Source organism: Nonomuraea sp. NPDC003804, assembly GCF_040610675.1.
In the GTDB taxonomy this organism is placed as follows: Bacteria; Actinomycetota; Actinomycetes; order Streptosporangiales; family Streptosporangiaceae; genus Nonomuraea.
This window is the reverse complement of record NZ_JBEXMT010000005.1, coordinates 1-112,248: the sequence shown is the minus strand read 5'-3', so window position 1 is coordinate 112,248 and position 112,248 is coordinate 1. Positions and strand designations below refer to the sequence as shown.

The 112,248-nt window shown below is 72.0% G+C and carries 110 protein-coding genes, 2 pseudogenes and 2 riboswitches (1 of these 114 only partly in view); of the genes and pseudogenes, 60 read left to right on the top strand and 52 right to left on the bottom strand.

Translation table 11 applies throughout. The annotated features are described in order from the left end of the window. A protein-coding gene (locus tag ABZX22_RS08490) for a hypothetical protein (RefSeq protein ID WP_354906955.1) crosses the window boundary here: on the top strand, positions 1–19 show its 3' portion. It extends 110 nt beyond the left edge of the window; only the last 19 of its 129 coding nucleotides appear in the window; its start codon lies off the left edge, out of view; it ends in the stop codon at positions 17–19. 278 nt (positions 20–297) lie between these two features. Then, positions 298–2,130 (top strand): DNA helicase RecQ, encoded by a 1,833-nt coding sequence (gene recQ / locus ABZX22_RS08485; RefSeq protein ID WP_354906954.1) that lies wholly within the window; start codon positions 298–300, stop codon positions 2,128–2,130. A 198-nt stretch (positions 2,131–2,328) separates the two neighbouring features. Here the strand turns inward: recQ and ABZX22_RS08480 are convergent, their stop codons facing one another. Next, positions 2,329–3,348: a polyprenyl synthetase family protein gene (locus ABZX22_RS08480; protein ID WP_354906953.1), complete on the bottom strand. Its 1,020-nt coding sequence runs from the start codon at positions 3,346–3,348 to the stop codon at positions 2,329–2,331. A gap of 1,118 nt (positions 3,349–4,466) precedes the next feature. Here ABZX22_RS08480 and ABZX22_RS08475 point away from each other — a divergent pair. Genes ABZX22_RS08475 through ABZX22_RS08455 form a run of 5 tightly spaced genes read left to right on the top strand, consistent with a single transcriptional unit; the run spans position 4,467 to position 6,574 of the window. Next, complete coding sequence (locus tag ABZX22_RS08475) at positions 4,467–4,772, top strand: hypothetical protein (protein ID WP_354906952.1); 306 nt, start codon at positions 4,467–4,469, stop codon at positions 4,770–4,772. Beyond that, a complete protein-coding gene (locus ABZX22_RS08470) occupies positions 4,769–5,173 on the top strand; it encodes a roadblock/LC7 domain-containing protein (protein WP_354906951.1) in 405 nt (134 codons plus the stop codon). The genes ABZX22_RS08475 and ABZX22_RS08470 overlap by 4 nt, the downstream gene beginning before the upstream one ends. Beyond that, a complete protein-coding gene (locus ABZX22_RS08465; protein ID WP_354906950.1) occupies positions 5,170–5,529 on the top strand; it encodes a DUF742 domain-containing protein in 360 nt (119 codons plus the stop codon). Before ABZX22_RS08470 ends, ABZX22_RS08465 begins: the two co-directional genes overlap by 4 nt. After that, on the top strand, positions 5,510–6,100 hold the full coding sequence (locus ABZX22_RS08460) for an ATP/GTP-binding protein (protein WP_354906949.1): 591 nt from the start codon (positions 5,510–5,512) through the stop codon (positions 6,098–6,100). The genes ABZX22_RS08465 and ABZX22_RS08460 overlap by 20 nt, the downstream gene beginning before the upstream one ends. 24 nt (positions 6,101–6,124) lie before the next feature. Further along, complete coding sequence (locus tag ABZX22_RS08455) at positions 6,125–6,574, top strand: Lrp/AsnC family transcriptional regulator (RefSeq protein ID WP_354906948.1); 450 nt, start codon at positions 6,125–6,127, stop codon at positions 6,572–6,574. Positions 6,575–6,611: 37 nt separating this feature from the next. Here the strand turns inward: ABZX22_RS08455 and ABZX22_RS08450 are convergent, their stop codons facing one another. Genes ABZX22_RS08450 through ABZX22_RS08420 form a run of 7 tightly spaced genes read right to left on the bottom strand, consistent with a single transcriptional unit; the run spans position 6,612 to position 14,094 of the window. Continuing rightward, positions 6,612–7,433, bottom strand: a complete 822-nt coding sequence (locus ABZX22_RS08450) for a PIG-L family deacetylase (protein ID WP_354906947.1) — start codon at positions 7,431–7,433, stop codon at positions 6,612–6,614. Between the two features lie 44 nt (positions 7,434–7,477). Further along, positions 7,478–8,449 carry a BadF/BadG/BcrA/BcrD ATPase family protein gene (locus ABZX22_RS08445; RefSeq protein WP_354906946.1) on the bottom strand — a complete coding sequence of 324 codons (972 nt, stop codon included), beginning with the start codon at positions 8,447–8,449 and terminating at the stop codon, positions 7,478–7,480. Further along, positions 8,446–9,705, bottom strand: a complete 1,260-nt coding sequence (locus ABZX22_RS08440) for a 6-phospho-beta-glucosidase (RefSeq protein ID WP_354906945.1) — start codon at positions 9,703–9,705, stop codon at positions 8,446–8,448. The genes ABZX22_RS08445 and ABZX22_RS08440 overlap by 4 nt, the downstream gene beginning before the upstream one ends. Further along, positions 9,702–10,589, bottom strand: a complete 888-nt coding sequence (locus tag ABZX22_RS08435) for a carbohydrate ABC transporter permease (protein WP_354906944.1) — start codon at positions 10,587–10,589, stop codon at positions 9,702–9,704. Before ABZX22_RS08435 ends, ABZX22_RS08440 begins: the two co-directional genes overlap by 4 nt. Further along, complete coding sequence (locus tag ABZX22_RS08430; RefSeq protein WP_354906943.1) at positions 10,586–11,506, bottom strand: sugar ABC transporter permease; 921 nt, start codon at positions 11,504–11,506, stop codon at positions 10,586–10,588. Before ABZX22_RS08430 ends, ABZX22_RS08435 begins: the two co-directional genes overlap by 4 nt. Next, complete coding sequence (locus ABZX22_RS08425; RefSeq protein ID WP_354906942.1) at positions 11,503–12,846, bottom strand: extracellular solute-binding protein; 1,344 nt, start codon at positions 12,844–12,846, stop codon at positions 11,503–11,505. Before ABZX22_RS08425 ends, ABZX22_RS08430 begins: the two co-directional genes overlap by 4 nt. Positions 12,847–12,894: 48 nt before the next feature. Continuing rightward, positions 12,895–14,094, bottom strand: coding sequence for an ROK family transcriptional regulator (locus ABZX22_RS08420; protein WP_354906941.1), 1,200 nt, complete (start codon positions 14,092–14,094; stop codon positions 12,895–12,897). Between the two features lie 189 nt (positions 14,095–14,283). On the opposite strand from ABZX22_RS08420, the gene ABZX22_RS08415 reads away from it, so the two are divergent. The 4 genes from ABZX22_RS08415 (at position 14,284) to ABZX22_RS08400 (ending at position 19,961) form a co-directional block, all read left to right on the top strand. Next, positions 14,284–16,512, top strand: coding sequence for a helicase (locus ABZX22_RS08415; protein ID WP_354906940.1), 2,229 nt, complete (start codon positions 14,284–14,286; stop codon positions 16,510–16,512). Between the two features lie 498 nt (positions 16,513–17,010). Further along, positions 17,011–18,570, top strand: a complete 1,560-nt coding sequence (gene lnt, locus ABZX22_RS08410; RefSeq protein ID WP_354906939.1) for an apolipoprotein N-acyltransferase — start codon at positions 17,011–17,013, stop codon at positions 18,568–18,570. Then, complete coding sequence (locus ABZX22_RS08405; protein ID WP_354906938.1) at positions 18,567–19,313, top strand: polyprenol monophosphomannose synthase; 747 nt, start codon at positions 18,567–18,569, stop codon at positions 19,311–19,313. Before lnt ends, ABZX22_RS08405 begins: the two co-directional genes overlap by 4 nt. Positions 19,314–19,466: 153 nt before the next feature. Beyond that, the gene (locus ABZX22_RS08400; RefSeq protein WP_354906937.1) at positions 19,467–19,961 is read left to right on the top strand and encodes an FxsA family protein; all 495 of its coding nucleotides are present in this window, start codon (positions 19,467–19,469) and stop codon (positions 19,959–19,961) included. A 159-nt stretch (positions 19,962–20,120) separates the two neighbouring features. On the opposite strand, the gene ABZX22_RS08395 is transcribed toward ABZX22_RS08400, so the two are convergent. Then, on the bottom strand, positions 20,121–20,465 hold the full coding sequence (locus ABZX22_RS08395; protein WP_183661557.1) for an RNA polymerase-binding protein RbpA: 345 nt from the start codon (positions 20,463–20,465) through the stop codon (positions 20,121–20,123). Positions 20,466–20,768: 303 nt separating this feature from the next. Then, positions 20,769–21,392: a hypothetical protein gene (locus ABZX22_RS08390; protein ID WP_354906936.1), complete on the bottom strand. Its 624-nt coding sequence runs from the start codon at positions 21,390–21,392 to the stop codon at positions 20,769–20,771. Positions 21,393–21,710: 318 nt separating this feature from the next. Between ABZX22_RS08390 and ABZX22_RS08385 the strand changes: the two are divergent. Beyond that, positions 21,711–22,964: pseudogene (locus ABZX22_RS08385) on the top strand (histidine kinase dimerization/phosphoacceptor domain-containing protein); the annotation flags it as partial. A gap of 525 nt (positions 22,965–23,489) precedes the next feature. Here ABZX22_RS08385 and ABZX22_RS08380 read toward each other — a convergent pair. Next, positions 23,490–24,098, bottom strand: coding sequence for a response regulator transcription factor (locus tag ABZX22_RS08380; protein WP_354906935.1), 609 nt, complete (start codon positions 24,096–24,098; stop codon positions 23,490–23,492). Between the two features lie 4 nt (positions 24,099–24,102). Then, positions 24,103–24,603: a nuclear transport factor 2 family protein gene (locus ABZX22_RS08375; RefSeq protein WP_354906934.1), complete on the bottom strand. Its 501-nt coding sequence runs from the start codon at positions 24,601–24,603 to the stop codon at positions 24,103–24,105. A gap of 74 nt (positions 24,604–24,677) precedes the next feature. On the opposite strand from ABZX22_RS08375, the gene ABZX22_RS08370 reads away from it, so the two are divergent. After that, the gene (locus ABZX22_RS08370) at positions 24,678–25,220 is read left to right on the top strand and encodes a helix-turn-helix domain-containing protein (protein ID WP_354906933.1); all 543 of its coding nucleotides are present in this window, start codon (positions 24,678–24,680) and stop codon (positions 25,218–25,220) included. A 38-nt stretch (positions 25,221–25,258) separates the two neighbouring features. On the opposite strand, the gene ABZX22_RS08365 is transcribed toward ABZX22_RS08370, so the two are convergent. From ABZX22_RS08365 to ABZX22_RS08335, 7 genes are read right to left on the bottom strand one after another with little or no spacing between them, the layout of a single operon-like run. After that, a complete protein-coding gene (locus ABZX22_RS08365) occupies positions 25,259–26,623 on the bottom strand; it encodes an MFS transporter (protein ID WP_354906932.1) in 1,365 nt (454 codons plus the stop codon). A gap of 10 nt (positions 26,624–26,633) precedes the next feature. Continuing rightward, a complete protein-coding gene (locus ABZX22_RS08360) occupies positions 26,634–27,434 on the bottom strand; it encodes a glycerophosphodiester phosphodiesterase (protein WP_354906931.1) in 801 nt (266 codons plus the stop codon). Between the two features lie 46 nt (positions 27,435–27,480). After that, entirely contained in the window at positions 27,481–28,020 is a 540-nt protein-coding gene (locus ABZX22_RS08355; protein ID WP_354906930.1) for a TrmH family RNA methyltransferase, read from the bottom strand. Next, positions 28,017–28,607, bottom strand: a complete 591-nt coding sequence (locus ABZX22_RS08350) for a methyltransferase (RefSeq protein ID WP_354906929.1) — start codon at positions 28,605–28,607, stop codon at positions 28,017–28,019. The genes ABZX22_RS08355 and ABZX22_RS08350 overlap by 4 nt, the downstream gene beginning before the upstream one ends. A 20-nt stretch (positions 28,608–28,627) precedes the next feature. Next, entirely contained in the window at positions 28,628–29,575 is a 948-nt protein-coding gene (locus ABZX22_RS08345; protein ID WP_354906928.1) for a VWA domain-containing protein, read from the bottom strand. A 40-nt stretch (positions 29,576–29,615) separates the two neighbouring features. After that, positions 29,616–30,554, bottom strand: coding sequence for a DUF58 domain-containing protein (locus ABZX22_RS08340; RefSeq protein ID WP_354906927.1), 939 nt, complete (start codon positions 30,552–30,554; stop codon positions 29,616–29,618). Between the two features lie 7 nt (positions 30,555–30,561). Continuing rightward, positions 30,562–31,563, bottom strand: a complete 1,002-nt coding sequence (locus tag ABZX22_RS08335) for an AAA family ATPase (RefSeq protein WP_354906926.1) — start codon at positions 31,561–31,563, stop codon at positions 30,562–30,564. Between the two features lie 74 nt (positions 31,564–31,637). On the opposite strand from ABZX22_RS08335, the gene ABZX22_RS08330 reads away from it, so the two are divergent. After that, complete coding sequence (locus ABZX22_RS08330; RefSeq protein WP_354906925.1) at positions 31,638–32,378, top strand: hypothetical protein; 741 nt, start codon at positions 31,638–31,640, stop codon at positions 32,376–32,378. Positions 32,379–32,380: 2 nt separating this feature from the next. Here ABZX22_RS08330 and ABZX22_RS08325 read toward each other — a convergent pair whose 3' ends face one another. The 3 genes from ABZX22_RS08325 to ABZX22_RS08315 form a co-directional block, all read right to left on the bottom strand. Beyond that, complete coding sequence (locus ABZX22_RS08325; protein WP_354906924.1) at positions 32,381–33,142, bottom strand: TSUP family transporter; 762 nt, start codon at positions 33,140–33,142, stop codon at positions 32,381–32,383. 324 nt (positions 33,143–33,466) lie between these two features. Beyond that, positions 33,467–34,084: an ATP-dependent Clp protease proteolytic subunit gene (locus tag ABZX22_RS08320; RefSeq protein WP_354906923.1), complete on the bottom strand. Its 618-nt coding sequence runs from the start codon at positions 34,082–34,084 to the stop codon at positions 33,467–33,469. After that, positions 34,081–34,659 carry an ATP-dependent Clp protease proteolytic subunit gene (locus tag ABZX22_RS08315; protein ID WP_354906922.1) on the bottom strand — a complete coding sequence of 193 codons (579 nt, stop codon included), beginning with the start codon at positions 34,657–34,659 and terminating at the stop codon, positions 34,081–34,083. The genes ABZX22_RS08320 and ABZX22_RS08315 overlap by 4 nt, the downstream gene beginning before the upstream one ends. Positions 34,660–34,787: 128 nt before the next feature. Between ABZX22_RS08315 and ABZX22_RS08310 the strand changes: the two genes are divergently transcribed. Both ABZX22_RS08310 and ABZX22_RS08305 read left to right on the top strand, forming a co-directional pair. Next, positions 34,788–35,990 carry a histidine kinase gene (locus tag ABZX22_RS08310; RefSeq protein WP_354906921.1) on the top strand — a complete coding sequence of 401 codons (1,203 nt, stop codon included), beginning with the start codon at positions 34,788–34,790 and terminating at the stop codon, positions 35,988–35,990. Next, entirely contained in the window at positions 35,987–36,628 is a 642-nt protein-coding gene (locus ABZX22_RS08305; RefSeq protein WP_354906920.1) for a response regulator transcription factor, read from the top strand. Before ABZX22_RS08310 ends, ABZX22_RS08305 begins: the two co-directional genes overlap by 4 nt. On the opposite strand, the gene ABZX22_RS08300 is transcribed toward ABZX22_RS08305, so the two are convergent. Then, positions 36,605–37,459 (bottom strand): DUF2268 domain-containing putative Zn-dependent protease, encoded by an 855-nt coding sequence (locus ABZX22_RS08300; protein WP_354906919.1) that lies wholly within the window; start codon positions 37,457–37,459, stop codon positions 36,605–36,607. The two genes, ABZX22_RS08305 and ABZX22_RS08300, sit on opposite strands and share 24 nt — an antisense overlap. A gap of 80 nt (positions 37,460–37,539) precedes the next feature. On the opposite strand from ABZX22_RS08300, the gene ABZX22_RS08295 reads away from it, so the two are divergent. From ABZX22_RS08295 to ABZX22_RS08285, 3 genes are read left to right on the top strand one after another with little or no spacing between them, the layout of a single operon-like run. Next, positions 37,540–38,496, top strand: coding sequence for a YafY family protein (locus ABZX22_RS08295; protein ID WP_354906918.1), 957 nt, complete (start codon positions 37,540–37,542; stop codon positions 38,494–38,496). Further along, positions 38,493–39,446, top strand: a complete 954-nt coding sequence (locus ABZX22_RS08290; protein ID WP_354906917.1) for an inositol-3-phosphate synthase — start codon at positions 38,493–38,495, stop codon at positions 39,444–39,446. Before ABZX22_RS08295 ends, ABZX22_RS08290 begins: the two co-directional genes overlap by 4 nt. Before the next feature lie 53 nt (positions 39,447–39,499). After that, on the top strand, positions 39,500–40,399 hold the full coding sequence (locus ABZX22_RS08285) for a hypothetical protein (protein WP_354906916.1): 900 nt from the start codon (positions 39,500–39,502) through the stop codon (positions 40,397–40,399). Here the strand turns inward: ABZX22_RS08285 and murG are convergent. Beyond that, a complete protein-coding gene (gene murG / locus ABZX22_RS08280) occupies positions 40,384–41,517 on the bottom strand; it encodes an undecaprenyldiphospho-muramoylpentapeptide beta-N-acetylglucosaminyltransferase (protein ID WP_354906915.1) in 1,134 nt (377 codons plus the stop codon). The genes ABZX22_RS08285 and murG overlap by 16 nt on opposite strands. 100 nt (positions 41,518–41,617) lie before the next feature. Between murG and ABZX22_RS08275 the strand changes: the two genes are divergently transcribed. The 3 genes from ABZX22_RS08275 (at position 41,618) to ABZX22_RS08265 (ending at position 44,410) form a co-directional block, all read left to right on the top strand. After that, the gene (locus ABZX22_RS08275) at positions 41,618–43,174 is read left to right on the top strand and encodes a hypothetical protein (protein ID WP_354906914.1); all 1,557 of its coding nucleotides are present in this window, start codon (positions 41,618–41,620) and stop codon (positions 43,172–43,174) included. A gap of 9 nt (positions 43,175–43,183) precedes the next feature. Continuing rightward, positions 43,184–44,122, top strand: coding sequence for a Ppx/GppA phosphatase family protein (locus ABZX22_RS08270; RefSeq protein ID WP_354906913.1), 939 nt, complete (start codon positions 43,184–43,186; stop codon positions 44,120–44,122). 87 nt (positions 44,123–44,209) lie between these two features. After that, on the top strand, positions 44,210–44,410 hold the full coding sequence (locus ABZX22_RS08265) for a hypothetical protein (protein ID WP_354906912.1): 201 nt from the start codon (positions 44,210–44,212) through the stop codon (positions 44,408–44,410). Here the strand turns inward: ABZX22_RS08265 and ABZX22_RS08260 are convergent. The 3 genes from ABZX22_RS08260 to ABZX22_RS08250 are packed head-to-tail and all read right to left on the bottom strand — an operon-like array spanning position 44,349 to position 45,622. Further along, the gene (locus ABZX22_RS08260; RefSeq protein WP_354906911.1) at positions 44,349–44,777 is read right to left on the bottom strand and encodes an ATP-binding protein; all 429 of its coding nucleotides are present in this window, start codon (positions 44,775–44,777) and stop codon (positions 44,349–44,351) included. The two genes, ABZX22_RS08265 and ABZX22_RS08260, sit on opposite strands and share 62 nt — an antisense overlap. 9 nt (positions 44,778–44,786) lie before the next feature. Continuing rightward, on the bottom strand, positions 44,787–45,035 hold the full coding sequence (locus tag ABZX22_RS08255) for a hypothetical protein (protein ID WP_354906910.1): 249 nt from the start codon (positions 45,033–45,035) through the stop codon (positions 44,787–44,789). A 29-nt stretch (positions 45,036–45,064) separates the two neighbouring features. Next, a complete protein-coding gene (locus tag ABZX22_RS08250) occupies positions 45,065–45,622 on the bottom strand; it encodes a helix-turn-helix domain-containing protein (protein WP_354906909.1) in 558 nt (185 codons plus the stop codon). Between the two features lie 99 nt (positions 45,623–45,721). Here ABZX22_RS08250 and ABZX22_RS08245 point away from each other — a divergent pair, with 99 nt between their 5' ends. Beyond that, the gene (locus ABZX22_RS08245) at positions 45,722–47,278 is read left to right on the top strand and encodes an MDR family MFS transporter (RefSeq protein ID WP_354906908.1); all 1,557 of its coding nucleotides are present in this window, start codon (positions 45,722–45,724) and stop codon (positions 47,276–47,278) included. 223 nt (positions 47,279–47,501) lie between these two features. Here ABZX22_RS08245 and ABZX22_RS08240 read toward each other — a convergent pair whose 3' ends face one another. Together ABZX22_RS08240 and ABZX22_RS08235 are read right to left on the bottom strand one after the other, a co-directional pair. After that, positions 47,502–48,026 (bottom strand): N-acetyltransferase family protein, encoded by a 525-nt coding sequence (locus ABZX22_RS08240; RefSeq protein WP_354906907.1) that lies wholly within the window; start codon positions 48,024–48,026, stop codon positions 47,502–47,504. Positions 48,027–48,294: 268 nt separating this feature from the next. Further along, entirely contained in the window at positions 48,295–48,993 is a 699-nt protein-coding gene (locus tag ABZX22_RS08235; RefSeq protein ID WP_354906906.1) for a TetR/AcrR family transcriptional regulator, read from the bottom strand. Between the two features lie 84 nt (positions 48,994–49,077). Between ABZX22_RS08235 and ABZX22_RS08230 the strand changes: the two genes are divergently transcribed. Continuing rightward, a complete protein-coding gene (locus tag ABZX22_RS08230; protein WP_354906905.1) occupies positions 49,078–50,283 on the top strand; it encodes an FAD-dependent monooxygenase in 1,206 nt (401 codons plus the stop codon). 214 nt (positions 50,284–50,497) lie between these two features. Further along, positions 50,498–51,430, top strand: coding sequence for a GNAT family N-acetyltransferase (locus tag ABZX22_RS08225; protein ID WP_354906904.1), 933 nt, complete (start codon positions 50,498–50,500; stop codon positions 51,428–51,430). A 167-nt stretch (positions 51,431–51,597) separates the two neighbouring features. Here the strand turns inward: ABZX22_RS08225 and ABZX22_RS08220 are convergent, their stop codons facing one another. The 6 genes from ABZX22_RS08220 to ABZX22_RS08195 form a co-directional block, all read right to left on the bottom strand. Then, entirely contained in the window at positions 51,598–52,884 is a 1,287-nt protein-coding gene (locus tag ABZX22_RS08220; protein WP_354906903.1) for an AAA family ATPase, read from the bottom strand. Further along, the gene (locus ABZX22_RS08215; RefSeq protein WP_354906902.1) at positions 52,881–54,329 is read right to left on the bottom strand and encodes a hypothetical protein; all 1,449 of its coding nucleotides are present in this window, start codon (positions 54,327–54,329) and stop codon (positions 52,881–52,883) included. Before ABZX22_RS08215 ends, ABZX22_RS08220 begins: the two co-directional genes overlap by 4 nt. Next, on the bottom strand, positions 54,326–55,420 hold the full coding sequence (locus ABZX22_RS08210) for a hypothetical protein (protein WP_354906901.1): 1,095 nt from the start codon (positions 55,418–55,420) through the stop codon (positions 54,326–54,328). Before ABZX22_RS08210 ends, ABZX22_RS08215 begins: the two co-directional genes overlap by 4 nt. A gap of 75 nt (positions 55,421–55,495) precedes the next feature. Beyond that, positions 55,496–56,284: a hypothetical protein gene (locus tag ABZX22_RS08205; protein WP_354906900.1), complete on the bottom strand. Its 789-nt coding sequence runs from the start codon at positions 56,282–56,284 to the stop codon at positions 55,496–55,498. 3 nt (positions 56,285–56,287) lie between these two features. After that, positions 56,288–57,622, bottom strand: coding sequence for a serine/threonine-protein kinase (locus tag ABZX22_RS08200; RefSeq protein ID WP_354906899.1), 1,335 nt, complete (start codon positions 57,620–57,622; stop codon positions 56,288–56,290). Positions 57,623–57,833: 211 nt separating this feature from the next. After that, positions 57,834–58,505: a class I SAM-dependent methyltransferase gene (locus tag ABZX22_RS08195; protein ID WP_354906898.1), complete on the bottom strand. Its 672-nt coding sequence runs from the start codon at positions 58,503–58,505 to the stop codon at positions 57,834–57,836. A 100-nt stretch (positions 58,506–58,605) separates the two neighbouring features. On the opposite strand from ABZX22_RS08195, the gene ABZX22_RS08190 reads away from it, so the two are divergent. Continuing rightward, complete coding sequence (locus tag ABZX22_RS08190) at positions 58,606–59,214, top strand: TetR/AcrR family transcriptional regulator (RefSeq protein WP_354906897.1); 609 nt, start codon at positions 58,606–58,608, stop codon at positions 59,212–59,214. Positions 59,215–59,328: 114 nt separating this feature from the next. On the opposite strand, the gene mctP is transcribed toward ABZX22_RS08190, so the two are convergent. The 4 genes from mctP to ABZX22_RS08170 form a co-directional block, all read right to left on the bottom strand. Then, positions 59,329–60,945 carry a monocarboxylate uptake permease MctP gene (gene mctP, locus ABZX22_RS08185; RefSeq protein ID WP_354906896.1) on the bottom strand — a complete coding sequence of 539 codons (1,617 nt, stop codon included), beginning with the start codon at positions 60,943–60,945 and terminating at the stop codon, positions 59,329–59,331. Continuing rightward, positions 60,942–61,151 (bottom strand): DUF3311 domain-containing protein, encoded by a 210-nt coding sequence (locus ABZX22_RS08180; RefSeq protein WP_354906895.1) that lies wholly within the window; start codon positions 61,149–61,151, stop codon positions 60,942–60,944. The genes mctP and ABZX22_RS08180 overlap by 4 nt, the downstream gene beginning before the upstream one ends. Positions 61,152–61,396: 245 nt before the next feature. Beyond that, complete coding sequence (locus ABZX22_RS08175; protein WP_354906894.1) at positions 61,397–62,047, bottom strand: carboxymuconolactone decarboxylase family protein; 651 nt, start codon at positions 62,045–62,047, stop codon at positions 61,397–61,399. Then, the gene (locus tag ABZX22_RS08170; protein WP_354906893.1) at positions 62,047–62,595 is read right to left on the bottom strand and encodes a VOC family protein; all 549 of its coding nucleotides are present in this window, start codon (positions 62,593–62,595) and stop codon (positions 62,047–62,049) included. Before ABZX22_RS08170 ends, ABZX22_RS08175 begins: the two co-directional genes overlap by 1 nt. Positions 62,596–62,672: 77 nt before the next feature. Here ABZX22_RS08170 and ABZX22_RS08165 point away from each other — a divergent pair, with 77 nt between their 5' ends. Then, on the top strand, positions 62,673–63,575 hold the full coding sequence (locus ABZX22_RS08165) for an SDR family oxidoreductase (protein WP_354906892.1): 903 nt from the start codon (positions 62,673–62,675) through the stop codon (positions 63,573–63,575). A gap of 25 nt (positions 63,576–63,600) precedes the next feature. Here the strand turns inward: ABZX22_RS08165 and ABZX22_RS08160 are convergent, their stop codons facing one another. Next, positions 63,601–64,581 carry a WYL domain-containing protein gene (locus ABZX22_RS08160; RefSeq protein WP_354906891.1) on the bottom strand — a complete coding sequence of 327 codons (981 nt, stop codon included), beginning with the start codon at positions 64,579–64,581 and terminating at the stop codon, positions 63,601–63,603. 64 nt (positions 64,582–64,645) lie between these two features. Further along, positions 64,646–66,217 (bottom strand): CocE/NonD family hydrolase, encoded by a 1,572-nt coding sequence (locus ABZX22_RS08155; protein WP_354906890.1) that lies wholly within the window; start codon positions 66,215–66,217, stop codon positions 64,646–64,648. 112 nt (positions 66,218–66,329) lie between these two features. Between ABZX22_RS08155 and ABZX22_RS08150 the strand changes: the two genes are divergently transcribed. The 6 genes from ABZX22_RS08150 (at position 66,330) to ABZX22_RS08125 (ending at position 73,545) form a co-directional block, all read left to right on the top strand. Then, on the top strand, positions 66,330–67,097 hold the full coding sequence (locus ABZX22_RS08150; RefSeq protein WP_354906889.1) for an SGNH/GDSL hydrolase family protein: 768 nt from the start codon (positions 66,330–66,332) through the stop codon (positions 67,095–67,097). Positions 67,098–67,343: 246 nt separating this feature from the next. Next, entirely contained in the window at positions 67,344–69,485 is a 2,142-nt protein-coding gene (locus tag ABZX22_RS08145) for an anthranilate synthase component I (protein WP_354906888.1), read from the top strand. A gap of 158 nt (positions 69,486–69,643) precedes the next feature. After that, on the top strand, positions 69,644–70,789 hold the full coding sequence (locus ABZX22_RS08140) for an amidohydrolase family protein (protein ID WP_354906887.1): 1,146 nt from the start codon (positions 69,644–69,646) through the stop codon (positions 70,787–70,789). A gap of 87 nt (positions 70,790–70,876) precedes the next feature. After that, positions 70,877–71,524: an urea carboxylase-associated family protein gene (locus ABZX22_RS08135; RefSeq protein ID WP_354906886.1), complete on the top strand. Its 648-nt coding sequence runs from the start codon at positions 70,877–70,879 to the stop codon at positions 71,522–71,524. A gap of 7 nt (positions 71,525–71,531) precedes the next feature. Further along, positions 71,532–72,650, top strand: a complete 1,119-nt coding sequence (locus tag ABZX22_RS08130; RefSeq protein ID WP_354906885.1) for an NADH:flavin oxidoreductase — start codon at positions 71,532–71,534, stop codon at positions 72,648–72,650. A gap of 22 nt (positions 72,651–72,672) precedes the next feature. Next, positions 72,673–73,545 carry a polysaccharide deacetylase gene (locus ABZX22_RS08125; protein WP_354906884.1) on the top strand — a complete coding sequence of 291 codons (873 nt, stop codon included), beginning with the start codon at positions 72,673–72,675 and terminating at the stop codon, positions 73,543–73,545. A 5-nt stretch (positions 73,546–73,550) separates the two neighbouring features. On the opposite strand, the gene ABZX22_RS08120 is transcribed toward ABZX22_RS08125, so the two are convergent. Continuing rightward, positions 73,551–75,110: a helix-turn-helix domain-containing protein gene (locus tag ABZX22_RS08120; RefSeq protein WP_354906883.1), complete on the bottom strand. Its 1,560-nt coding sequence runs from the start codon at positions 75,108–75,110 to the stop codon at positions 73,551–73,553. 103 nt (positions 75,111–75,213) lie between these two features. Between ABZX22_RS08120 and ABZX22_RS08115 the strand changes: the two genes are divergently transcribed. From ABZX22_RS08115 to galE, 4 genes are all read left to right on the top strand, one after another. Beyond that, on the top strand, positions 75,214–76,650 hold the full coding sequence (locus ABZX22_RS08115) for a cytosine permease (RefSeq protein ID WP_354906882.1): 1,437 nt from the start codon (positions 75,214–75,216) through the stop codon (positions 76,648–76,650). Continuing rightward, positions 76,647–77,627, top strand: a complete 981-nt coding sequence (locus tag ABZX22_RS08110) for an asparaginase (protein WP_354906881.1) — start codon at positions 76,647–76,649, stop codon at positions 77,625–77,627. The genes ABZX22_RS08115 and ABZX22_RS08110 overlap by 4 nt, the downstream gene beginning before the upstream one ends. 196 nt (positions 77,628–77,823) lie before the next feature. Beyond that, a complete protein-coding gene (gene thyX / locus ABZX22_RS08105; protein ID WP_354906880.1) occupies positions 77,824–78,546 on the top strand; it encodes an FAD-dependent thymidylate synthase in 723 nt (240 codons plus the stop codon). Continuing rightward, positions 78,543–79,520: a UDP-glucose 4-epimerase GalE gene (gene galE / locus ABZX22_RS08100; protein WP_354906879.1), complete on the top strand. Its 978-nt coding sequence runs from the start codon at positions 78,543–78,545 to the stop codon at positions 79,518–79,520. Before thyX ends, galE begins: the two co-directional genes overlap by 4 nt. Before the next feature lie 112 nt (positions 79,521–79,632). Here galE and ABZX22_RS08095 read toward each other — a convergent pair whose 3' ends face one another. Next, positions 79,633–80,727, bottom strand: a complete 1,095-nt coding sequence (locus ABZX22_RS08095; protein WP_354906878.1) for an exo-alpha-sialidase — start codon at positions 80,725–80,727, stop codon at positions 79,633–79,635. A gap of 175 nt (positions 80,728–80,902) precedes the next feature. On the opposite strand from ABZX22_RS08095, the gene ABZX22_RS08090 reads away from it, so the two are divergent. The 3 genes and pseudogenes from ABZX22_RS08090 (at position 80,903) to ABZX22_RS08080 (ending at position 83,884) form a co-directional block, all read left to right on the top strand. Continuing rightward, positions 80,903–81,823 carry a hypothetical protein gene (locus tag ABZX22_RS08090; protein ID WP_354906877.1) on the top strand — a complete coding sequence of 307 codons (921 nt, stop codon included), beginning with the start codon at positions 80,903–80,905 and terminating at the stop codon, positions 81,821–81,823. A 194-nt stretch (positions 81,824–82,017) separates the two neighbouring features. Then, a pseudogene (locus ABZX22_RS08085) lies at positions 82,018–82,830 on the top strand (C45 family peptidase); the annotation flags it as partial. A 262-nt stretch (positions 82,831–83,092) separates the two neighbouring features. Then, positions 83,093–83,884, top strand: a complete 792-nt coding sequence (locus ABZX22_RS08080; RefSeq protein WP_354906876.1) for a helix-turn-helix transcriptional regulator — start codon at positions 83,093–83,095, stop codon at positions 83,882–83,884. Between the two features lie 26 nt (positions 83,885–83,910). Here ABZX22_RS08080 and ABZX22_RS08075 read toward each other — a convergent pair whose 3' ends face one another. Continuing rightward, positions 83,911–85,029: a globin domain-containing protein gene (locus tag ABZX22_RS08075; RefSeq protein WP_354906875.1), complete on the bottom strand. Its 1,119-nt coding sequence runs from the start codon at positions 85,027–85,029 to the stop codon at positions 83,911–83,913. A 457-nt stretch (positions 85,030–85,486) separates the two neighbouring features. On the opposite strand from ABZX22_RS08075, the gene ABZX22_RS08070 reads away from it, so the two are divergent. From ABZX22_RS08070 to ABZX22_RS08060, 3 genes are read left to right on the top strand one after another with little or no spacing between them, the layout of a single operon-like run. Beyond that, positions 85,487–86,176, top strand: a complete 690-nt coding sequence (locus tag ABZX22_RS08070) for a gamma-glutamyl-gamma-aminobutyrate hydrolase family protein (protein ID WP_354906874.1) — start codon at positions 85,487–85,489, stop codon at positions 86,174–86,176. Positions 86,177–86,211: 35 nt separating this feature from the next. Continuing rightward, on the top strand, positions 86,212–87,132 hold the full coding sequence (locus ABZX22_RS08065) for an alpha/beta hydrolase (RefSeq protein WP_354906873.1): 921 nt from the start codon (positions 86,212–86,214) through the stop codon (positions 87,130–87,132). Further along, entirely contained in the window at positions 87,129–87,920 is a 792-nt protein-coding gene (locus ABZX22_RS08060; RefSeq protein ID WP_354906872.1) for an enoyl-CoA hydratase/isomerase family protein, read from the top strand. Before ABZX22_RS08065 ends, ABZX22_RS08060 begins: the two co-directional genes overlap by 4 nt. Before the next feature lie 34 nt (positions 87,921–87,954). Here the strand turns inward: ABZX22_RS08060 and ABZX22_RS08055 are convergent, their stop codons facing one another. Together ABZX22_RS08055 and ABZX22_RS08050 are read right to left on the bottom strand one after the other, a co-directional pair. Then, positions 87,955–89,136 carry an acyl-CoA dehydrogenase family protein gene (locus tag ABZX22_RS08055; RefSeq protein ID WP_354906871.1) on the bottom strand — a complete coding sequence of 394 codons (1,182 nt, stop codon included), beginning with the start codon at positions 89,134–89,136 and terminating at the stop codon, positions 87,955–87,957. 114 nt (positions 89,137–89,250) lie between these two features. After that, positions 89,251–89,838 (bottom strand): methyltransferase domain-containing protein, encoded by a 588-nt coding sequence (locus tag ABZX22_RS08050; RefSeq protein ID WP_354906870.1) that lies wholly within the window; start codon positions 89,836–89,838, stop codon positions 89,251–89,253. A gap of 129 nt (positions 89,839–89,967) precedes the next feature. Between ABZX22_RS08050 and ABZX22_RS08045 the strand changes: the two genes are divergently transcribed. The 5 genes from ABZX22_RS08045 (at position 89,968) to ABZX22_RS08025 (ending at position 94,694) form a co-directional block, all read left to right on the top strand. Further along, a complete protein-coding gene (locus tag ABZX22_RS08045; protein ID WP_354906869.1) occupies positions 89,968–91,584 on the top strand; it encodes a histidine kinase in 1,617 nt (538 codons plus the stop codon). Then, positions 91,581–92,255 (top strand): response regulator transcription factor, encoded by a 675-nt coding sequence (locus ABZX22_RS08040; RefSeq protein WP_354906868.1) that lies wholly within the window; start codon positions 91,581–91,583, stop codon positions 92,253–92,255. The genes ABZX22_RS08045 and ABZX22_RS08040 overlap by 4 nt, the downstream gene beginning before the upstream one ends. 96 nt (positions 92,256–92,351) lie before the next feature. Continuing rightward, positions 92,352–92,774 (top strand): hypothetical protein, encoded by a 423-nt coding sequence (locus tag ABZX22_RS08035; RefSeq protein WP_354906867.1) that lies wholly within the window; start codon positions 92,352–92,354, stop codon positions 92,772–92,774. A 9-nt stretch (positions 92,775–92,783) separates the two neighbouring features. Beyond that, complete coding sequence (locus ABZX22_RS08030) at positions 92,784–93,371, top strand: phosphoribosylanthranilate isomerase (RefSeq protein WP_354906866.1); 588 nt, start codon at positions 92,784–92,786, stop codon at positions 93,369–93,371. A gap of 123 nt (positions 93,372–93,494) precedes the next feature. Continuing rightward, positions 93,495–94,694 (top strand): serine hydrolase domain-containing protein, encoded by a 1,200-nt coding sequence (locus ABZX22_RS08025; RefSeq protein ID WP_354906865.1) that lies wholly within the window; start codon positions 93,495–93,497, stop codon positions 94,692–94,694. A 191-nt stretch (positions 94,695–94,885) separates the two neighbouring features. Here the strand turns inward: ABZX22_RS08025 and thiC are convergent, their stop codons facing one another. Continuing rightward, complete coding sequence (thiC, locus tag ABZX22_RS08020; RefSeq protein WP_354906864.1) at positions 94,886–96,568, bottom strand: phosphomethylpyrimidine synthase ThiC; 1,683 nt, start codon at positions 96,566–96,568, stop codon at positions 94,886–94,888. Next, a riboswitch (TPP riboswitch) is annotated at positions 96,561–96,673 on the bottom strand. It overlaps the preceding gene by 8 nt. Before the next feature lie 152 nt (positions 96,674–96,825). Between thiC and ABZX22_RS08015 the strand changes: the two genes are divergently transcribed. The 9 genes from ABZX22_RS08015 (at position 96,826) to ABZX22_RS07975 (ending at position 107,732) form a co-directional block, all read left to right on the top strand. Continuing rightward, positions 96,826–97,455 (top strand): CDP-alcohol phosphatidyltransferase family protein, encoded by a 630-nt coding sequence (locus ABZX22_RS08015; RefSeq protein ID WP_354906863.1) that lies wholly within the window; start codon positions 96,826–96,828, stop codon positions 97,453–97,455. A 4-nt stretch (positions 97,456–97,459) separates the two neighbouring features. Further along, on the top strand, positions 97,460–99,955 hold the full coding sequence (locus ABZX22_RS08010; RefSeq protein WP_354906862.1) for a mannose-1-phosphate guanyltransferase: 2,496 nt from the start codon (positions 97,460–97,462) through the stop codon (positions 99,953–99,955). 206 nt (positions 99,956–100,161) lie between these two features. Further along, positions 100,162–100,665 carry an FHA domain-containing protein gene (locus ABZX22_RS08005; protein WP_354906861.1) on the top strand — a complete coding sequence of 168 codons (504 nt, stop codon included), beginning with the start codon at positions 100,162–100,164 and terminating at the stop codon, positions 100,663–100,665. A 23-nt stretch (positions 100,666–100,688) separates the two neighbouring features. Continuing rightward, a complete protein-coding gene (locus ABZX22_RS08000) occupies positions 100,689–101,315 on the top strand; it encodes a MerR family transcriptional regulator (protein ID WP_354906860.1) in 627 nt (208 codons plus the stop codon). 196 nt (positions 101,316–101,511) lie between these two features. Beyond that, positions 101,512–101,982, top strand: coding sequence for a bifunctional nuclease family protein (locus ABZX22_RS07995; RefSeq protein WP_183661379.1), 471 nt, complete (start codon positions 101,512–101,514; stop codon positions 101,980–101,982). A gap of 193 nt (positions 101,983–102,175) precedes the next feature. Beyond that, positions 102,176–102,796, top strand: a complete 621-nt coding sequence (locus ABZX22_RS07990) for a MerR family transcriptional regulator (protein WP_354906859.1) — start codon at positions 102,176–102,178, stop codon at positions 102,794–102,796. Positions 102,797–102,830: 34 nt separating this feature from the next. After that, positions 102,831–102,922, top strand: a riboswitch (glycine riboswitch). A gap of 147 nt (positions 102,923–103,069) precedes the next feature. Then, positions 103,070–105,910 (top strand): aminomethyl-transferring glycine dehydrogenase, encoded by a 2,841-nt coding sequence (gene gcvP, locus ABZX22_RS07985; protein ID WP_354906858.1) that lies wholly within the window; start codon positions 103,070–103,072, stop codon positions 105,908–105,910. A 177-nt stretch (positions 105,911–106,087) separates the two neighbouring features. After that, entirely contained in the window at positions 106,088–106,927 is an 840-nt protein-coding gene (locus ABZX22_RS07980; RefSeq protein ID WP_354906857.1) for a hypothetical protein, read from the top strand. Between the two features lie 214 nt (positions 106,928–107,141). Next, positions 107,142–107,732 carry an alpha/beta family hydrolase gene (locus ABZX22_RS07975; protein WP_354906856.1) on the top strand — a complete coding sequence of 197 codons (591 nt, stop codon included), beginning with the start codon at positions 107,142–107,144 and terminating at the stop codon, positions 107,730–107,732. Positions 107,733–107,735: 3 nt separating this feature from the next. Here the strand turns inward: ABZX22_RS07975 and ABZX22_RS07970 are convergent, their stop codons facing one another. Both ABZX22_RS07970 and ABZX22_RS07965 read right to left on the bottom strand, forming a co-directional pair. Continuing rightward, entirely contained in the window at positions 107,736–107,933 is a 198-nt protein-coding gene (locus tag ABZX22_RS07970; protein ID WP_354906855.1) for a DUF5999 family protein, read from the bottom strand. Between the two features lie 238 nt (positions 107,934–108,171). Next, positions 108,172–108,741 carry a TetR/AcrR family transcriptional regulator C-terminal domain-containing protein gene (locus ABZX22_RS07965; RefSeq protein ID WP_354906854.1) on the bottom strand — a complete coding sequence of 190 codons (570 nt, stop codon included), beginning with the start codon at positions 108,739–108,741 and terminating at the stop codon, positions 108,172–108,174. A gap of 175 nt (positions 108,742–108,916) precedes the next feature. Between ABZX22_RS07965 and ABZX22_RS07960 the strand changes: the two genes are divergently transcribed. After that, positions 108,917–109,294 (top strand): hypothetical protein, encoded by a 378-nt coding sequence (locus ABZX22_RS07960; protein ID WP_354906853.1) that lies wholly within the window; start codon positions 108,917–108,919, stop codon positions 109,292–109,294. A 75-nt stretch (positions 109,295–109,369) separates the two neighbouring features. Here the strand turns inward: ABZX22_RS07960 and ABZX22_RS07955 are convergent, their stop codons facing one another. Genes ABZX22_RS07955 through ABZX22_RS07945 form a run of 3 tightly spaced genes read right to left on the bottom strand, consistent with a single transcriptional unit; the run spans position 109,370 to position 110,043 of the window. Continuing rightward, positions 109,370–109,531 (bottom strand): P1 family peptidase, encoded by a 162-nt coding sequence (locus ABZX22_RS07955; RefSeq protein WP_354906852.1) that lies wholly within the window; start codon positions 109,529–109,531, stop codon positions 109,370–109,372. Continuing rightward, entirely contained in the window at positions 109,465–109,824 is a 360-nt protein-coding gene (locus tag ABZX22_RS07950; RefSeq protein WP_354907169.1) for a P1 family peptidase, read from the bottom strand. Before ABZX22_RS07950 ends, ABZX22_RS07955 begins: the two co-directional genes overlap by 67 nt. A gap of 18 nt (positions 109,825–109,842) precedes the next feature. Next, a complete protein-coding gene (locus ABZX22_RS07945) occupies positions 109,843–110,043 on the bottom strand; it encodes a hypothetical protein (protein ID WP_354906851.1) in 201 nt (66 codons plus the stop codon). Between the two features lie 318 nt (positions 110,044–110,361). Between ABZX22_RS07945 and ABZX22_RS07940 the strand changes: the two genes are divergently transcribed. Together ABZX22_RS07940 and ABZX22_RS07935 are read left to right on the top strand one after the other, a co-directional pair. Then, positions 110,362–110,775 (top strand): SgcJ/EcaC family oxidoreductase, encoded by a 414-nt coding sequence (locus ABZX22_RS07940; RefSeq protein WP_354906850.1) that lies wholly within the window; start codon positions 110,362–110,364, stop codon positions 110,773–110,775. 395 nt (positions 110,776–111,170) lie between these two features. Then, positions 111,171–112,157, top strand: coding sequence for a sigma-70 family RNA polymerase sigma factor (locus tag ABZX22_RS07935; RefSeq protein ID WP_354906849.1), 987 nt, complete (start codon positions 111,171–111,173; stop codon positions 112,155–112,157). Positions 112,158–112,248 lie beyond the last annotated feature (91 nt).

Sequence of the window (112,248 nt, the reverse complement as noted above, 5' to 3'; positions counted from 1 at the left end):
GACGGCAGGAGGAGGGTGAAGGCGGTCACCTCCCCGGGCAACGCCGCGTCCATCGCCTTCCACCGGCGCATGGGCTTCACCGCCGCCGGGCCCGTCACCGGGCTATGACGGCCCCGGCATCGACCTGGTGGTGTTCGAGCGCGCGCTCTGACACGAACCATGCATGGTGACCGCGCGCAGGCGGGGCCCGGTGGGGTGAGCGGGTGCGGCCGTGCTCCGGGTCCGCTTGGAGCGCCAGGTGTGGCGCCCCTTCCTCCGGCGGACGTTTTCGTCGGCGACCTCTCCTAGAGTGGCTCGGTGACTTCCCCCGAGCACGGTCCCCAGGCAACCGACGTGCTGCGGCGCGTCTTCGGCTACGACTCCTTCCGGGAGGGGCAGCAGGAGATCATCGACCACGTCGTCGCGGGCGGCGACGCGCTGGTCCTGATGCCGACAGGCGGCGGCAAATCGCTGTGCTACCAGATCCCCGCGCTGGTACGGCAGGGCACCGGCGTGGTCGTCTCCCCGCTGATCGCGCTCATGCAGGACCAGGTCGACGCGCTCACCACGGCGGGCGTCAGGGCGGGCTTCCTCAACTCCACCCAGGAGCCGGACGAGCGGGCCGCGGTCGAGGCGGCGTTCGTGGCGGGCGAGCTCGACCTGCTCTACCTCGCGCCCGAGCGGTTGCGCTCCGAGCAGACGCTGCGGCTGCTGGCCAGGGGGTCGGTCTCGCTGTTCGCCATCGACGAGGCCCACTGCGTGGCGCAGTGGGGTCACGACTTCAGACCCGACTACCTCACCCTGTCCACGCTGCACGAGCGCTGGCCTGACGTGCCGCGCATCGCGCTGACCGCGACCGCCACCCCTGAGACGCACAAGGAGATCACCGCCCGGCTGGGCCTGGAGCGGGCGCGCCACTTCGTGGCCAGCTTCGACCGCCCCAACATCCAGTACCGGATCGAGCCGAAGAACGAGCCGAAACGGCAGTTGCTGAAGCTGATCCGGGCCGAGCACGAGGGCGAGTCCGGCATCGTCTACTGCCTCTCGCGCGCCTCGGTCGAGAAGATCGCCGCGTTCCTGCAGGAGAACGGCGTGAGCGCGCTGCCGTACCACGCGGGGCTGGACGCCCGCACGCGCGCCGCGCACCAGGCGCGCTTCCTCAGGGAAGACGGCATGATCATGGTGGCGACCATCGCCTTCGGCATGGGCATCGACAAGCCCGACGTGCGCTTCGTCGCCCATCTCGACCTGCCCAAGTCCGTGGAGGGCTACTACCAGGAGACCGGCAGGGCCGGCCGTGACGGGCAGCCCGCCACGGCCTGGCTGGCCTACGGCCTGCAGGACGTCGTGCAGCAACGCCGCATGATCGACACCTCGGAGGGCGACGACGCCCACCGGCGGCGGCAGTCGGCGCACCTCGACGCCATGCTGGCCCTGTGCGAGACGGCCGAGTGCCGCAGGGCGCGCCTGCTGGCCTACTTCGGGCAGGACGGCGCGCCGTGCGGCAACTGCGACACCTGCCTGAACCCGCCCGAGACCTGGGACGGCACGGTCGCGGCCCAGAAACTGCTGTCGACCGTGGTACGGCTGCGCCGCGAACGAAACCAGCGTTTCGGGGCCGGCCAGCTGATCGACATCCTGCTCGGCAGGAAGACCGACAAGGTGCTGCAGTTCGACCACGCCTCCCTGTCCGTCTTCGGCATCGGCACCGAGCTGAGCGAGACGCAGTGGCGCGGGGTGGTGCGGCAGTTGCTGGCCCTCGGAATGCTGGCCGTCGAGGGTGACTACGGCACGCTGGTCCTCGCCGACGCCGCCGCGCCGGTCCTGCGCGGCGAGCGGCAGGTGATGCTGCGGAACGACCCGGTGGCCAGGAAGGCTGACCGCGCGGCCAAGCAGGCCCGCCAGAGCGCCGCGGCCGAACTGCCCGCCGAGGCGCAGCCGCTGTACGAGTTGCTGCGGGCCTGGCGCGGGGCGACGGCCAAGGAGCAGGGCGTGCCCGCCTACGTCATCTTCCACGACGCCACGCTCCGCGAGATCGCCGCCGGCCGCCCGGGGACGATGGCGGAACTGGCGGGGGTCTCGGGGGTGGGGGAGAGCAAGCTGGCCAAGTACGGCGAGCAGGTACTTGCTGTCCTGACCGGAGACGAGTGACCCCGCGCCGGCCGTGCTCGCGCTGGAGATGGGCTCGCGCTGGAGACGGGCTCGCGCTGGAGATGGGCTCGCGCTGGAGACGAGCTCGCGCTGGAGACGAGCCTGCCGGGGAGCGGGTGGGCCTCGCTCGGGAAGGGGCCCTGGGCCTACCTGACCGGCGGGCCGCCTGACGTGCGCGTCACGCGGCCCGGTGCGGGATCAGTGGGTGCGGTCGAGCAGGGAGGTGCACACGGCGCGCAGTTCCGTGGCCGAGGGGAAGGCGCGGTCGAGGATGTCGAGCGCCCGCGAGGCGTGGTCGGCGGCCATGGTGAGGGTCGTCGTCCGGCCGCCCGCCGCGTCGATGAGGTCGGCGGCCAGCCGTATCGTGTCCTCGTCGTCGGCGCCGCAGGCCAGCAGCGCCGACAGTTCGCGGCCCGCGGTGGAGTCCGAGGCGAGCGCGGCCAGCACGGGCAGTGTCTTCTTCCTGCGCCGCAGGTCGCCGAAGACGGGTTTGCCGGTGTGCGCGGGGTCGCCCCAGATGCCGAGCACGTCGTCCACCATCTGGAAGGCCAGGCCCAGCTCGAGGCCCATGTCGTGCATCCGCCGGGCCATCGGCTCGGGCGCGCCCGCGAGGGTGACGCCGAGAGCGGCGGCGCAGGCCAGCAGCGAGCCCGTCTTGTCGGCGGCCATGCCCGTGTACTCGGCCACGCTCACCGCGTCCTGGCCGGTCCACGGTCGTTCCTCGAAGGCCATGTCGTGCGTCTGCCCGTGCACCAGCCGTACCAGGGCCGCCGACAGCCATTCCGTGGTGGCGGCGGCGTGCGGGCCGGTCGCCACCGCCCTGATCGCCAGGGCCAGTAGCGCGTCACCGGCCAGGATGGCGGGGCCCACGCCGTAGGCCTTCCACACGGCCGGCTTGTGCCTGCGGCGCTCGTCGCTGTCGATGATGTCGTCATGGACGAGCGAGAAGGCGTGCACGAGCTCCACGGCGACGGCGCCCGGCACGGCGGTCTCCAACGTGCCGCCCGCGGCCTGCGCGCACAGCATCGCCAAGGCGGGTCGCAGCCCCTTGCCCGCGTCGCCGCGGATGGGTGTGCCGTCGATGTCGGACCAGCCCAGGGAGAAGGCGGCCATCCGCTCGCCCCACGGGTGCAGGTCGGCCACCGCCGCGCGCATGGCGGGTTCCAGCAGCTCCCGGCAGCGGGCGAGAATCTCGGCAGGAAGGGCGTACTCAGCCATGGATCCTCCGATGCACCGGCAGGAGGCCATCAATCGCCATGAAACTCCAACCTCCATAAGTAACGGCAGTCATGCGATACTCCGCGCGAACAATCATGAAGTATGCGAAGTGGGCGGAAAACGTCGACTGGCCGCCCGGACCTCGAGGGCTCGTCGCCCCTTGCCGGACGTGGAGGTCGAAACCATCACTGGGCGGATCTTCGCGGTGGATATCTCTGGGTTTGTGCCAGCTTATGGCACCCCGTTCACCTTTGGCCTCGCCGCCCCCGAGGAGGGGATCTCTCGGGGCGGTTCGCGCGATGTGCGAGCTCTTCCGATTGGTCGGGCGTGCGGCCGGCCGGGGGTGACGAACTCGTAGGGCAGGGCCGACCGTGCCCGCCATGCCTCGCTCGCGTTGCATGGCCGACGCTGCTGGGCCGACCGGGGCGACCTTGCCGGCCGGGCGGGGCCGATGCTGCCGGGCCCGATGACGTAGGCGCCGCTGTCGGGGGTCGAGAGCGTCTCGGGGTCGGGTGGGACTGGTCGAGGGTGGTCGGCGTCTCGGGCCGGGCGGGCTGAGGGTGGGACGGGGTCTCGGGTCCGGTGGACTGGTCGAGGGTGGGCCGCTCGGCTCGGGTGGGGCACGTGCGGGTGGGCTGGCCGACGGGTTGGGCGGGCTGACGGTGGGTGGTGTCGCGGTTCGAGTGGGGCGGGCTGAGGGTGGGGCGGTGTCCCGGGTCGAGTGGGACCGGCTGAAGGTAGGGGTGCCCCGGCTCTGCTGGGCAGGCCCGAACGCTTCGGGGCGGGATGGCCGAGCATCATGGCCGCTGCCGGCGCCGGGACCACCGGGGAGAGCGCCGGCGGCGATGCGTCCCGGATGGTCCCGCAACGGTAAGTGGCACGATCGTCGCCGGGCACAGCCGCCGAACCAGGGACGTGCGAGAGAGACCGCTTCCGGTGCTCCTGGGGAGGGGGCGACCCGAGGGGTGGCGTGCTGATACGATCTTGATTTGGTGCGCTACTAAATACCATTAAATGCGGTAATTGAGACTTTTACAGATTGTTGCAGCTTGAGTGAAAAATGTGGCGTTGCTAGGGTATCTGGAGTGGTGAGGCGCCGGGTGCGTGATCGTCCTGTGGTGAAAAACGTCTCGCTTGCGCACGTGCGTGGCGCGCGGTCGCGAGCAGAGGTCGCCGCCCTGTCCACTCCGCGCGCCGCCTTCCCCGCCGCCCGCGCCACGCCGCGCGACGGTGCGCACCTGCCCCGGGCCGCCGTTCCGCCCCCGACTCGCATCCGGGCCCGAGGCGCCGCGCCCGTCACCGAGGAGGCCATGTCACCGCAGGAGCAGCACGACCACGGAATGCGCGCGATCATGGGCGCGTTCCGGTCGGGTACCTGTCCGGGCCGGACGCAGGCGGCCAAGCTGACCGAGGGAGAGGCGTGAGAGCAGGCCATACAACCGATCTGAACTGGCTTCTCGACGATCTGGCGGACCGCGTCGGGGAGGTGGAGCACGCCATCGTGCTCTCCTCGGACGGCCTGCTCATGGCCTCGTCGAGGGACCTGGACAGAACCGAGGGCGAGCACCTGTCGGCCGTCGCCTCAGGGCTGCAGAGCCTGGCCAAGGGCGTCAGCGAGCACGTCGGCGGTGGAGCCGTGCGCCAGACGGTCGTGGAGTGGCGCTCCCGCTATCTCATCGTGACCGTCGCAGGCGAGGGCGCGTGCCTGGCCGTGCTATGTCTACAGGACTCCGACATCGGGCTGGTCGCCTACGAGATGGCCATGCTCGTGGCCAGGGTCGGCCAGTACCTGACCTCTCCCGCGCGAGGAGAGGCGGCGCGATGACGGAGGAGGAGTGGGTCGACCCCGAGATCGTCAGACCGTATGTGGTGACGCGCGGCCGTACCGAACCCGTGAGGGGCTCCTTCGACCTGATCTCGCTGGCCGTCGCGGCAGGCGAACCGCCGGGGCCGGGCGCGGGCCTCGACCCCGAGCACCTGTCGATCGCCAGGCTGTGCCGCGAGCCGGTCTCCGTGGCGGAGATCGCCGCCGCCCTCGACCTGCCGGCGGGCACGATCCGTGTCCTGCTGGGTGACCTGTTCGACCAGGGGTTCGTCACCGTGCAAGATCCTCAACCCGAGGTGGACATGCAAGACGAGAGAATGTACAGGGCGGTGCTCGATGGTCTTCGGTCGCTCTGATCGGCGGCGGCTGCCGACCGCTGTCAAGATCCTCATCGCCGGCGGCTTCGGCGCGGGCAAGACGACCATGGTCGGCTCGGTCTCCGAGACCAGGCCGCTGCGCACCGAGGAGACGCTCACCGACCGCTCCACGGGCGTCGACGACACCTTCGGCGTGGAGGCCAAGCGCACCACGACCGTCGCCATGGACTTCGGCCGCATCACCATGGGCGACGACTACATGCTCTACCTGTTCGGCACGCCGGGGCAGGAGCGGTTCTGGTTCGTGTGGGACGAGCTGGCGCTGGGCGCGCTCGGCGCGGTCATCCTGGCCGACACCCGCCGCCTGGCCGACTGCTTCCCCTCCGTCGACTACTTCGAACGGCGCGGCACGCCGTTCGTGGTCGCCGTCAACTGCTTCGAGAGCGCGCCCGTCTACGAGTTGGCCGAGGTACGGCTGGCGCTCGGCCTCGACCCGTCGATCCCGATCGTGCTCTGCGACGCCCGCAAGCGCGACTCCAGCCGCGAGGTGCTCATCACACTGGTCGAGCATGCGATGAAGCTGCGCGCCCCCGTCGGGACCACGCCGTGACCATCTCCCGCTATTTTTGATCGGATGGAGGAGATCGACCGCCGGATCGTCACGCTGCTGGCCAGAGACGGCCGGATGAGCTTCACCGACCTGGCCAGGGAGACCGGACTGTCCGTCTCGGCGGTGCACCAGCGGGTCCGCCGCCTGGAGAAGCGCGGCGTCGTGCGCGGCTACACCGCGCTGGTCGACCACGACGCCATCGGGCTGCCGTTGACCGCGTTCGTGTCGATCAAACCGATCGACCCGGCCGCGCCGGACGACGCCCCCGAGCGGCTGGCCCATCTGAGCGCCATCGAGGCCTGCCACAGCGTGGCGGGGGAGGAGAGCTACATCCTCAAGGTGCGCGTCGCCTCCCCGATCGCGCTGGAGGAGCTGCTGCAGCACATCCGCGCCTCCGCGAACGTCTCCACGCGCACGACGGTGGTGCTCAGCACGCCGTACGAGCACCGCCCGCCGGAGCTGGAGGAGACCTGACGGCCGCCGGGGGCGGCGCGGGAGCGGGTGTCGCGGGTCAGGCGCCGAAGACGGGCAGCAGCCTGCGCAGCTCCTCCTCGCCGACCTGCCGCCCGTAGGCTGCCTGCTCGAAGGTCTCGGCGTGCCGTACGGCCGCGGCGTGGCCGGCGCCGTAGCGCTCCTGCAGCGCGGGGCGCGCCGCCTCCGGGGCGGCCACGAACCGCGCCCAGTGCTCGGCCACGAACGCGCGTCCCGCCGCGGTGTCGCCCGCCGCGGGCGCCTGGTCGGCGAAACCGCGCTGCCATGGCGCGTACTCCAGGAACTGCGAGGCGTGCGCCAGGCAGCCGTCCAGCTTGGCCTCCAGCACCTCGTCGACGTCCACGGCGATCTCGTGCCGGTGGAAGGCTTCCGCGGCGTAGTCGGTCATGACCAGGCAGAGCGGCGGGCGCGGCAGCGGCGGCCCGCCCGCGGCCACGTTCCTGTTGGTGACGAAGGCGACCGCGTCCTCCACCAGGCGCCCGGCCGCGCGGTTGTCGGGGTGGCCGGGACCGTGGCCGTGGAGGGCGATCACGACGTCGGCGCGCCAGCCGCGGATGGCCGCGATCACCCTGGCGCGGGTCGCGACGGTGGCCTCCAGCTCGCCGTCGTGGGTGTCCCACACGTCGTAGGCGATCACGCCGAGCGCGTCGGCGGCGCGCCACGCCTCCTGCGCCCTGCGCGCCGCCAGCGGCGCCCGGTCCATCTCGTGGTGACCGGCGTCGCCGTTGGTCAGCGTCAGGAACTTCACCGCGTGCCCCGCCCTGGCCAGCAGCGCGACCGTGCCTCCCGCGTAGATCTCGGGCTCGTCGGGGTGTGCGCCGACGACCAGGGTGCGCAACATGCTGCCTCCGGGTAAACCGTCTGGATACTTTCCAGACGGTTAGCCTAGAGGGTGCCGGCGTAGTGCCCGCGCAGGCGGGCCTTGGCCGCCTCGCCCGCACCGAGCAGGTCCAGCCCGTTCAGCGCGGCGCCGACGATCGGCGGCAGGTCGGAGACCACGAGCTTGGCCTGCGGCGCCCGCGCCGCGAACCGCTCGTCGAGCAGCTCGCTCAGCATCGGGTCACGCGCGCGCAGCACGCCGCCGCCGAGCACCACCTCCGTCGGCGTCTCCAGCAGCTCCAGGCGGCGCAGGCAGACCTCGGCCATCACCACGATCTCCTCGGCCTGCCGCTCGACCAGCGACCTGGCGATCGCGTCGCCGGCCGCGGCCACCCGGAACAGTCCCGGCGTCAGCCCGTGCAGGCTGAGCTGCTCCAGGTCGCCGACGTGCAGCCCGAGCACCACCTCCTCGACCGTGGACGTGCCGTAGTGCTCCTTGACCAGGGCGGCCAGCTCCGTGGGCGCGCCCCTGCCGTCCTCGGCCCGCGCGGCGTACCACAGCGCCTCCTCGGCCAGGCCGAGCCCGCCGCCCCAGTCGCCGCTGATCTTGCCGAGGGCGGGGAAGCGGGCGACCTGGCCCGTGGGCGAGATGCCCACCGCGTTGATCCCGGCGCCGCACACCACCGCCACGCCCCAGGGGCCCGACGCCCCGGCGCGCAGCAGGGCGAAGGTGTCGTTGCCGACCACGACCTCACCGGCGAAGGAGCGCGCGGCGAACTCGTCGCTCAGCGCTTCCTCCTCCGCCGGCAGGTCGGCCCCCGCCAGGTAGGCGGCCAGCAGATCGGCGTACGGCGGCTCCTGCGACGGGCCGAGGGCCTGCCGTACGGTCTCCTCCACGACGTCGGCGGCCGCGCTCACACCCGCGCTCTGCGGCAGGAACGCCCCACCGCGGCCGGTGGCCAGGACGGTGCCGTCCTCGGCCACGAGCGCCACGTCCGTCTTGCTGTTGCCGCCGTCGACCGCGAGCACGGTCCTCACGACACCACCCACGGCAGGTGCGCCCGGTTGGCCTCGAGCAGCAGGCGGGTCAGCTCGTCCGCGACGGCCTCCTGGCCGACCAGCGGGTGGGCCAGCAGCGCGTTGCGGACCCTGTCCTCGCCGCCGCGCAGGGCGGCCTCGAGGGCCAGGCTCTCGTAGGCCGACACGGCCGCGATCAGGCCCGCGTACAGCGGCTCGACCGCCGGCATCGGCAGCGGTACGGCTCCCGCCGCCCCGATCGTGGCGGGCACCTCGATGACCGCCTCGTCGGGCAGGAACGGCAGCGTCCCCCCGTTGCGCACGTTGACGACCTGGGCGTCGCGCCGGTCGCCGAGCAGCGAGGCGACGAGCGCCACGGCCGCCTCGGAGTAGAACGCGCCGCCCCGCCGCTCCAGCAGCTCGGGCTTGGTGTCGACGGCGGGGTCGGCGTACAGCCGGAGCAGCTCGGACTCCATCGCGGCCACCTCGGCGGCCCGCGAGGGGCTGGCCCGTTGCTCCTCGACCACCAGGTCGTGGGCGTAGAAGTAGCGCAGGTAGTAGGAGGGCACCACGCCCAGCCGGCGCACCAGCTCGACCGGCAGCCTGAGGTCGTCGGCGATCTCCTGCCCGTGCCGGGCCAGCAGCGCGGGCAGCACGTCGGCGCCGTCGACCATGATGGAGCGCTCCCATGTCAGGTGGTTGAGCCCGACGTGACCGAGCGACACCCGCTCAGGCGCGACGCCGAGGTATCCGGCGAAGCGCCGCTGGAAGCCGATGGCGACGTTGCACAGCCCGATCGCGCGGTGCCCGGCGTCGAGCAGCGCGCGCGTCACGATCCCGACGGGATTGGTGAAGTCGACGATCCACGCCTCGGGCGCGTGGCGGCGCACCTGCTCGGCCAGCTCGAGCACCACCGGCACGGTGCGCAGCGCCTTGGCCAGGCCGCCCGCGCCGGTGGTCTCCTGGCCCACGCAGCCGCACCGCAGCGGCAGGGTCTCGTCGACCTCCCGCGCGGCCTGCCCGCCCACGCGCAGCTGGAACAGCACGGCCTGCGCGCCGGCCACGCCCTCGCTGACGGAGGAGGTGGCGGTCACCGTCGCAGGGTGCCCCTCGCGGGCCAGCATCCTGCGCGAGATCCCCGCGACCAGCTCCAGGCGGGCGACGTCCGGATCGACGAGCGCGATCTCGGTGAGCGGCAGCTCGTCGCGCAGCCGGGCGAAACCGTCGATCAGCTCCGGTGTGTACGTCGAGCCGCCCCCGACAACGGCGAGTTTCAACCCTTCACTCCTGTCAATGTGACGCCCTCGATGAAGACTCTCTGGGCGAAGAAGAACACGATGATCACCGGCGCGGTCACCAGGAGGGTGGCGGCCATGGTCAGGTTCCACTGCACGCTGTGGAAGGCCTTGAACGTCGCCAGGCCGAGAGACAGTGTCCAGTTGTCCTGGTTGATGCCGGTGTAGAGCAGCGGGCCGTAGTAGTCGTTCCAGCAGTAGAAGAACTGGAACAGCGCCACCGCGGCGATCGCAGGCCTGGCCATGGGCAGGATCACCCTGACCAGCGTGCGGAGGTCCGAGCAGCCGTCGACCCTGGCCGCGTCGGTGTAGTCGCGCGGGATCGTGATGAGGAACTGCCGCAGCAGGAAGATGGAGAAGGCGTCGCCGAACAGCATCGGCAGGATGAGCGGCCACAGCGTGTCGGTGAGCCCGACCCTGGCCCACACCAGGTAGATCGGCACCGCGACGACCTGCGGCGGCAGCATCATCGTGGCGATCACCAGCAGGAAGGCCACCCGCCTGCCGCGGAAGCGGAACCTGGCAAGCGCGTAGGCCACCGGCACCGACGACAGCAGCATGAACAGCGTCCCGAGCCCGGCGTACATCAGCGTGTTGAGCGTCCAGCCCAGCAGGTTCGAGCGGGCGAAGACGTCGGCGAAGTTGGACCAGGCGAACGACTCGGGCCACAGGTTGCCGGTCAGCGCCTGCTCGTCGCTCATCAGCGCGGTCAGGCCCACCAGCACGAGCGGCCCCAGGAACATCACCGCCAGCGCCACCGCGATCGCGTGGGTGGCGATCCAGCTCAGCGCCTTGCGCCGGCCGGCCCGCACCCGCGCCGGCCGTATCGTCCCGGCCGGCTGCCGGGCGGTCAGCGTGGTGCTCACGAGTGGGCCTCCTCGGCCTTGCGGAACTGGCGCAGCAGGATCAGGGTGAAGATCATGGACGTGCCGAACAGCACCAGCGCGAGCACCGAGGCGTAGCCCATGCTGAAGTCGCGGAAGCCCACGTGGAACAGCCACTGCGGCAGCGTCAGCAGCGACTGCTCGGGATAGCCGGGGGTGAACGTGCTGCCGGCCGAGTCGGTGGCGCCCGAGGCGACCCTGGAGGCGATCATCGCCTGCGTGAAGTACTGCAGGGCGTAGATGACTCCGGTGACGGCCGAGAACATCAGCACCGGCGAGATCGTCGGCAGGGTGATGCTGCGGAACTGCCGCCAGGAGCCGGCCCCGTCGATCGCCGCCGCCTCGTACAGGTGCCTGGGCACGTCGAGCAGCGCCGCCAGGAAGATCACCATGATGTTGCCGCAGCTCCACGTGGCCAGCAGCGTCAGGCTCGGCTTGGACCACGACGGGTCGCCGAACCAGTCGGGCCCGCTGATCCCGATCCACGACAGGATCTGGTTCGCCGGGCCGAGCGGGTTCAGCAGGAAGACGAACGCCACCGTGCCCGCCACCATCGGCACCAGCGTCGGCAGGTAGAAGACGGTGCGGAAGAAGCCCGCCCCCGCCTTCACCTTGGTGAGCAACTGGGCGACGGCCACCGCGAAGATCACCTGGGCGGGCACCATGAAGACGACCAGCCACAGCGTGTTCTCGGCCGAGATCAACACCCGCTCGTCCTGCAGGAGGTAGCGCCAGTTGTCCAGGCCTGCCCACTCCAGCGTGAACAGGTCGTAGTCGGTGAAGGAGAAGTACACGACAGAGATCAGCGGGTAGACGAAGAAGATCGAGAAGCCCGCGATCCACGGGGAGAGCCACAGGAGGGCGCGCAGGCCCTCCCGCCGCTTCGGCCTGGCTCTCATCCGCCTGACAGCTTCAGCTTGTCGTTGATGCGCTTGTCGACGCCCTTCAGCCCGGCGTCGAGGTCCGCGACCGCGCCCTTCTCCCAGCTGGTCAGGAAGGTGGAGAAGGCGTCCTGGTTGAAAACGCTGTTGACCGACGCGGGCAGCGTGCTGGTCTTCGGGTGGGCGAAGATGCCGAGGAAGGTCTTGAAGTTGGCGTCGGCCGCCAGCCGCGGCGACTCCATCGCCGCCTTGGTGGTCGGTACGTTGCGCAGCGCGTTGGACAGCGTCACCAGACTGTCGGTGTCGGTGGTGAGGTGCTTGATCAGCTCCCAGGCGTGTTGCGGGTTCTTGGCGCCCTTCGGCACGCCGATCACGGTGCCGGCGGTGAAGCCGCTGCCGTACAGCTCGGGCTTGTCGTCGGCGACGGGCAGCGGGGCCGTGCCGTAGTCGAGCGACTTGGCCTTGGAGTCGTTGGCGATCATGGCGTTGCGCCACTCGCCGTCGAGGATCATCGCGACCTGGCCCTTGAAGAACGGGTGGGCCGAGCCCCACTCGTCGCCGAGGCTGCGCCGGAACTTCTCGAGGTTGGCGTAGCCGTACCAGTCGACCAGCTCCTTCTGCCAGGTCAGCAGCTGCTTCCAGGCGGGATCGGTGCCGATGGCCGAGGTGCCGTCCTCGTTGTACCACTTCGCGCCGACCATCGGGCCGAGGTGGGAGGGGGAGTTCTCGTAGTACTGGAAGCTGGGGACGAAGCCGGCCACCTTGATCGTGCCGTCGGCGTTCCTGACGGTCAGCTCCTTGGTGAGCCTGGTCAGCTCCGACAGCGTCTTGGGCGGCTCGTTGCCCTTCATGAGGGCCTTGTTGTAGTAGAGGCCGTAGGCGTCGGCCAGCAGCGGCATCGTGCAGCGCCTGCCCCCGAACTCGGTGTAGGAGCGCGAGGCCTCCGGCAGCACGGTCAGGTCGATGCCGTCCTGCTTGATGACCGGCGTGAGGTCCTGGAAGGCGCCGGTCTTGCACCACAGGGCCACGTTGTCGGTGGTGAAGGAGGCGGCCACGTCGGGCGCCTTGCCGCTGCGGATGGCCTGGGTGATCTGGTCGTCCTGGACGGCCTTGGTGACCTTGACGGTGATCTGCGGGAACTTCTTGTTGAAGCCGGCGATCGCCTCGTCGAAGGCCTTGACCTCGGCGTCGGTCTGGAACCCGTGCCAGAGCTCGATGGTGGCCGGGGGAAGTGCCTGCGAGGCGGCGCCCGAGGGCTTCGGCTGGGCGCCGAGCGAGGGCGGCGCCTCCTTGCCCGCCGTGCACGCGGTCAGCGCGAGAGCGGTGAGCCCTGCGGCCGCAACTGGGACGAAACGCACTGGGGGGTGCCTCCCTGCTTCTCTGCGGTAGGAACGGTGGAGCTGCTTCTATGCGGTGGGAACGGTGGAGCTGAAGACCTCTTCACGGGTGGTGTCGAGGGCGAGGTCGAGGGCGCCGGCCAGCACCGGGTTGCCCTCGACGCTCGACAGCCGTACGGCGGGGCGGGGGATGGTCAGCGCGTGCAGCTCGTGCTCGATGAGCTCGCGCAGCGTCTCGCCGCCGGCCAGCACGATGCCGCCGGTCATCACGATGAGCCCGGGGTCGAGCACGCTGGTGATGGCCGCCAGGCCCACGGCCAGGCGGGCGGCGATGTCGCGCAGGCCCGCGCGGGCGTCGTCGGCCTTCTTGCCGGTGCCGGCGGCCGCGCGGACCGCCGCCGTGACGGCCTGCCGGAAGTCGGTGCCGCGCACGCCGTACGAGCGCAGCAGCCTGAGCACGGCGGGGCCGCCGGTGAGCGCCTGGTAGCCGTGGTTGGCGTAGTGTCCCGCCTCGCGCGCGGTCGGCGCGCCGGGGGCGGGCATGTAGCCGACCTCACCCGCGCCGCCCGTCGCCCCGCGGTGCATCCGGCCGCCGAGCACGACGGCCGAGCCGATGCCCTCGTCGGCCCACAGCAGCACGAAGTCCTGGTGGTCGCGCGCGGCCCCGTGGGCCTGCTCGGCCACGGCCACCAGGTTGACGTTGTTCTCCACGTCGACGGGCACGCCGAGGCCCGCGTTGAGGGTCGGCACCAGGTTGGGGATCTGCCAGCCCGGCATGTCCTTGGCGGTGGCGTAGCCGAGGCGGCCCGTGGTGGGGTCGATCGCGGCCTGGACGCCGATGACGACCCTGCGCAGCGGCCCCGGCGAGCCGGCCCCCTCGAGGGCGGCGCGCAGCCGGTCGATGAGGCTGTCGGCGGGGCGGCGGGAGGTGGGCAGGACGTGCGAGCCGACGATCTCACCGGTGATGTCGGCGACGCGGGCCTCGATGCGGTCGGGGGCGACGTCGAGCGCGGCCACGTACGCCGCGGCCGGGTTGATCCGGTACAGCTCGGCCGTACGGCCCGGCAGACCCTCCCTGATGCCGTCGAGCACCACGAGGCCGGCCTCCTGCAGCCGTGACAGCAGCTGCGAGGCGGTCGGCTTGGACAGCCCGGTGAGCGTGCCGATCTCGGGCCTGGTCAGCGGCCCGCGGTCCAGCAACGCCTGGAGCGCGGCGCGGTCGTTGATCGCGCGCAACAGGCTGGGAGTTCCAGGAACCGGACCGCTCACTCGTTGTCACCCCATTGGAGTTAGGAAACTTTCCTAACTCACAATGGACGTGAAGAAGCCATACAGTCAAGCGGTGAGATGAAGACGTGATGTCAGCGGCTCAACGGACCTGATAAGGTAGCGATTTGTTGCCACAACAGTAAGAAAGGCCCGGAGCGTCCCATTACTACCAACATTAACGGTACGGCCATGACTCGTCAAACCGAGGTGGCCAGAGAGCAGGAGTACGTCTCCCGGCTGTACGGACGTCTGGACGTCCTCCGCGAGCGAACGCAGCAGCAGCTCAAGGACGTGCTGGCAACCGGGGCGGTCGGCACCCAGCAGAACAGGTCCGAACGCGACTCCTTCGCGGGCATGTACGCCGCCAGGCTGGCCCGGCTGTGGGCGGTCGAGCGGGGCCTGGTCTTCGGCCGGCTCGACCACGTCGAGGAGGGCCGCCTCTACATCGGCAAGCTCGGCCTGAGCGACGACGAGCAGGACCGGATGCTGATCGACTGGCGCGCCCCCGTCGCCCAGCCCTTCTACCGGGCGACCCCCACCTCTCCGATGGGCGTGACGCGCCGGCGCCACCTGCAGACGCGCGGCCGCACGGTGGTCGGCGTCGACGACGACCTGCTCGACCTCGACGGCCTCAGCGACGACGACCGGGCCACGCTGAACGGCGAGGCCGCCCTGCTGGCCGCCCTCGACGAGAAGCGCACCGGACGGATGCGCGACATCGTGGCCACCATCCAGGCCGAGCAGGACCGCGTCATCCGCGCCGACCTCAACGGGGTGCTGGTGGTCCAGGGCGGGCCAGGCACCGGCAAGACCGTCGTCGCCCTGCACCGGGCCGCCTACCTGCTCTACACCCACCGCGAGCGGCTCGAACGGCGCGGCGTGCTCATTCTCGGCCCCGGCCTGACCTTCCTGCGCTACATCGAGCAGGTGCTGCCCTCGCTCGGCGAGACCGACGTGCTGCTGTCGACGGTCGGCGAGCTCTTCCCCGGCGTCAGCGCCACCGCCAGGGAGCGGCCCGAGGTCGCCGCCGTCAAGGGGGACGTGCGGATGGCCGAGGTCATCGCGCGTGCCGTCCGCGACCGGCAGCGGGTGCCGCGCCGGCCGATCGAGCTGCCTCTCGGCCGTCAGACGCTCACCCTCGACCAGCGCATGATGGACAACGCCAGGAACAAGGCGATCCGCTCGCGGCGCAGCCACAACCAGGCGCGCGCGGTGTTCGTCCGCACGATCCTCAACGCGCTGGCCAGGCAGCTGGCCAAGAAGCTCGGCAAGGGCCTCATCGACGACGACGAACTGGCCGACCTGCGCGAGGACCTGCGCACCGAGCCCGTGGTCAAGAGCGCGCTCAACCGGCTGTGGCCCTACCTGACCCCGCAGCGGCTGCTGCTCGGCCTGTACGGCTCGGCCGAACGCCTCGACTACGCCGCCGCCGGCCTCAGCCGTGAGGAACGCGCCCTGCTGCGCCGCTCGTCCACCGAGTGGACCGAGTCGGACGTGCCGCTGCTCGACGAGGCCGCCGAACTGCTCGGCGAGATCGACGAGCAGGTGCTGCGCGCCACCGCCATGCAGGCGGAGGAGGAGCTGGCCGCCGCCCGCGCCGCCCAGGAGAGCGAGCGGGAGGCCGAGCTCGCCTACGCGCGCGAGGTGCTCGAGCTGACCGGGCTGTCCGACGTCATGGACGCCGAGCGGCTGGCCGAGCGCCAGCGCGGCGACCAGCCGTACCTGACGACGGCCGAGCGGGCCGCCGCCGACCGCACCTGGGCCTACGGCCACGTGATCGTCGACGAGGCGCAGGAGCTGTCGCCGATGGCGTGGCGGGCGGTCATGCGGCGCTGCCCCACCAGGTCGATGACCATCGTCGGCGACATCGCCCAGACCGGCTCCAGCGCCGGCGCCCGCTCGTGGGGCCAGGTGCTCGACCCGTACCTCGCGGGCCGCTGGCGGGAGGAGACCCTCACCATCAACTACCGCACCCCCGTGGAGCTGATGGAGGTCGCCTCGCGGGTGCTGGCCACCATCGACCCCGCGCTGCGCGCTCCCACCTCCGTGCGGGACAGCGGCGCGCGGCCGTGGTCCGCGCCGCTGTCCGACCTGCCCGAGCTGGCGCGCCAGGAGGCCGGCGACGGCGGCAGGGTCGCCGTGCTCGCCCCCGACGCGCTGCTGGACAAGGTGGCCGAGATGGCCGGCGGCGCCACCGGCAGGGACGCGCTCGACGCCGCCGTGGCCGTGCTCGGCGTCACCGAGGCCAAGGGCCTGGAGTTCGACTCGGTGATCGTCGCCGAGCCCGGCCAGATCCTCGGCCAGTCGCCGCGCGGCGCCAGCGACCTGTACGTGGCGCTCACGCGGGCCACCCAGCGCCTCGGCGTCGTCCACGAGGGCCCGCTGCCCGAGCCGCTTCGCGGACTCGCGGGGAGATGAGCGCATTAGACTGAGCTCGCCGAGCATGTCCTAGCTGCGAAAACTTGAGGTTTCCGCTGATCGGGACACGGTTGACATCTGAGTTGGAGTCGGTAGTTTGCTGCCCAGTCCAGCACGGGACTTGGCCGGTTGGCCGTCTCTGACATCGTCGGACCCTGCGTCCGTGACGGAGCGTGACTCCGTCCATACAGCCAGGTGCAGGGCCGTCGGTCCGTCGAGTCGGGGCACCCCAACCGGGCGGGGGGTTGGACCCGGGACGGGCCCGGTCGCCCAGTAGACAACGGAACCCCGCGCTCGCCGCCGACGAGACGGATCCGGTCCGAAGGGTTTCCGGGCCCTCTTCCCGCTCCCGTGTGCTCGGATCACACCGCTAGCGGGTGATCCCATGGCATCCGTCTGCCACGGGATCACCCTGCCAGTGCCTTCCTTTGGGGGTCGGCCGCCTCGGGCGGTAGCGTTTCCCGCATCAGGATGCGACTGGCGAGGAGAACCCCGGCCGTGGTGCAGGAGAAGCAGGGCGTCACGGCGCCCACCGGGCCGGACGGCGCCCCCCGACGGCTGCTGTGGGGCAGACTCGCCGCGGCGGCTCTCGGCGGCCTGCTGTTGTTCCTGGCCTTCCCGCCGCTCAGCTGGTGGCTGTGCGCGCCGCTCGGCATCGGCCTGGTCGCCCTCAGCCTGTACGGCTGCCGCCCCCGCCGCGCCGCCTGGCTCGGCTACGTGGCCGCGCTCGTCTTCCTGCTGCCGGCGCTGGCCTGGGTCAGGCCGATCGGCCTGGACGCCTGGCTGGCTCTGGTGGCCGTCGAGAGCCTCTTCTACGCGGCCATGGCCGCGGCCGCCGCCCTGGTGATGCGGCTGCCGCTGTGGCCGCTGTGGTTCGCCGCCCTGTGGGTGGCCATGGAGTGGGCGCGCAGCCTGTTCCCCGTCGGCGGGTTCCCGTGGGCGCGGGTGGCCTTCAGCCAGGGCGAGACGCCGTTCACCGGGTTCGCCGCGCTGGGCGGCGTGCCGCTCGTCTCGTTCGCGGTGGCGCTGTGCGGGGCGCTGCCGGCCTGCGCCGTCGTGCGGGCCGTGCGGGCCGGGCGGGCCGGGCGCGCCAGGCGGGTCGTGCCCGTGGCGCTGGCGCTGGCCGTACCTCTGCTGGGGCTGGCCGTCCCGCGCCCCGCCGACGAGGGCAGGAGCGTCAACATCGGCATCGTGCAGGGCAACGTGCCGGGGCAGGGGATGTACGCGCTCGGCGACGAGCCGGCCATCGTGCTGCGCAACCACGCCAACGGCACGCACGAGCTCGCGCGGGCCGTGCGCGAGGGCCGGCTGCCCAAGCCCGACCTGGTCGTCCTGCCGGAGAACTCCACCGACATCGACCCCTACCGCGACGCGACGGCCCGCCAGATCATCGACGCCTCCGTCAAGGACGTCGGCGTGCCGACCCTCGTGGGTGCGGTCGTGGCGATCGGCGACGAGAACCGCGCCACCCGCAGCCTCGTGTGGGACCCGGTCACCGGGCCCGGCGCCTACTACGACAAACAGCAGCTGGTGCCGTTCGGCGAGTACACGCCGTTCAAGGAGATCTTCCTGGCCCTGTTCGAGCGGGCCAACCTGGTCGGCAGGCAGTCCGTGGCGGGCGACAGGCCGGGCGACCTGCGGATGGGCCCGGTGACCATCGGCGCCGTCAACTGCTACGAGGTCGCCTTCGACGGGGTGGTGCGCGACACCGTCCGGGCCGGCGGCACCCCGCTCGTCGTCCAGACCAACAACGCCACCTACGCGCTGTCGAACCTGCCGCCCCAGCAGCTGGCCATGTCGCAGCTGCGCGCCGTCGAGCACAACAGGGCGGTGGTCACCGCGGCGACCACCGGAATCTCCGCATATGTCACTCCTGACGGTAAGGTCGCCTGGCAGACGAAGGAGCGCGTCGCCGCCACGAACGTCGTCAAGGTTCCCGTGCGCACGCGGGCGACGATCGCCACGCGCGTGGGCGCCGCACCTGAGTGGGCACTGTTGATAGTAGGAGCGGTCGCGATCGGCGTGGCCGCCTGGCGCCGTAGGGGAGAGGATCGATGATGGAGCAGACGCTCGGCCGGGTGCTCGTCGTCGTCCCCACCTACAACGAGCGGGAGAACCTCCCCCTGATCGCCGGACGGCTCCGCACGGCGCTGCCCGACGCGCACCTGCTGATCGCCGACGACAACAGCCCCGACGGCACCTCCGAGGTCGCCGACGAGCTGGCCGCCGCCGACGACCACATCCACGTCCTGCACCGGCCCGAGAAGCAGGGCCTCGGCGCCGCCTACATCGACGCCTTCCACTGGGGCATGGCCCAGGGCTTCGACGTGCTGGTCGAGATGGACGCCGACGGCTCCCACCAGCCGGAGGAGCTGCACAAGCTGCTCGCCGCCCTCGCCGACGGCGCCGACCTGGTGATCGGGTCGCGCTGGGTGCCGGGCGGGAAGGTGCTCAACTGGCCGAGCCACCGCGAGCTGCTGTCCAGGGGCGCCAACGTCTACGTGCGGCTCATGCTCGGGCTGCCGGTCCGCGACGCCACGGCCGGCTTCCGCGCCTACCGGGCCGCGGCGCTGGAGAAGATCGGGCTGGCCGACGTGGAGTCGCAGGGATACTGCTTCCAGGTCGACCTCACCCTCCGGACGGCCAGGCACGGGCTGCGGGTGGTGGAGGTGCCGATCACGTTCGTCGAGCGGACCCACGGCACCAGCAAGATGAGCGGCAAGGTCATGTACGAGGCGTTCTGGCGCGTCGGCGTCTGGGGCGTCACCGGCCTGCCCGCCCGCCTGCGCCGCCACCGCTGACGACGTTTCCCCCCGGGGGGCGTCCCCTGAGTCCCCGGGGCGTCCCTGAAGTCCCCCCGGGCTTCCCTGAGCCTTCGGTGGCCGTGGAACGTCCGCGGGGCGACGGGCGTTACTACGAGGTGAACGCCTTCCGCTCGCGCGAATGAGGAAACGATGGTCCGGCTCCTGCTCTTCCTGGCCTTCCTGGTCGTCCCTGTCCTGGAGATCTGGCTGCTCATCCAGGTCGGATCGGTGATCGGTGGCTGGGCCACGGTCGCGTTGCTGATCGCCGACAGCCTGTTCGGCGCCTGGCTCGTGCGCCGCGAGGGCCGCAGGGCGTGGCGCAGCCTGCAGGAGTCGCTCCAGTCGGGGCGGATGCCCGACAAGGAGCTGGCCGACGGCGGTCTCATCCTGGTCGGCGGCGCGCTGCTGCTGACGCCCGGCTTCCTCACCGACGTGTTCGGGTTCCTGTGCGTGCTGCCGTTCACGCGGCCGGCGATGCGGCGGTTCGGCTCGTGGTTCTTCGCGCGGCGGGTCAAGGCGATGGCGGCCGCTTCGCCGTACGCGAACCTCGGGGTGCCGTTCCCGCGTACCGACGGCTTCGCCGGCGGCGGCACGGGCACGCCCAACGGCAAGGTCGTGCACGGTGAGGTGCTGCGCGAGGACTGACCGCACCGCGGGCCGCCCGCCCGCCCCACCGCAAGCCGTGGGTGCGGCGGCCTGGGGCCACTCGGGGGACCCTGGCCGGCCCCTGCTGACAAACCGGTGGGCATGGAAAACGCCCCGGACCGTTGCGGTCCGGGGCGTTCCAGCGTCACCGTGAGGAGGTCAGGCGCTCTTGCGTCGCTGCGCGCGAAGGATCGCCAGCCTCTCGTTGAGCACCTCTTCCAGGTCTTCGATGGACCGCCGCTCCAGCAGCATGTCCCAGTGCGTCCGCGGCGGCTTCGCCTTCTTGGCCTCGGGTAGCTCGCCGTCCACGCGGACCGCGGTCGCGCCGCACATGCGGCACTCCCAGGTCGCGGGGATCTCTGCCTCGGCTGCAAGCGGAACCTCGAAGCGATGCCCCTTCGAACAGGTGTAGGACACCTCCTGGCGCGGGGCCAGATCCGTGTTACGGTCGTTCTCGTAGCTGGTTGCCCCGAGCCTGGTGCCACGAAGTGCGCGCTCGCCCATGTTTTAATGCCTCCTACAGGGCCCCCGTCGGGGGGGTCTGTCTCCCACGGTGTCTAACGCTTGATACCGTGAGTGGATTCCCACCCAAGGGGTGATCCAATCGCGCTTTTTGCGATGAGGGGTTTCACCGGCGCCCGGCGAGATCGTCGGTGGGCACGCCGATCCCGGCTGTCGTAGCCCTGGCCTCGTCAAGCGCGCCGGACACCGTCGCCCCTGCTGTCTCACGCGCCGCGCGACGCGGTGGACAGATCGCGCGGTGCCGTACTCGCTCCTCCGCCCTCCTGCCGTCGCGGCGTGGCCGCCTCAGGCCGGCACGGCCGCCTCGACGGGCGCCGCGGACCGGCCCTTGGCCAGCGCGATCGCCAGCCACAGCCCGCCGACCGCGATCAGCGCGCCATGCGCGATCCGCAGCGCGTAGAGCGGCGCGAAGAACTGGGGGATGAACAGCGCGAACCCCGCGGCCAGCGGCACGCCGCTCCACGCGGGCAGCGTTCCCGACCGCCACACGGACACCGCCGTCATGATCGCTCCGACGCCCAGCAGCGCGAGACCGAGCGCGAACATCGTCGCCGCCAGCGGGTCGTAGCGGAACTCGCCCGCCAGTTCCATCAGCGCGGGCGTGTTGTCCCGCAGCGCCCGCCGGGCGATCACGTGGAGGCCGAAGTCCTCGGCGCCGTAGTAGGGGAGCGTGAGGCCCGCCCCGGTCCAGGTCGCCACCGCGGCCCGGAAGGAGAGGCGGTCCTTCAGGATCCGGTGCAGGCCGAGCGCGGCCAGGCCGAGCAGGACGAATCCGATCATGGCCGCCAGGTGGCCGAGCACCCACGCGGTGGCCGACATGGCCGCGGCGTCGTCCCCTGACGGGCGCACGGCCGGATAGACGAGGAAGAGGACGCCGGTGACGGCATAGGCCGCCTGGGTGAGCTTCACGGGGACTCCAAAGTGAGGGGGGAGGTGCTCTCCTGTGAGAGCAATGCTCTCGTTTGGGAGCGACGCTGTCAAGAGCGGTGCTCTCTTCAGTGATTGACGCTCTGCATATGGGGATGTGCTCTCAGGATCGCCCATGAAGGCGTCATGCAGTAGTGCCAGAATCACCTCGTCGCTATGCATTTCTCATAGGGGAGCCGGGTGGACGACCTGCAGCCACGCCTCGCGCGCGTCCTGCTGTGGGCGGTGCTCGGCCTCCTGTGGTGCGTCAGGATCCTGGGCGCCTGGACGGAGGGCGCGAGCTGGCCCGGCATCGCCGCGATGGCGGCGGGGCAGGCCGTCATGCTGGCGATCCTGGTCGCCGCGCGGCGTCGCGTGCCGTACTGGCTGCTGGCGGCGCAGCTGGCGATCTGCGGCCTGGGATTCGTCGTCTACGGCCACGCGTGGGCCCCGTCGGTGTGGATCGGCGCCGCGACCGCACTGCTGGCCCTGCCCGGCCGGTACGGCTGGCTCCTGGCGTCGGGGGTGGCGGCAGCGGCCGGGCTGGCCGGGATCGCGCTGGGCGCCGGCCCCCTGGTCGCGCTGTGGTACGTGTCGGTGACCGTCGACAACGGCCTGATCGTCTTCGGGCTGGCCTCGCTGGCGGCCACGGTCGAACACCTCCACGCGGCCAGGGGCGACCTGGCCGCCCAGGCGCTGGCGGCCGAGCGGGACCGGGTCCACAGGCAGCTGGGGCGGCGCCTTCGCGACGACCTGACGGCGATCGGCTTCCTGCTCAGGAACGGCGACGTGGACGGCGCCGTCGAGCTCGCCAGGAGCGCGCTGGCCACGGTCCGGGCGCCGGGCATCCGGCCGGAGACGGACCCCGGCGCCGGCGGCTCCAGGGCGCCGGGGCAGGCGGCCGGCGGGCGGCCCGCGCCCGGTGTGGCCCTTCCCGTGGAGTCGCCGAAGGTGGCGCGGCTGATCCTGGCGATCGTGCTGTCGGTCTACGCCTTCTTCACCGAGCTGAACCTGGCCGTCCACACCCGCCTCAGCCCGCCAGCCCTCGTCGTGACCGGCCTCGCCCTCGTCGTCGTGGTGGTGCTCCACCTGCGCGGGCCGTCGCGGTGGAGTCTGGCCGTGCAGGTGGCCCTGGTGGCCGGGCTGTCGCCGCTGTCGGCCCAGTGGTGGCCCGCCATGACGGGTTTCCTGGCCGGGTGGATCCTGCTCACCCTCGCCCCGCCGCGATCGTGGGTGCTGGCCGCGGTCTTCCTCGGCGCGCAGCTGCCGCTGCTCGCGCCGGCCCTGCCCGACCCCATCACCGTGGCGTTCGCCATGGTCGTCAACGTCACCGTCGCCCTGTTCGTGTACGGCCTGACCAGGCTCGGCGGCCTCGTCGGCGCGCTCGAGGCGGCCAGGCGGGAGCTGGCCAGGAACGCCGTCGCCCGCGAGCGCGGCAGGCTCGCCCGCGACCTGCACGACGTGCTGGGGTTCGGCCTGTCGGCCGTGGTGCTGCGCGGCGAGCTGGCGGCCCGGCTGCGCGAGTCCGATCCGGCCAGGGCGGCGGCCGAGACGGCCGCGCTGGTGCCGCTGATCGAGCGGGCACGCGTCGAACTCGGCTCGGTGACCGGCGACCAGGTCCGGCTGACCCTGGCCGAGGAACTGCCCACCGTGCTGGGCGCGCTGGCGGCGGCCGGGGTGAGCGTGGAGGCCGCGGTCACGCCCGAGCCCCTCGACCCCGCGCTGGACAGCCTGGCGGCGACGGCGCTGCGGGAGTGCGTCACCAACGTCCTGCGGCACAGCGCGGCGCGGCACTGCACGATCGAGATCGGCTCAGGGCCGGAGGGGGTACGGCTCCGCGTCGCCAACGACGGAGTGCGCGCCGTCGCCGACGAGCCCGGCGAGGGCGACCGCCTGACGGCAGGGAGCAGGACCCGCGCGGCCGGTCCGGAGGACGGCCGGCCCGCGAGTGGGCCCGCGAGTGGGCCCGGGAGCGGGCTGGCGGGGCTGGGGGAGCGGGCGGGCGGGCGGCTGCGCGCCGGGCTCAGGGCGGACGGCTGGTTCGAGGTCACCGCCGACTTCACCGCCGAGGGGTCCGCCGTCGCCGCCGGGCCGCTGGGCTCAGAGCCAGCCGGACTCCGTGGCGATCCGGATGGCGTCCACCCTGTTGCGGGCGCCGAGCTTGGCGACGGCGGTGGTGAGATAGTTCCTGACCGTGCCGTAGCTCAGGAACAGCCGCTCGGCGATCTCGGCGGGCTGTGCGCCGGTGGCCCACAGCCGTAGCACCTCGGTCTCCCGCGGCGTCAACGGGCTCTCCCCGGCCTCCAGCGCCGACATCGCCAGCGCCGGGTCGATGACCCGTCCTCCCGCGGCGACGGTCCTGATGGCCGCGGCGAGCTCACCGGGCCGCACGTCCTTCGGCACGAATCCGGAGACCCCGGCCGACAGCGCCCGCCGTACCTGACCGGGACCGTTCAGCGCGGTGAGGATGATGATCCGGCACGACGGCAGCCGTTCGCGCAGCAGCGCGGCGGCGCTGATGCCGTCGAGGGCGGGCAGGTCGATGTCGATGACCGCGACGTCGGGAAGGTGCGCGAGCGCCGCGGGGACGATCTCGTCGCCCGCGGACACGCCGGCCACCACCTCGAGGTCGTCCTCGTGCGAGAGCAGCTCGGCCAGGGCCTCGCGCAGGATGTGCATGTCCTCGGCGAGAAGGACCTTCAGTGGCATGTCCTCATTGTGGCCTGCGCCGCGACGCCCTGGTGACGAGCGGTACCAGCGTCCTGTCGCCGCTCTCGGTCATGAACACCAGCGGCCCCGTCGCCGCGCCGACCAGCGCGGCCAGGCCGTTCCTGCCCTTGGCTCTGGCCAGTCCAGGTCCGAGCGCGGCCATGAGCCTGGTGAGGGCGGGCAGTGGCCGGACGAACATGGTGATCTCGGTGATCAGCCCGTCGTCGCCGAACCTGAGCAGGGCCGCCTCCTCCATCGTGGTCGCGCCGAGCGAGGCGGTGGCGGCGAGCATGCGGGTCCGGTCGTCGCCCACGTCGGTGTGGTAGCGGAGCCCGTCGATCACGGAGAACACGACACCGAACAGGGCGCGCACCTCGTCGCGGCGGTGGAAGCCGGCGCGGGCGCTGAGCGGGGAGTGGAAGACCACCTCGGGAGCGAGGGTGGCCATGAGCGCGTCGAGGTCCTTCTTCTCTCCCGCTTCCCGGTAGGGGAGTGCGATGCTCATCGTGACCTCCGGTCAGGTTAGTCCTGAATGTGAACTTGCTAAGGTTCACTTTAGCAACTGACTATGCTGGGGTCATGAACAGGTTCGGGGACATGCACTGCTCGATCGCGCAGGCGGTGGGGGTCGTCGGCGAGCCGTGGACGCCGCTGATCCTGCGTGACCTGTTCCTCGGCGTGCGCAGGTTCGACGAGCTCGCGCAGGACCTGGGCATCTCCCGCAACCTGCTGACCGCCAGGCTGGAGCGGCTGGTGGAGGCGGGCGTGGTCGAGCGGCGGCCCTACCAGGAACGGCCGGTGCGCCACGAGTACCACCTGAGCGAGGCGGGGCGCGAGATCGTGCCCGCGCTGGTCACGCTGATGGCCTGGGGAGACAAGTGGTCCACCCCGCCCGGCGGTCCGCCCGCGCTGCTGCGCCACTCCTGCGGGGAGCTGTTCACGCCCGTGGTCACCTGTCCCCACTGCGGCGGCGAGGCGACCGCCGAGACGATCACGGTCCTGCCGGGCCCGGGCGCCGCCCAGGGCCCTGGCACGATGGTGCTGGCCACCCAGGCGGGCCTGGGCCGGCGGCGCCCCGGCGGGCCGGACCCGAGGTCGTCCGGCGAGCCGGAGCGCGGCTAGTCCGTCAGGTCGGACCAGGGGTTGTGGCGGGCGGGGGTTCAGACCCGCTCGGGCACCTCGTTGCCCGCCGCGCGGATCGCCTGGGGCAGGTTGACGGCCGCCAGCAGCGCGCCGCCGAGCACGAAGAAGACGACCAGCGAGACGATGCCCAGGCGGTAGCTGTCGGTCAGCTGCAGCGCCAGGCCGAGGGTGAACGAGCCGAGGAAGGTCGAGCCCTTGTCGCTGATCTCGTAGAGGCTGTAGTACTCGGCCTCCTTGCCACGCGGGATCACGTGCGAGAACAGCGAGCGCGACAGCGCCTGGGTGCCGCCCATGACGATCGCGATGGCGAAGCCCAGCGCGAAGAAGGCCGTGGCCGAGCCCCTGGGCAGGAAGTAGGCCACGCACACGACCGCCGTCCAGGCCACCAGCGCGGCCAGCACCACCCGCTTGGCGCCGAACAGCGTCGCCAGGCGGCTGAGCAGCAGGGCGCCGCCGAACGCCACGAACTGCACCATGAGGATCGCGGCGATCTGCACGGTCTTGTCCAGGCCCAGCTCCTTGTCGGCGTACGTCGCCGAGAAGGAGATGACGGTCTGCACGCCGTCGTTGTAGAGCAGGTAGGCCACCAGGAAGGCCAGCGTGAGCGGGTAGCGGTGCAGGCCCATCACGGTCCTGCCGAGCTGGCGGAAGCTGCCCACGACCGCCTGCCCCGCCGTCTCTCCCGTGGCGATCCCGCCGCGCCTGTTGCGCAGCCGCAGCAACGGGATGATCGTGAAGCCGCCCCACCACAGCCCGGCCGAGCTCAGCGCGATGCGCGCCGCGGTGGCGCCGTCCAGGCCGAAGGACTCGGCCCGCAGGAACAGCACCAGGTGGACGGCCAGCAGCAACCCGCCGCCGAGGTAGCCGAAGCCCCAGCCCATGCCCGAGACCCGGTCGCGCTCGGCGGGCGTGGCGATCTCCGGCAGGAAGGAGTTGTAGATGACGAACGCGCACGCGAACCCGACGTTGGCGATCAGGAACAGCGCGCCGCCCAGCAGGTAGCGCCCGTCGCTGACGAACCAGAAGCAGACCGTCGCCGCCGCGCCCAGCATGGCGAAGAAGCCCATCAGCTCCTTCTTGCGCCCCGTGTGGTCGGCCAGCGCGCCCGCGATCGGCATCAGCACGATCTGCAGCACCGCCGCCACCCCGACCACGAAGGAGTAGTAGGCGCTGGGCCGCACGTCCATGCCGAGCACGTCCACGTACGGCGCGCCGGCCGCCGCCGTCTCGGCGATGTCGGTCAGGTACGGCCCGAGGAAGACCGTCATCACGGTAGTGGGGAAGGCGGAGTTCGCCCAGTCGTACCAGTACCAGCCGCGCTGCTCTCGGCGGCGGGCGGCGGGGGAGTCGTCGGAGACGGCAGGGGGGGAGGGGACTGCCAAGGGAGGGCTCCTAGGCTGCGAGCTGGCCGGGGTGCCAGAGGCCGCGCCGGTCGAGGACCTCGCGCAGGCCGGAGATGTTGTCGGTCATGATGCCGTCGACACCCAGGTCGAGGAGCTGGTCCATGCGCAGGGTGTCGTTGATGGTCCACACGTGGACCTGCATGCCGAGGGCGTGCGCCGTACGCACCAGGGAGCGGGTGGTGACGCGCAGCCCGCGGAAGCCGACCGGTACCTGCGCGCAGGGCACGCCGGAGCGGGCCAGCCGGGCCAGCACGCGGCCGTAGCCGGAGGTGGTGGCCGCGGCGCGCAGGGCGGCCACGCCGCGGGGGCCGAGCGCCGAGCAGACCTCGCGGCCCATCGCGGCGCGCGCCCTGGCCAGCCGCTCGTCGGAGAAGGAGGTCAGGCAGATCCTGTCGTAGGCGTTCGTCCGCCTGACCATCGCGGCCAGCGGCTCGATCGTGCCCGCCTCCTTGACGTCGATGTTGAAGCGCGCCTCGGGGAAGGAGCCGATCAGGTCCTCCAGCAGCGGGATGTCGTGGACGCCGCCGATGCGGGCGTGCCTGACGACCCGGTACGGCAGCTCGGCGATCTTCCCCCGATGGCTGGTCACCCGGTCGAGGGTGTGGTCGTGGAAGGCCAGCAGCACGCCGTCGGAGGTGGCGTGGGCGTCGGTCTCCAGGTAGGTGTAGCCGAGCTCGACCGCCCGCTCGAAGGCCGCGGCGGTGTTCTCGTGCCCCTCGAGGGCGCCGCCGCGGTGCGCGAAGGCCAGCGGGCCGGGATGATCAAGGAAGGCGAAGCGACGGCTGAACACACGGCGAGTATGCCGGTTGTGAGCCCGGCCCGTCATGTCACCCTGGTTACGACTCGGGCAATTTACTCCATTCCTGCCGGCGCGCCTCCGACAGCGCGATGGCGGCGGCCACGCCGACGTTGAAGGAGCCGACCCTGCCGACCTGCGGAATGTAGGCGGCCAGGTCGGCGGCCTCCAGCAGGGCGGGCGAGCAGCCGTGGTCCTCGCTGCCGACCACCAGGCACACGTCGCGGTCGAGGTTGGTCCTGTGCAGCGGCCGCGCCTCGCCGGTCAGCTCGATGGCGATGACGGTGTAGCCGCCGTCCTTGGCCTCGCGCACCGCGTCGAGCACGGGCACGGCGTCCTTCCAGGCCACCAGCCGGTCGGTGCCGAGCGCGGTCTTGCCCGCCTTCGGGTTGGTGGGCGGGGTCGCGTTGCCGGCCAGCCAGATCTGGTCGACGCCGAACGCGGCCGCGCTGCGGAAGATCGAGCCGATGTTGAACGGCCCCGTCACCGACTCGATGATCATCGACAGACGGTTCTCCGTGCTGCGACGCCATGTGCGGTTGAGCCGCTTGACGTCGGTCGGGCGCAGCTGCTTTCTCATCGGGTCACCTTCAGGATTCGGTACGCGGCGCGGGAGGTGTGGCGGGTGGCCTGCCAGCCCTGCTCGGACAGCCAGCGCTGCAGCGAGTCGGAGCCGAGGTGCTTCTGCACCACGAGGTAGGCCACCCCGTCGGGAGTCAGCCTGGTCAGCCAGCGGGTCAGCATCTCGTGCAGCGCCTGCTTGCCGATGCGGATGGCCGGGTTGGACCAGATCGCGGCGAAACGCGGCCCCTCGGGGACCTCGTCGACGTGCGCCGGCCGCACCCCGGCCAGGCCGGCGGCCTCGGCGTTGCGCTGGGTGAGCTCCAGCGAGCGGCGGTTGACGTCGACGGCCCAGACGGTCGCCCCCGGCGCGCGGGTGGCCATGGTCAGCGCGATGGGGCCGTAGCCGCAGCCCAGGTCGAGCAGGTCGCCCTCCTGCGGCGGCTTCGGCACGCTCTCCAGCAGGATGCGGGTGCCGAGGTCGATCCGATCGGGGGAGAAGACGCCCCTGTCGGTCTCCAGCCGCAGGTGCAGGTCGGGCAGGACCAGGTCGACGGACGCGGGTCTGCTCGCCGCCTGCGGCTGCTCCTCGAAGTAGTGGGCCACGTGGGAAAACGTTACCGCCCTCAGGGAATGCGATGGCCCAGCAGGATGGCCGCGGCCGCCACCAGCAGGCCGACGACGATCGCCGCGACGATGAAGTACTGGCTGATCTCCTGGCTGACGGTCTTGAAACCGAGCGAGGTGCCGATCTGCTCGTAGACCTCGCGCAGTTCGGTGCCCGACTCCGCGGAGTAGGCGCGGCCCGCGGTGCCCTCCGACAGCGACTGCAGGGTCGCCTTGTTCACCGGTACGGTCACCGGCCGCCCGTCGATCATGACGGTGCCGTCCTGCGTGCCGTACGCGATGGTGGAGACCGGCACCCTGGCCTGCTTGGCGGCGTCGATGGCCTCGTTCACCGAGCGGCCCGAGGTGTTGTCGCCGTCGGACAGCAGCACGACCGCGGCCGGCGGCGGGTCGGTGACCGCGCGCTGGTCGAAGGAGCGGATCGACTCCAGCGAGTTGAAGACCGCCTCGCCGATCGCGGTGCCCGGCCTGGTGGACAGGTTCGCCAGCGCGGTGACGACGGCGGGGCGGTCGGTGGTGGGGGAGATGACCACGTTGGCCGAGCGGGCGAAGGAGACCAGGCCCACGTTGAAGCGCTCGGGCAGCCCGCGGACGAACGACTGCGCGGCGACCTTGGCGGCCGCGATGCGGCTGGGCTGCACGTCGTTGGCGTCCATCGACAGCGACACGTCCAGCGCGACGATGATGGTGGCCCGGTCGCGCGGCACCCGGACCTGGTCGGCGGGCCTGGCCGCGCCCACCACCAGCAGGCTCATCATGAGCAGGAACAGCAGCGGGGCCACGTGCCGCCGCCATCCCGGCGCGCGCGGGGCCACCAGCGACAGCAGCGCCAGGTTGGTGAAACGCACCGTGTAGCGGCGCCTGCCGAACTGCGCGGCCACGTACGCCGCGACCACCAGCGCCACCAGGGCGAACAGCGACAGATAAGCCGGCGCGAGGAACGTCACGGACCCTCCTGCTCCCTGCCGCCTGCCGCGTGATGCTCGCTCACGTACCCGCCCTCCGGTGTGCCAGGTGCGCCATGCGCCGCTGGCGCAGCGTGAACTGCGCGATGTCGAAGACCCAGTCCCGGTCGGTGCGCAGCACCAGGTGGGCCACCCCGGCCCTGCGCAGCGCGGCCCGGGTGCCCTCCCGCTGCAGGGCGGCCGCCTCGGCGTAGGCGGCGCGTACCCGCGGCGAGAGGTGTACGTCGCTTACGTGCCCAGTCTCCGGGTCGGTGAACGCCACCGTGCCGACGTCCGGAAGCTCCATCTCGCGGGGATCCATCACCTCGACCGCGAGCACCTGGTGGCGGGCGGCCAGCCGTCTCATCGGCCGCTCCCACACCCGCTCGGCGTCCGGGTCGAGGCTCGGGTGCGCGTCGAGGAAGTCGGAGACCACCACCCGCAGCCCGTGCCGCCTGCGCATGGCCGCCAGCACGTCGATGCCCTCCGCCAGGTCGGGGGCGTCCGGTACGGCCCGGCCGCGCGGCGCGCCGGCCAGCGAGTGCAGCAGGCCGTACAGGGCGGGGCGGCCCGTCCTGGCGGGCATCCGGTGCAGCGCGTCGTCGTGCAGCACCAGCGCGCCGAACCTGTCGCCCATCCGGCTGGTCAGGAACCCGATCGCGCCGATCGCCGCGACCACCAGCTCGCGCTTGTCGGTCCCGGCGGTGCCGAAGTCCATGCTGGGCGACAGGTCGGCCAGCGCCCACGTCTCCAGCTCCCGGTCGGCGATCAGGTCGCGCACGTGCGGGATCGTCGTGCGGGCCGTCACCGCCCAGTCCATGCGCCGCACGTCGTCCTCGCCCGGCACGTACACACGGCTGTCGCCGGCCTCGCTGCCCGGCCCCGGCAGCAGGCCGGCGTGCTGGCCGTGCAGCAGGCCGTCGAGCTTCCTGATGACCGTCAGCTCGAGCCTGCGCAGCGCCTGCTCGGCCTGGTTCGTCACGGCGCGGTCACCTGTTCTGGTTCCACACGACCAGCGGAGGCGGTACGGCGTGCAGGATCTGCCTGATCACCTGCTCGGGGTCGACGCCGTCGGCCAGGGCGTCGAAGGTGAGCATGAGCCGGTGGCCCATCACGTCCACCGCCACGTCGCGCACGTCGTCGGGCAGCAGGTAGTCGCGCCCGCGCAGCACCGCCAGCGCCCGGCCGGCCGAGACCAGGCCGAGCGTGGCGCGCGGGCTGACGCCCACCTCGATGGTGTCGGCCAGCTCCGGCATGCCGTACTCGGCGGGCGAGCGGGTGGCCATGACCAGGCGCACCACGTAGTCGGCGACCAGCTGGTGCACCGAGACCAGCTCGGCCTGGTGCTGCAGGGCGAGCAGCCGCTCGGGATCGAGGATCCGCTCGGGCACCGGAGGGGTGACGCTCATCCGGTGCAGGATCTCCAGTTCCTCCTGCGCGCTCGGGTGCGGCACCTTGACCCTGAACAGGAACCGGTCGCGCTGCACCTCGGGCAGCGGGTAGACGCCCTCCGACTCGATCGGGTTCTGGGTGGCCAGCACGATGAACGGCTTCGGCAGCGGATGCGTGATGCCCGCCAGCGTGACCTGGCGCTCGGCCATCACCTCGAGCAGCGCGGACTGCACCTTCGCGGGCGCGCGGTTGATCTCGTCGGCCAGCAGGAAGTTGACGAAGACGGGGCCGAGCTCGATGTCGAACTGCTCGCTGGAGGGATGGTAGACGCGGGTTCCGACGATGTCGCTGGGCACCAGGTCCGGGGTGAACTGGATGCGGGCGAACGTGCCGCCCACCACGGTGGCCAGGGTGGCGGCGGCCAGCGTCTTGGCCACCCCTGGCACACCCTCGAGCAGGCAGTGGCCACGGGCCAGCAGCGCGACCACCAGGCGTTCGACCATGTGGTCCTGGCCGACGATGACCCGCCGGACCTCCTCAAGGGTCTGACGCAGCACGGCCGCGTCGGTACCCGTCGACAGCTCTTCGGCAGTGCTCATGAGTGCTATTCCACCAAACAAGGCTTATGGGTGCACGCCCCGGCACGCCGGGTATACGTGCTTTGATGACTCGCATGGCCGTTCCGCTGCAGTACGGTGACCCGCCGCGCCTCGGGGGCTTCGCCGTGCAGGCACGGCTGTCGACCGCTCCGGCGGGCCTGGTCTACCTCGGCCAGGCCGCCGACGGCCGGGCGGTGTCGATCGCCCTTCTCACCAGGGGAGCGGCGCTCGACCCCTCGGCGCGCGAGCGGTTCGTGACGGCGATCCGCGCGGCCTCGGGACGGCGCGGCTGGGTCGCCCGCGCCCGGAACAGAGGGGCCATGGCCGACGGGCCGCCCGTCGTCGAGGCCGACCTGGGGCAGGCGCCGTGGGTGGCGGTGCCGTACGTCCCCGGACGGCCGGGAGCCGAACGCTTCCTCGAGCCCGTGCTGGTCGGCGGCACGCTGATCGGCGAGGTGCACGGGCCCGACTTCGTGCCCTACTGGCTGGCCGACAGGGCGCCGGCGCTGCCCGCGCCGCCGCGCCCGCGCGCGCCGCTGACCGAGACGCGCGCCAGGGTGCTGGTCGCGGCCGGGGTGCTGGCGCTGCTCGTGGTGCTGGGCGCGGTGATCGCGCTGCTGCTGTTCGGCGGGGACGACGACAGCGCGCCGCTGCCGCGGCCGCTGCCGCCGACGGAGTACGTGCCGAGCCCGCCCCCGGTGCCGGTCTCGCCGGAGCCGCAGAACCCGCGACCGAGCCCCTCTCCCGGCGACACGGGCGGCAACACGCCAGGGCAGACGCCCGGTGACGAGAACGGCGAGGGCAACCCGATCTGAGCTCAGGCGAACTGCTGCCAGGCGAGCCTGGCCACCATCGCCACCACCACGCACAGCAGCACGACCCGCACGAACCCGGCGCCGCGCCTGAGCGCCATGCGGGCGCCGAGCTGGGCGCCGGCGATGTTGCAGGCCGCCATGCCCAGCCCCAGCCCCCACAGCAGGTGGCCCTGGAAGCCGAAGACCAGCAGCGCGCCGAAGTTCGTGCCGGTGTTGATGATCTTCGCGGTGGCCGAGGCGTGCACGAAGTCCAGCCCGAGGATGGTGGTGAACGCGATGATCAGGAAGGTGCCCGTGCCGGGACCCATGATGCCGTCGTAGAAGGCGATCACGACCCCGGCCGCCACGATGGCCGCCCCGACCCGCGTGCGGGTGCGCAGGTGCGGCTGGGGGAGCGCGCCGAAGGAGGGGCGCAGGGTCACGAACGCCGCCACGCCCAGCAGGACGACCATCACCAGCGGGCGCAGGACGCCGGAGGAGATGGCCGCGGCCGCCGTCGCCCCGAGCCCCGAGCTGAGGACGGCCAGCGCGCCCGCCGGCACCGCCACCTCGCGGTCGAGCTTGGTGGTGCGGGCGTAGGTGACGGCGGCGGAGGCGGTGCCGAAGATGGCGGCCAGCTTGTTGGTGGCGATCGCCTGGACGGTGGGGACGCCCGCCACCATGAGGGCGGGAAGCTGGAGCAGCCCGCCGCCGCCGACGACGGCGTCGATCCAGCCGGCTCCCGCGGCGGCCACCAGCAGCACGATGACCTGCTCCAGCGACACGCCGCCACTCCCCCCGCTTGCGTCACAGAACGCAGAGCAGGCTACATGTCACGACATTTCCAGAATTGCTGGGGTGGGGGCGGGGTCCGGCCCCGGCGCGAGCCCATCGTCAGCGCCGGGACCGGCGTGGGCGCCCGCTGTGACCCGCGAACGCCCCGCTGTGCCCCCCGGTCAATCCGGCCGACCAACCCGGCCGATCAAGGGGCCGATCAACCCGGCCGATCAAGCGGGCCGATCAAGCCGACCCGCCGGGAAGCCGAGCCGCCGGGAAGCCGAGCCGCCGGGAGGCCGGCGGGCCGGGAAGCCGGCCGAGCCGCCGGAGGGTCAGGCCGGCGTCAGGGTCTTCTTGCGGCCGGCGAAGATGTCGTCGATCAGCCCGTAGGTCCTGGCCTGCTCGGCCGTCATGAAGCGGTCGCGTTCGATGTCCCTGCGGATGTCGAGGGTCGACCGCCCCGTGTGCTTGGCCAGGATCTCCTCCTGCTGGTCGCGCATCCGCAGGATCTCCCGCGCGTGGATCTCCAGGTCGCTCGACTGCCCGCGGCTGGCCCCCTCGGTGGCCGGCTGGTGGAGCAGGATGCGCGCGTGCGGCAGCGCCGCCCGCTTGCCCGGCGCCCCCGCCGCCAGCAGCACGGCCGCCGCCGAGCTCGCCTCGCCGATGCACACCGTCTGGACCTGCGGCCTGACGAACTGCATCGTGTCGTAGATCGCGCTCATCGAGGTGAACGACCCGCCCGGCGAGTTGATGTAGAGCTGGATGTCCTGGTCAGGATCGAGCGACTCCAGCGTCAGCAGCTGCGCCATCACGTCGTTGGCCAGGGTGTCGTCGATCGGCGTGCCGATGAAGATGATCCGGTCCTCGAACAGCTTGTTGTACGGGTTCATCTCCTTGATGCCGTAGCTGGTGCGCTCCGTGAAGGAGGGCAGCACGTAGCGCGCGTTCATACCTTGATCACCCCGTCCGCGTGCGTGACGACATGGTCGACGAAGCCGTACTCCTTGGCCTCCTGCGCGGTGAACCACCGGTCCCTGTCGGAGTCGGCCTGGATGCGCTCCAGCGGCTGGCCGGTGTGCTGCGCGATCAGCTCGGCCATCAGTCGCTTGGTGTAGAGCAGGTTCTCGGCCTGGATCTGGATGTCGGCCGCGGTGCCGCCGATGCCGCCGAGCGGCTGGTGCATGACGATCCGGGCGTGGGGGAGCGCGTAGCGCTTGCCCGGCGCGCCGCCGCTCAGCAGGAACTGCCCCATGGAGGCGGCGAACCCCATCGCGACCGTCGCCACGTCGCAGGGGACGAACTGCATCATGTCGTAAAGCGCCATCCCGGCCGAAATCGAACCGCCAGGCGAATTGATGTAAAGAGTGACGTCGCTGACCGGGTCTTCGGCCGCCAGCAAAAGCAGTTCGCCGCACAGGCGATTGCAAATATCGTCGTCGACCTCCTGGCCGAGGACGATAATCCGTTCCTTCAGCAGTCGCTGGCCAAGCTGCTCCGGCCAGGCCGGGCGAGGGGTCTCCGTCATGCGTCCACCTTTCTCTCGCGTTACGCATAAGACGTTATCGAGAGAGCCGGAATTGTGGTGTCGCGGTTCTCCGTGAGCATATTCCGCTAAAAGCGCATTATGCTGGCAGTGAATTACCGCGACATATAATGCGATCTGTGAGATGGAGACTCGTCGCCCGCAGGTGGGCCTGCCTGATCCTCGGCGGGGCGCTGCTGATGCCGTACATGATGCTCGGCGTGCTGGTCAGCGGCACGGTCGGCGGCACGGTCGGCGGCCGCGGCAACGCCTCGCAGCTGCTCTTCCCCGTCGACGTGCTGGTCTACGTGGCGGTGCTGCCGCTGGTCGCGGTGACCGGTCTGTTCCTGCCGCTGCGGGCGTTCGAGGTGTCGGCGGCCGAGGGGCTGCTCGGCGCGAAGGTCGACCCGCTGCCGGGCGGGCGGCGCACCTGGGGGGAACGGCGGCGCACCGCGCTGTGGTTCACGCTGCACCTGGCGGTCGGCGGGTTGATGAGCGGGATCACGCTGGCGATCGTGCCGTTCGTGGTGTGGCTGCTCGCCGCGCCGCTCACCGGTGACCCCGCCGGACTGCTCGGCCGCGATGCGCCGCTGGCGTGGATGCCCGTGGCGGCGGTGGCGATCGCGGTGGTCCTGGTCGCCGTGGTGGCCGGCGCGGGCGCGCTGCTGGCCCGGCTGGCGCCCAGGCTGCTCGGCCCGTCGCCCGCCGACCGGCTCGCCGTCGCCGAGCAGCAGGCCCGCAGGCTCGCCGAGCGCAACCGGCTGGCCCGCGAGCTGCACGACTCGGTCGGCCACGCGCTGAGCGTGGTCACCCTCCAGGCCGCCGCCGCGAGCAGGGTCATCGAGCGCGACCCGGCCACCGCGAGGACCGCGCTCGAGGCCATCGAGCAGTCGGCGCGGGCCGCGCTGGAGGATCTCGACCACGTGCTCGGCGTGCTGCGCGAGGACGCACAGGGCCGCGCCCCGCAGGCGACGCTCGCCGACCTCGACGAGCTGATCCGCGCCTCGGGCGCCGACGTCAGGCGCGAGGTGGGCGACCTGTCCTCGGTGCCCGCCGTGGTCTCGCGCGAGGCCTACCGGATCGTCCAGGAGGCGCTGACCAACGCCATCAAGCACGGGCGGGGCGCGGTCCGGCTGGCCGCCGCCGTCCAGGACGACGAGCTGAGCCTCGAGATCTCCAACGCCGCCGCCGCCACGCGCGGAAGGGGTGGCGGGCGCGGGGTCGCGGGCATGCGGGAGCGGGTCGGGCTGCTGCGCGGCACCTTGCACGCCGGTCCTGGCGAGCGGGGCGAGTGGCAGGTGTCGGTACGGCTCCCGCTACGGTCGGGAGCGTGACGCTGAAGATCGTGATAGCCGACGACGAGGACCTCATCCGCACCGGACTGCGGATCATCGTCGAGTCCGAGGAGGACCTCACCGTCGTCGGCGAGGCGGCCGACGGTGCCGAGGTGCTGCCCGTGGTCCGCAGGGAACGCCCCGACGTGGTGCTCATGGACGTCCGCATGCCCCGCCTCGACGGCATCCAGGCCACCGCGAACCTGGTCGCGCTGCCCGAGGCGCCCAAGGTGCTCGTGGTGACGACGTTCGAGAACGACGACTACGTCTACGACGCGCTGCGGGCGGGCGCGAGCGGCTTCCTGCTGAAGCGCACCAGGCCGGGCGACCTGGTGCGGGCCATCAGGGTGGTGGCGGCCGGCGACACGCTGCTGTTCCCCGCCGCGATCAGGGACCTGGCGGCGCGCCGGAGGCCCGCCACCGGGGTGCCCGGCATCGGCCGCCTGACCGGCCGTGAAGGCGACGTGCTGCGGCTGATGACCAGGGGGCTGTCCAACGGCGAGATCGCCGCCGAGCTGGTGGTCAGCCAGGAGACGGTCAAGACGCACGTCGGCAACGTGCTCACCAAGCTCGGCGCCCGCGACCGCACGCAGGCGGTGATCGCCGCCTACGAGTCAGGCTTCGTCTCGCCAGGTTGACAGGATCTCGGCGGCGGGCAGGCCCGTGCACTCGACGGCCGACCGGCCCGTCGCCCGCAGGTGCGCGTCGACCAGGCGCAGCCCGGCGGGGTAGCCGGCCATGTCGGGGATGCCGCGCGGCTCCTGGCCGAACCTGACCATCGCCGTGTCGCCGAGCACGTAGGCGGGCGTGTTCTGCATGCCCTGCAGGCCGAGGTCGGCCACGATCCTGGCGAACACCGCGTCGTCGAGCGGACGCGCCGACCACGGGCCCATCGCCTCGGGACCCGACAGCTCCCGCACGAACGCCTCGGCCAGCCCCTCCGCGACGACGTGCTCGCCGACGGTGACGGTGGCCGGGTTCCACTCCACGGTGCGGTAGCGGATGTTGTGATGGAACTCGTGCACCGCGCAGTGCGCGATCCTGCCGATGACGTCGTCGTCCGGCCAGGCGAGGAGGTAGATCACGTCGCCGGAGCCGCCCATGCCGTAGTAGCCGCCCACGACGTTCATGAGGTAGTCGTCGTCGGGGTGGCCCAGGACGAACATCACCTGGATGGCGTCGGGCGCGGCCAGACCGGTCAGGGCGGCGGCGGCCTTGCCGAGCGCGCGCTCGATCTGCCCGGGGACGTCCTGCTCGATGAGCTTCTCGACGGCGGGAAGATAGCGCGGGTCCTCGCGGTCGACGCGGAATCCGGCGCCCTGGTGGTGGATGTCGACGATGTCGCCCGGCACGGGGATGGCCGCGCGGATGGGGGCGAGCATGCCGGCCAGGAGGTCCCGGCGCTCGCCGAGGGGACGGCGGAGCAGGTCGGCCATGGCGGTGAAGGTGTCGTGGACGATGATTTCCATGGCCGGGACGGTAGAGGCTCACGTGACGTGAGGCTCAAGTCGTTTTCCCGGCGCCGCGCGCGGGCGGCGAGAATGGGGGCATGCGCGCGAGCCGGCTGCTCTCCCTCCTCCTGCTACTGCAGACGCGTGGCCGTATGACCGCCACCGAGCTGGCCGAGGAGCTGGAGGTGTCGGTCAGGACCGTCTACCGCGACGTCGAGGCCCTGTCGGCCGCGGGCGTGCCCGTCTACGCTGACCGTGGCCCCGCGGGCGGCTACCAGCTCCTGGACGGCTACCGCACCAGGCTCAACGGCCTGACCGCCGCCGAGGCATCCTCCCTGTTTTTGGCCGGTCTGCCCGGCCCCGCCGCCGAGCTGGGCCTGGCCGAGCTCGCCGCCAACGCCGAGCTGAAGCTGCTGGCCGCCCTCCCGCCGGAGCCGCGCTCCCAGGCCGCCAGGATGCGCGAGCGCTTCCACCTCGACGTGCCCAGCTGGTACCGCAACGCCGACGACGTCCCCCACCTGACCGAGGTCGCCGAGGCGGTGTGGGACCAGCGCCCGCTCCGCATGAGCTACCAGCGCTGGGGCCGGCAGGTGGTCGAGCGGGTCGTCCACCCCTACGGCCTGGTGCTGAAGGGCGGCTCCTGGTACATGGTCGCCGCGCCGCCCGGCGACCCGCCGCGCACCTACCGGGTCTCGCGCGTCCTCAGTCTGGAGACGCTCGACGGCACGTTCGAGCACCCGCAGGGGTTCGACCTGGCGGAGTTCTGGCGCCTGTACGCCAAGGAGTTCCGCGAGAAGATGTACAAGGCCGAGGCCGTCATCAGGGTCGCGCCCGGCGCCGAGAGCCTGCTCGACTACACCATGAGCATCACGGTCGAGCTGCCCGAACCCGACCCCGACGGGTGGCGCACCGTCACCGTGCCCATCGAGTCCGTCCCGCACGCCCGCTGGCTGCTGCTGCGCATGGGCGCGAGCGTCGAGGTGCTGGCCCCCGCCGAACTACGCGACCTGATGCGGGAGACTGTGGCCGAGTTGGGCAAGATGTACGGTTCATGAGCACTGTGAACGTGGCCCTCGTCGGCATCGGCAACTGTGCCTCCTCGCTCGTGCAGGGGGTCGAGTACTACCGCGACACCGACTACCCCGAGTGTGCGGGCTTCGCCGTCCGGCAGGTGGCCTTCACCGCGGCCTTCGACGTCACCCCTGAGAAGATCGGCAAGGACCTGTCGGAGGCCGTCTGGGCCGCGCCCAACAACGCCGCCGCCTTCGCCCGCGTGCCGTACGCGGGCGTGCCGGTGGAGGAGGGCATCCTCGGCGAGGACTTCGGCGACCTCGCGGGCGCGCGGGGCGGCAGGACGCCCGAGCAGGTCGCCGGCGTCCTGCGGGCCACGGGCACGCACGTGGTGGTCAGCTACCTGCCCGTCGGCCACCAGCGGGCCACCGAGCTGTACGCCGAGGCGGCGCTGCTGGCCGGGTGCGCGTTCGTCAACTGCATGCCCGCCGTCCTGGCCCGCGCGCCCGAGTGGGCCGGCAGGTTCGAGCGGGCGGGCCTGCCGCTGGTCGGCGACGACCTGAAGAGCCAGTTCGGCTCGACGCTCGTGCACCGCGCGCTGGTGGACGCGCTGACCGCCGCGGGAGTGCGGCTGCGCTCCACCTACCAGCTCAACGCCGGCGGCAACATGGACTTCCAGGCGATGCAGGACCCGGCCAGGATGGCGGGCAAGAAGGCCACCAAGGCCCAGGGCATGGCGGCGGGGCGGATGCCGGACGGCGGCCAGGTCCACGTCGGCGCCGAGCACGTCCCCTTCCTGCGGGACCGGAAGGTCGCCTACATCAGGATCGACGGCGAGGCGTTCGGCGGAACCCCGCTGGAGATCGAGCTGCGCATGTCCGTGGAGGACTCCCCGAGCGCCGCGGGCAATACCCTCGACGCGGTACGGCACGCCAGGCGCGCCATGCTGGAGGGCCGCGGGGGTGTACTGAACCTTGGCCTGATGAAGGCCTGAACACCACGTCGCGCTCTTCCACACCCGCCCCGGCAAAGCTTATGATCCAGGGAATGTCGGGACAGGACATAGCGGTCGTGGTCGATCCTGGCGTGCCGGAAGAGGTCGCCTGGACGTTCAAGGCGAACGCCCCGCTGCTGTCCCGCATCAAGGCCGGATGGCGGCCGCGGCCCGGGCCCGAACGCCCGTCCGGCACTCCCTTCGACACCGCCACCCTCGTGGGCGCCCCCATGCTGCTCGGGCTGGCGATCATCTTCATCGTCGCGGGCTCGATCAGGGTGGCCTTCCTGAGCTTCGGTGTGGTCATGCTGCTCTTCATGGCCAAGGTGCTGTCCCCGCGCGCGCAGCCCGGCGACGACCACACCGAGGAGCAGGAGATCTTCGAGCAGGCCCGCTGGTACGACGGCCGCTACCACCTGCCCGAAGACTTCGATCCCGAGGCGCTGGCGCTGATGGCGCGCACCCAGCGGGCGGTCAACTCCGTCCTCGGCTCCCACGTCAACGCCGAAGGGCTGCTCGACGAGGTGCGCAACGCCGTGCTGCTGCCCCAGCAGGAGTGGGAGATCGCCCGCCTGCTGGCCAAGCTGTCGGCCCTGCGCGCCGAGCACAAGGCTCTCATCGCGCGCGGCGTCGCGCCCGAGGTGGCCCGGGCCGTCCAGCCGCTGGAGCGGGCGCTGGCCAGCAGCGAGACGGCGGTCGTGGCCAGGGTCGAGGCGCTGGAGCGCTACGCGAGCCACGTGGCCGACGCCGAGCGTGCCTACCACGCGCGCGGCCAGATCGAGGAGCTGCGCGCCCGGCTGCCGCGCTACGAGGAGCTGGTGGCCGAGTCGGGCGCGGACGGCTTCGCCGTACCGGAGATCTCCCGGCTGGCCGACGACGCCGGCCAGTTGGAGGAGACGCTGCGCAGGAGCGTGCGCGAAGCCCACGAGGCCTTCCGCTACCTGGACGGTTGAGCGGCCTCCAGCAGCATGCCGGCCAGCGCGTCGGCGGCGTCGAGCCGGCCCAGCCTCTGGGCCGCCTCGGCCATCGCCGCGCGCAGCGCCGGGTCGGCCAGCAGCGGCATCAGCTCGGCCAGCAGCAGCTCGGCCGGCGGGTTCGGCTCCAGCAGCGCTCGGGCGGCGCCCGCGGAAGCCAGGTAGGAGGCGTTCTTGCGCTGCTCGTCGCCGCCGGTCGGGATGAGCGGGATGAGCACCGCGGGCTTGCCGATCGCGGTCAGCTCGGAGACCGTGCCGGCGCCGCTGCGCGAGATCACCACGTCCGCGGCGGCGAACAGGTCGGGCAGCTCGGCCCCGACGTACGGGACGGGGTGGTAGCGGTCGGCCAGCCCGGGCGGCAGCGCGACGGCGCGCATCTGGTCGATCCACGCGGGCCCGCACTGGTGGATCACCTGCGCGTACGGCAGCAGCCGCGGCAGGATCTCCGCGAGCATCGTGTTGATCTGCTTGCTGCCCTGGGCGCCGCCGGTCACGTAGATGAGCGGCACCTCGAAGGTCAGCCCGAACTGGTCGTAGGCCGCGGCGCGGTCGCCGTGGAGCAGCTCGGGCCGCACCGGGTTGCCGGTCACCACCGCCTTGTCGCGGGCGGAGGGGGGCAGGTGCTCCATCGACGACTCGTGCGACAGGGCGATGCGGGTGGCCATCCTGGCCAGGATGCGGTTGGCCAGCCCCACGACCGTGGTCTGCTCGTGCATGACCAGCGGGCGGCGCAGCAGTCTGGCCGCCACGCCGATGGGCACCGCGACGTAGCCGCCCGTGGACAGCACCACGTCGGGCTGGTAGCGGGCCGCGTGGCCGATCGCCTGCATGACGCCCAGCGGGATGCGGAACATGTCGGCCAGGTTGGTGCCCAGCTCGCGCAGGTTCGGGCGGCGGCGCAGCTTGCCCGTGGTGATCGCCTTGAACGGGATGCCGTGCTCGGCGGTGATCCTGGCCTCCAGGCCGCTGGCCGTACCGACCCAGAGAACGTCGTGGGGCACCCGCCGCCGCTGCACCGCGGCAAGGGTGGTCAGGGCGGGATAGGTGTGGCCGCCGGTGCCGCCACCGGTCACCAGCAGGCGAAGGGTTCGTGTCACGACGTCAGACTATTGCCGCCAGGAGGGACACTCGCGCCACGACCGGGCCCCGCCCCCCGCGACGCGTGTCATGACCACGAGGAAGGGTATGCGCGGAAATATGCCGACAATCACCGAGGGCGATCTGTTCACCGCGACTCTCGAGGTCCTGGAGCATCCGCCGCTCGGAGTGCCCGCGCTCGACACGGGCCCGCGCGAGGCCGTCGTACGGCTGGCGGGCCAGACCACGCTCGTGCGCATCCTCGACGGCGCCGACGGGCGCGACCTCGACCTGGTGCTGCCCGGCGGCTACCGGCACCGGCACGGCAGGCTCAGGCTCACCGCGCAGCGGCTCGACCACGACCTGTACGCCATCAACGCGGGCGAGCACACCATCGCGCTGCTGCGCCTGCGCGACAGGGCCGTCGGCCTGCCCGCCTTCGACCCCGAGGGCAACCACCATCCCGCCCTCCGCCCGACCAGGCCGCTGCCCCGGCGCCGGACGCGGCCCCCCTGCCGGACCTCGCCATGGGAGACGCTGCGCCTCGCCCTGGAGGTGGCGCTGCCGATCGTCGCCCAGGGCGTCGTCCTGCGCCGGCCGCTCGGCGTGCGGCTGGCCGCCCTCCTCAGGGCCGACGAGCGGGCCAACCGGCTGCTGGCCCGGCTGCGCGACCGCCACGACGGCGGCCCGCTGCTGGTGCGGATCCCGTTGCGCGGCTGGGCGGTCATCCCGCTGACCGGCGCGGACGTGCGGCGGGCGCTGCACGGCGCCGAGTTCACCCCCGCCAACAGGGAGAAACAGGGCGCGTTCGGCCACTTCCAGAGCGACGCCGTGCTCGTCACCAGGGATCCCGAGCTGCGCGCCCGGCGCCGGGCGTTCAACGAGGAGGTGCTCGGCCCCGGCGCGATCGCCGGCGACGTGCGGGCGAAGGTGGCCGAGGAGATGGCGGCGCTGCCCACGCGGGGAGTGATCGACTGGCCCTGCTTCCAGGCGGCGCACCGGCGGATCGCCCGGCGCGTGGTGCTCGGCGACGCGGCCCGCGACGACGAGGAGCTCAGCGCGCTGCTGGACCGGCTGCGGGCCGACGCCAACTGGTTCTCCCTGCGGGCCCGCCGTACCGACGTGCGGGTCGCCTTCCAGCGGCGGCTGGAGGGGCACCTGCGCAGGGCCGAGGAGGGCAGCCTGGCCGGGCTGCTCGCCCGCACGCCGGCCGATCCCGTCGTGCACGCCGAAGGCCAGGTGCCGCACTGGTTGTTCGCCTACGACGCGGCCGGCATCGCGGCATGGCGGGCACTGGCCCTGCGGGCCTCCTCCCCCGCGTCGCCCGACGGCCCGTCCGGCGACGCGGGGGAGGAGGCCGGGTCGCGCGCGTCCGTGCTGGAGTCGCTGCGGCGCTGGCCCACGACGCCTGCCATCCTGCGCGACACCACGGCGCCGACCACCTGGCGCGGGATCACCGTGCCCGCGGGCAGCGCCGTCGCCGTCATCACCTCCTTCATGGACCAGGTCCCCTTCAGCGACGGGCCCGCCCGCTGCGCAGGGGAGGGGCTGGTGATGCTCACCGCGACGCGCGTGCTCGCCGAGATCCTGCGCGTGCGAGAGGTCGCTGTGGTGGGTGCGCCGGCCCTGTTCGACCACTTCAGCCTCCGCTTCGCCGTACAGCCCCGCGGGCGATAACGTTCGCCCATGCGACTCGGCGTTCTGGACATAGGCTCCAATACTGTCCACCTGCTCGTGGTGGACGCCCACCGGGGAGCCCGCCCCATCCCGGCCTACTCCCACAAGGAGGAGCTGCGCCTGTCGGAGCACCTGGAGGACGGCGACCGCCTGTCCAGGCGCGGCATCGAGCGGCTGAGCGCGTTCGTGGCCGAGGCGCTGCAGATCGCCGAGGACAAGGGCGTCGAGGACTTCATGGCCTTCGCCACCTCGGCCGTCAGGGAGGCGGCCAACGGCGAGCAGGTCGTGGCCAGGATCAACGCCGAGTGCGGGGTCGACATCGAGGTCCTGTCGGGCAGCGAGGAGGCGATGCTGACCTTCCTGGCCGCCCGGCGCTGGTTCGGCTGGTCCTCCGGCAGGCTGCTCACCCTCGACATCGGCGGCGGGTCGCTCGAGATCGCCGGAGGCATGGACGAGGAGCCCGACGTCGCGGTCTCCCTGCCGCTGGGCGCGGGGCGGCTGACCCGCGACTGGTTCACCTCCGACCCGCCCTCGGCCGAGGAGGTGCGCAAGCTGCGCAGGCACGTCCGCGCCGAGATCGCCCGCCGGGTCGGCGACATCGTCAGGTACGGCGGCCCGCACTGCGCCGTGGCCACGTCCAAGACCTTCAAGCAGCTGGCCAGGATCGCCGGCGCCCCGCCCTCCGGCGAGGGGCCCTACGTCTCCCGCTCGCTCACCAGGAGCGACCTGGCCGAGTGGGCGGTCAAGCTGACCAGGATGGACGCCTCGGCACGAGGGGAGCTGCCGGGCGTCTCCGAAGGCCGGGCCGCGCAGCTCGCCGCGGGGGCGATCGTCGCCGACGCGACCATGGACCTGTTCGAGATCGAGAAGCTGATCGTGTGCCCGTGGGCGCTGCGCGAGGGTGTCATCCTGCGCCGCCTCGACCTGCTGCCCGGCCGTTTCGGCTGAAGGAGGCCCTGGCGGCGGGACCGGACGGCCTGAGGGTCATGCCGGAAGCGGCATCTCGCTCGATACGGCATTTCACTCGATAGTGGCATGACCCACCCGATCGCGGGCAGCCGCTCCGGCATGGTGTGGACACTGCTCAGCCTCGCCGCCACCCTGGCGATCGTCGTCGGGCTGGTCGCCCTCGCGCTGCTCGCCGTCTCCGTCGTCGTCCTGCTGGCCATCGTCCTCATGGCCGCGGTGTCGGGAAGGGAGCCTCGTCCTCGAAACGTAGCTTCTTCTCCAAACTGACGATCGTGCCGTGCTCCCTGCGCTGGGTGAAGCGCACGTCGTCGGCCAGGGCCCGCATGATCTGCAGGCCGCGGCCGTACTCGGCGCCGGGGGCCGGATCGCCGACGCTGTGCGGATCGAACCCGCCTCCGGTGTCCACGACCCTGATGACGCAGCGGTCGTGATAGACCCCCGCGCTCACGGTGTACTCGTCACTCTGCACCGCGTGCCTGATCACGTTGGCGCAGGCCTCGCTGAGCATGAGTTCGATGTCTTCTCTGATCGGCCGCACGACATGGAGCGAACGCAGGGTGCCGTCGAGCGTCTGTCTGATCACCGGCACGCTCGCGGCGTCCCTCGGCAGCCGAAGTGCTATGGTCGCCTCCACTGCGCCTCCTCAGACCTCGGGGATCAGACCGACCGCGTCCTCCTGGCCCCTGTCAATGATCATCTGGTTCAGGGTCTCGACGAGCTCCTCCTGGTCGTAGTCGCCGTCAGGCAGCAGGTCGAAGTAGACCATGAGGTCGGCGGGCAACTCGGCGGCCGTCATCCGTTTGGTGATCTCCAGGTGGCTGAGGCGTTCCTGGCCGGTGTAGAAGCCGTCGATGAGCTCCTTGACGCGTGCGATCTCCTCTTTCCCTGTCATGCGATGGCCCGTGCCCCGAGAGCCGCGTCTCAATCGTCGCCGCGGCCCTCGAGGATCTCCAGGGCCACCCTGGTGGCGATGTCGCGGCGCTCGTCCTCGCCGATGTCGTACTGCTGGGTCAGCCACATCCCGGTGTGGAGGGTGAACAGCGCCACCGAACGGCGCAGCCGTACGGCGATGGGGTCGTCGGGGCCGCTGAGCTCCTCGGCCACCGCGATCATCCGCTCGCGCATCGCCATCAGGGTCGGATGGTCGCGCAGCGAGGTCTGGTTGCGCTCGAGGAAACGGCCGAGGTCCTGGTGGCGCGTGCGCCGTAGCTGCTCGGCGTAGCGAAGGATGAGCTCCCTGCGCGTCTCGGCCGTCTTGGGCCGGGTCCGCAGCCAGGCGAGCAGCTCGTCCTGCTCGGCGATCCTGTCCTCGGCCAGGCTGGCGACGATGTCGTCCTTGGTCTTGAAGTGGTAGTAGAGGGCCGCCTTGGTGACGCCGAGCTCTTCGGCGATCTCGCGAAGGGAGGTGGCTTCGTAGCCCTGCTCGGTGAAGAGCCTGAGCGCGATCTCCTGGATCTTCGCCCGTGTGTCTTCTCGCATTTCGGTCCAATTTCACTTGACGGCCGGCAAGTAAGACCTTAGCTTAGCGTCTGCTTGCCGGTCGGCAAGTAAGTGGACGTTCTCAATCGGGGAGATTCCGTGGAGCGACGGCGGGAGGTCATGGCGGTACTGCCGGGCCTGATGCTCGCGATGGTCCTCGCGATGCTGGACAACATGATCGTGGGCACGGCGATGCCCCGCATCGTCGAGGAGCTGGGCGGCCTGACACACCTGTCCTGGGTGGTGACAGCGTACGTGCTCGGCACGACGGTTTCGACGCCCATCTGGGGCAAGGTCGGCGACCTCTACGGCCGCAAGAGCATCTTCATGGCCTCGATCGTGATCTTCATGATCGGCTCGGTGCTGTGCGGCATGGCCGGATCGTCGATGCTGGGCGGACCGGCCGACGGCATGGCCGAGCTGATCGCCTTCCGTGCGATCCAGGGCCTGGGCGCGGGCGGCCTCATGGTCAACGCGATGGCCATCATCGGTGACCTGGTCCCGCCCCGGGAGCGCGGCCAGTACCAGGGCATCATGGCGGGCGTCATGTCCCTCGCCATGATCGCGGGCCCGCTCGTCGGCGGCTTCATCACCGACCACCTCGACTGGCGCTGGGCCTTCTACGTCAACCTGCCCGTCGGCGCCGTCGCCCTGGTCCTGCTGGCCGTGAAGCTCAAGCTGCCCAGGCACCGCACCGAGGCGCGCATCGACTGGCTCGGCGCGGCCCTGCTGTCCATCGGCATCACCGCCCTCGTGCTCATCACCACCTGGGGCGGCAACGAGTACACCTGGGGCTCTCCGCAGATCCTCGGCCTCGCCGCGCTCGCCGTCGTCTCGCTGGCGCTCTTCATCCCCGTCGAGCGGCGCGCCGCCGAGCCGATCATGCCGCTGCAGCTGTTCCGCAACCGCAACTTCACGCTCATCTCGGCGGTCGGCTTCCTGCTCGGCTTCGCGATGTTCGGCGCGATCAACTTCCTGCCGCTCTACCAGCAGACCGTCCAGGGCGCCTCGGCCACCAACTCGGGCCTGCTGCTGCTGCCGATGATGGGAGCGGCGATGGTCGTGTCCCTGTTCGTCGGCAAGGCGATCACCAAGACAGGCCGGTACAAGGCCTACCCCGTGCTCGGCGGGGTGGTGATGGCGCTCGGCATGTTCCTGCTGTCGCTGATGGGCGTCGACACCCCCTCCTGGCAGACCGGCGTCTACATCGCCGTCCTCGGCGTCGGCATGGGCTTCCTCATGCAGACCACGATGCTCATCGCCCAGAACAGCGTCGAGCAGAAGGACCTCGGCGTCTCCAGCAGCGCCTCCACCTTCTTCCGCTCCATCGGCGGCTCGTTCGGCGTCTCCCTGTTCGGCGCCATCTTCAACAACCAACTGCTGTCCGGGCTGACCGACAGGTTCGGCGCCCAGACGGCCGAGCGGATGGTCGGCGGTGGCGGCCGGATGGACGCCGCCGCCCTCGGCGCGCTGCCGCCGCAGGTGCGCACCGGCTTCCTCGAGACGCTGGCGGGCGCCATCTCGGGCATCTTCTGGTGGGCGATCCTGTTCGCGGTCGTGGTGCCGGTGCTGGCGGTCTTCATCAAGGAGATCCCGCTGCGCGGCGGTCCCGCCGCCACGGACGAGGCCAAACTCCAGGCCGCCGTCGTCGAGTAGCACCCGGTCGGCGCCGCGCGGCCGGCTGACGGCCGGGGCCCGGCCGCGAGCGCCGGGTCCTGGGCCGCATGAGAGAGCGCGGTCGGTCCGCGGCTCACGGCGGCGGCCCGCGACCGGCGGCCACGGCCAGGGCGACAGGCGGTGGTCGTCGGCCTGTGCCCGAACGGTGCGGTTCAGCCCCAGGCCGCCAACGCCGGCCGGGGACCTGCCGGGCGGGCCGCGGCTACCGGCGCCGGTCGTCGGCCTGCCGGTGGCGGGTGAGGTCGAGTTGCAGCAACTCGGTGTCGACCCAGCGGCCGAGCTTGAAGCCGACCCCGGTCAGCCGCCCGGCGGAGACGAACCCGAACGCGCGGTGCAACGCCACCGAAGCCGCGTCACCGGTGTCGGCGATCACCGCCACCACCTGCCGCATCCCCGCCTTCGCGCAGCGCTCCAGCAACTCGCCGAGCAGCGCCCGGCCCAGCCCCTGCCCGGTACGGCCCGGCGCCAGGTAGATCGAGTCCTCCACGGTGTGCCGGTAGGCGGGCTTGGGCCGCCACTGGCTCGCCAGGGCGTATCCCGCCACCTCGCCGTCCACGTCGGCCACCAGGAACGGCAGGCCCCGCGCGTCGAGATCGCCGAGCCTGCTCTCCCAGAAGGCCGGCTCGGGCGAGATCTCGTCGAAGGTGACGACACTCGTGGCCACGTAGTGGGCGTAGACGGCGGCCATCGACGGCAGGTCACCTGCGGTGGCGGGGCGGATCAACACGAGCCCAGCCTACTGACGGCCCCGCCCCGGGCCCGCCTCACCCTTCGCCCCGGCCGCTTCGCCCCGGCCGCTTCACCCCGTGGTCCGGCATCTGGGCCTGCCCCGCCCCGGGCCCGCTTCACCGTGACCCCCTTCCCAGGGAAACCTTCGCCACTGGCGTCGCCTCGCCGGGTGAGCGGCCCGAGCGCCCGGTCCCGTCGCGGGGGATCACCGGCCTGCGCCGTGGCCGCACAACGGAGCCGCAGGGCCCGCCGCCAGGGCCGAGACGTCAGTTCAGGCGGCTGATCAGCAACTCCACGCCGTCGAGGATGCACCGCAGGCCGAAGTCGAGCGCCTGGTCCTTGCCCGCCGGCTCGGCCAGGGCCGCGGACAGCGTGGGGAAGCGCTCTTCGCGCCCGGCCAGCATCGCGCCCATGGCATCACCCATCGCCTGCTCGGGGGCGCCGGCCGGGGTCCCCGCGGCCTGCTGCGCGATCACCCGCGCGTGCCCGGCGAGGGTGGCGGCCGTGTCGAGGATCTCCGAGCCGGCCAGCCCGGTACCGGCCAGCGCGGCGGTGGCCTGTTCCAGCCAGCCGAGTTCGTTGGGCCCGAAGGCGCGTGCCCCGACGGTGGCCTCCAAGGCCCACGGATGCGCCCGGAACCGGTCGTACATCTGCCGCGCCCACGAGTCGAGCGTCTGCCGCCAGCCGCCGGCGACCGCGGCCGGCGGCGGTGGTTCACCGATCGCCAGATCGACCATCAGCGCGACCAGTTCCACCTTGCCCGGCACGTAGCGGTACAGGGCCATCTTCGTGACGCCGAGCCGCTCGGCGACCCGTTGCATCGTCAGGGCCGCGAGCCCGTCGGCGTCGGCGATCTCGATGCCGGCGGTCGCGATCGTGTCCAGGCTCAGCGTCGGTTTCGGCCCGCGTTTCGGTGCGGCCGGCTGTTCCCACAGCAGCGTGATCGCCGTCGTCTCGGTTGCCATCGGCACTCCCTTGCACCATGCGCTCAACTGTGTCTATCGTACACTGTGTCCAACGGATACAGTTTTTGTGAACAGGAGAGTGCTGTGATCACTTCCGCGCTGCGCGGCCTGCGAGTTCTGATCTCCGGCGCCGGAGTCGCCGGCCCCGCCCTGGCGTACTGGCTGTCCCGGTACGGGGCCGACACCACCGTCGTCGAGATCGCGCCCACGCTGCGCACCTCCGGCTTCGCGGTCGACTTCCGCGGGCCCACCCACCTGGGCGTGCTGTCGAAGATGGGTGTCCTGGACGAACTCCGGGCGCTGCAGACCCACGCAGGCGCGATGCGCTGGGTGGACGAGCACGGCCGCCGGCTGTTCGAGCTGCCCGCCGAGTTCGCCGGAGGTGACATCGAGGTACTCCGCCGTGATCTGTCGAGGGTGTTCTACGAGCGCGGCGTCGAGCGCACCGAGTACCTGTTCGGCGACGCGATCGCCGGCGCGGTGGAGACCGCCGACGGCATCCGGGTCGAGTTCGGCCGGAACGGCTCGCGCACGTTCGACATGATGATCGGCGCTGACGGGCTGCACTCCGGTGTACGCCGCATCGCGTTCGGGCCCGAGCAGAGCTACGTACGGCACCTCGGCTACTACCTGGCCGGCTGGCAGCTGCCCAACGCGTTCGGCGCGGATGCCACGCCCCAGCAGTACAACGTGCCAGGCCGGATGATCGGCGTCTCCGCCGACCAGCGCGACCCGGATCGGGCGGGGGTCTTCGCGGTGTTCGCCTCGCCGCAGCTCGACCACGACTGGCGCGACGTCGAACAGCAGAAGAAGCTCGTCGCCGACGCGTTCACCGGCATGCGCTGGCATGTGCCCCGCCTGCTCGCCGGGCTGCGCGACGCACCGGAGCTGTATTTCGACTCGATCAGCACGGTCCGCGTCCCGGCCTGGTCATCAGGACGTGCCGCGCTGCTCGGCGACGCCGCCTGGGGAGTGACGCTCGGTGGGATGGGCGTGGGTACCGCCGTCGTGGGCGCCTACGTGCTGGCCGGCGAGCTGGCCGCCGCAGGAGGCGATCACCGTGCCGGCTTCGCCGCCTACGAGAACCGCATGCGACCCTACGCCGCCCGATGGCAGCGGGGCGCCAACCCCGGAAAGTTCCTCGCCCCGGCCGGCGCCTTCGGGCTGTGGTTCCGCAACGCCCTGTTCAGCACCAGCCTGGCCCAGAAGCTCATGATCAGCAGTACCAAGTCGCTGGCGACCAGCGCCGACCTGCCTGACTACGACTCTCTTGTCGGTGGCCGTGCGTAACGGTACGGCTTCCGCCCTGCCCGGAACCCGGTTCGCGGCAGCGGCCCGACGGCGCGAGCGCGCGGCACGCGCCTGACCCCACCAGCATGGGGAACGAGACGCCGGCGGTGCGGTGCGGACCTGGCAGGGGTCTCCCACCGCCCCCGGTCTCCGCCCTGATCCGCGGGCGGAAAACCAGAGGCGCCCGACCTGGCGAATGTGGACAATCGTCGCCATGGATCGCCACACCGTCCGCCGACCCCGCACGGCCGATGCCCCCGCCGTGCACGAGCTCGTCTCCACCTACGACATCTCGGTCATCGGCCTTCCCGACGTCACACTCGACGACATCGCCGACGAGCTCGGCGAGCTCGACACCGAGCGGGACGCCTGGCTGGCCGAGGACGACGCGGGCACGCTGAACGGCTGGGCGTGGATCATCCCCAAGGGCGACAGCGACGAGGCCGACGTCGAGGTGGTCGTCAGGCCGGGAACCGGCGACGGCGTGACGGACGGGCTCTGGGCGGCCGTCATGGAACGCTCCCGGCAGCTGGCCGCCGAGCGCGGACACGAAGGCCTCACCCTCGACATCGGCGTCTACCGCGCCGACGAGGACAAGCAGGCGCTGGTGAAGGGGCTCGGCTTCGCGCCCGCCACCAGCTTCCACCGGCTCGGCATCGACTTCGACGGACCTGTCGAGGCTCCCGAGCCGCCCGACGGCGTCACCCTTCACCCCGCGCTCACCGACGAGCTCAGGCGCGAGGCGCACCGCATCCACCAGGAGGGCTTCGCCGACCACTTCGGGTTCGTGCCGCTGCCGTACGAGGAGTGGCTGGGCCGCAGGCAGGCCTCGGCGGCCACCGACTGGTCGCAGGTGCTCGTCGCCCGCGTCGACGGCGAGCCCGCCGCGCTGCTGGTGGGCACCAACCACTTCGCCGACGACGAGAACCGGGGCTACGTCTTCACCCTCGCCACGCTTCCCGCCTTCCGCGGGCGCGGCCTCGGCCGCTTCCTGCTGCGTACGGCTTTCGCCGCCGACGCCGCCCGCGGCCGGAGGGGCACGCTGTTGCAGGTCGACGCCAACAACACCACGCCCGCGCTGGGCCTCTACACCTCCGCGGGCATGCGCCCGGTGCTCGTCATCGACGTCTGGCGCCGCCGCCTCTAGCGACGCCCGGCCGGGCCCGGCCACGCGGGTGACCAGCACACCCGCCCACCGCGCCCCCGGGCCCCGGCCTGCTCGCGGGAACGGCCCCCGCACGAGCGGGCATGGCCTCAGCCGCCGCCCGCACGGGCGGCCCGGCCCAGTCGCCCCCCGCACGAGCGGGCCCGGCCTCAGCCGCCCAGGGCGCGGATCCGGTGCCTGGCCAGGTGCTCCAGAACCGACTGGTTCGCCTCCCAGCCGTCGGGAAACTTCACCGGCACGCCGAGCTGCACCGACTCGGCCGACGGATGGGCGTCGAGCAGCTCGGAGATGCCCGCTCTCGCCACCACCACGCACGCGTGCCGGTGCCGGGAGGTCAGCACGCACAGCCGTCCGGACTCCAGGTGGAAGGCGGTGGCGTCCCTGCGTCCCGACAGCGGGTGCAGCACCACCGTCACGTCGTACTCCCTGCCCTGCAGCCGGTTGGCGGTGTCGACGGTGATCTCGGGCGGCACGCCGGCGCTCCTGATGGCCGCCACCTGGTCGCGGTGCGCGGCACCGATCGCGACCCGGTCGGCCGTCACCGGCCGCTCGCCCTTCTCCGAGAACGTCACGCCGCCGCGCTCCAGCAGCCTGGTGGCCAGCCGCGCCACCGCCTGCACGGCCTCGCCGTCGGTGCGGACCGTGTGGCGGCTGGGCAGTTCGAGCAGCGACCAGCCCGAGCGCGCCGCCTCCTCCAGCGCGCGGTCGTGCACGGTGCCCATGCCGCCGGTGGTCAGCTCCATCGCCCGCTCGCCGGGCCCGGTGCCCGACCGGAACCCGGTGAACGGGTAGAACGCCTGCGACACCACGGGCGCCGCCGAGGCGGGCAGCCGCCACGACACCGGCAGCCGGTGCACGGGCAGGTCGGGGTTGTGGCGCAGCAGCACCGACACGGCGCTCTGCAGCGGATCCCAGGACAGGCCCGCCCACCTGTCGGCCTCCACGATCGAGAACGGGTCGAGCTGGCCGGGGTCGCCCACGAACAGCGCCCGCTCGAACAGCCCGGCGATGCGCAGCAACTTGTCGGAGCGCATCTGGTAGGCCTCGTCGACGATCGCCCACGGCCAGGTACGGCCGCTGATCCAGGCCCACTTGTCGGCGGTGGCGATCACGACGGCCGGATCGTTGAGGTCCTGGATCCTGGTGCCGACCGTGACGCTCGGGATCTCCAGCAGCCGCAGCGGCGGCACGTAGCCGGAGGCGGACAGCCGGCCGACCGAGAGCTCGGGATGCTTGTCGGCGATGCGCTCGATCAGGTCGTCGACCTGCTCGTTGGTCTGCGCGACGATCATCAGCGGCTCGCCGGTCTCCGCCAGGTGCGCCGCGGCCCGCACGACCAGCGTCGACTTGCCCGCGCCCGGCGGGGAGTCGACGACCACGCCCCGGTGTCTGGGCAGGTCGGCCAGCACGGCCTGGATGACCTCTTCGGGGCTCATGCCCACTCCTCCTGGGCGTCCTCGTCGCTCGGGACGTACTCCTCGGGCGGCCCGCCGTGGGTCCACGGGGTGGCCTCCCTGTCGGGCAGCGCCGCCGAGCCCTGGAAGTCGTCGGTCAGCGAGGTGTAGCAGACCCGCTCGCCCGGCTCGGGCACGGAGCCGGGGGCCGGGGTCTTCCCCCTGCCCATGCCTTTGGTGATCTTCAGGGTGACCAGGCCCTCGTGGACGTCGACCAGCTCGGCGGCCTGGCCGCGGCGATCGGGCGTGCCGAGCGTGGCGCCGGGCGGCAGCCGTACGGGGTCGTCGGTCTTGATCAGGACGACGGGCCGCAGCTTGCGGGAGCGGCCCTCGCCCTCGGTGTGCCCGGGATCGGTCTCGATCACCTCGCCGGCGAACGCCTCGCCGGCCAGGCGGTACTCGGCCATGATCAGCGGATCGTCGTAGGCGCGCTGTACCTCGAAGGCGGCCTGCGCCCGTTCCATCCTGGACAGGCGGGCCGCGGCGGAGACGGCGCCGTCGCGGCGGGCCTGTGGCGGCGCGCCCTCGGCGATCTGCTGGGCCATGACGCTGTAGGAGCCCCTGTCGGCCTCCCACCTGGTCGCCACGCTCGCCCCCGCGGGCAGCGCCCGCAGCAGGTCGACGGCCTGCCACAGCAGCCGCCACGTCGGGGTCAGCTGGGTGCGCAGCGCCTCGGTGACGCGCTCGACGGTGCCTTCGTCGATCGCGGGCGCGAGCACCTCGGCGTCGAAGCCGGGGTCGGTGGCCGGCCCGGCGGGCGGCCAGATCAGCGGGTCCTCCGCCTCCTCGGCGGCCTGCGGCCCGGTCAATCCCGGCGGCGGAGCGATCCAGCCGATCAGGGCGGCCAGGTTGGCGTCCTCCAGCCCGCTCTGCCCGGTGGCCCAGTGGCGGCCGAGCTCCTCGGTGGCGGCCAGCGTCAGCGACGAGCCCGGGTGCGCGGCCCGCTCGGCGAAGTAGGTCAGCCACCTGCCCAGCAGCGGCACCTCCTCCGGCACCGGATAGGGCCCGTCGGTCCTGCGGAACCTGGTCGAGCGGCCGAGCAGCCTGGTGAACCCCACCCCCGCCGGGTTCGGCAGCAGCAGCTGGGGCGCGTCGAGTGCCCGCTCGTAGGGGTCGGCGTTCCTCTTCTCGACCGTCTCGGTGTGGGCCGCGAAGCTCTCGACGTACGGCAGCAGCACCCCCGCCAGCTCGGCCATGAAGGCGAAGCGCAGATCCCGGTTGCGCGGCTGGGATACCACCAGCAGCTCGGGGGCGTCGCGGTCGGTGCCGACCAGGGCCGCCAGCGGCGCCGCCGCCTCACCCGACAGCTTGAGCGGGACGAACACCATCGGCCGGTCGCTCACATGGCAGTGGCGCACGGTGGCCGTCGGCTGCGCCACGCCCTCCTTGACCGCCCTCAGCCGGGCCAGCGAGGTGAGGATGCTCACGCCAGGCACTCCCTGCGCAGCCGTTCGGCGTCCCGCAGCAGCCGGGCGATCTCCTCCTGGCCTGGCGCGGGCTCGCGGCGGCCGTCGGCCAGGGCCAGCGCCTCCTCGACCGTCGCCACACCGCCGAGTTCGTCGCGCACCTGCCGGCCGAGCAGGTCCGACGCACCCTCGAGGCGGGCCTCGTCACGGCAGAAGAAACACAGATCGCAGGTGGACAGGCAGTCGGGCGCGTAGCGGGCGGCCACCTGGTGCAGCGCCTCCGCCAGCTCGGCCGCTGGCCTGGTCGGCACCCCGTCGTCACCGGGCCGCAGGTCGAAGGTGAGGCCGTCGGGGAGTTCCGCCAGCAGCCGGTCGATCGAGGTCATCCTGGCCAGCTGCCGCTTCAGCACCGCCAGCTGCCTGCGCACGTCGACGAGCGTGGCCATCGGCCGGTTGGCGAAGTTCTCCGGGCACACCAGCACCACGTCGTGCGCGACCCGCAGCGGATCGTGGCCCAGCTCCTCCAACAGGGTGCGCAGCGCCAGCACGTAGACCGCCGCCTGCCGGGCCGCCGCCGCGACCGCCGCGGGGTCGGCCTGGCCGTCGATCACCGCGAACGACTTGATCTCCACGATGTGGAACTGCCCGCCCTGCTGGAAGGCCACCACGTCGGGCTCGAGGTAGGCGGCGTGGCCCGCGATGTCCAGGCTGAGCAGTGGATGGTCGTACAGCGTGCCCTGCTCCTGCCTGGCCGCCCGGTCGAACAGCGCCCTGGTGTGGGAGTGGCGCAGGTGGGCGCCGACGTTGTGCACGTCCTGGTAGGCGACCTCCTCGATCGGCAGGCTCAGCAGCCCGCGCAGCAGCCGCAGCAGCTCCGCGCAGCCGTCGGCCTTCACCAGCGCCTCGAAGGCGTTGCCCCTGGTGATCGCGAACGGCGACTGCCCGAACGGAGCGGGGAACCCCAGATGCCGCGCCGCCCGGTCCTTGTCGACGCCCGCGCCGTCCATCAGCGCCCTGCGCGCGCAGCCCGGATTGGCGGCCAGCGCGGCGATCGCCCTGGCGTCGTGGGGTTTGGCGGGGGTGGTGCCTCTCAGCGCGTCGAGCCCGTTCACCCGCTCATGCCTCCGCTCTCGTCCCCGGTCGTGCCCGTCTCACGCGCACGCCGCCTTCTCCGCGCCGTGTCCGTCTCACGCGCACGCCGCCTTCCTCGCGATCTCGCTCAGCGTAGTGGCGCCGAACAGTTTCGCGGCCTCATCCAGCTGCCGTCCGGCGCGTCCGGCCAGCTCGGCGCGGTCGCGCGTGTCGGCCACCAGGTGGACGGCCAGCTCCGCCTCCGCCGCCCGGACCACCACCGCGGGCTCGGGCCGCTCGAACCCGCCGCCCGCGCCCGGCACGTTGCGCGCCATCCTGGCCAGCAGCCGCCACGCCTTCTCCGACGGCTCGTCCAGCTCGCCGACCCGCGTGGCCACCCGCATGGTGGACCGCAGGAAGTCGACCCGCGGGCTGAGCGGGCCCACGACCCTGCGCTCCTGTGGCCAGGTGCTGACCGCCAGCAGGCCACGGGCCGGGGTGAGCCGGTCGGTCAGCGCCGCGCACACGTAGTGGGGCCTGCCGTACGGCGAGCGGCGGAAGGTACGCTCCTCGTCCCGCCTGAGCGTGCTGAGCTGGGAGCCTTTCAGCGGCTCGGCGAAGAACGCCTCGTGGACGCCCACCACCAGCCGCCCGGCGGCCGGCACCTGGAGCAGTGTCAGCGCCGCGTGCACCCGCTCCCGCACCGGCGGGCCCGTCCTGCCCCGCTGACCGGCCGTCTCAGGCTCGGGCGGGCTGCTCACCCGCAGGTCCCACGCCCGCTCCGACTTGCGCAGCTCGCCGCGCAGCTCGCGGGCCAGGGCGAGATCCCTGTCCCGTACGGCGGCGCGGACCCGGGTACGCAGCAGGTCGATGCGGCGCTCCAGGGTGTCGAGGTCGTCGGGCACCGCTCACCGGCCTTCGAGGATCATCAGCACCAGCCCGACGGCGATCATCACGGCGAACAGCGCCGAGGCGGCGGCGTAGCCGCGCGTGGCCGGTTTCCTCGACAGGGCGGTGGGGGACCCGTGCAGGTCACCCGCGGCCACCCCGCCCCATCCCGCCGGATGCCCTAACCCCTGCCCGGGCCCGGTGTGCGCCCCGGCCCATCCACCGACCGGCTGCTTGGCTCCTGCGCCGGGACCACCCTGGCCCGGCCCGGTGTGCGCGGCCGCCCAGCCCGCCGCCTGTCCCGCGCCCGTGGGTGTCTGCTGCCAGCCCGCCGCCTGCCCGGCCCCGGTGGGTGTCTGCTGCCAGCCGGGCGGTTGCCCTGCCCCCGCGGGCGCGCCCGGCCATCCGGCCTGCGGCCCTGAGGGTGCGGCGGACCATCCGGCCTGCGGCCCGCTCGGCCCTGAAGCGGCGGCGCCCGAGCCGCCCCAAGCGGCGGCGCCGTCACCGCCGCTCCAGCCCGCCGCCTCCGGCCCGTCCCCGAAGAGCGCCTCTCCCGGCAGGGCCGCGAGAGCGTCACGGAAGGCCGCGGCCGACGGGGTGCGCTGCGCCGGATCGGTGGCCAGCGCCCGCCGCAGCACCTCGGTCAAAGCCGGCGGCACCCCCGGGATCTCGGGCACGGGCTGCCGGTGCAGCGCCATGATCACGGCCAGGTTCGCCACCCCGGACTCGGGGAAGCGCGGCGGCCGCCCCGACAGCAGCGCGTAGAGCGTGGCCGACAGGGAGTACACGTCACCCATCGCGTTCGGCTCGGTCAGCTCGAACGCCTCCGGCGGAGCGTAGGCGGGTGTCAGCGACTCCCGCGTCACCGACACCTCGGCCCCCGGCTCCGGCATGGTCGCCAGCCCGAAGTCGGACAGCACCACGCTGCCGTAACGGTTGATCAGGATGTTGGCCGGCTTGACGTCGCGGTGCAGCACCCCGGCCGCGTGCGCCGCCGCCAGCGCGTCGGCGATCTTGACGCCCACGTCGCGCACCTCGGCCACGGGCAGCAGGCCCGCCCGCAACCGGTCGGCCAGCGACCCGCCGGGGCACAGCTCCAGCACCATGTACGGCCTGCCGTCGCGCAGCACCCCCGCGTCGTAGACGGCCGCCACGTGGGGATGTCCCGACAGCGCGCCCGCCGAGGTCACCTCGCGCATGAACCGCCGCTGGTCCCGTTCGGAGACGAGCACCCTGCTGTCGACCTTGAGCGCCACCTCCCGGCCCACCGCCAGCTGCCTGGCCTGGTAGACGACGCCGAAGCCGCCTTGGCCGAGCAGGCCGAGCACCTCGTAGCCTGGCACCTCGGGCGCCACAGCCCACCTCCGATCGCGGTCCTGGGGCGGCAGACTATCGCCCGCGGCCGACAGATCGAACGGGCCTGGTCGCACGGCGTCAGGCGACTCCAGGCGGCTTTTCCGCCCGGGATGACTCCAGGCGGCTTCCCCCCGCGCGGGATGCGGGATCAGCCGGGCGTGGTGCGGGTGTTCGGGGTGAGGCCGGCCGTGGCCTGCGCGTACAGCCGGGTCATGCCGGTACGGCCCGCGCCCACGTGCGGTCCTCGGTGAGGAAGCCGTCCAGCGTGAGCCGTTCGCGCTCCAGCTCGTCGGCCAGGTCCTCGTCGGTGAGCCGCTGCGACAGGAACGACTGGGTCCACACCCGTTCCCCGGCGGTGTAGCGCATGGTGGCCGCGAACGTGCCCGGCGCGACCTCGTCCACCCGCGTCATCATGATCCCGATGCCGTCGGCCTCACGGCCCCTGCCCACCGCCCATCGGTCGTGCGCCTCGGGCGGCTGCCACTGGATGAGCACGGACCCGTTCGCGGCGACGTGCCGCGCGCAGGCGGCCAGCAGGTCGCGGCGCAGTTCCCGGTCGGGGACGTTGATCAGGTAGGAGGCCAGGAGCACGGCGTCGAAGCGCCGGTCGAGCGCCAGCTCCTGCGCCCTGGCGTGGACGGTCTGCGCGCCCCGCACGTGCGCGAGCATCTCGGCCGACTCGTCGACGGCGACCACCTGGAAGCCCGCGGCGACGAGCGGGTGGGTCACCCGGCCGGTGCCCGAGCCGAGTTCGAGGATGCTGCCGCCGGCGGGCACCGCCGCGCCGATGATGTCGGCCTCGTCGCCCGGCGGCAGCAGGGTGTAGAAGTCGACCGGCGATCCGTCGGGGGTGATGGCTCCTGGTCCGGTTCCGCTGTTCATGATCCGACCCTAACCGCGGAGGGCGCCTCATGCGGCAGGAGCGGCCCGCCTGGCGGCGGTCGGCCGTGGGCGCCCAGGCGGGCGCGGCTATCCTGGCCCCGTGAACGGCAGGGATCCCGATCGGCGCAGGGCGCTGCTCGACGCGGCCGACCGGGCGATCCTGCGGGACGGGCCCGAGGTGTCGATGGCGGCCATCGCGGCCGAGGCGGGGATCACCAAGCCGATCCTCTACCGCCACTTCGGCGACAAGAGCGGCCTCTACCAGGCGCTGGCCGACCGCCACGTGCGCCGGGTCATCTCGCAGCTGCGTCCGGAGTTCGCCAGGGCCAGGACCGATCCGCGCCGCCGCGCCGGCGCCGCCATCGAGATCTACCTCGACCTCATCTCGGTCAACCTCAACCTCTACCGCTTCCTGTTCCACCGCGCCAGCGCCGAGGACACCAGCGTCCGGTCCCACATGACGGCCCTGGTGCGCGGCCTGGGCGAGGAGCTGGGCGCGGTGCTGGCGGCCGACGAGGTCGTGGCCGACCCCGTGCGCGCGCAGATCCTCGGGCACGCCTTCGTCGGCATGGTGCAGACGACGGGCGACTGGTGGCTCGAGCACCCGGAGGTCGAGCGCGCGCAGGTGGTGGAGGGGCTGGTCGACGTGATCGTGGCGGCCTTCACCCCGCGGAAGGCGACCACGCCCCGGGCCTGGCGGGGCGCCTGAGCGGCCGACACCCGCTCGTCCGACGCCTGCTCGTAGGCGGCGGGCGGGGGCCGGACATGGCGCGGGCCCCCCCAGGAGAGGGGGACGGGCCCGCGTGCCGTACCGGAGAGGGGGTCAGTGGGAGCCGGACAGGTCCAGGTCCTTGACCCGCGGGTCGCCCTCGTCGGCGAAGTACTCCGACGGGCGGGTGGCGTCCTCGCCGTCGGCCACCTTGGCCGCGCGCAGCGCCAGCGTGGCCAGCACGGCCACGACGAGGTTGACCGTCAGCGCGATCGCGCCCGCGTAGATGGTCATGGGGGTGTCGAAGCCGAAGTTCTTCAGCGGGAAGGCCGACCCGCCGAAGTGCAGCTTGCCGTTGGCGGGGTTGGGGATGAGGTAGAGCATCCACATGCCCGCCGCCAGGCCGGTCGCCCAGCCGGCGATGAGCCCGCCCTTGTGGAACCAGCGGGTGTAGAGGCCGAGACCCACGGAGGGCAGCGTCTGCAGGATGATCACGCCGCCGATGAGCTGCAGGTCGATGGAGAACTGCGGGTCGAGCAGGAGGATGCACAGCACCGCGCCGACCTTGACGACCAGCGAGACCAGCTTGGAGACCCTGGCCTCCTGCGCGTCGCCGGCCTGCTTGTTGATGTACTCCTTGTAGATGTTGCGGGTGAACAGGTTCGCCGCCGCGATCGACATGATGGCCGCGGGCACCAGGGCGCCGATGCCGATCGCCGCGTAGGCCACGCCGGTGAACCAGTCGGGGAACATCTGGTCGAACAGCACCGGCACGATCGTGTTGGTGTCCGGCTTGCCGGTGGCCGGGTTGACGACGGGCTTGGTGTTCGCCGCGATGGCCATGAAGCCGAGCAATGCGATCAGGCCCAGCAGGAAGCTGTAGGCGGGCAGCGCCGACATGTTCCGCTTGATCACGCCGCGGTTCTTGGAGGCCAGCACGCCGGTGAGGCTGTGCGGGTAGAGGAACAGCGCCAGCGCCGAGCCGAAGGCCAGCGTGATGTACTGCAGCTGGTTGGCGCCGGTGAGCAGGATGCCGTCGGCGGGCGCCGGGGACTTGGCGAACTTGGCCGCCGCCGCGTCGAAGATGTTCCCCCAGCCGTCCAGCCTGGCCGGGATGTAGATGACCGCCGCGAGGATCACGATGTAGATCAGGGTGTCCTTGACGAAGGCGATCAGCGCGGGCGCGCGCAGGCCCGACTGGTAGGTGTAGGCGGCCAGGATCGCGAACGCGATGATGATCGGCAGGTGGCCGGTGATGCCCATGGCCTTCAGCACCGCCTCGATGCCGACCAGCTGCAGCGCGATGTAGGGCATGGTGGCGATCAGGCCGGTGATGGCGATCAGCAGCGCCAGCGTGGGCGAGCCGAACCGCGCCCTGACGAAGTCCGCGGGCGTGACGAACCCGTGCACGTGCGAGACCGACCACATGCGCGCCAGCACGAGGAAGACCAGCGGGTAGACCACCACCGTGTACGGCAGGGCGTAGAAGCCCAGCGCGCCCGCGCCGAAGACGAGGGCGGGGACGGCCACGAAGGTGTAGGCGGTGTAGAGGTCGCCGCCGACCAGGAACCAGGTGATCCAGGTGCCGAAGTTGCGCCCGCCCAGGCCCCACTCGTGCAGGCTCTCGATGGATTCGGGCCTGCGCCACCTGGCGGCCACGAAGCCCATGCCGCTGACGACCAGGAACAGCAGGATGAAGACGACCAGCTCGGTCGTGTGCTGCCCGGTCACTTGGTCATCCTGTACACGATCGACGTGCAGGCCACGCCGACCACGATGAAGGCCAGCTGGAGCCAGTAGAACAGCGGGAAGCCCGCCACTCTCGGCTCGTCGGCGTTGAAGAGGAAGGTCAGAAGAGGGAGCACGATCGGCACGAACAGCAGCCAGTTCCATGGACTGCGGTCGCTGCGCTCCTGCCCGGATTCGGGGGTGGACACGGCATCCTCCGGAACGTGAGTATTTGTCCGGAACACTAACGTTCCGGTGCTATTAATCCCGATTACTGAGACATTACGGTTTGGCCTAAACTCGGGTGTCTCATCATGTGGACGAGATGGCCGTGACCTTCGCAGCCCCTCGTCGGGGGTGAGGCGGCAGGTCCCACAGGCTGCGATCGCGGACATCACCGGGCAAGGCTTCTCCCTTCCGTTGCCCGGCACTGTAGAGACGTGACCGATCGGGGTCAGGTCTCCGATCGCCGAACGGTAGCCTCCTCGCGCCGAACGGTCAGCTCGTCGGCGATGTCCCGCGTGCCGTACCCCTCGGGGGCGGCGACCTCGGTGATCGGGTCGGGGCGGTCGTCGAACTCCAGGCGCAGCGCCCTGGACATGGTCGCGTGCATCTCGTACAGGCACGTGAAGTACGTCAGCTCGAGGATCTGCTCGTCGGGCAGGTGCCGCTTCAGCACCGCGAAGACCTCGTCGTGCACCCGGCCGCCGTCGAGCACCAGCCCGTCGGTGTAGGCCAGCACGGCCCGCTCCAGCTCGTCGAACACCTCGCTGACCTGCCAGTGCGCGACCGCGCTCACCTTCTCATCCGGCACCCCGAGCGCGCGCATCTGCTTGCAGTGCTGGGAGTAGACGAACTGCGACTGGCGCGCCCAGCCCGCCCTGGTCTGCCCCAGCTCCCGCAGCACGGGGTCCAGCTTCGACTCGCGGTAGAGCCGGAAGCCCTTCACGCAGTGCCGGAAGATCGCCGGATCCTGCGCGAACACCGTCCACCACGTGCCCGGCGATCCCGTCGCCGTGCCCTCCGGGGTCAGCAGCCGGTCGTAGAAGAAGGCCACGACCTCGTCGGTCACCTCTTGGCGGGGCACCTGGCGCAGGCGCGGCATCACACCGTCCTGTCGGCGGCGGTCCTGGGCTCGTGCCGCACGTCGCCGGGACGGCCGAGCTCGCGCTGCCAGCAGGCGAACTCGATCAGGATCCCGTCGGGGTCCTTGAAGTAGATGGACCTGACGAACACGCCCTCGTGCGGCTCGGGCGCGACCCCGAACTCGCTGTCGTCGTGGTTGAGCAGCACGCCGACGTCGACGCCCTTGGCGACCAGCCGGTCGCGGTACTCCTCGATCCGCTCCGGCGGGACGTCGAAGGCCAGGTGGTTCATCGACCCGACGGCCGACAGCAGCTCGCCCTGGTCGGGCAGGTTCTTCGGCGCCGAGACGCCGGGCACGCCGTCCGGCGCGTCGGGGAACCAGAAGAAGGCCAGCGCGTTGCCGCCGCCGCAGTCGAAGAAGAAGTGCTGCCCCCACCCCAGGGGCAGCTCGATCGTCTTGATCAGGGGCATGCCGAGGACGCCCGAGTAGAAGTCGACGGTCCGCTTCATGTCCGAGCAGACCAGAGCGATGTGGTTGACGCCGCGCAGCTCGAATTCGCCGTTCATGGTAATCAACTACTTATCACAGCGGTCTTCCCGAAAACATGACAGAGGATGTCGGGGTTCGCCGCGACGATCGTCCCATGAGTGAAACAGTCGCGCTGGTCGCCGGCGCCACCAGGGGAACGGGCAGGGGCATCGCCGTCGAGCTGGGCGCCATCGGGGCCACGGTCTACTGCACCGGACGCAGCACCCGCGAGCAGCGTTCGGAGATGAACAGGGACGAGACGATCGAGGAGACCGCCGAGCTGGTCACCAAGGCCGGCGGCAAGGGCATCGCCGTACGGACCGACCATCTGGACCCCGCGCAGGTCAAGCGGCTGATCGAGCGCATCGACGCCGAACAGGGCAGGCTGGACGTGCTGGTCAACGACGTCTGGGGCGCCGACCAGCTGTGGACGTTCGACGCGATGGTGTGGGAGCACGACCTGGACAAGGGCCTGCGGTTGCTGCGGCTGGCGATCGACACCCACCTCATCACCAGCCACCACGCGCTGCCGCTGCTCATCCGCCGGCCCGGCGGGCTCGTCGTCGAGGTCACCGACGGCACGGCCGAATTCAACGGCACGCGCTACCGCAACTCGATGTTCTACGACCTGGCCAAGGTCGCGGTGAACCGGCTGGCCTTCGCCCAGTCGCACGAGCTGCGCCCGCACGGCTGCGCCGCGGTGGCGATCACGCCCGGTTTCCTGCGCTCGGAGGTGATGCTGGAGAACTTCGGCGTCACCGAGGAGAACTGGCGCGAAGGGGCCCGAGTGCACGAGGATTTCATCCTGTCCGAAACCCCGGCCTACACCGGCAGGGCCGTGGCCGCGCTGGCCAAGGACCCGGACCGGATGCGCTGGTCGGGCTCCTCGCTCTCCAGCGGCGAGCTGGCCAAGGCCTACGGCTTCACCGACGTGGACGGCAGCAGGCCCGACGTGTGGCGCTGGATCGTGGAGGTCCGCGAGGCCGGCATCACCGCCGACCCCGCCGACTACCGATAGCGCCGGGTGTCGAGGAACTCGCCGATCATCGAGGCGAGCCGTCCGGCCGCGTGGCCGCACGGGCCCCGTACAGGGCCGACAGCCGACCGGCCGCCTCGGTCATGAGCGCGCGCAACTCGGCGGGCTCGAGCACCTCGGCCTCGGGGCCGAAGGCGAGCACCTGCGTGTAGGCGATCTCCAGCGACTCCACCGCCAGCACCACCGTGCCGTCGTCGGTCGCCGAGGCCAGTGCGTCGGCCAGCGCGGCCGGGTCGGCCACGTGCCGCAGCTTCCGCAGCCCCGCCGGGGTCAGGCGCAGCGTGATCCTGGTCCTGAGCAGCGAGCGGGCGAACTGCTCCGACCGTTCGGCCCAGAAGGCGGCCAGCTCGAAGGCGGGGTCGCGGTCGAAGCGCCGGCCCGTCAGCACGGTCACGTCGGTGAAGCGGTCGACCCGGTAGACCAGCAGGCGCTCGCCCGCCCGGCCGGCCAAATACCAGACGCCCGCCTTCAGCACCAGCCCGTACGGCTCGACGGTGCGCTCGGCGGCCTTGTACCTGGCGGTCACAGGATGGTCGCCCCACACCGCCCTGGCCAGCGGCGCCAGCGCCTCCGGCGGCGGGGTGTCGCTGGCGAACCAGCCGGGCGCGTCGAGGTGGAAGCGCTGGGCGGCGGTGGCGGGCGCGTCGCGCAGGCCGGGCGCGAGGGCGGCGGCCGCCTTCAGCCTGGCGGCGGCCGCGACGTCGCGCAGCCCCATGTCGCGCAGCGCGCCGGGCACGCCGGACAGGAACAACGCCTCGGCCTCGGCCCGGTCCAGCCCGGTCAGCCGGGTGCGGTAGCCGTCGACCAGGCGGTAGCCGCCCGTCCTGCCCCGGTCGGCGTAGACCGGGATGCCGGCCTCGGACAGGGCCAGCACGTCGCGGTGGATGGTGCGCTCGGAGACCTCGAGCTCCTGGGCCAGTTCGGCGGCCGTCATCCCGCCCCGTCCCTGGAGCAGGAGCACCAACGACATCAACCGGGCGGCCCGCACGCCCCGACTCTACCGATCCCGCGGACCCGCGAGCGGCGGCCTGCCGGGCGGGGCCGGGCGTCGTTCAGGCGCCCGGCAGGGGCAGCACCAGCGCGGAAGGCCGGTCGGGGTCGTGGAAGACCTCCACGTCGGCCGGCACCATGGGGCCGTCCAGCTCCAGCGGCTCGCCGGTGCCCGGGTTGCGGGCGATCGTGGGATAGGCGCCGCCGGCCACGTGCACCCTGATCCGGTGGCCCCTGGCGAACCGGTGCGCGATCGGCCACAGGTCCACCCGCACCCGGCGCACCTCGCCGTTCTCGCCGGTCACCAGCCGGCGCACGCCCTCGCAGACGTTCATCGAGCGCCCGTCCGGGTGCACGTCGCACACCCGCACGACGACGTCGACGTACGGCGTGCTCGACCTGACGTACAGCTCGGCCGAGACCGGGCCGATCGCCTCGGTGTCCTCCCGCAGCACGGGCGAGGTGTAGACGAGCACGTCCCTGCGCGCCTCCAGCCTGCGCTGGTCGCGCGGCCGGGAGTCGGCCAGCAGCACCGGGCCGCCCAGCACGGGCGTCGGATGGGCGGGGTGGTAGCGGTAGCGGTCCGGCGCCGACTCCAGCGGCCCTTCGGGGCCGAGCCCGAAGGCGCGCTGCAGGTGCCAGCGCACGCCACGCGTGCCCGGCACCGGCCAGTCGGGGTAGTCGCGCCACTCGCCGGCGCCCGTCACGTACAGCCGCACCGGGGAGGACCGCAGGCCCGAGACGTCGCCCAGCAGGTGCGCCCTGAACCATGCCAGGGCCTCCGCCCTGGTCACCGGGCCGTGCCTGAGGTCGATGTGCCACCAGGGGCCGATCGTCAGGTACGGCTGCCGCCCCGCCGCCCGCATCACCTCGTAGTCGCGCAGCTGCCACGGCAGGAACACGTCGTACCAGCCGCCCAGCATGGTGACCGCCGCCTCGACCTGCCCGACCGCCGGTGAGAAGTCCCGCCTGTCCCAGTACGGCACGGCCGGATCGGCGTGGTGGGTCAGCAGGTCGCGGTAGAACGGCAGCGCCTGTCCCGCCGAGACCAGGTCGAGCTCGGCCACCGGCCGCCCCGACAGCACGGCCCGCCGCGTCATCCGCGGCGCCCGCCACACCGCCGTGCCGCCGAACCGGCGCGCCATGCCGTTGGTCAGCGTGGTCCAGCTGAGCGCCGACTCCAGCGCGAACGCCCCGCCCACGTAGGCGGCGTCCCTGAACTGGGAGGCGGTGATCTGGGTGGCCATCGCCTTCAGCTCGGGTCCGGCCCAGGGGGCGATCGCCCACTGCGTGTAGCCGAGGTAGGAGGGTCCGTGCATCGCGAACGTGCCCGGGTACCACGCCTGGCGGCGCATCCACTCGAGGGTCGCCATGCCGTCGTCGTGCTCGTCGCCGAGCGGGTCGAGCAGCCCTCCCGAACCGAAGCCGCCCCGGCAGCTCTGGATCACGACCTGGAAGCCGTGGCGGGCGAACCCGCGCCCGTAGGCCAGCCCGAACAGGCCGCGCCTGCCGTACGGCGAGCGGATCAGGATCACCGGGGCCCGCTCGGCCCCGACCGGCTCGTAGCGGTCGGCCAGCAGCGTCACGCCGTCCGGCATCGGGACGGGAAGATCCCGGTAGACACGCACACGCATTACCAATGAGTAACATAATCGCCCAGGACCGGACAATATGACGACCATCACGCGGCCCGTGCCGCATATTACGGTCGCGTAAGGCGATCTCTGCTTGGCAAACTATCCGGTCATGGGACGAATTGCTTCATTTGTCGCTTTGGGGGACAGCTTCACCGAAGGTCTCGAGGACCCCGCCGACGTCGGATACCGGGGCTGGGCCGACCGGCTGGCCGAGCACATCGCGGCCGAGCGGCCGGGGTCGCGCTACGCCAACCTGGCGGTGCGGGGACGCCTGATCGACGAGATCGTCGGCGAGCAGGTGCCGCAGGCCCTCGCGCTGCGCCCCGACCTCGTCTCGCTGTGCGCGGGAGGCAACGACATCCTGCGCCCGGGAAGCGGTCCCGAGGTGGTCGCGGCCCGGCTGGAGGAGGGCGTGGCGGCGCTGAACGCGGCGGGGGCCAAGGTGATGCTGTTCACCGGGTTCGACCTGCGCGAGGTGCCGGTGATGCGGCTGGCGCACAGCAAGATCGAGGTCTTCAACCTGCACATCCACGACATCGCCCGCCGCTACGACACCTTCCTGGTGGACCTGTGGCCGATGGCCGTGCTGCGCGACAGGCGGGCCTGGAACGAGGATCGGCTGCACCTGTCGTCCGACGGCCACCGCCGGGTGGCGTTGCGCGCGGCCGAGGTGCTCGGCGTGGCCGTCGAGGAGGGCTGGCGCGAGCCGTACCCGCCGCAGGTGCCGCCGCAGTGGACCGACGCCCGCCGTGCGGACCTGCGGTGGGCCAGGCAGTACCTCGGCCCGTGGATCAACCGGCGCATTCACGGACGCTCCTCGGGCGACGGCGTTCCCCCGAAGCGTCCCGAACTGGCCCCGCTGGACACGGTGTCCTGACCGGCCGCCGCGCTGACCGTCCGCCGCCCCGATCGGCCCGCTGTCCTGGGGTGGCGCGCCCGTGTGTCGCGTTGCGTGATCTCCGATGCGGCGGCTAGGCTTGCCACATGCGAATCCGCTTGCAGCTTCAATGGTGGCGCCGCTTCTAGGCGGCGCGAGATTCGCATTCCTCAAACGGACGGCCGCCCCGGAAGGCGGCCATTCCTGTCTCCGCCCCGGGGCTCATGAGCTAGCAAGGGGCTTTGAGTGGAGACGAGCGGATATACCACCGCTGGGGGCGTCAGCGTCGAGCGTGAGATACGTGAGGTGCCGGAGGCGGCCCTCGAGGAGATCGTGACCGCGCTGGGCGAGCGACGCGGCGGCGCGTTCTCCTCCGGCATGGACTACCCGGGCCGCTACAGCCGATGGGCGTTCGGCTACGTGGACCCCTGCGTCGAGCTGGTCGCCAGGGGGCGCACCATCGCGGCGCGCGCGCTCAACGAGCGCGGCAAGGTGGTGCTGCCCGTGCTGGCGTCCTGCCTGCTGGCGGCGGGCAAGCCCGTCTCCGAGCCGACGGACGTCCACGTGGAGGTCCACATCGCCGAGCCCGGCACCGAGCCGGGCGAGGTGCTGCCGGAGGAGATGCGCAGCCGCCGCCCGACGGTGTTCACCGCCATCCGCGAGGTGATCGCCGCCTTCAAGGGCGCCGACCCGCACCTCGGCCTGTACGGCGCGTTCGGCTACGACCTGGCCTTCCAGTTCGAGCCGATCCGCCACGAGCTGGAACGGCCGGCCGACCAGCGCGACCTGGTCCTCCACCTGCCCGACAGGATCGTCGTCATCGACCGGCAGCGCGAGACGTGCGTGGAGCACCGCTACGAGTTCGCCGTGGACGGCGTCTCCACCAAGGGTCTGGAGCGCACCGGCGAGACCTTCCCGCAGGTGGCCCCGGACGAGATCCCGAAGAACCCGGAGAAGGGCGCCTACGCGAGCGTCGTCGCGGCGGCCAAGGAGCGCTTCAAGCGCGGCGACCTGTTCGAGGTCGTGCCCGGCCAGGTCTTCCACGCCCCCTGCGCCGACCCGGCGTCCTTCTACCGCGGCCTGCGCCAGTCCAACCCGGCCCCCTACGAGTTCATCATCAACCTCGGCGACGGCGAGCACCTGGTGGGCGCCTCGCCCGAGATGTACGTCCGCGTCACCGGCGACCGGGTCGAGACCTGCCCCATCTCCGGCACCATCGCCCGCGGCGCCAACCCCGTCGAGGACGCCGAGGCCATCCGCACCCTCCTGTCCAGCGTGAAGGAGGAGTCGGAGCTGACGATGTGCACCGATGTCGACCGCAACGACAAGTCGCGCATCTGCGTGCCCGGCAGCGTCCAGGTCATCGGGCGCCGCCAGATCGAGCTCTACTCCCGCCTGATCCACACCGTCGACCACATCGAGGGCCGCCTGCGCCCCGAGTTCGACGCCCTCGACGCCTTCCTGACCCACATGTGGGCCGTCACCGTCACCGGCGCCCCCAAGACGTGGGCGATGCAGTTCATCGAGGACCACGAGGCCACCACCCGCAGGTGGTACGGCGGAGCGATCGGCTACATCGGCTTCGACGGCTCGATGAACACCGGCCTGACCCTGCGCACCGCGCAGATCAAGCACGGCGTGGCCACCGTCAGGGCGGGGGCGACGCTGCTGTTCGACTCCGACCCCGAGGCCGAGGAGCGCGAGACCGAGCTCAAGGCCAGCGCCCTGCTCGGCGCCCTGGCCGCCGTCAACCAGCCTGCCTCGGTCGCGCAGGCACCGGTGCGGGAGCAGCCGGGCCAGGGGATGAAGGTCCTGCTGGTCGACCACGAGGACTCCTTCGTCAACACCCTGGCCGACTACTTCCGTCAGGAGGGCGCCGACGTCGTCACCCTGCGCCACGGCTTCCCGGCGGAGATGATCGACACGATCGCCCCCGACCTGGTGGTCCTGTCGCCGGGGCCCGGCTGGCCGTCCGACTTCGGCATGTCGGCCCTCATCGACGAGGTGTACGGCAGGGCCCTGCCGGTCTTCGGCGTCTGCCTCGGCCTGCAGGCCATGGTCGAGCAGGCCGGCGGCAGCCTGGACCTGCTCGGCTACCCCGAGCACGGCAAGCGCGGCCGCGTCTCCAGGGTCGGCGACAGCGCCCTGCTCGAGGGCCTGCCCGCCGAGTTCGTCGCCGCCCGCTACCACTCGCTGCACGCCAAGCGGCCGGGCGTGGTCGGGTTCACCGTCACCGCGCTCACGCCCGACGGCAACGTGATGGCGATCGAGGACACGGCCAACCGGCGCTTCGCCGTCCAGTTCCACCCCGAGTCGATCCTGACCGTGGAGGGCGGGGCCGGCGCGAAGATCATCGCGAACGTCCTGCGCCTGGCACGCAGGTCCTGACCGGAACACCGGGGCGAGGGCTCCCTCCCGTCCGGAGGGAGCCCCGTCCCCGCCGCGTGGGCGGTCGCGCGGCGGCGGTTCCCGCTGCGGGGGTCTTCGATGTACGCGGTCGGCAAAATTTCCGTGACCGGCTGTGATCACGCTCTAGAGTCGGGCGCATGCTCCCCGTCACCCTCCCGGACGCCGTGCGCGATGCCCTGCTCGCCCCGCTCGTCGACCACCACTGCCACGGGGTGCGCCGCGACGATCTCAGCCGCGCCCAGTTCGAGCTGCTGATCAGCGAGTCCCGCCTGCCCGCCCCGCCCGGCACCACCCACTTCGACACGCCGTTCGGCGCGGCCATCCGCCGCTGGTGCGCGCCCGTGCTCGACCTCGACCCCCACGCCCCTCCGGCCGTCTACCTCGCCAGGCGCGCCGAGCTCGGCGCGGAGGAGGTCAACAGCCGGCTGCTGCGGGCCGCGGGCGTGGTCGCCTTCCTCGTCGACACCGGCCTCGAGGCGCCCGAGCTGCTGACGGCGGCCGAGATGGGCCGGCAGGGCGGCGCGGCGGCCGACGAGATCGTCCGCCTGGAGCAGATCGAGCAGGACATCGCCGAGACCGCGGCCGTCGCGGTCGACTACATGGACAGCCTCACCGAGGAGCTCACCGCCAGGGCGGCCCGCGCCGTCGGGTTCAAGTCGATCATCGCCTACCGGTGCGGCCTCGACTTCGACCCCTCACGGCCCAGCAGGGGCTCGGTGATCGCCGCGGCCAACCGCAGGCTCTCCGATCCCAAGGAGCGCCTGGCCGACCCGATCCTGCTGCGCCACCTGCTGTGGACGGCCGTCGACGTCGCCCGCGAGCGCGGGCTGCCGATCCAGTTCCACACCGGCTACGGCGACGCCGACCTCGACCTGTCGCGCGCCGACCCGGCGCGTATGACCGGCTTCATCAGGGCGCTGCAGCCCCTCGGCGTGCCCGTCGTCCTGCTCCACTGCTACCCCTTCCACCGGCAGGCCGCCTACCTCGCGGGGGTGTTCCCGCACGTCTACGCCGACGTCGGCCTCGCGCTCACCCACACCGCCGCGGGCTCGGCCAGGGTGCTCGAGGAAGTGCTGGAGCTGGTGCCGTTCCACAAGCAGCTGTTCAGCTCCGACTGCTACGGCGCGGCCGAGACCTGCCACATCGGCGCGCTGTACTTCAGGCGCGGCCTGGCGAGCGTGCTGGCGGCCAGGATCGAGTCGGGGGAGTGGACCGCCGCCGACGCCGCCCGTGCCGCCCACATGATCGGCTCGGGCAACGCCCGCCGCGTCTACCGCCTGTGAGATCTCTGGAGCTTTCTCCAGCGAATGCGCCGAACGCTGGACCGATCTCCATGTCGGAGGGTCGGTTGATCGTGTTCTTCTAGGCGCATGCAATCGAGAGTGATCGTGCCCGCCGGCCAAGGCCGGGCCGTGAAGGTCGCAGCCGGGCAGCGGGTGCGGGTGGTCGACGTCGACGGCGGCCAGGTCGGCGACCTGTTCGCCTTCGCCGCCGACGACGTGACCGAACATCTCAGCGCCTCCCACACCCGCGCCTTCACCAGCCGCCTGTTCCCCGCGCCGGGCGAGCACTTCGTCACCGACCGGCGCAGGCCCATCCTCACCCTGGCGGAGGACACCTCGCCGGGCTGGCACGACATGCTCATCGCCGCGTGCGACCCCGCCCGGTACGCCGCGCTGGGCGTGCGCGGGTTCCACGCCTCCTGCGCCGACAACCTGCGCCACAGCCTCGACCGGCTGGGCCTGCCGTTTCCCGGCACACCCCAGCCCGTCAACGTGTTCATGCGGATCCCCGTGGCCGACGACGGCGGGCTGAGCTGGCTGAGCGCGATCAGCCGCCCCGGCGACGCGATCACCTTCGAGGCCGCCATGGACTGCGTGGTCGTGGTCTCGGCCTGCCCGCAGGACCTGGTGGAGATCAACGGGCACCGGCCGACCCCGCTGGCCATCGAGGTGCTCGACCCCCACGGCCACACCCACGGCCACACCCACGGCGACCTCACCCACACCGAGGAGTGAACGAGCGATGACCCATCCCGCGCTGCGACCCGAACGGCTCGGCGGGCTCGAGCTGACCAACCGGCTCGCCGTCTCGCCCATGAGCAGGGTGTCGGCCGCCCCCGACGGCACGCCGACGGCCGAGATGACCGACTATTACCGCGCCTACGCCCAGGGCGGCTTCTCCCTCGTCATCACCGAGGGGACCTACACCGACACGCGCTACAGCCAGGGATACCCCAACCAGCCCGGCATCGTCTCCGACAGGCACGTGGCCGCCTGGCGGGAGATCACCGACGCGGTGCACGCCGCCGGCTCGCCCATCGTGCTCCAGCTCATGCACGCCGGCGCGCTGTCGCAGGCCAACCGCCACACCGACGTCACCGCGGGGCCGTCGGCCGTCACCCCGCGCGGGCAGAAGATGCCCGAGTACGGCGGGCACGGCCCCTGGCCGCAGCCGATCGCGATGAGCCAGGACGACATCGACGCGGCGGTGCGCGGTTTCGCGGAGTCGGCGGCCCGCGCCAGGCAGGCCGGCTTCGACGGCGTCGAGGTGCACGCCGCCAACGGCTACCTGCTCGACCAGTTCCTGACCGACTACACCAACCTGCGCGACGACCGCTACGGAGGTTCGGCCGCCAACCGGGCGAGCCTGACGGCCGAGGTGGTGTCGGCCATCCGCGAGCGGACCGGCCACGACTTCTGCGTGGGTGTACGGCTGTCGCAGACCAAGGTCAACGACTTCCGGCACCGGTGGGCGGGCGGCGCCCGCGAGGCGGAGACCATCTTCTCCACCCTGGCCGAGGTGGGCCCGGACTACCTGCACATCGCCAGCGAGGGCCGGGACTGGATCGAGACCGCCACCCTGGAGGGCGGCATCACCATCACCGGGCTGGCCCGCAAGGTGACCGGGCTGCCGGTGATCGCCAACGGCGGCATGCACGATCCGCGCCAGGCGGCCACCGTCCTCGAGGACGGGCACGCCGACGTGCTGTCCATCGGCAGGGGCGCGCTGGCCAACCCCGACTTCCCGCGGCGCCTGGCCGAGGGGCTGCCGCTGGCGGCCTTCGACCACGAGATGCTGCAGCCGATGGCGACGCTGAGCCATGCTCGTCTGTGGCGGCAGGCCGCCGAGGCGTCGGCCTGAGCCGGGTACGACAGGAGGACGGATGGGCAGCACCCAATCGTGGCACGGCGCGGCCAGCGCGGTCGTGACACTGACCTTCGACGTGGACGCGGAGACGCCGATACTCGCCCAGGGCCGCGGCTACGCGGACCACGCCATGACGATGTCGCACCAGGCCTACGGTCCCGAGGTCGGCCTGCCCCGCATCCTGGCGCTGCTGGACGAGCTGGCCGTTCCCGCCACGTTCTTCGTGCCCGGCTGGGTGGCCGAGCACCGGCCGGGCCTGGCCGCCTCGATCGCCGAGCGCGGGCACGAGGTGGCCCACCACTCCTACAGCCACCGGCCGCCCACGTCGATGACCGCCCAGGAGGAGCGGGCCGACTTCGAGCGGGCGCTGGCGGTCTTCGACAAGCAGGGCATCGAGATCCTGGGCCATCGGGCGGCGCTGTGGGAGGCGTCGTGGCAGACGGCCGACCTGGTCGCCGAGTACGGCCTGCGCTACGACTCCTCCCTCATGGGGGACGACCGGCCGTACCAGGTGGAGACGGCCGCCGGACGGATCGTCGAGCTGCCCGTCCACTGGTCGCTCGACGACTGGGAGCAATACGCGTTCCTGCCCGCCCCGCACATCGGCTCGGTCATCGAGTCGCCGGTCAAGGTGCTCGAGCTGTGGCGGGCCGAGCTCGACGGCATGCGCCACTACGGGGGCCTGTTCAACCTGTGCGTGCACCCGTTCCTGTCCGGACGGCCGGGCCGCGCCATGGCGTTGCGCCGCTTCATCGAGTACGCGCGCGGCTGCTCGGACGTGTCCTTCGCCCGCTGCGGCGACCTGGCGAAGATCGCCGCAGCCGACGGCGACCTGACGGTCCGGCGGCCGCGGCCCCCGGAGGTGGACCCCGAGGTCTACCCGCTCTGACGTCGTCAGTCGACGGCGTCGGCGGCCAGCGCCAGGAACAGGTCCACCCGGTCCTCGGTACGGCCCACGTCCCTGCCGGTCAGTTCCACGATCTTGGCCAGGCGGTTGCGCAGGGTGTTGACGTGCACGTGCAACGCCCCCGCCGTGGCCGCCCACTGCCCGTCGTGGTCGAGGAAGGCGCGCAGGGTCAGCTCCAGCTCGCCGCCGCGCCGCGCGTCGTGCGCCCGCAGCGGCCCGAGCAGATCGTCGGAGAACTGGCGCAGCGTCTCCTCATCCAGCAGGCCGAGCAGCAGCCGGTGGGTGCCGAGCTCGGCGAACCCGCGCACCGCGGGCCCGGTGCGGGTGCGGCGCAGCACCCGGCAGGCCTCACGCGACTGCAGCAGCCGCGGGCGCAGCTCCGCCGCGTGCGGGGCCAGCCCGCTCAGCCCCACCACGGGCCGCAGGCGGGGGAAGCGCCGCTCGATGCCGCTGACCAGGCGCCGGGCCAGCTCCGGCAGCTGGCCCTCCGGCTGCCGCCAGGGCAGCACCGCGACGACGTCCTGGGTACCGCCGGCCACCACGGCCGGCACCCCCTCCAGCGCGAACAGCTCGCCGATCACCTCGGCCAGCCCGTGGACGGTGGCGGCCTCCTCGCCGGCGAAGGCCACCGCGCACACGGCCAGCGGCCCGCTGGGGTCCACGCCGAAGGCGCGCAACCGCCCCGGCACCTCGGCCGCCCGCCTGCCTCCCGACAGCACCATCTCCAGCAGCTCGCTGGCGAAGCGCATCTCGATCGCCTGGACCGCCTGCTGCTTGGCGACCTCCAGGCTCAGGAAGCGCGCCGTCTGCTCCAGGGCCTCCCGCTCGGCCGCGCCGAGCTCGCGCAGCGGGCGCAGGCAGATGAGGGCGGCGTCGATGTCGCCGACCGCCCCGACGGGGAACAGCGCCGCCCGCCCGGCGGACCCGAGGTCGACCTCCAGCGCGGGCGGGCGCCTGGCCAGCCCCTCGGCCACGGCCCGCAGCTGGTCGGCGTCGAGCGCGGCGCCGGCCACGGCGAGCGAGCGGCCCATCCTGTCGACCACCGCCAGGGGCAGGTCGTGATCGCCCCTGAGCACGTCGAGCACGCCGGAGGCGCCCGCGCCCCGGGAGATCGCGGTGGCCAGGGCGTCGCCCCGCCGAACCATGCTGACCAGCGCCTGCTTGCGTTCGTCGGTCGACATCGCGGCGACGACCCGGGAGACCTCCGTGAACGGGACGGCGATGGAGATCTCCAGCAGCGGCAGCTCCGCCTCGTTGCAGGCGGCGACGAGATCCTCGGGCGTGCGCGGCGTCTCGGCCCGCAGCCCGAACATGATCCCGGCCGCCCTGGCCGCCTTGACGCTGGCCACGAACCGCGCCGCGGGCACCTGCTCGGCCCACAGGCCGTTCGTCATCACCAGCTCGCCCTCGCGCACGTAGCGCGAGGGGTCGGGAAGTTCGGTGTTGTGCACCCACGCGAGGGGCCGCTCCAGCGCGCCGACCGGGCCCGGCACCAGCAGGCGCAGCTCGAGCTCGTCGTGGTGCAGCAGGGTCCCGAGCGTGAACACGCTAGAACTCTATACAGCCAACACGTCGTTCTCTAGAGGTTCCTCCACTCCCTGTGCCCGGGATCGGCGTGCTTGTGTGGGGCACATCACCAAGGAGGACACCATGCGATCCACCACACGGTCCAACACGGCCGCTCCGGCCGCCGAGAGCGACGGCGTCCGCTTCGACGCCCACGGCGTCGAGCCCATTCCGCCCTCCGCCCGCGACTCCACCCCCTGGCAGCAGTTCTGGATCTGGACCGGTGCCAACATCGCCCCGATCAACTGGGTCCTCGGCTCGCTGGGCGTGACCCTGGGCCTCAGCCTCCTGGAGACCATCGCCGTCATCGCGATCGGCAACCTCGCCGGCTGCGCGATCTTCGGTCTGTTCAACCTGATGGGGCACCGCACGGGCGTCAACCAGATGGTGATCGGCCGCGGCGCCTTCGGCCGCGCCGGAGCGGTCGTGCCCGGTGTCGTCCAGGGGCTGCTGACCATGGGCTGGGTCGGCGTCAACACCTGGGTCGTGCTCGACCTGGTGCTCGCCATCCTCGCCCGCATGGGCGTCGAGGGCGGCCTCGGGCTGAAGTACCTGGTCGCCGCGATCATCATGGTCGTGCAGCTGGGCCTGGCGCTCTACGGCTTCTACGCCATCCGCACCTTCGAGAAGTACACGGTGCCGGTCACCGTGCTGATCATGGCGGTCATGACGGTGCTGGCCGCCGTCCAGGTCGACCCGCAGTGGACGGCGGCGACCGCCGCCGAACCCGGCGCCAAGCTGACCGCCGTCACCCAGCTGCTGACCGCCATCGGCATCGGCTGGGGCATCAGCTGGCTGCCCTACTCGGCCGACTACAGCCGCTTCGTCCGCCCCGGCGCCTCCGGCGCCTCGGTGTTCTGGTCGACGGCGCTCGGCATGTACGTGCCCACGGTGTGGCTGGCCGCCCTCGGCGCCTACCTGAGCAGCGGCAGCGGCGGCAGCGACCCGTCGACCCTGGTGACCAACACCTTCGGCGCGCTGGCCGTCCCGGTCCTGCTGCTGGTCATGCACGGGCCCGTCGCCACCAACATCCTCAACCTGTACTCCTGTTCGCTGGCGGCGCTGTCGATCGGCATCCGCGTCGCCCGCTGGAAGCTGACCCTGATCGCCGGCCTCGTGGCCTCCGCCGTGCTGGTCGTCTTCGTGCAGGCCGACGACTTCGCCCAGGCCTTCGACCACTGGATGGTCTCCATCCTGGTGTGGATCAGCCCGTGGGCGAGCATCCTGATGGTCGACTACTTCGTGATACGGCGCGGCCGCATGGACGTCGAGACGCTGTACACCGACGCGGCCTCGCCGTACGGGCCGGTGAACTGGAGGGCGCTGGCCAGCCTCGTGCTGGGGCTCGTGGCGGCCTGGAGCTGGCAGTACGGCATGGTCCCGCTCACCCAGGGCCCCATCGCGCGGGCGCTGAACGACACCGACTTCTCCTGGCTGTCGGGCGGCCTGGTGGCCGGCGGGCTCTACTACCTGCTCGTCCGGAACCGCGTCACGATCCAGGCAGAGGCGGCGCGCCGATGACCGGGCCGACCGGCGCGCGCGTGCACGTCATCACCACCGGAGGCACGATCGCCTCCAGGCCGGGCCGCGACGGCGCGGTGCGGGTGGCCGTGCAGGGACACGATCTGGTCTCCGCGGCCGGCGTGCGGGTCACGGTGGAGGAGCTCATGCTCGCCCACAGCTTCGACCTCACGGTGGCCGAGTCCCTGCGGATCGCCGAGCGGGCCCGCGCCGTGGCCGGCGACCCCGAGGTGGCCGGTGTCGTCGTCACCCACGGCACCGACACCATGGAGGAGACGGCGTACCTGACGGACCTGCTGCTGGAACCCGGCCACACCGTGGTCTTCACCGGAGCGCAGCGGCACGCGGGCCTGCCCGACAGCGACGGGCCGCGCAACATCGCCGACGCCGTCCGCGTCGCCGCCGAGGCCGGCGGGCTCGGCGCGGTCATCGTCATGGCGCAGCTCGTGCACGCCGCCCGTTACGCCACCAAGTCCCACACGCTGGCGCCGGACGCCTACTCCTCTCCCGGGGTCGGGCCCGTCGGCCACGTGCACGGCGACCGCCTCCACCTGGCCTCGCGCCCGGTCCGCTCGCCCTGGCTCACCCCCGGCGAGCGGGTCTCCCTGGAGGCTCGCGTCGACATCGTGCCCGCCTACCTGGGCGCGGACGGCGTCCACGTGGCCGCCTCCCGGCAGGCGGGCGCCCGCGGCATCGTCCTGGAGGCGATGGGCGCCGGCAACGCGACGCCCGGGCTGCTCGCCGAGATCCGGACCTGCCTGGCCGAGGGCATGCTCGTCCTGGTGTCCTCGCGCTGCCGGCAGGGGCCCGCCACGCCGATCTACGAGAGCGGCGGCGTCGCGCTCCAGCGGGCCGGCGCGATCTTCGCGGGCACGCTCACCGCCCCCAAGGCCAGGCTCCTGCTGGCCGCCGCCCTGTCGGCCGAACGGGACCCCCGTCAGGCCGCGGCCCGCCTGTCCGCCTACCTGGGCGCGTGATCCGGCCGCCCGCCTGGCTGCGCCTGCCCGGGCGCCTGCCTGGCTTCGCCTGCCTGGGGGTGTGATCCGGCCGCTCGCCTGGCCGCTTGCCTGGGCGCGTGATCCGGCCGCCCGCCGGACGCGTGCCGCCCGGCACGGGAGGAGAGGCGTACGATGGCGGGCGGCCAGAACGGTGAGAGCAAGGGGGATCCACCCAGTGAGCGACGAGCCACGTTTCCTGAACGACGTGACGGTCGAACTCGTCAAGCACAGCGCGTCGGACACCGACGTGCTGTGGGCGGCCAGGGTGTCGACGGCGGGGGAGCAGTCACTCGACGAGATCAACAAGGACCCCGAGCGGTCCAAGGGCCTGATCAACTACCTGATGCGCGACCGCCACGGCAGCCCGTTCGAGCACAACTCGATGACCTTCTTCATCAGCGCCCCGATCCTGGTCTTCCGCGAGTTCATGCGGCACCGGGTCGGCTGGTCCTACAACGAGGAGAGCGGCCGCTACCGCGAGCTGCAGCCCGTCTTCTACGTGCCCGGCGAGCAGCGCAAGCTGGTCCAGGAGGGCAAGCCGGGCCGCTACGTCTTCGTCGAGGGCACCCCCGAGCAGCACAAGCTGGTCAGCGAGGCCATGGAGAGCGCCTACCGGCAGTCCTACGCCGCCTACCAGGAGATGCTGGAGGCCGGCGTCGCCCGCGAGGTCGCCCGCGCCGTGCTGCCCGTGGGCCTGTTCTCCACGATGTACGCCACCTGCAACGCCCGCTCGCTCATGCACTTCCTGTCGCTGCGCACCAAGAACGAGCAGGCCAAGGTGCCCTCCTTCCCGCAGCGGGAGATCGAGATGGTCGCCGAGAAGATGGAGGCGGCCTGGGCCGAACTGATGCCGCTCACCCACGCCGCGTTCGTGGCCAACGGGCGGATCGCCCCGTGAAGGTCCTCATCTCCGGCGGGGCCGGATACATCGGCAGCACCGTCGCCTCGGCCTGCCTCGACGCCGGCATCACCCCGGTCATCCTCGACAACCTGGTCACCGGGCGCGCCGAGTTCGCGCGGGGGCGCGCCTTCTACGAGGGCGACATCGCCGACGCCGCCCTCGTGGACCGCGTCTTCGCCGAGCACCCCGACATCGAGGCGGTCGTCCACTGCGCGGCGCTCATCGTGGTGCCCGACTCGGTGGCCGACCCGGTCGGCTACTACCAGGCCAACGTCGCCAAGAGCCTCGACTTCGTCTCCCACCTGCTGCGCAACGGCTGCGAAAAGCTGATCTTCAGCTCGTCCGCGTCGATCTACGCGGCGGGCGCCGACTTCACCGTCGACGAGAGCTCGCCGCTGGCGCCGCAGAGCCCCTACGCCCGCACCAAGGCCGTGTGCGAGGCGATGTTCGCCGACATCTCGGCCACCCAGCCGATCAGGATCCTGTCGCTGCGCTACTTCAACCCGATCGGGGCCGACCCGAAGATGCGCACCGGCCTGCAGCTGCGCCGGCCCAGCCACGCGCTCGGCAAGATGATCGAGGCGTGGGAGGAGGGCACGCCGTTCCAGATCACCGGCACCTCGTGGCCCACCCGTGACGGCTCCGGCATCCGCGACTACATCCACGTGTGGGACCTGGCCACCGCGCACGTCGCCGCCCTCGAGCGCTTCGACACTTTCACCGACGACGTCATCAACCTCGGCACCGGCACCGGCACGACCGTGCGCGAGCTGGCCGCCGCCTTCAACCAGGTGGTGGACAGGCCCATCGAGGTCGTGGAGACCGGCCCGCGCCCCGGCGACGTGGCGGGCGCCTACACCCGTACCGACCTGGCCGGGCGGCTGCTCGCCTGGCAGGCCAGGCACACCGTCGCCGAGGGCATCGCGCACTCGCTCGAGTGGGCGCGGATCCGCGAGGAGATCCTGGGCTAGTACGGGTCCAGCCGGCGGGCCCGGCCACGTACGGCTGGAGGCGGTTCCGGACGGCTGGAGCCCGGCCGCCGGCTCCGGCCCAGCTACAGCACGGCCGCCGGCTCCGGCGCAGCTACAGCACGGCCGCCCGCACGGTCAGCACGTCGGGCAGGTGGGCGGCCACCTCCTCCCAGGTGTCGCCGTCGTCGCGCGAGGTGTAGACCGAGCCGTCGCGGGTGCCGAAGAAGATGCCCGCCCTGCCGCCGTCGAGCGCGGCGGCCGTCATGGCATCGCGCAGGACCGAGGCGTAGACCGGGCCCTCGGGCAGGCCCTTGCCGTGGGCCTGCCAGCTGGCCCCCGCGTCGTCGCTGCGGAAGACCTGGTAGCGGTGGCCGACCGGGGTGCGGTCGAGATCGGCGTGCAGCGGCAGGACGTAGAGCGTGTCGGGCCTGCCCGGGTGCACGACGACGGGGAAGCCGAAGTCGGAGGGCAGCGAGGAGCCGATGTCGGTCCACGACCCGCCGAAGTCGTCGCTGCGGTAGACGCCGAAGTGGTGCTGCAGGAACAGCCGCTCGGGCCGGGCCGGGTGGAAGCCCACCTTGTGCACGCACTGCCCGAACTCGGGATACTGCTGCCCCTCGGGCAGGAACGGCGCCCTGATCCCCCGGTTGGCCGCCTCCCACGACTGGCCGCCGTCGCTCGTGCGGTAGAAACCGCCGCTCGAGATCGCCACGCCCATGATCTTCGGGTCGGTGGGGTGGCTGAGGATGGTGTGCAGGCACAGGCCGCCGCCCCCCGGCTGCCAGCGTGCCCGGTGCGGATGCTCCCACAGCCCCTCGACCAGGGAGTAGGTGATGCCGCCGTCCTCGGAGCGGAACAGCGCCCCTGGCTCGACCCCCGCCCAGACCACGCCGGGCTCGGACGGCGAGGGCAGCAACTGCCAGACCCGCTCCAAGGTGGCGCCCGTGCTCTCGGGGAAGGCGATGGGCGGCTTGTCCGCCTCCTGCCAGCTCGCGCCGAGATCATCGGAGTACATCACCGAAGGGCCGAAGTGGCCGTACTCGATGCCGGCCAGCAGCCTCGGCCGCTCACCCCTGGTGTCGATCGCGACCGCGTGGACCCCGACCGTGGAGAACTGGATCGGTTCGACCTCGAAGGGGCCGCCGCCGCGGGACCGGGCGAGGAAGAGCCCCTTGCGGGTGCCGACGGCGAGTAGTGCGTCGCTCATGATGGTCTCCCATGTTGGCTTGCTGGCCATCGTGCCACGTGGCGCCGACAATCTCCGGGCAGCGCCGCATGCACGGCCGGGCGCGCGGAGCCTGTGTCCCGGGTCGGGGGATATGTCGCGGCGAGGGGAGAGCCCGGTTGACCCTCACACGATGTCAGGCCGCAGGCTCCCGGCCATGTCGATCACCTACGTGGGCTCCGGGCCGTACTGCTACGCCAACTCGCTGGCCATGATCCTGGGCGCCGAGGCGCCACCCGCCTCGGTCATCGAGGTCCTGACCGGCTCGCCGTACGGCATGCAGCTGATCGGCGGCCGCCTGCCGCTGTTCGACCCCTTCGGCTGGGATCCCGACCAGGGCCTCGACACCGCGATCGAGCTGCTGGGCTGGACGTGCGAGCGCGGCGACGGCGGCACGGCCGCCGAGGCCGTGGCGCGCCTGCGGGCCGGCTGCGAGCAGGGCCCGGTCCTGGCGGGCCCGCTGGAGCTGGGGCTGCTGCTGTACCAGCCCGGCTCCGGCGAGGCGGTCGCGGCCGACCACTACGTGGTCGTGCTGGAGGCGGACGACGACTCCGTGCTGCTGCACGATCCCCAGGGATACCCCTACGCCACGCTGCCGACCCAGGACTTCGTGGCCGCCTGGCGCGGCGAGCTCGTCAGCTATCTGCCGCGGCCGTTCGCGATGCGGTCCGGGTTCGTCCGGCGGGCACGGGTGGAGCCGGAGCAGGCGTTGTGGCGCTCGCTGCCGGTGTCGCTGGCCTGGCTGGCGGGCCGGTCGGACGTGGCCGTCGAACCCGGCACGCTGGGGCAGGCCGCCGCCGCCGAACGCGCCGCCGAGCTGGTGGAGGAGGGGCTCGACCCGCAGGTCAGGGACCTGCTCGAGGCGTTCGCCGTCCGGGTGGGCGCCCGTCGGCTCAACGACCTGGCGCACTGCCTGCGCGTCCTGGACCTGCCGGACGGCGCCGCCGTCGCCGCGCGGCAGGCGCGCATCGTGGGCGGCCTGCAGCGGCCCCTCGTGGCGGGCGACGACGCGGCGCTCGCGGCCGGACTGCGCGAGCTGGCACCCACCTACGAACAGCTGCACGCCGCCCTCACCTGACCGGCCCGCCCTCACCTGACCGGCCCGCCCTCACCTGACCGGCCCGTGCCCGCCAGGTCGGCCCGCCCGCTTCAGACCGGTCCACGCCCGCCTCCCCGTGCCCGCCTGGTCGGCCTGCGCTCTCCTGACCGGCCCTGACCGGCCCCTGAGCGGTCCGCCCACCGGATCCGCCGGGGGAGGGGTGGACCGTCGCCGCGCTCAACGCGCGCACCGAGATCCTCGCCGCGGCGGGCGGGCCGCGCGCGGGAGAGTGCTCCACGGTGGTCCACGCCGCGTCCCGGACGGCCGGCGGCCAGTGCTGGGACTGGCACGAGGAACTGGCCGCCATGTGGCACATCCAGTCGGTGCGCGGCGACACGTGGGCGTTCGCCGGGATCACCGAGCACGGCGTCCTGGCGAAGATCGGCGTCAACGAGGCCGGCGTGGGGCTGCTGTTCAACATCCTCGGCCACACCGACGACGGGGCGGGCGGCGTGCCCGTCCACCTGGCCGCCCGCCGGGTGCTCGGCGGCGCCGGCTCGTTCGAGGAGGCGGTCGCCATCCTGCGCGACGCCCCGGTCTCCGCCTCCACCGTGATGACCGTCGTGACCGCCGGCCGTGCAGCTTCCGTCGAGCTGAGCCCGGCCGGCGCCAGGGTGGTCGAGCCGGACGGCGACGGCTGGCTGGTGCGCACCAACCACTTCCTGGATCCCGCGCTCGCCGCGGGCGAGTTGCGCGGGCGGCTGGACCCGGACACTCACGACCGGCTGCGCCTGCTCGGCGCCCGGGTGCGCGGCCGTCCCGGCCTGGACGGCCCCGGCGACCTGGCCACCCTGCTCACCGCCCATCCCGGCGACGGCGCGGAGGTGTGCTGCCACGCGCCGGCCGGGGGCGCCCTCGGCACCCGGTGGGCGACGCTGGCCACGGTGGCGATCGAACCGGCGGACCGGCGGATCCTGGTGCACGACGGCGGCCCGTGTACGGCACGGCCACCAGCGTGGACGGCACTCACCGCGACCCCGCTCTGACACCGCGCCGCGCCGCCAGGACAGTCACCCCGGCGACCCCGCCCTGACGTGCCGCCCCGGCGACCCCGCTCCGACGTGCCGCGCTGACGTGCCGCGCTGACGTGCCGCGTCGCAGGGACGGTCGCCCCGGCGAGCCACCCGCCAGGCCGCGCTGACGCGCCGCACCGGCGTGCCGCGCCCTCCGGCGGTCCGGTGTGGTGCGGTCCCGCTTTACGTCCGGGGTAATCGTGGCGATTCCCCGGTTAGCGCTACCGTTCCCCGCATGGGAGCACTTGCCGTCAACCACGAGTCATTTGGTGATCTGCTGCGATCCTGGCGCCAGCGGCGCAGGGTCAGCCAGCTCGACCTGGGCATCGAGGCGGAGGTCTCGGCCCGGCACATCAGCTTCCTCGAGACCGGCAGGGCCAAGCCCAGCAGGGACATGGTGATGAGATTGGCGGAGGAACTCGACGTGCCGCTGCGCCACCGCAACAGGCTGCTGGTGGCGGCCGGGTACGCGCCCGTCTTCCCCGAGCGGGAGGTGCGGGCGCCCGAGATGGAGGTGGTACGGCAGGCCCTGGACAAGATCCTGGCCGGGCACGAGCCGTACCCCGCGCTGGTCGTGGACGCCGCGTGGAACCTGGTGGCGGGCAACGCGGCCGCGGCGATGTTCATGGACGGCGTGCCGGCCGAGCTGCTGAAGGAGCCCGTCAACGTGATGCGGCTGTCGCTGCACCCCGACGCGATGGGCGGCCGGCTGATCAACCTGGCGGAGGTGCGGGCGCACCTGCTGCACCGGCTGCGGCGGCAGGCGGAGGCCTCGGGCGACGGGCGGCTGGCCGAGTTGCACGACGAGCTGGCCGCCTACACCTACCCGGGCGTCGACCTGAACGTGGCGCACGCGCCCGGCATCGCCGACATCCTGATGCCGTTGCGGATCAGGCACGGCGACCGGGTGCTGTCGATGTTCACGACGATCGCGACGTTCGGCACGCCGGTGGACGTGACGGTGTCGGAGCTGGCCATCGAGACCTTCTGGCCCAACGACGAGGAGACGGCGGCCGCCTTCCGCTGACGACCGCCACGGGCGGGGGCCGCCGGTCAGTGCTCGCCCTGGGCGATGTCCCGGTGGATGCGGGCCGGCGGGACACCGTCCGTCTGTAGCCGGCGCACCGTCTCGTGCACCATCGCCGGGGGACCGCACACGTAGACCTCGTGCTCGGCCCACGAGTGGAAGCGTTGCATCACCTCGGGCAGCCGTCCGCGCATGCCGTCGTAGGACGACTGGCCCGACACCACCGGCAGCACCCGCAGCCAGGGGAAGGCCGACTCCATCCTGACCAGGTCGGGCAGGTCGTAGAGCTCGGCCGCGGTGCGCGCGCCGTACAGCAGGTGGATGTTGGGCCGCCTGCCCGAGGTGATGATGTGGTCGATGATGGCCTTGATCGGGGCCAGGCCGGTGCCGCCCGCGACGCACAGGACGTCCCTGGCGCCGGACTCGTGCGGGATCATCGTGCCGATCGGCGGCCCGAGCATGATGGTGTCGCCGATGCGGGTGTGCCGGACCAGCGTGGTCGACACCCAGCCGCCGGACACCCCGCGCACGTGCAGCCTGATCGTGTTGTCCTCGCGCGGCGCGTTGGCGATGGAGAACGTCCGCCACACCCGCGGCCAGCGCGCGGTCTGCACGCTGACGTACTGACCCGCGACGTACGGCAGGCGCTGCGTCGGCCTGAGCGTGACGACCGCGATGTCCTCGGTGCGCCGCTCGTGGTCGATGACCTCGGCCAGCCACCACGCCGGCGAGACGCCCGAGTCGATGTCGGCCGCGTCGATCATGAGGTTGGCGGCGGCGGTGTAGGCGGCCACCCACGCGGCCTCGATCTCGCTGGTCCAGATGGCCGCGGCGAAGCGTCGGACGGTGGCCAGCAGGGCGTTGCCCACCGCGGTGTAGTGCTCGGCGATCACGCCGTACTTGCGGTGGTCGCGGCCGAGCTGGCCGAGATAGGAGGCGAGGCTGTCCGGACTGTCCAGTGACCACACGATCCGGGTCAGCGCGCTGAAGAGCCGGTCGCGCTGGACGTCCATGGCGGGCGGGAACATCCCGCGCAGGTGCGGGTTCTCCGCGAACAGCCGCCCGTAGAAGTAGGCCGCCGCCCGGTCGGCGACGGGTTCGATGACGGAGAAACTCTCCTTGACGAGGCGCGGATTCAACGACATGCCTGTGACCCCACCTTTGACCAGAATGCGATTCCGGTCTGTCGTTCCACCTCCCTGACGGTTCCGGGTTGCGAGCGTGCGGCGAGTCCCGGCGTATCCGTACGCTCGTCCCGGAGTCTTACACCACTTTCCTGGGGTCACCACCGTTTCACCTCAATACGGTGTGAATCCAAACTATCCGTAACTGTACCGTTATTTTCCGCAATCAAATTTCAGAGCATTTCCCGTGCTGAAAGTGAATCAATATCGCATTCGCCAAGAAAAAGGCAGGACGGGGTCGCGCGAGAGCCGCGGGCCCCCGGCGAGGAGCGGGCGGTCGCGCCCGGCCCCGGTGATCGGTGCGCCGGAAGTGACAGCACTGATACCCGGGATAGGTGACATAACCGAAATCGTGTGCGCCATGATGGACCACCAGGTACCTGGTCGCCCGTCCTCCTGCATGCAATCTGGAGCGCGCATGTCCCGACCGCTGATCGGCATCACCGCCTACTTCGAGGCCGCCCGCTGGGGCGACTGGGTCAGAGAGGCGGTTCTCGGCCCCCCGTCCTACGCCAGGGCGGTCGAACGGGCGGGCGGGGCGCCGGTCCTGCTGCCCCCGCTCAACCTGCACGCCGTCGACGACTACGTCAGAGGGCTCAGTGGCATCGTGCTGGCCGGCGGCGCCGAGGTCGCCGGCTCCGTCTACGGGGCCGAGCAGGACGACAGGGTGGCCCCGCCGCAGCCGCAACGCGACCGCTTCGAGCTGGCGCTGGCCCGCGCCGCCGTCCAGGCGGACGTGCCGATCCTGGCCGTGGCGCGCGGCATGCACGTGCTGAACGTCGCCCAGGGCGGCACGCTGATCCCGTGGCTGCCCGACGTGCTCGACCACGAACGGCACGCCGCCCCCGGACAGCCGCACGTCATCCAGGTCAGCGTCTCCAGCAAGCTCGGCAAGGCGCTCGGCGACCGGATCGAGGTGACCGCGCCGCACCACCAGTCGGTCAAGCGGCTCGGCACTGGCCTGCTGGCGGTGGCCTGGGCCGACGACCAGATCGTGGAGGGCGTCGAACTGCAGGGTCACCGGTTCGGCGTCGGCGTCCAGTGGCACCCCGAGCGGGGTGATGATATGCGGCTGTTCGAGGCACTCGTGGAGGCCGCCCGATACTGATGAGAAATGGGGTGCCTCATGAGTAAGCTCGGATCATGAGCTTGCATCCCCAGGCCAGGGCCTATCTGGAGCTCTATCCTTCCGACCTCGGCGTCGATCTCGGCGGCCTGGGCCAGGCGGAGATCGAGCAGATGCGTGCCGTCGACGGCCTGGCCGACAGGCGCGGACCGCTGACGCGCCTGCCGTTCGTCCGTGACGCGCTGGCCGGCGAGGTGCCGATCCGGGTCTACCGGGCCGATCCGGGCGACCACACGCTGCCCGTCATCGTCTACTTCCACGGCGGCGGCTGGGTGTTCGGCAGCGTCAGGCGCAACGACGCCCTGGGCAGGGACCTGGCGGTCAGGACCAGCGCCGTCGTGGTGTCGGTCGACTACCGGCTCGCGCCCGAGCATCCCTTCCCCGCCGCGGCCGACGACGCCTGGACCGTGGTGCGCGACATCTTCGCCCGTCCCGCCTTCTACCAGAGCAACGGCAACGTCGCGGTGATCGGCGACAGCGCGGGCGGCAACCTGGCCGCGGTCGCCGCCTGGCAGGCCCGCGACGCCGGGCTCACCCTGGCCCACCAGGTGCTCGTCTACCCGATCACCGACGTGGCCATGGACACCGCCAGCTACCGCGAGTTCGCCAAGGGCTACGGGCTCGACGCCGAGGAGATGGCCTGGTTCGCCGATCGCTACGCGGCCGAGGCCGACCCCCTCGATCCGCGCCTGTCGCCGCTGCGCCTCGGCTCGTGCGCGGGCCTCGCGCCCGCGACCGTGGTGAGCGCCGACCACGACGTGCTGCGCGACGAGGGCGAGGCCTACGGCGCGCGGCTGGCGGCCGAGGGCGTGGCCGTCGAGGTGCGCCGCTACCCGGGCACGGTGCACGGCTTCTTCGGCCTGCCCGGCTGGTTCGACCAGGCGGAGGAGGCCCGCGCCTACGTCGCGGCCAGGCTGAGGGCGGCGCTGGAGCCGTGAGCGCCTTCGACCGCTACACCAAGCTCAGGATCGACCGGCCGGCCGGCGGCGTCGCGCGCGTCACGATCAGCGAGCCGGGCAGGCTGAACGCGGTCGACATGACCGGCCACCGCGAGCTGGCCGAGATCTGGCGCGACCTCGACCGCGACGAGTCGGTGCGCGCGATCCTGGTCACCGGCGAGGGCGCGGCCTTCTCCGCGGGCGGCGACCTGGCGATGATCGAGGAGATGACCCGCGACCACGCCACCAGGATGCGCGTGTTCGCCGAGGCCCGCGACATCGTCTACAACGTGCTCAACTGCGCCAAGCCGGTCGTCAGCGCCATCCGGGGGCCGGCGGTGGGCGCGGGCCTGGCCGTCGCGCTGCTGGCCGACATCTCCGTGGCCGGCCGTACGGCACGCATCATCGACGGGCACACCAGGCTCGGCGTGGCGGCCGGTGACCACGCGGCCATCATCTGGCCGCTGCTGTGCGGCATGGCCAAGGCGAAGTACCACCTGCTGCTGTGCGAGCCGGTCACCGGCGAGCAGGCCGAGCGGATGGGCCTGGTGAGCGTCTGCGTCGACGACGCCGAGGTCCACGACAGGGCCATGGAGATCGCGGTACGGCTGGCCGAGGGCGCCCAGGAGGCCATCAGGCTGACCAAGTACTCGCTCAACAACTGGCTGCGGATGGCGGGGCCGACGTTCGACGCCTCCCTCGCCATGGAGTTCCTCGGCTTCTCGGGGCCCGACGTCGTGGAGGGGGTCAGGGCGCTCCGCGAGAAGCGCCCGCCGTCCTTCTCCTGAGCCGGCCCTGGAAGCTCAAGCTCCTGACCGGGTGCTAGAAGCTCCTGGGCAGGCCCAGCACCTGCGTGGCGAGGTAGTTCAGCAGCAGCTCCTCGGTCACCGGCGCGACCTTCCCGATCCGCGCGTCGGTCAGCAGCCGCGCCACCGGGTACTCCAGCGAGTAGGCCATCCCGCCGTGGGTCTGGAAGGCCGCGTCGGCCGCCTCCCACGCCGCCTGCGAGGCGGTCAGCTTGGCGATGTTGGCCTCGGTGCCGCACGGCAGCTGCCGGTCGAAGGACCAGGCGGCCTTGTACAGCATGAGCCTGGCCAGCTCGATCTTCGCCTTCACCTGCGCCAGCGGGAAGGCGATCGCCTGGTTGGCGCCGATCGCCCTGCCGAAGACCTCCCGCTCCTTGGCGTAGTCCACCGCCACCCGCAGCGCCACCTCGGCGCCGCCCAGCGCGGAGGCGGCCAGCAGGATCCGCTCCGGGTTGAGGATGTCCCACAGCACGACGGCGCCCTGGTCGATCTGTCCGACCGCGTTGGCGGCGGGCACCCGCAGGTCGTCGACGAACACCATGTTGGACGGGGTGGTGTTGGCGCCCATCTTGGGGATCGGCCGGAACGACAGCTGCCCCGCGGCCACCGCCTCGGGCACGTTCACCAGGAACACCGTCAGCCCGTTGGTGCGCGGCCTGGCCTCGGCGGCCGGGATCGTCCTGGTGACCAGCATCATCCAGGTGGCCCGCTGCACCCCGGTGATCCAGATCTTCTGCCCGTTGATCACGTACTCGTCGCCGTCGCGCCGGGCCGAGGTGGTGATCGCCAGCGAGTTGGAGCCCGCGTCAGGCTCGGTCAGCGCGAAACACGTCTCGATCTCGCCGGTGGCCAGCTTGGGCAGCAGTTCGGCGCGTTGCCGGGAACTGCCGTGCCTGCCCAGGGTGAGCGCGCCGAAGCCGGGGGTGAGCACGTAGGTGAAGGCCGACCCGCCCGCCGCGCCGGAGGCGGCCAGCGTCTCGGTCGCGACCGTCAGCTCCAGCAGCCCCTGCCCGCCGCCCCCGAACTCCTCGGGTACGGCCAGCCCGAGCCACCCGCCCTTGGCCAGTTCCGCCCACACCTCCTCGGGCCAGCGCTTGTCGGCCTCGCACCGCTGCCAGTAGTCCATGTCGTAGCGCGCGCAGATGTCTCCGACGCCCTTCTGGACGGCAAGCGCGCTCTCGGGAAGCGTGAAGTCCACGGGATCACTCCATTCTCGTTGCGTGCGCAATCGTAGAACGAAGTTCTGTACCTTCGACAGATCTCTTCTGCCCTCGGCAGGTTGTCCAGCGGACCGCCGCCCCGGCGGGGCGGGTCAACGCGGCCGGCGGGCGTGCAGCACGTAGGCGGGCGGCGTGTTGCGCCACACCGTGCGCCCCAGCACGACCTCCTCGAAGCGCTCGCTCAGCAGCCCGCGGAAGCGCCGCGCCGACCCCAGCGGCATCGCGTGGACGTAGGAGAACGTCGTGAAAGCCCCGGACGGGCACAGCGTGGAGGTCACCGCCCCGAGCAGCCGCCGCTGCAGCTCCTCGGGGAAGGCCGCCCACGGCAGCCCGCTGACCACGACGTCCGCCCTGGTCAGGTTCCGCTCGCGGAGCAGGTCGGGCAGGCGGGCCGCGTCGTCCTGCGCCACGTCGACCCGCGGGAAGCGGTCGATGAGCAGGGCGGCGAGCCTCGGGTTCAGCTCGATCGCCAGATGGTGGCCACGCCCGTTCAGCCGACGCTGGATCTCCGCCGTGAACGGACCCGTGCCCGGGCCCAGCTCGACCACGGTCGGCTCGCCCCGCTCGGGGACAGGCGTGCAGACGACCTCAGCCAACCGGCGCGAGCTGGGCGCCAGGGCGCCGATCGTGCCGGGCGAGCGCATGAACTGGCCGAGGAACAACGTGGTGTCGTTGGGCATGAGAACAACGGTAAGGGTGTCGGTCAAGGGACTCTCTCCATCTTACGGGCAGATGTCCGGCCACTTGGAGGATGCGAAGTCCTCCGTCGGAAGGATCGACCAGGTCGCGCCCGTCGATACGGTTGTGCCATGCGATGGCGTGGTCTGGCACCGGACGTGCTGCTCGCCGTCTCCGGGATCGCCCTCGACCTGCTGATGTCCGGCAAGGCCGGCGGACCGTCCGCCGAATGGCGGGTCCCCCTGTTCGCGACGCTGGTCGGCGCGCCGATGGGACTGGTGCGCCACCGGCCCGTCTCCGTCAGCCTGTTCCTGGTCGGCGTCCTGGTCTACACCGACCAGATCGGCAGCTTCACCTCCAACACCGCGCAGATCCTGCTGTGCGTCGCGCTCGGCGCCACCGGCTACCGGCGCGGCTGGCCGGTCACCCTGGCCGTCGTGGCGGTGGGAGCGCTGGCCACCGGCCTCAACATCGCCGACCCCGGCATCGCCTTCACCCGCAACGCCTGGTTCTACTCCGTCGGCATCGCCCTCCTGCCCGCGCTCGTCGGCCGCTACCTGCGCGGCCCCGCCGGACGCCTCGAAGCGCCCGAGATCACCCCCGACGTGCTGCTGGCGGGCGCCGGCGTGGCCGTCGCCGTCCTGGGCACCTGGCCGTACTGGCACACCGGCAGCCAGCCCGCCTGGGTGATCGGCTCCTTCTTCGTCGGGGCGGGCCTCGCGCTGGGTGTGGCCAGGCGGCTGCCCGCCGTCGTGTTCGCGGTGGAGGGCACGCTCCTGCTGAGCGCGCACCAGTTCATCCCCGAGGCCACCGCCACCATCCAGGTCACGCTGCTCATGGCGGTCGGGGTGTTCGCGATGCGCGTCGCCTCCTGGTTCTGGAACCTGGTCGCCTACGTCACGGCCAGCTCGCTCGCCGCGATGGTCGTGATCAACGGGCACGAGAACGTCACCGCGCTCAGGGTCGTCCTGCTGCTGGTGGTGGTCGCCACGCCGATCGCGATCGGCAGGTACGCCGGTGCCAGGCAGTCGGCCGCCGAGGCCGAGCGGCTGCGGGTGCGCGAGTCCGAACGGCTGGCGATCGCCCAGCTGCACGCCGGCCAGCTCGCCGAGCGCGAGCGCATCGCCCGCGAGGTGCACGACATCGTCGCCCACCACGTCGGGGCCATGGTGCTGCGCGCCGCCGCCGCCCGCTACGCCGCCCCCGACGGTCCTGTCGCCGACGCGCTCGCCGACATCAAGGAGACCGGCCACCAGGTGCTGGAGGACCTGCGCGGCCTGCTCGACCTGCTGCGCGACCCCGGCAGCGACGGCGTGCTGCTGGCCGACCCGGCCGACGTGGTCACCGAGTCCGCCGAGCGGATGAGCGCCGCAGGGCTGGTCGTCGACCTCCACCTCGACCCCGCGCTCAGCGAGGCGCCGCTGGTGGCCAGGGCCTCGGCGGCGCGCATCGTCCAGGAGGGCCTGACGAACGTGCTCAAGCACGCGGGCCCCGGCACCACCGTCCGGGTGGGCGTGGTCGCGGGCGAGGACGAGCTGGTCGTCGAGGTGGCCAACGGCCGCCCGCCCACGGTCCGCGAGCCGCTGCCGTCCTCCGGGCAGGGCCTGGCCGGGATGCGGGAGCGGGCCAAGGCGCTGGGCGGCACGCTGACCGCGGGCCCCGACGGCGGCGGCTGGCGCCTGGCCGTGACCCTTCCCTACCCGCATCCCCACCCCCAACCCCACCCCCAGACCAAGGTGACGACATGATCCGAGTGGTGGTGGCCGACGACCAGGCCCTGGTCAGGGCAGGCGTGCGCATGCTGCTGCAGGCGGCCGGCGACATGGAGGTCGTCGGCGAGGCCGACGACGGGGCCGAGGCCGTACGGCTGGCCGAGCACCACCGCCCCGACGTGGTCCTCATGGACCTGCGCATGCCACGGGTCGACGGGCTCGAGGCGATCAAGCGGATCCTGGCCGCCCAGCCCGGCGCGAAGATCGTCGTGCTCACCACCTTCGCCGACGACGCCAACGTCTACGCCGCGCTGCGCGTCGGCGCGCTCGGCTTCCTGGTCAAGGACGACGAGCCCGAACGCATGGTCGACGCCGTCCGCAGGGCCGCCGCGGGCGAGCAGTTGCTCGCCCCCTCCGTGCTGCGCCGGGTGGTCCAGCGGGCGCTGGCCGCCGAGCAGCAGGCCACGCCCACCCCCGCCGGGCTGACCGAACGCGAGCTCGAGGTCCTCGCCCTGGTCGGCACCGGCCTGTCGAACGCCGAGATCGCCGACCGGCTCCACGTCGGCGTCACCACGGTCAAGACCCACGTCGGCTCGGCGATGGAGAAGCTCGGCCTGCGCAACCGCATCCAGGCCGCGGTCGTCGCCCACCGCATCGGCCTGGTCGACGCCGCCTTCCGCCCGGTGCGCCATCCGCCCAGGGGGTGACCGGCGGGTCACCCGGCAGGCTGACGACCCCGCCCGCCGCGCCCGGCCACGATGTGGTCCTCACCTCAGAAGGAAGGACCCATCCTCATCCATGACGTGACGACCGCCACGTCCGCCCCCGTCTCGGCGGGCCTGCTCTACACGCTGCGCGTGCTGGTGCTCGCGCACGCGGTCTCCCTGCTGGTGGCGGCCTCGTTCGCGGGGCAGGCGCTGGTCTACGGCGAGGCCTCCATCGTGTCCGAGCCCGCGACCGCCGAGACCCACGTCATGATCGGCATGGTCGCCCATCTGGTCGGCCTGCTCCAGGTCATCGCCGCCGTCCTCTACTGGCGTCCGGGCCGGGGCGCCGGCTGGCCCGCCCTGGCCAGCCTCGCCCTCTTCCTGCTCGGCATCGCCCAGCACTTCCTGCTGATCTTCGTCGGCCTCGGCGCGCACGTGCCCAACGGCGTGCTCATGTTCGGGCTGCTGGCCCTCACCACGGTGTGGGCGTGGTCGCCCGGGGCCGCACGCCGCCGATAGGCTGCTGCCATGTTCGTGAAGATCTGCGGCCTGAGCGAGCCCGAGCACGTCGAGGCCGCCGTCGAGGCGGGCGCCGACGCGATCGGGTTCGTGCTGACCGCCAGCCCGCGCAGGGTGAGCCCCGCACGGGCGGCGGAGCTGGCCGCGCTGGTGCCCGGGCACGTGCTGACCGTCGGCGTCTTCATGGGAGAGCCCGCCGACGAGGTACGGCAGGCCGCCACGGCCGCCGGGGTGCGCGCCGTCCAGCTGCACGGCCGGCACCCGCACGCCGACTTCACCGCGCTGAAGGACCTCGGGCTGACGCTGGTGCGCGCCGTCGCGGCCGACGCCGACCTGCGCACCGGGGCCTTCGACGAGGACCTGCTGATCGTCGACGCGCCCAGGGCTGGCGCGGGCGAGCCGTGGGACTGGGCGGCCGTCCGCGGCCGGCCCTCCGGTCGCTGGCTGCTGGCCGGCGGCCTCGACCCCGGCAACGTACGGCAGGCGATCGCCGAGGCGGGGCCGTGGGGCGTCGACGTCTCCAGCGGTGTCGAGGTCTCCAGGGGCGTGAAGGACTCCGCCCTGATCCGCGCCTTCCTCCAGGCGGCGCGCTCCTAGACTTCGGTCTGCTCCGGTCCTCTTGCGGGATGAGGCCGCAAGTCGTCCTTTCCGCCGACGCCTTCATGATCATCGCCGTGCCATAGTGGCGTCGTCCGGAATCTTCGCGAGAAGGGCGACAGCATGGCATCAAAGAAGATCGCCGCACTGGGTCTCGGTGCGCTCCTCGTCGTGGCGGGTCTCGCCCCCGCCGCGCACGCCGCCGGGCCGGATCTCGACCGGCGCGAGCTGCAACGCACGCTCGACGAGGTGCCCAAGGGCGGCGTGGCGGGCGCCTACTCCGCCGTCCAGGACGGATGGCAGCGCTGGCGCGGCGCGGCGGGCCTGGCCGACCTGGAGGCCGGACGCCCCACGCGGCCGGCCATGTACCACCGGATCGGCAGCATCACCAAGACCTTCGTCGCCACCGCCGTCCTGCAGCAGGCCGAGCGGGGCAAGGTCGAGCTGGACGCCCCCGTCGAGCAGTACCTGCCGGGGCTGCTGCCCGACCGGCGCATCACGGTCAGGATGCTGCTCAACCACACCAACCACGTCGGCGACTACGACACGGCGCTCATCACCGGGCCTGACAGCCTGGAGGAGATGCGCGTGCGCCAGTACACCGACGAGGAACTGGTACGGCTCGGCCTCGGCGTCGGCCCCTCGGGCGAGCCCGGCCAGACGCCCGGCAGCTACTCCAACACCAACTACATCGTGCTCGGCATGCTGCTCGACAAGGTCACGGCAATGCCCGCCGAGCGCTACATCACCCGCCACGTCATCCAGCGCGCCGGCCTGTCCGACACCTTCTTCCCGCGCACCCCGAACCTGCCGCGCCCGCACTCGAAGGCCTACACCTCCTTCTTCGGCTCCTTCCCGCTGCGGGACTTCAGCACCTTCAACATGTCGTGGGGCGGCACCGCCGGCGCGCTGGTCTCGACGACGGAGGACCTCAACCGGTTCTTCCGCGCGCTGCTGACCGGCCGGCTGATCGGCCAGGCCCAGCTGGCCGAGATGCGCACGACCGTTCCGATCACGCCGGGGCCCGGCGTCCCCGACACCTTCGCCTACGGTCTGGGCCTGATCGCCTACGACACCCCGTGCGGGAAGGTGTGGGGGCACGACGGCGGCGTCATCGGCATGGCCACCCTGTCCTTCAGCACCGCGGACGGCGCCAGGCAGGCCTCCTCCGGCATCAACACGACCTGGCACCCGGGGATCGAGGCGGGCCAGCAGGCCTGGGTCGTGCACACCGTCGGCGCGATCTGCGGCACGACCCCCCAGGCGAAGGCGGCTGACACCACCGGGCTGCTGCTGGAGGCGAACGCGCCCGTGAAGCGCTGACGACCCGGGCGCCCGCCCGGGAGAGCCCGCCCGGGAGAGGCCGGGGACACCGCCCGCGCCGCCCGTCCCCCGTGGCGGGTGGCGCGGGCGGAGTCCCGCTCTCGGCCCCGTGGGCGGGCCCGGGCCCGGTGCGTGGCGCGGGCGGGTCCAGCCCCGGGCCGCGTGGCGGCGTGGGCGGGTCCCGTCCGGTCTCAGCGGCGCTCGGGCAGGGGCAGGTACACCTCGCCGCCGCCGCGCACGAACTCCTCCGCCTTCTCCCGCATCCCCTCCTGCGCCCGCAGATCGTGGGAGATCCGCATCGAGCAGAACTTCGGCCCGCACATCGAGCAGAAGTGGGCGGTCTTGGCCGGAGCCGCGGGCAGCGTCTCGTCGTGGAAGGAGCGGGCCGTGTCCGGGTCGAGGGACAGGTCGAACTGGTCCTCCCAGCGGAACTCGAACCGCGCCCGCGACAGCGCGTCGTCCCACGCCTGCGCCGCCGGATGGCCCTTGGCCAGATCGGCGGCGTGTGCGGCGATCTTGTAGGTGATCACGCCGGTCTTGACATCGTCCTTGTCCGGCAGGCCGAGGTGCTCCTTCGGCGTGACGTAGCACAGCATCGCGGTGCCGTACCAGCCGATCATGGCCGCGCCGATGCCCGAGGTGATGTGGTCGTAGCCGGGCGCGATGTCGGTGACCAGCGGGCCGAGGGTGTAGAACGGGGCGTCGTCGCACAGCTCGCGCTGCAGGTCCACGTTCTCCTTGATCTTGTGCATGGGCACGTGGCCGGGCCCCTCGACCATCACCTGGACGTCGTGGGCGTGGGCGATCCGGGTGAGCTCGCCCAGCGTGCGCAGCTCGGCGAACTGCGCCTCGTCGTTGGCGTCGGCGATCGAGCCGGGACGCAGCCCGTCGCCGAGGGAGAAGGCGACGTCGTAGGAGGCGAGGATCTCGCACATCTCCGCGAAGTTCTCGTACAGGAAGTTCTCGCGGTGGTGCGCCAGGCACCAGGCCGCCATGATCGAGCCGCCGCGCGAGACGATGCCGGTCGTGCGGCCGACGGTGAGCGGCACGTACGCCAGCCGTACGCCGGCGTGCACGGTGACGTAGTCGACGCCCTGCTCGCACTGCTCGACGAGGGTGTCGCGGTAGATCTCCCACGACAGGCGGGCGGCGACCCCGTCGACCTTCTCCAGCGCCTGGTAGAGGGGGACGGTGCCGATGGGCACGGGGGAGTTGCGGATGATCCACTCGCGGGTGGTGTGGATGTCGCGGCCGGTCGACAGGTCCATGACGGTGTCGGCGCCCCAGCGGATGGCCCAGGTCATCTTCTCCACCTCCTCCTCGACGGAGGAGGTGACGGCGGAGTTGCCGATGTTGGCGTTGATCTTGACCAGGAAGTTGCGCCCGATGATCATCGGCTCGCTCTCGGGGTGGTTGACGTTGGCCGGGATGACGGCCCTGCCCGCCGCCACCTCCGCGCGGACGAACTCCGGGTCGACGCCCTCCCTGGCCGCGACGAACTCCATCTCCTTGGTCACCACGCCGCGGCGGGCGTAGGCGAGCTGGGTGACGGGCGCGCCCGCCGCCCTGAGGGGGTCGCGGCGCCGCCCGGCGAACGCGCTCGTCCCTGCGCGCTTCCACGCGTTCTGGTCGCGGTAGCCGTCGTCGAGGGGCTGGACCTGGCGGCCGCCGTACCGGGCCACGTCGCCCCGGTCGAGGACCCACCGCTCGCGCAGCGGGGCCAGGCCGCGGGTGACGTCGGTCTCGACCTCCGGGTCGGTGTAGGGGCCGGAGGTGTCGTAGACGGTGAAGCTCGTGCCGTCGGACAGGCTGATCCGGCGCATCGGGACCCGGAGATCGCCCTGGTAGATCTTGGAAAAACGCGCGCCACTCATCGCGCAAACTCCCTTCGCCGGCATTACCCGGAGCAGGTTCTGGCGGTCGGCGGCTGGTCAGCCGTCCTCTCAGCCCGGTCACACCGGGCTCCCGCGTTGGTCGGCGCCACCGTAACCCGATCACCGGGGGCGCGCGCAACCCCCGATCCGTCCAGGTGTCCGAAACCCCCGGGGGTGAAGGGTCCGGTCCGCGGCCGGAACCGGACGAGGCGGACGGCGCAGCGTACGCAGGTCGGCGACGCAGTAGGGTCGCAAGCGTGAGCGAAACTTCCGCCCCTTCGTCAGCGGAGGACCGGATCTGGACGGTTCCTAACCTGCTGAGCTTCCTGCGCCTGCTGGGTGTGCCCGTGTTCCTGTGGCTGGTTCTCGGGCCCCAGGCCGACGGCTGGGCGATCGGGCTGCTCATGGTCGCGGGATTCACCGACTGGCTGGACGGCAAGATCGCCCGCGCGTGGAACCAGACCAGCAGGCTGGGCCGCATCATCGACCCCGCGGCCGACAAGCTCTACGTCTTCGCCACGATCCTCGGCCTGGTCCTCAGGGACGTGATCCCCTGGTGGCTCGTGGCGATCATTCTCGCCCGGGAAATCTTCGTCGGATGTTTCTTTCCCGTGCTCCGCAAATACGGCTACAAGGCACTGCCCGTGCATTTCCTTGGCAAAGCCGCCATGGCCAACCTCATGTACGCCTTTCCGCTGCTCTTCCTGGCTTCCCATACCGGCTCCTGGTATGCCGATACTGCGAGGATCATCGGATGGGCGTTCGCCATCTGGGGAACGGGTCTGTACTGGTGGGCGGGCGTGTTGTATGTGGTACAGGTGCGCCGGCTCATCACCGCTGCCAGGGATGAGCTGCGCGATCCCCGGCAAACTGCGAAGAAGGAGTGATCGGGTGAAGGCGGTCGTCATGGCAGGTGGGGAGGGCACGCGGTTGCGACCGCTGACCGCGAACCAGCCCAAACCCCTGCTTCCTGTGGTCAACCGCCCGATCATGGAACACGTCCTCCGGCTGCTCCGCAAACACGGACTGACCGAGACCGTCGTCACGGTCCAGTTCCTGGCGGCGCTCGTGCGCAGCTACTTCGGCGACGGCGACGAACTGGGCATGCGCCTGCACTACGCCACCGAAGACCTGCCACTCGGTACGGCCGGCAGCGTCAAGAACGCCGCCGACAAACTCCGCGACGATCGTTTCATGGTCATTTCCGGCGATGCCCTGACCGATATCGATTTATCGGACATGATCCGGTTTCACCGGGAGAATTCGGCTCTTGTCACCATCGGTCTGACGCGCGTCCCCAACCCGCTCGAGTTCGGGATCATCATCGTCGACGACCAGGGCAGGGTGCAGCGCTTTCTCGAGAAGCCCACCTGGGGCCAGGTTTTCTCCGACACGGTCAACACCGGCATCTACGTCATGGAGCCAGAAATCCTCGACGAGGTCCCCGCGGGGGAAGCCGTCGACTGGTCCTCCGACGTCTTCCCGCGCCTGCTCGAACGCGGCGCCCCGATCTACGGCTACGTCTCCGACTGCTACTGGGAGGACGTCGGCACCAACGACAGCTACCTCAAGGCCCAGGCCGACGCGCTGTCCGGACGGGTCAAGCTCGACATCGGCGGCTTCGAGATGTCGCCGGGCGTCTGGGTGGGCGAGGGCGCCGAGGTGGACCCCGAGGCCGTGCTGAAGGGCCCGCTGCTCATCGGCGACTACGTCAAGATCGAGGCCGGGGCCGAGTTGCGCGAGTACACCGTGCTCGGCAGCAACGCCGTCGTGCGCGAAGGGGCCTTCCTGCACCGCGCGGTCGTCCACGACAACGTCTACATCGGCCCCGGCGCGCACCTGCGCGGCTGCGTCATCGGCAAGAACACCGACCTGATGACCGGCGCCCGCATCGCCGAGAACGCCGTCGTCGGCGACGAGTGCGTCATCGAGGCCGAGGCCTACGTCTCCAGCGGCGTCAAGGTCTACCCCTTCAAGACCGTCGAGGCCGGCGCGGTCGTCAACACCAGCGTCATCTGGGAGTCACGCGGCCAGCGCAGCCTGTTCGGCCCGCGCGGCGTCAGCGGCCTGGTCAACGTCGAGATCACCCCCGAGCTCTGCGTACGGCTGGCCAGTGCCTACGCCACCACCCTGAAGAAGGGCGACCAGGTCATCACCTCGCGCGACTCCTCCCGCGCGGCCAGGGCGCTCAAGCGCGCGGTGATCAGCGCGCTGACCGCGAGCGCCATCGACGTGCTCGACCTGGAGGCCATGCCGCTGCCCGTGGCCCGCTTCCACACCTCCCGCAGGCCCGCCGGCGGCGGGATCGCGCTGCGCACCACCTCGGGCGACCCGCAGAGCGTCGACATCGTCTTCATGGACTCCCACGGCGCCGACCTCACCCCCGCCGCCCAGCGCAAGCTGGAGCGCGTCTTCTCGCGCCAGGAGTTCCGCCGGGCCTTCCCCGGCGAGATCGCCGAGCTGAGCTTCCCCGCCAGGGCGGTGGAGGACTACGCGCAGGAACTGCTGCGCTGCGTCGACATGACCGGCGTGGACGGCATGAAGGTGGTCGTCGACTGCGCGGGCGGCACCTCCTCGGTGGTCCTGCCCACCCTGCTCGGCCGCCTCGGCGTCGAGGTGCTGACCGTCAACGCCAGGCTCGACTCCGCCTCGCCCACCGAGACGCTCGCCGAGCGCCGCCGCGACCTGCAGCGCCTGTCGGAGCTCGTCGGCTCCTCCCGGGCCGCCTTCGGCGTCCGCTTCGACCCGGTCGGCGAGCGCGTCGCCCTGGTCGACGAGATGGGCCAGCTCATCAGCGAGGAGCGCGCGCTGCTGGTGGTGCTCGACCTGGTCGCCGCCGAGCGCCGCCGCGGCAGGGTGGCGCTGCCCGTCACCACGACCAGGGTGGCCGAGCAGGTGTGCCGCTTCCACGGCGTCCAGGTCGAGTGGACCTCGACCTCGCTCGACGCGCTCACCTCCGCCGCCGCCAAGCCGTACATGATCTTCGCGGGGGACGGCAGGGGCGGTTTCATCGTGCCGGAGTTCGGGGCCACGGTGGACGGCCTGGCGGCCTTCCTGCGCCTGCTCGGCCTGGTGGCCCGCACCCGCCTGACGCTCAGCCAGATCGACGCGCGCATCCCCGAGGCCAAGCTGCTCAAGCGGACCGTCCCGACACCGTGGGCCACCAAGGGGGCGGTGATGCGCTCGGTCATCGAGGCCGCCGAGGGTTTCGACATCGACACCACCGACGGCGTGCGGGTGGTCGGCGACGACGGGCGCTGGGCGCTGATCCTGCCCGCCGCCAGCGAACCCGCCACCGACCTGTGGGCCGAAGCGCATGATTTCGACACAGCGGAGGCATTTCTCGACAGGTGGGCGCGCGTCGTCGAGCAGGCGGCGGGAACGTGACAACACAACTGGCGCGGCGGCATGGACCTTGAGGGCGGCTCGGCGGTAACTTTGTCACCGTCCGAACCCGTCGTGCGGCGTCTCGCCTTGACCTTTGCTCGTGATCAGCGTAAGTTGCGGCATTCGCAAACGTGAACTAAGCGAGAGGCGTGGGGCGCCCTGATCAACCGTCGCCGCGTTCTCGCGGTAGGAGGCCGAGCCGATCGATGCCGTACGTCTACTGTACGCAGTGCGGTCATGCCAACCCCGAGGATGCCCGCTTCTGCTCCCGGTGTGGGTCGCCGCTGACCAGACACGAGGTCTCAGGGGACACCACCTCGACGATCTCCGTCGCGGGGATCGAGGCGTATGAGGCGGAGACGGCCGACGCCCTGCTGGCCGAGCGGGCCGCCGTCGAGCAGCTGCCGCCCGGCGCGGCGCTGCTGGTGGTCACCCGTGGTCCCAACGCCGGCAGCCGCTTCCGGCTCGACCGCGACCTGACCACGACGGGCCGGCATCCCGAGAGCGACATCTTCCTCGACGACATCACGGTCTCGCGGCGTCACGTGGAGTTCTACCGCCATCCCGGCGGCGCCTTCACCGTCCGCGACGTCGGCAGTCTCAACGGCACCTACGTCAACAGGGAGCGCATCGAGGAGGTGCCCCTCCACAGCGGCGACGAGGTGCAGATCGGCAAGTTCCGCCTCGTCTTCCTCACGCGGGGCGCATGAGCTCCCAGGCGGCGCGTTCGCACATGAGCATCGGGGAGGTGCTCGCCCTGCTGCAGGGCGAGTTCCCCGACGTCACCGTCTCCAAGATCCGTTTCCTGGAGAGCGAGGGGCTGATCGAGCCCGAGCGCAGCCCCTCGGGCTATCGCAAGTTCACCTACATGCACGTGGAGCAGCTGCGCTTCATCCTCACCGAGCAGCGCGACCACTACCTGCCGCTGCGCGTCATCAAGGACAGGATGGCCGACGAGCTCGGCCGTCCCCGGGCGCTGCCCGAGACCAAGGAGGTCCGGTTCAGCCGCGCCGAGCTGCTGGAGGCCAGCGGGCTCGACGACGAGACCCTCACCGAGCTGGAGGACTACGGCCTGCTCGCGCCGGTCGCCCGGCGCTACGACGAGGACGCGGTCAAGGTGGCGCGCAGCGTCGGCGCCCTGGCCCGGTACGGCCTGCACGCCCGGCACCTGCGCGCGGTCAGGGCCGCCGCCGAGCGCGAGGCCGGTCTGGTGGAGCAGGCCGTCGCCCCCATCCTCAAGCGGCGCGCTCCGGGCGCCATCGGCGAGGCCGACGAGACGGCCAGGCAGCTGTCCGGCCAGTTGCTCGAGCTGCACGCCGCTCTGTTGCGCACCGCCGTCCGCTCGGCCCTGGGCGGCTGACCCGCAGGGCGGCATCCCGAAAAAACCGGAAATTCCGCTCGCCCGCTGCCGTCGGGGATGCGGGCGCCCGCCGAGGCGGCCCGGGAGCCCGGTAGGTTGGCGGGAAGCCTCGGGGGCAGGGGATATTACCTACCCAGTGGGTGTTACGTTGAAGTGCGGTAGATGCGGCCCATGGATCGTGAATTCGGAGCAGCCCGTGTTGCAGATGGAGGTAGTGGGCGTTCGCGTTGAAATGCCCACAAATCAGCCGATCGTTCTGCTCAAGGAGGCGCAGGGTGAGAGGTTTCTCCCGATCTGGATAGGAATGACCGAAGCCACGGCCATCGCGCTCGCCCAGGCGGAGGAACCGCCGCCCAGGCCCTTGACCCACGACCTGTTCAGGGACGTGCTGAGCGCGTTGGGCGTCGGCCTGCGTGCGGTCAACATCGTCGCTCTGCGTGACGGGATCTTCTTCGCCGATCTGGTCTTCTCCAACGGCGTGGAGGTCAGCGCGCGCCCCTCCGACTCCATCGCCCTCGCGCTGCGCACCGGTGCGCGGATCTTCGCCAGCGAGGAGGTCGTGCAGGAGGCCGGAGTGATCATCCCCGATGACCAGGAGGATGAGGTGGAGAAGTTCAGGGAGTTCCTTGACACCATCACGCCCGAGGACTTCGGACGCGCGGGGTAGGACTCCCTTCGTGAAGGCTCGTACCCTTGGTCGCCACCTGGGGTACGCATTTCACTGCATTTACGCTTCGCGACGCGCCGAGCCGGATCGTTGACTGCGGATGGTCACGGTCCTACGGTGCAAGTGAAACCTGTGGTTGTCATTTACGAACCCCCAGATCAGACCACGGGATGAGAGAAAGCCGGAGGTCCGCGTGGCGGTCAGCAGCGGCGAGGGAAAGACGGCCGGCCAGGAAGATCCGGTGCGGCGCGAAACCGCGCGCCAGCGTGCCGGTGAGCAGGGCCTGCTCTTCGACGAGCAGCCCACGACGCTGCCTGCCGACATCGGCTATCGCGGCCCCACGGCCTGCGCGGCGGCCGGCATCACCTACAGGCAACTGGACTACTGGGCGCGCACGGGCCTGGTCGAGCCGACGATAAGAGCCGCGCACGGATCCGGCTCGCAGCGGCTCTACAGCTTCCGCGACATCCTGGTGCTCAAGGTCGTCAAGCGGCTGCTCGACACCGGCGTGTCGCTCCAGCAGATCCGCACCGCCGTACAGCACCTGAGAGATCGGGGCGTCGGCGACCTGAGCAGGATCACGCTCATGAGCGACGGCGTCAGCGTCTACGAGTGCACCTCGGCCGACGAGGTCATCGACCTGCTGCAAGGCGGTCAGGGAGTGTTCGGTATCGCGCTCGGCAGGGTCTGGCGCGAAGTCGAGGGATCGCTCGCGGAGCTGCCGGGGGAACGAGCGGCGGTCGAGGACACCGTCCCGGCCGACCATCCCACTGACGAACTCGCCCAGCGCCGCAGAGCCCGGCGAATGGGCTGATTCCCGGACGCTGGTAGCCTAGGGCTGGAGCCGACGACCCCGAGCGGGAGAGTCCCCGGGCCACCGGGGCGCCGAAGGAGCAACCCTCCCCGGAATCTCTCAGGCACCCAGTACCGCTCGGACGAGGCCACTCTGGAAAGCAGGCACGCCCGCCAGGCGCGTCTCACCGACGGTGCAAGCCCGCGACCCCGCGGGCGAACCTCTCAGGTTGATGACAGAGGGGGAGACCCGGCAGACGCCCGTGCTCTCCACCAGCCTTGGGAGGCAGTTTCCATGACCGAGCCCCTCAGCGACCTCGCTGCACCGCCGTTCGCGACCCGCCACATCGGTCCCTCGGACGGCGAGCAGGCCAAGATGCTGGAGGCGGTCGGCTTCGAGTCGGTCGCCGACCTGGTAGCGGTGGCCGTACCCGAGGCCATCAGGGCCAAGGACCAGCTGAAGCTGCCCGTCGCGGCGGGCGAGAGCGAAGTGATCGCCGAACTGCGGGCGCTGGCCGGCCGCAACCAGGTGCTCACCTCCATGATCGGCCTGGGCTACTACGACACCGTCACCCCCGCGGTGATCAGGCGCAACCTGCTGGAGAACCCGGGCTGGTACACCGCCTACACGCCCTACCAGCCGGAGATCTCCCAGGGTCGCCTGGAGGCGCTGCTCAACTTCCAGACCGTCGTCTCCGACCTGACCGGTCTCGACGTGGCCGGTGCCTCCCTGCTGGACGAGGCCACCGCCGCCGCCGAGGCGATGACGCTGGCGCGCCGCGCGGGCAGGTCCAAGAGCAACGTCTTCGTCGTCGACGCCGACGCGCTGCCCCAGACCAAGGCCGTGCTGGCCACCCGGGCCGAGCCGCTGGGCATCGAGCTGGTCGTCGACTCCCTCGACGGTGAGCTGCCCGAGTGCTTCGGCGTGCTCGTGCAGTACCCGGGCGCCTCCGGCCGCCTGCGCGACTTCCGCGCCCTGGCCGAGGCCGCCCACGCGGGCGGCGCGCTGGTCGTGGCCGCGGCCGACCTGCTGTCGCTGACGCTGGTCGCGGCCCCCGGCGAGCTCGGCGCCGACATCGCCATCGGCTCCTCGCAGCGCTTCGGCGTGCCGTTCGGCTTCGGCGGCCCGCACGCCGCCTACATGTCGGTCCGCGAGGGCCTGCAGCGCCAGATGCCGGGCCGGCTCGTCGGCGTGTCGGTGGACGCCGACGGCGACCCCGCCTACCGCCTGGCCCTGCAGACCCGCGAGCAGCACATCCGCCGCGAGAAGGCCACCAGCAACATCTGCACCGCCCAGGTGCTGCTGGCCGTCATCGCCGGCATGTACGCCGTCTACCACGGCCCCGAGGGCCTGCGCCGCATCGCCCAGCGCACCCACCGCATGGCCGTCACGCTCGCCGCGGCCCTGCGCGCCGGCCGTGTCGAGATCGTCCACGACGGTTTCTTCGACACCGTGCTGGCCCGCGTGCCCGGCAAGGCGGCCCAGGTGGTCGCCGCGGCCGCCGAGCGCGGCGTCAACCTCTGGCAGGCCGACGCCGACCACGTCTCGGTCGCCTGCGACGAGAAGACCACCCTGGCTCACCTGGAGCAGGTCGCCGCCGCCTTCGGCGTGAGCGTCTCGCTGACCGACCTGGCCGCCGAGGACGCCCTGCCCGAGGGCTTGGCCAGGGAGAGCGACTACCTCACCCACCCGGTCTTCCACAGCCACCACTCCGAGACCTCGATGCTGCGCTACCTGCGCCGGCTCCAGGACAAGGACATCGCCCTCGACCGGTCGATGATCCCGCTCGGCTCCTGCACGATGAAGCTCAACGCCACCACCGAGATGGAGCCGATCACCTGGCCCGAGTTCGCGGGCATCCACCCCTACGCCCCGCTCTCCCAGGCCGGCGGCTACGTGGAGCTGGTCGAGACGCTGGAGGCCTGGCTGGCCGAGGTGACCGGCTACGACGCCGTCTCCATCCAGCCGAACGCCGGCTCGCAGGGCGAGTTCGCCGGGCTGCTGGCCATCCGCGCCTACCACCGCGCCAACGGCGACGCGCACCGCGACGTCTGCCTCATCCCCTCCTCCGCGCACGGCACCAACGCCGCCAGCGCGGTCATGGCGGGCATGCGCGTGGTGGTCGTGGCCTGCGACGACAACGGCAACGTCGACCTGGCCGACCTCGAGGCCAAGATCGACAAGCACGCCGAGTCGCTGGCCGCGATCATGGTGACCTACCCGTCCACGCACGGCGTCTACGAGGAGACGATCACCGAGGTCTGTGCCAAGGTCCACGCCGCCGGCGGCCAGGTCTACGTCGACGGGGCCAACCTCAACGCCCTCGTCGGCCTGGCCAAGCCGGGCGAGTTCGGTGCCGACGTCTCCCACCTCAACCTGCACAAGACCTTCTGCATCCCGCACGGCGGCGGCGGCCCCGGCGTCGGTCCGGTGGCCGTGCGCGGTCACCTGGCGGCCTACCTGCCGGGCCACCCGCTGCGCGACGGCTCGCCGGTCGGCCCGGTCTCGGCCGCGCCGTACGGCTCGGCCGGCATCCTGCCGATCTCGTGGGCCTACGTCAGGCTGATGGGCGGCGAGGGCCTCAAGGCCGCGACCGAGCAGGCCATCCTGTCGGCCAACTACCTCGCCCGCCGCCTGGCCCCGCACTACCCCGTCCTCTACACCGGACGCGGCGGCCTGGTCGCCCACGAGTGCATCATCGACCTGCGCCAGATCACCAAGGAGACCGGCGTCACGGTCGACGACGTGGCCAAGCGCCTCATCGACTACGGCTTCCACGCCCCGACGATGTCCTTCCCCGTCGCCGGCACGCTGATGATCGAGCCGACCGAGAGCGAGGACCTGGCCGAGCTCGACAGGTTCGTCGAGGCGATGGCCGCCATCCGCGGCGAGATCGACAAGGTGGCCGACGGCACCTACGACAAGACCGACAACCCGCTGCGCAACGCCCCGCACACCGCGGAGTCGCTGGTGGCCGACGAGTGGCCGCACCCGTACACCAGGACCGAGGCCGCCTACCCCGTCCAGGGGCTGCGCGACGGGAAGTACTTCTCGCCCGTCCGCAGGATCGACCAGGCCTACGGCGACCGCAACCTGGTCTGCGCCTGCCCGCCCCTGTCGGCGTACGAGGACTGAGCGGAACCGAACGGGCGGCCTCCCCTGCGAGGGGGGCCGCCCGTTCGGCTTCTCAGGTGGGGACGTAGCCAACACCCGTGCACAGGATGGTCATGTCGGGCGACGCGGCGGCCGGAAATCGTTAGGCTCGACGTTGATCGTCATCGGTTGATCCCCACCGGTCTCCAAGGAGCCTTGTTGACGTCCCCCGAGCTCGACACCCCGCTGACCACCGGCCCGCTCGACCGGGCCCGCCGCCTCGCCGAGAGCGGCGACCTCGAGGGCGCGGCGGCGATCTTCGCCGAGCTGGCCGCCGACCCCGAGGGACGCGACCGGGCCCAGGCGGCCGTGGGCCTGGCCGTGGTGCTGGAGGAGCGGGGCGACGTCGCGGGCGCCAGAGCGGCGGCGCGGGCCGCGCTGGCCACCGGCCACCCCGAGTACGCGGCCCAGGCCGCCTGCCACCTCGCGCGCGGCTTCGAACGCGAGGGGAACGCCGAGCAGGCCAGAGGAGCCTGGCAGGCCGTGATCGGCATGGGGACGGCCGCCTACCTGCCGCTGGCGCACCTGGCGCTGGCCCACCTGGCCGCCGGCGAGGAGGAGGCCGAACGCGAGCTGCGGGCGGCCATCGCCGTCGGCGACCCCGAGCTGAGCCCCCGCGCCGCCCAGGAGCTCGCCGAACTGCTGCTGGACACCGGAGAGCCGGGCGAGGCCGCCACGGTGCTGGTCGAGGCCCTGCCGCTGGCCGAAGGCGCCCACGAGGCGCGGCTGCGGGTGCTGCTCGGCATCGCCCATCTCGAGTTGGCGTGCGCGGAGTTCGCCGGCGCCGTCGAGGCGGGGCAGGAAGCCGGGCAGGAGGCGGGGCACGAGGCGGAGACGAGCGCGCTGGCGATCGAGCTGCTCGCCCGCACCCTGCCCCTGCGCGGGAGGGGCGAGGCCGCCGACGAGGTCTGGCAGTACGGCCTGTCGCACGCCGACGAGGAACTGGCCGCGCAGGTAAGGCTCCGCTTCGACAGGGACGCGCTCAGCCCCGGCGCGTGAGCACGGCCCCCAACCGCCGGGCGTGGGCGCGGGCACGCCGGGCACGGGGTGTGGGCGCGGGGCTCTGGGCGCGGGCGCCGGGCACGGGGTGTGGTTGCGGGCGCCGGGCACGGGGTGTGGTTGCGGGCGCGGGCGCCGGGTGTGGACACCGGACACGGGCGCCGGACGTGGGCCGGTGCGAGGCGGGGGGCACCCCTGCGGCTACCGTTGGAGGGTGGAGATCACGACGCCGCGGGGGGCGGCACTGGTCGACGTCGACGAGGCGGAACGGCCCAGGTTCCTGCTGGTGCTCACTCATGGCTCGGCCGGCGGCGTGGACGCGCCGGACCTGCTGGCCGTACGGGACGCCGCCATGGACAGGGGGGCCACGGTGGCCAGGGTGACCCAGCCCTTCAGGCGGGCGGGTGCCAGGGCGCCGGGCTCGCCCGCGCGGCAGGACGAGGCGTGGCTGGCCGTCATCACGGAGCTGACCGGGCGCTATCCGGGGCTTCCGCTCGTGCAGGGCGGCAGGAGCAACGGCGCCAGGGTCGCGTGCCGTACGGCGAAGGCGGCGGGCGCGGACGCCGTGGTGGCACTGGCCTTCCCCCTGCATCCGCCGGGGAAGCCGGAACGCTCCCGCGCCGACGAGCTGCGCGGTGCGGGGGTCGACGTGCTGGTGGTGAACGGGGACAGGGATCCCTTCGGGGTGCCCGACGCCGCCGACGCCGCACGTCTGGTTGTGCTGCCGGGCGAAGGGCACGACCTCAAGAAGGATCCCGCGAAGGCCGGCGAGGTGGTCGCCGACTGGCTCGCGGCGCGGTACTGACCGTCAGGCGGCGCCGACCAGCGGCAGCGGCCGGTGCGGGGCGATGACGTCGCCGCTGGGCAGGAGCTCCCCGGTGTCCTCGAAGAGGACCACACCGTTGCACAGAAGGCTCCATCCCTGCTCGGGATGCGACGCGAGGGTGCGTGCGGCCTCGCGGTCGGGCGCCTCAGCAGACGGACAGGCCGGGTCGTGCGGGCACATCGGCGTGCCTCCGATATCTCTTGACTGGGCTCCCTCGCTGGAAGCGGCGGGGGAGCGGCTCGGGCTGTTTCGTATTCTGCGCCAAGTGTGCGGCGTGCGTCACACTTTCCGACATAGCCCGTTAGGACGATTCAAGGAGGATCCCCGGGTGGTTCAGACCATGTGACCTACGACACAGCGTGCCTCACCTACGATAACGGGCCGGCTTCGACACGCTGACGGGCCGGTAAACCCTCTGTTACGCGGCCAGACCGCGCAGCATGGCCTCCAGGCCGCGCTCGAAGTCGGCGTCGGCGCGCTCGTCGTGGCGCACCCAGGTGTCGCGTTCCGGGTCGGCCCATCCCGACTGCTGTACCTCCACCGCGACGCTGCCGAACACGAAGGCGCGCATCGTGCGGACGGCCTCGGCGGCGTCGGTCAGCCCCGCCTCCGTCAGCTGCTCGACCTGCTCCACGATGGCGATCGCCGTAGCCCCTTTGGGGGGTTTGGTCAGGGCCAGCGCGAGCACGCCCGGGTGCTCCCTGAGCGCCGCCCGCTGCGCCCTGCACCACTGCCTGGCCGTCTCCTGCCAGCTGGGGGCCGGATCGACCTGGATGGCGGTCACGTGCTCGGCCAGCGCGTCCATCAGCGCCTCCTTGCCCCGCGGCAGGTGATGGTAGATGGCCATGGCCTCCACCTGGAGGGCGTCGCCGAGCCTGCGCATGGTCAGCCTGCGCAGGCCCTGGCCGTCGGCGATGTGCAGGGCCGCGTCGATGATGCGCTCGCGGGACAGGGGCACGGGTGGTCGCTTGGCCGGCATGGAGATCATCTTGCCATACTTTGTAAAGGCGGTCACGCGTCCGCCGCACCCCGGCGTGCCGCCCGGCCTGTGGCCAGAGGGACGGCGACGGCCCACCCGAGTGGGTGTTCGGGGCCGGAACCGCGTACGCTACCGCTCGTAACGACTGAAAGGGAGCTGTCCGATGGCGTTTTTCCGTCCGCGTGTGAGCCGTGAGGCCGAGGTGCGCTTCCACGCCGACCAGGAGATCTCCAAGAGCTTCCCCGCCCTGATCGAGAAGGCCAGGCAGGCCGAGGCCGTCGTCCACGAGCTGCGCACGGCCGCGGCGCCCGAGGTCGAGCTGCACGCGGCGGGGCTGCTGCTCGACAAGGCGCTCACCGACGCCCTGCGCGCCGCCGAGGCCGGTCAGCGCGCCATGTTCGGCGTGAAGGCCTACGACGACCGCATCGCCAGGCGCAAGGCCAAGGCGACCCCCGACGGCGCGCGCTGGACCTTCGAGGTCGAGCAGCTGCGCACGCTGCGCGAGGAGAACAGGCTCACCGGCATCCCGCGCCTGCCCCGCCCGGTCCCCGCCGCGCGCTGAGCCCGCCGATTCCGGCCCGCTACTCCCGCTTCCCGCTTCCCGCTTCCCGCCTGAGCCCCCGGTGTCCCGGACGGCTCAGGCCGTGACCAGCCCGACGACCCGGTCGACGGGCAGTGCGGGGGAGCGGTGCCCGTTCCTGCCTGTCGTCTCCCGTGCCGCCGTCAGGGCGTTCAGCACGGCCTCCTCCACCGCCTCCACGACCGCGGCGTCGAACGGGTCCGTCCGCCCCCACGGCACGAACCGCAGGTTCTGGTAGTCCTCCTCGGTACGAAGCCGCTCGTCAGCGCGCCCGCGTCGGCCGTGGAGAAGGCCAGGAAGATGTCGCCCGAGAAGTGGCTGCCCGTCGCGCCCGTCGTGCCCGTCCTGGCCAGGCCCATCGGCGCCCTGCGGGCCAGCGCCTTGCACTGGCCCGGCAGTAGCGGCGCGTCGGTCGCCACGACCGCGATCACCGACCCGGCGCCCGGAGGCGCGAACCTCGGTCGTGCCCATCGGGTCGTCGACGCCCGCCAGGCGGTCGACGGGGCGCTCAGCGAGCGGGAGATCGCTTCTCAGCGCCGCTGGCCGGCCCGCGCCCGCAGCGCCCGCGCCATCGCCGCCGAGCTGCCGGCCCACACCCGCAGCGCCCGCGCCATCGCCGCCGAGCTGCCGCCTCCCGCCCGGCCGTCGGCCGCCCCAGCGACGCCGGCGCCGACCCGGACGCCGAGCGCGAACGCGCCTGGCTGGTGCAGATGCTGGCCGCCTGACCCCACCAGGAGGGCATCCGCCCCAACCCGATGCAGGACCGCGGCGTCTGCCCCGCCTGCGGACGCGCGGCCACGGCCGGCAGTACGGGCCGCTGGGCGTTCTTGCCAGATCTGGTGTCGGTGAAGATGCGGCGGCAGCCATAGCCGACCTCGCCGGGGCCGGCTCGAAGAGCCGCACGCCCGGCGGAACGGCGGCCGCCAGGCCGCCCTCGAAGACGTAGAGACGGATTTTCATCCGCCGCGATGAGTTCCCGCCCCGCCGCCGGTATGTACTCACGAGCTCGCCGGACCACCTCGGGCGAATCGATCACAAGGGAGAATCCAATGTCGAACAGTCGCGCGGCAGACGAGGTCGCCATCCAGGCCGTACTGGTTGACTCCTACAAGGCGTGGGAGGCCGGCGACGCCGACGGCATGGTCGCCAACTACACCGCGGACGCGACCGCCATCATGACCGGCTCGCTCCGAGACAGCCGTGACGTGATCCGTCAGAACATGGCCCTGGCCTTCGAGGGGCCGCTCAAGGGCAGCTCGACCTACAACAAGCAGCTCAGCATCCGCTTCGTCGGTAGGGACGGCGCGATCGTCATCAGCGAATCCGCCATCCTGTTCCCCGGCGAGACCGAGGTCCCAGACGACCTGCGCAAGGTGAACTGCACCTGGGTCTTCGAGAAGCGGGGCGGCCAGTGGCTGATCGCCGCCTATCACAACAGCCCGGTGCTGGCGCCTGCGCAGTGAACCCTTCCCTGTAACCAACAGTGACCGTGTGCAGGGCCATGACGAATATCGGACTGAAAAGCCCTGCACCGCCCTGTAGGAACTTCACTCCCCGATGGCCAGATGCCCTCGCATGGGCGCCTCGGACCTTGCACCACAGCAACCCGGAGGACCCGCGAGACGCATCCCAACGAAATGTCATGCCAAGGACCTGTTCCCAGGCCCCTTGGCGTGACTTTCGTACCGACGCCCGTACCTACGAGCGACGTTCAGGAACAGCACTATTTATCCAATGTTGGGGATGGACGCCATGGCCAGGTCGTTGATGACCGCGCGGGTGGCCTACCCGCCCATCGCGGATGGTCACTGCAGCCGCCAGGTACGGTGGCTGTGGCGGCAGTGGGGAGCGTGGCGTGATGACGGGGAACGAAGGCTTCGATCGTCGGATCGAACCGTTCCGGACGGAGCTCCTGGCGTACTGCTACCGGATGCTCGGCTCGGCTCACGACGCGGAGGACTTGGTCCAGGACACGTACCTGAGGGCGTGGCGGGCGCGGGAGCAGTACGACGATACCCGCAGCTCACTGCGTACCTGGCTCTACCGGATCGCAACCAACGCCTGCCTGACCGCCCTGGAGGTCCACGGCCGCCGACCGCTGCCGTCCGGGCTGGTGGCCGCGTCGGATCCGCTCGGGCCGTTCGTCCAGGGAGAGCACGCCGCCTGGCTCCAGCCCTTGCCGGACTCGCTGCTGGACGCGGGCGACCCGGCTGGGGCCGTGATCGACCGCAGCAGCCTGCGCTTGGCGTTCGCCGCCGCCCTCCAGCACCTGTCGGCGCGTCAGCGCGGTGCGCTGATCCTGCGTGACGTGCTCAGCTTCTCCGCGTCCGAAACGGCGGAAATCCTCGGCACCACCGTCGTGTCGGTGAACAGTTCCCTGCAGCGGGCGCGTACCCGCGTCAAGGAGGTCGGGGTCCGGCAGGAACGGGTCAGCGAGCCGTCCGCGGCCGAGCAGCGCGCCTGGGTCGAACGCTACATGAAGGCATTCGAGCTGGCCGACGTCGAGGGCCTCAAGCGGCTGCTCACCGAGGACGTGATCATGGAGATGCCGCCGATGCTCAACTGGTTCTCCGGCCGCAGCAACTACGGCCTGTTCATGGAATGGGTCTTCGGGGCGGCCGGGAAGGACTGGCTCCTCAAGGAGGTCGCGGCCAACGGCGGCCAGCCCGGATTCGCCGCCTATCAGCGCGTCGGCGACGGGTACAACCTGCACACGCTCCAGATCTTCACCGTCACCGACGAGGGCATCACCCGGAACTCGGTCTTCCAGGACCCCAACGTCTACGCGACTTTCGGCCTCGCGGCCAAGCTCGACGATCAGGGACTTCCCACCGCCGAGGCCTAGTACTACAGTCATGTTTTGTGATCTATAGCTGGATCTTGTTGTGCCGGAGCCAGCGTTTCCAGTAGTGGCTGCTGCGAGCGCCGGCTTGGTG

Coding starts and splice junctions, on each gene's coding strand:
- ABZX22_RS07935 (WP_354906849.1), top strand. CDS start 111,171: ATGACGGGGAACGAAGGCTTCGATCGTCGGATCGAACCGTTCCGGACG.
- ABZX22_RS08455 (WP_354906948.1), top strand. CDS start 6,125: ATGGAGGAGATCGACCGCCGGATCGTCACGCTGCTGGCCAGAGACGGC.
- ABZX22_RS07940 (WP_354906850.1), top strand. CDS start 110,362: ATGTCGAACAGTCGCGCGGCAGACGAGGTCGCCATCCAGGCCGTACTG.
- gcvP (WP_354906858.1), top strand. CDS start 103,070: ATGACCGAGCCCCTCAGCGACCTCGCTGCACCGCCGTTCGCGACCCGC.
- ABZX22_RS08235 (WP_354906906.1), bottom strand. CDS start 48,993: ATGGCAACCGAGACGACGGCGATCACGCTGCTGTGGGAACAGCCGGCC.
- ABZX22_RS08135 (WP_354906886.1), top strand. CDS start 70,877: ATGCAATCGAGAGTGATCGTGCCCGCCGGCCAAGGCCGGGCCGTGAAG.
- ABZX22_RS08255 (WP_354906910.1), bottom strand. CDS start 45,035: ATGACAGGGAAAGAGGAGATCGCACGCGTCAAGGAGCTCATCGACGGC.
- ABZX22_RS08130 (WP_354906885.1), top strand. CDS start 71,532: ATGACCCATCCCGCGCTGCGACCCGAACGGCTCGGCGGGCTCGAGCTG.
- ABZX22_RS08150 (WP_354906889.1), top strand. CDS start 66,330: ATGGGACGAATTGCTTCATTTGTCGCTTTGGGGGACAGCTTCACCGAA.
- ABZX22_RS08295 (WP_354906918.1), top strand. CDS start 37,540: ATGCGCGCGAGCCGGCTGCTCTCCCTCCTCCTGCTACTGCAGACGCGT.
- ABZX22_RS08095 (WP_354906878.1), bottom strand. CDS start 80,727: ATGAGCGACGCACTACTCGCCGTCGGCACCCGCAAGGGGCTCTTCCTC.
- ABZX22_RS07965 (WP_354906854.1), bottom strand. CDS start 108,741: ATGATCTCCATGCCGGCCAAGCGACCACCCGTGCCCCTGTCCCGCGAG.
- ABZX22_RS08155 (WP_354906890.1), bottom strand. CDS start 66,217: ATGCGTGTGCGTGTCTACCGGGATCTTCCCGTCCCGATGCCGGACGGC.
- ABZX22_RS08170 (WP_354906893.1), bottom strand. CDS start 62,595: ATGAACGGCGAATTCGAGCTGCGCGGCGTCAACCACATCGCTCTGGTC.
- ABZX22_RS08070 (WP_354906874.1), top strand. CDS start 85,487: ATGTCCCGACCGCTGATCGGCATCACCGCCTACTTCGAGGCCGCCCGC.
- ABZX22_RS08320 (WP_354906923.1), bottom strand. CDS start 34,084: ATGAACGCGCGCTACGTGCTGCCCTCCTTCACGGAGCGCACCAGCTAC.
- ABZX22_RS08375 (WP_354906934.1), bottom strand. CDS start 24,603: ATGAGCATCGCACTCCCCTACCGGGAAGCGGGAGAGAAGAAGGACCTC.
- ABZX22_RS08165 (WP_354906892.1), top strand. CDS start 62,673: ATGAGTGAAACAGTCGCGCTGGTCGCCGGCGCCACCAGGGGAACGGGC.
- ABZX22_RS08080 (WP_354906876.1), top strand. CDS start 83,093: ATGGGAGCACTTGCCGTCAACCACGAGTCATTTGGTGATCTGCTGCGA.
- ABZX22_RS08275 (WP_354906914.1), top strand. CDS start 41,618: ATGCCGACAATCACCGAGGGCGATCTGTTCACCGCGACTCTCGAGGTC.
- ABZX22_RS08030 (WP_354906866.1), top strand. CDS start 92,784: ATGTTCGTGAAGATCTGCGGCCTGAGCGAGCCCGAGCACGTCGAGGCC.
- ABZX22_RS08460 (WP_354906949.1), top strand. CDS start 5,510: ATGGTCTTCGGTCGCTCTGATCGGCGGCGGCTGCCGACCGCTGTCAAG.
- ABZX22_RS07970 (WP_354906855.1), bottom strand. CDS start 107,933: ATGTGCCCGCACGACCCGGCCTGTCCGTCTGCTGAGGCGCCCGACCGC.
- ABZX22_RS08355 (WP_354906930.1), bottom strand. CDS start 28,020: ATGAGAAAGCAGCTGCGCCCGACCGACGTCAAGCGGCTCAACCGCACA.
- ABZX22_RS08480 (WP_354906953.1), bottom strand. CDS start 3,348: ATGGCTGAGTACGCCCTTCCTGCCGAGATTCTCGCCCGCTGCCGGGAG.
- ABZX22_RS08290 (WP_354906917.1), top strand. CDS start 38,493: ATGAGCACTGTGAACGTGGCCCTCGTCGGCATCGGCAACTGTGCCTCC.
- ABZX22_RS08405 (WP_354906938.1), top strand. CDS start 18,567: ATGATGGAGCAGACGCTCGGCCGGGTGCTCGTCGTCGTCCCCACCTAC.
- ABZX22_RS08025 (WP_354906865.1), top strand. CDS start 93,495: ATGGCATCAAAGAAGATCGCCGCACTGGGTCTCGGTGCGCTCCTCGTC.
- ABZX22_RS08195 (WP_354906898.1), bottom strand. CDS start 58,505: ATGAACAGCGGAACCGGACCAGGAGCCATCACCCCCGACGGATCGCCG.
- ABZX22_RS08075 (WP_354906875.1), bottom strand. CDS start 85,029: ATGTCGTTGAATCCGCGCCTCGTCAAGGAGAGTTTCTCCGTCATCGAA.
- ABZX22_RS08300 (WP_354906919.1), bottom strand. CDS start 37,459: ATGGAAATCATCGTCCACGACACCTTCACCGCCATGGCCGACCTGCTC.
- ABZX22_RS08395 (WP_183661557.1), bottom strand. CDS start 20,465: ATGGGCGAGCGCGCACTTCGTGGCACCAGGCTCGGGGCAACCAGCTAC.
- ABZX22_RS08380 (WP_354906935.1), bottom strand. CDS start 24,098: ATGCCACTGAAGGTCCTTCTCGCCGAGGACATGCACATCCTGCGCGAG.
- ABZX22_RS08315 (WP_354906922.1), bottom strand. CDS start 34,659: ATGACGGAGACCCCTCGCCCGGCCTGGCCGGAGCAGCTTGGCCAGCGA.
- ABZX22_RS08065 (WP_354906873.1), top strand. CDS start 86,212: ATGAGCTTGCATCCCCAGGCCAGGGCCTATCTGGAGCTCTATCCTTCC.
- ABZX22_RS08450 (WP_354906947.1), bottom strand. CDS start 7,433: ATGTTGCGCACCCTGGTCGTCGGCGCACACCCCGACGAGCCCGAGATC.
- ABZX22_RS08045 (WP_354906869.1), top strand. CDS start 89,968: ATGCGATGGCGTGGTCTGGCACCGGACGTGCTGCTCGCCGTCTCCGGG.
- ABZX22_RS08330 (WP_354906925.1), top strand. CDS start 31,638: ATGGCCGTTCCGCTGCAGTACGGTGACCCGCCGCGCCTCGGGGGCTTC.
- ABZX22_RS08430 (WP_354906943.1), bottom strand. CDS start 11,506: ATGAGAGCCAGGCCGAAGCGGCGGGAGGGCCTGCGCGCCCTCCTGTGG.
- ABZX22_RS08140 (WP_354906887.1), top strand. CDS start 69,644: ATGCTCCCCGTCACCCTCCCGGACGCCGTGCGCGATGCCCTGCTCGCC.
- ABZX22_RS08175 (WP_354906894.1), bottom strand. CDS start 62,047: ATGCCGCGCCTGCGCCAGGTGCCCCGCCAAGAGGTGACCGACGAGGTC.
- ABZX22_RS08005 (WP_354906861.1), top strand. CDS start 100,162: ATGCCGTACGTCTACTGTACGCAGTGCGGTCATGCCAACCCCGAGGAT.
- ABZX22_RS08090 (WP_354906877.1), top strand. CDS start 80,903: ATGTCGATCACCTACGTGGGCTCCGGGCCGTACTGCTACGCCAACTCG.
- ABZX22_RS08285 (WP_354906916.1), top strand. CDS start 39,500: ATGTCGGGACAGGACATAGCGGTCGTGGTCGATCCTGGCGTGCCGGAA.
- ABZX22_RS08465 (WP_354906950.1), top strand. CDS start 5,170: ATGACGGAGGAGGAGTGGGTCGACCCCGAGATCGTCAGACCGTATGTG.
- ABZX22_RS08000 (WP_354906860.1), top strand. CDS start 100,689: ATGAGCATCGGGGAGGTGCTCGCCCTGCTGCAGGGCGAGTTCCCCGAC.
- ABZX22_RS08415 (WP_354906940.1), top strand. CDS start 14,284: ATGACTCGTCAAACCGAGGTGGCCAGAGAGCAGGAGTACGTCTCCCGG.
- ABZX22_RS08040 (WP_354906868.1), top strand. CDS start 91,581: ATGATCCGAGTGGTGGTGGCCGACGACCAGGCCCTGGTCAGGGCAGGC.
- ABZX22_RS08125 (WP_354906884.1), top strand. CDS start 72,673: ATGGGCAGCACCCAATCGTGGCACGGCGCGGCCAGCGCGGTCGTGACA.
- ABZX22_RS08370 (WP_354906933.1), top strand. CDS start 24,678: ATGAACAGGTTCGGGGACATGCACTGCTCGATCGCGCAGGCGGTGGGG.
- ABZX22_RS08115 (WP_354906882.1), top strand. CDS start 75,214: ATGCGATCCACCACACGGTCCAACACGGCCGCTCCGGCCGCCGAGAGC.
- ABZX22_RS08110 (WP_354906881.1), top strand. CDS start 76,647: ATGACCGGGCCGACCGGCGCGCGCGTGCACGTCATCACCACCGGAGGC.
- ABZX22_RS08250 (WP_354906909.1), bottom strand. CDS start 45,622: ATGCGAGAAGACACACGGGCGAAGATCCAGGAGATCGCGCTCAGGCTC.
- ABZX22_RS08335 (WP_354906926.1), bottom strand. CDS start 31,563: ATGAGCACTGCCGAAGAGCTGTCGACGGGTACCGACGCGGCCGTGCTG.
- ABZX22_RS08265 (WP_354906912.1), top strand. CDS start 44,210: ATGACCCACCCGATCGCGGGCAGCCGCTCCGGCATGGTGTGGACACTG.
- ABZX22_RS08400 (WP_354906937.1), top strand. CDS start 19,467: ATGGTCCGGCTCCTGCTCTTCCTGGCCTTCCTGGTCGTCCCTGTCCTG.
- thiC (WP_354906864.1), bottom strand. CDS start 96,568: ATGAGTGGCGCGCGTTTTTCCAAGATCTACCAGGGCGATCTCCGGGTC.
- ABZX22_RS08310 (WP_354906921.1), top strand. CDS start 34,788: ATGCGATCTGTGAGATGGAGACTCGTCGCCCGCAGGTGGGCCTGCCTG.
- ABZX22_RS08050 (WP_354906870.1), bottom strand. CDS start 89,838: ATGCCCAACGACACCACGTTGTTCCTCGGCCAGTTCATGCGCTCGCCC.
- ABZX22_RS08225 (WP_354906904.1), top strand. CDS start 50,498: ATGGATCGCCACACCGTCCGCCGACCCCGCACGGCCGATGCCCCCGCC.
- ABZX22_RS08220 (WP_354906903.1), bottom strand. CDS start 52,884: ATGAGCCCCGAAGAGGTCATCCAGGCCGTGCTGGCCGACCTGCCCAGA.
- ABZX22_RS08270 (WP_354906913.1), top strand. CDS start 43,184: ATGCGACTCGGCGTTCTGGACATAGGCTCCAATACTGTCCACCTGCTC.